The following is a 113,700-nucleotide window of genomic DNA, read 5'->3' on the forward strand; positions in this document are numbered from 1 at the left end:
AGCAGGCCGCGCGCTCGCTCGGGGGAATAGGGGTACACGCCTGCCAGGTGCACATACCCCGGATCGGTGGGCGCAAAGTGGCTGCCAATGGCACGCGCCCGGCCTTGCAGTACCTTGCGGATAAAGGCTTCGCGGTCGATGGCATGGGAGATGGCCCGACGCACGCGCACATCGTTCAGGGGTGTGCGCCGGTGGTTGATGGCCACCATGCCCTTGCCCGTCGAAGATCCCACCAGCACCTGGTAGCGGCTGTCGCCCTGAAAGTGGCCTACGTCCTGCGTTGCCAGGTTGAAGAACAGGTCCATGGCCCCCGAACGGAACGCGGCCTCCTGGGCCTTGGGGTCTGGGATGAAATGGAACACCACACGCTCGATGGATGCCTGGGTCGGGTCGCGGTAGGTGTCGGCCCTGACCAGCGTGATGGATGTCCCACGGCTCCATTGCACGAAGCGGTAGGGGCCCGTGCCCACGGGGTGGCTGCTTGCCTGGGCAGCGCTGGCCGGGTGCAGGATCACCGCCGGGCCCTCGCCAAGGCGGAACAGCAAGTGAACATCTGGCCGCTCCAGGGCCAGCACCACGGTGTGGGCATCAGGGGTCTCGATGCGGGCGATGTTGTCGAACAAGGCCTTGCGCGCCTTGTTGGTGGAACCAGGGGCCTTGGCGCGCTCGAAGGTGAAGCGCACGGCCTGCGCATCCAACACCGCACCATCGTGAAAGCGCACCCCTCGCCGCAGCTTGAACACATGGACCAGGCCGCTGGCATCCTGGCTCCAGGATTGGGCCAGCAGGGGTTTGACCTGGCCGTTTTCCTCGATGCGGGTCAGACCCTCCAGCACGTTGTAGTGCACCACCTCGCCAATCGAAGCCGCGGCACCCATGGTGGGGTCCAAGCCATCGGGCTCCAAGGAGAGGCTGATGGACACCGATGATCCCGCACGCTGCTGGGCGAGTGCACCCCATGGCAAAGCCAGACACAAACCCAGCCCCACCATCCACGCGGCGAGCCACCCAGGAGCACGGAAGAAGTGGGACAAAGCGCTTGTTCCTTGACGATTTCGCCCAGATGCTCGCACAAAGCGAGTCAAGGCACACAAATGGCTACAAAGTGTGACATAGAATGAATTTTGCCCATTGGGCCCTGACCTCGCCTCTGGAGCCATGCCCTCACTCCGTGTTCTGCGCCAACGCAAAGCTCCCCCCTGGTTCTGGTGGGGGCTGGGGTTGGGGCTGCTATTGCTGGCGCTGGCGGTGTGGGCGCTGCTGTCCACCTACCGTGAGCGCGAGCAGCGCTTTCGCCATCAGGTCGAGGGGGAGTTGCAGGCCATCGGCCAGTTGCAGGTGCGCAGCGTGGCCGAATGGCGCGAGCGCCAGACCTCCCAGGCCATGGGACTGGCAGACGATTCGGCCTTTGCCCAACTGGTGGCGCGCTGGATCCAGCTTCCGGGGCTGGAACAAGAGGCCCCCGTGCGCGAGCGCTTGCGCATCCTGGAGGAGCGCTCGCTCTACACTGCGGCCTACCTGATGGACGCGCGGGGCAACTTGCTGCTGACATCCGGGGGCGAGGTTTTGGGCCTGGCTCCACAGGCCGAGATCAATGCCCTGACACGGGCGCTGGCCCAAGACGAGCCGGTATTGGTGGAGCCACGCGGCGATGCGTTCTTTGCCTTCCCGTTCTTCAGCGTGCTGGTGCCGCTCTACGATGGCTCCACCGCTCTGGGAGGCATCTGGCTGGTGAAAGACGTGCGTGCCACGCTCTACCCCATTCTGGATTTCTGGCCCACCCGCAGCCAGACTGCGGAGTCTTTTCTGGTTCAGCGCACCGGGGAGGAAGTGTTGGTACTCAGCCCACTGAAGCACCGCCCCGACCCTCCCATGACCCTGCGCCTGTCCATGTCGCACACCGACAACCCTGCCGTACAGGCTTTTTCGGGCAGCCGGGGCATTGTGTATGGACGCGATGACCGAGGCCAGCCCGTTCTGGCCGCCGTGAACGCCGTTCCGGATACGCCCTGGGTGCTGATCTCACAAGTCCATGTGGAAGAGGCCTTGGGCAACCATATGCAGCGCGAATGGCTGGCCCTGAGCCTGCCGGTGAGCCTGGTGGTGGTGCTGGCGGGCTTGGCCGCCACCTACTGGCAGTGGCGCGCACGTCGGCGAGAGAGCGCCCTCAAGCAGGAACTGGAACGCAACATGCGCTGGCTGGAAAGCGCCCAGCAGGCCGCCTCGGTGGGCTTTTTTGCCTGGGATGCGCAGAACCAGGAGTTTTTTCTTTCGCGCATCGCGCGCCAGATCTACGGCCTGCCCGCAACGGGCCGCATCGGGCTGCGCACCTGGGTGGATGCACTGCACCCGGACGACCGCAAGAGCGTGCTGGCACGGCACGGAAAATCGCTGGAAGAACGCCTGCCCTTGAGCGCACAGTACCGCATCGTGCGCCCCTGCGACCGGCAGCAGCGCTGGGTTCAGGTGTGGGGCGAGTTCGAAGGCCAAGCGACGCCGGGCAGCAATGCCTGGTTGACCGGAACCGTGCAGGACATTACCGAACGCAAGCAGACGGAGGAGCAACTCGCAAGCTACCGTGCCGCGCTGGAAACCCAGGTGCGCATGGACCCCTTGACCCTGGTGGCCAACCGCCGTGCGCTCGACGAAGCCCTGGCCAGCGAGTGCAAGCGGGCCCTGCGTGGTGGCGCGCCGCTGGCGCTGCTGATGATCGACGTGGACCACTTCAAGGCCTACAACGATCACTACGGCCACGTGCAGGGCGACCAGTGCCTGCGCCAGGTGGCCCAGGCGCTGTCAGCCTCCGTGGGGCGGGAGGGGGAAATGGTGGCCCGCTATGGCGGCGAAGAGTTTGCCGTCTTGCTGCCGCACACAACGCTGGAACAGGCTGTGGAACAGGCCGAGCGCGTACGCCATGCCATCAGCGCACTGGGATTGGCCCACGCTTGCGCGCCCAGTGGCCAGCATGTGACGGTGAGCATTGGCGTGGCCTGCCTTGAGCCCCACCACCACGCACTGGCGAACCCATCCGCCGACGTCGGCGTTGCAGCGCATGCGCTGCTGGAACAGGCCGACAGCGCGCTCTACGAGGCCAAAAAAGCAGGCCGGGACAGGGTGACCGCCTACACTGCGGCCCCGGCCCCACACGCCGTGGAGGCGTGAAACGCGTCAGGTGTTCTTGCTCACCGTGATGGTCGGAAACTTGGCTGAGAAATCCTTGGACTGCAAGGCAATGCGCGCTGCCACATCGCGCGCCACCTGACGGTAGATGCCCGCCGCCTCGCTCTGCGGATCGGCCACCACGGTCGGCTGGCCACTGTCGGCCTGCTGACGGATCTTCAGATCCAGCGGCAGCGCTCCCAGGTAGTGCATGCCCAGCTCCTGCGCCAGGCGCCGCCCGCCGCCCTCGCCAAAGATGTGCTCTGCGTGCCCGCAGTTCGAGCACACATGCACGGCCATGTTTTCCACCAAGCCCAGAATGGGCACACCCACCTTCTCGAACATCGTGATGCCCTTGCGTGCATCCAGCAGGGCAATGTCCTGCGGCGTGGTCACGATCACCGCGCCGGTAATGGGCACGCGCTGACTCAGGGTGAGCTGGATATCGCCCGTACCGGGCGGCATGTCCACCACCAGGTAGTCCACGTCCTTCCAGTGGGTCTGGCGCAGCAGTTGTTCCAGCGCCTGCGTCGCCATGGGGCCGCGCCAGATCATGGCCTGGTCCGGGTCCACAAGAAAGCCGATGGACATGACCTGCACACCATGGTTGACCAGCGGCTCCATCGTCTTGCCGTCCAGGCTGTCGGGCCTGCGGTCAATGCCCATCATCATGGGCTGGCTGGGGCCGTAGATATCGGCGTCCAGCAAGCCCACGGTCGCGCCTTCGGCGGCCAGAGCCAGCGCAAGATTCGCGGCGGTGGTGCTCTTGCCCACCCCGCCCTTGCCCGAGGCCACGGCCACGATGTTCTTCACACCGGGCAAGAGCTGCACGCCGCGTTGCACCGCATGGGCCACCACCTTGGTGACCACCTCGACCTGCACGCTGCGAACGCCCTCGACCGAGCGTGCCGCCGCTTCCAGGCTGGTGCGCAGCGCGGGCTCCTGGCTGCGTGCAGGGTAGCCCAGCTCCACCTGAAAAGACACTGCGTCGCCGTCGATGCGCAGATCGCGCAAGGCACGCGTGCTGACAAAATCCTTGCCGGTACCGGGGTCCTGCACGGCGCCCAGGGCCGCCATGAGCCCTTGTTCATTGATAGCCATCCGATGTACTCCTGTGGGTGCGGTAGTCTATCCAAGCGCCCCGCGACCCCACTGCCTGCATGACAATGCAGCCCCGCCCAATAGACCCGCCCAAGGAATCCCGTGAAGTTCAAGATGTCGCCCAACTCGCTGTTTGCCGTGCTGCTGCGCTCGCCGTGGTGGATCAGCTTTGCGCTGGTGGGCGTGCTCTCCTTGGCTGCGGTGGCCTTGCTGCCGCGTGACTATGCGTGGGCCGGTGCACTGGGCACCTTCCCGTTTTTTGTGGTCGGCTGCATGGCCGCCTGGCGCCAGTGGCGCGCGCCCAGCGCAGCGCGCGTGGCAGACATGCACGCCCAATTGCAGACCTGGCCCTGGCGCGCATTTGCCGATGCGCTGGAGGCCGCGTGGCGTGCCGACGGCCATGGTGTGGAACGCCTTGCCGCAGGCGGTGCGGCCGACTTCGTGCTGACCAAGGGCGGGCAGACGCTGCTGGCCAGCGCCCGGCGCTGGAAGGCTGCCAACCACGGCGTGGAGCCGCTGCGCGAGCTGCACGCCGCCATGCAGGTGCGCGGCGCCCAGGGCGGCCTGTACCTGCTGGCCCAGGGCAGCCTGAGCGACAACGCCCGCCTTTTCGCGCGCGACCACGGCATCACCGTGGTGCAGGGCGATGCACTGGCCGGTCTGCTGCTCGCAGCGCGCTGATCTGCGGCATCCGCGCAACGTCCATGGGGTTTCCCCAAGACCGGGGGCCCGCGCCCTCACGCACACTCGGGGCAGGCTCCGTCCATGCAGTCGCGTGTACCTGCCTGCCCCACCATGCCGCTGCCACCCACCGACCCATCCGCACCACGCACCGGGCTGCTGCTGACCGGCGGCGGCGCTCGTGCTGCCTATCAGGTGGGCGTGCTCGAAGCCATCGCTGATCTGCGCCTGGCCTGCGGTGCGGGCAAGGAGCCCAACCCGTTCCCCATCGTCACAGGCACTTCAGCCGGCGCCATCAACGCCGCTGCGCTGGCCTGCGGCGCCGACCAGTTCGACCGTGCGGTGCGCCGCATCGTGCGCGTGTGGAGCAACTTCCACGCGCACCACGTGTACCGCGCCGACTCCATCAGCGTGATGCGCAGCGGCGCGCGCTGGCTCACGCTGCTGTCGCTGGGCTGGGTGCTGGCGCGCTGGCGCCGCATGCGCCCGCGCTCGCTACTGGACAACGATCCTCTGGCGCACCTGCTCGTCAAGATGGTGCCGCTGGTGCGCCTGCCGCGCCTGATCCGCCAGGGCCACCTGCAGGCGCTGGCGGTCACGGCATCGAGCTACAGCTCGGGCGAGCACGTGACCTTCTTCGAAGCGGGCGAGCGCCAGGACCCCTGGGTGCGCTCGCAGCGCCGCGCCGTGCGCGACCGCATCACGCACGAGCACCTGCTGGCCTCGGCGGCCATTCCCTTCGTGTTCCCGGCCACGGCGATCGACATCGAAGGCCACATCGAATACTTCGGCGACGGCTCCATGCGCCAGTCGGCCCCCATCGCCCCGGCCATCCACCTGGGTGCCGAACGCGTGCTGGTGGTGGGCGCGGGCCGCATGCACGAGCCCAAGGGCGAAGTGACGGCCGCCCTCTCCACCGGCTACCCCTCGCTGGCGCAGATCGCGGGCCATGCGCTGTCGAACATCTTCCTGGACGCGCTCTGGGTGGACGTGGAGCGCATGCAGCGCATCAACCAGACGATCTCGCTGATCCCGCCCGAGGCGCGCGCGCACAGCGCGCTGCGCCCCATCGAGCTGTTGGTGATCGCGCCCTCGGAGCGCCTGGACGCGGTAGCTGCACGCCATGTCGCCGACCTGCCCGCGCCCGTGCGCACCATGCTGGGCGCGCTGGGTGTGTCGTCCAAGAACCAGGACGTGCGCAGCGCGGCGCTGGCCAGCTACCTGCTGTTCGAGCAGAACTACACGCGCGACCTCATGGCCCTGGGCCGGTCCGATACGCTGGCACAGCGCGCGGCCGTGTGCCGCTTCTTTGGCTGGACGGACACGGGCGCCGAGCTGCCCCAGCGCCCCAAGGCCTGACCTGGGCGCAGCGACCCAGGCACGCGCTCACTTCTTCAACCAACCTAAACCCTTGGCGTGCAAGCTCTGCACGTACAGGCGCTCGAGCGTTTCGGTGATGGCGGTGGTTTCGGGGTAGGCGCCCGTGGGGTCCTGCAGATCGGCCACGACTTTGCCGTCCTCGGTGAAGGCGATCACATGACCGTAGGCCTTGGGGATGGGCCACAGCGCGCGCGGCAGGCGCAACGTGAGCGCGCGCAGCCAGGGCTTGCCGGCCATGCCGTCGATGGTGGGGTTGCGCGGCTTGGCGAAGCCCAGCCAGATCTTGCCGTCCAGCCCGCGCATCAGGTTGTCGGGGTAGCCGGGCAGGTTGTCCAGCAGCACCTGGGCCTGTGCATTCCCCCCCTGGGCGATGTCGAGATCCTGCGCGCCCACGGCGATTTTCCAGACGCGGTACTTGCCGGTTTCGTTGACGAACAGGTGCTGCTCGTCGCTGCTCAGCGCCACGCCGTTGGCGAAGCTCAGGCCCCTGGCCACCACGCGCACGGCGCGGCTGGCGGGGTCGTACTCCAGCACGCGGCCGGTGGCGGACTGTTCCAGGATGTCGAGCACGCTGGCCTCGAAGGTGCCGCCCCAGTCCTTGGGCGCGAAGCGGGTGGAGGCGTCGCTGAGGTAGATCTTGCCGTTCCTGGCCACCACCACGCCGTCGGCGTAGCGGATCGGATCGTCGCCGATGCGGTCGGCCAGCACCTGCACCTGGCCCTGCGGCGAAACCGACAGCAGGCCCTTGACGGCATCGGCCGCGATGAGGTTCCCGGCCGCGTCGAAATCGAAGCCCAGCACCCGGCCGCCGGTGTTGATGAAGACCTCCTGCGCCGAGCCGTCCGGGCTCATGCGCAGGATGTTGCCGCTGAGCACCGTGGTGTAGAGCTTGCCGTCCTTGCCGATGGCGATGTGCTCGGGGCCGATCTCGCCGCGCAGGTCGATCATCTGCAGGTTCGCCAGGCGCTGGTTGGGTGCGTGCGGCCCTTGGTAGCCCGGCGCGGGCGGGGCCTGCCAGGCCACGGGGGCGATGGGCACGGGCCAGGCCAGCAGATAGGCCAGGCCGGCCACTACCACGGCGCCCAGGCCGATGAACAGCTTCTTGAACATGCGCGTCTCCTCCAGGGTGTTTCTGGCGCGCATTGTGCCCAGGGCTGCCAGCCCTTGCCCAGCCAGCGCTGACGCCTGGGCGACGGACCCGTAAAATTACAGGCTCCGCCAAAAAAGGCGAATCCGCTTTTGAGAGCCGCTCCCATGCCCGCACGCAAACTCTTCGTCACCACCGCCCTGCCCTACGCCAACGGCAACTTCCACATCGGTCACATCATGGAATACATCCAGGCCGACATCTGGGTGCGCACGCAGCGGCTGCTGGGCAACGAGGTGAACTTCGTCGGCGCCGACGACACGCACGGCGCGCCGATCATGATCGCCGCCGAGAAGGCCGGCAAGACGCCGCAGCAGTTCGTGGCCGACATCGCCGCCGGTCGCAAGCAGTACCTCGACGGCTTTCACATCGAATTCGACAACTGGCACAGCACCGACGCCCCCGAGAACCACCAGCTAGCGCAGCAGATCTACCTGGACCTCAAGGCCAACGGCCTGATCGAGACGCGTACCATCGAGCAGTTCTTCGACCCCGAGAAGAACATGTTCCTGCCCGACCGCTTCATCAAGGGCGAGTGCCCCAAGTGCCACGCCAAGGACCAGTACGGCGACAACTGCGAGGTCTGCGGCGCCGTGTACGCGCCCACCGACCTCATCAACCCCTACTCTGCCCTCTCAGGTGCCAAGCCGGTGCTCAAGCACTCGGAGCACTTCTTCTTCAAGCTGTCGGACCCGCGCTGCGTGGCCTTCCTGGAAGACTGGACGCAAGACGGCCGCCTGCAGCCCGAGGTGGCCAACAAGGTGCGCGAATGGTTCACCGTGCGCACCAACCCCGACGGCACGCAGAGCGAGGGCCTGGGCGACTGGGACATCTCGCGCGACGCACCCTACTTCGGCATCGAGATCCCCGACGCGCCGGGCAAGTATTTCTATGTGTGGCTGGACGCGCCCATCGGGTATCTCGCCTCGCTGAAGAACCTGCTCGACAAGCGCGGCCAGGACTACGAGGCCTACATGGCCGACCCGCAGCTCGAGCAGTACCACTTCATCGGCAAGGACATCGTCACCTTCCACACGCTGTTCTGGCCCGCCACGCTGAAGTTCAGCGGCCGCAAGGTGCCTGACTCGGTGTTCGTGCACGGCTTCCTCACGGTGAACAACGGCGAGAAGATGAGCAAGAGCCGCGGCACCGGCCTGGACCCGCTCAAGTACCTGGGCCTGGGCATGAACGCCGAGTGGCTGCGCTACTACCTGGCCACCAAACTGAGCAGCCGCAACGAAGACATCGACTTCAACGCCGAAGACTTCATGCTGCGCGTCAACAGCGACCTGATCGGCAAGTACGTCAACATCGCCAGCCGCGCGGCGGGCTTCATCAGCAAGCGCTTTGGCGGCCAGCTCGGCGAAGTGTCTGCCGACGGCGACGCACTGCTGGAGCACCTGCGCACCGTGGCGCCCACCATCATCGAGCTGCTGGCCGAACGCGAATACGGCAAGGCCCTGCGCGAAACCATGCTGCTGGCCGACCGCGTGAACGCCTACGTGGACCAGAACAAGCCTTGGGAGCTGGCCAAGCAGGAGGGCATGGAAGGCCGCCTGCAGGACGTGTGCACCACCTGCATCGAGGCTTTCCGTCTGCTCACCATCCTGCTCAAACCCGTGCTGCCGGCGCTGGCCGCTCAGGTCGAGGCCTTCCTGAAGGTCGCGCCCTTCACCTTCGCCGACGCGCAGACCGCGCTCGGCAAGGGCCATGTGATCGGCGAGTACAAGCACCTGATGCAGCGCGTGGACGCGAAGCAATTGGAGGCACTTTTTGAGCCTCCAGCCCAGGCAGATAAAGCGCAGGAAGCTACTGAAACCGTAGCACCCGGCGGCGAGGAGCTGGCCCCCACCATCACCATCGACGATTTCGCCAAGATCGACCTGCGCATCGCGCAGATCGTCAACTGCGAGGCCGTGGAAGGCTCCACCAAGCTGCTGCGCCTCACGCTCGACGTGGGCGAAGGCCGCACGCGCAACGTCTTCAGCGGCATCGCCAGCAGCTACCAGCCCGCCGACCTGGTGGGCAAGCTGACCGTAGTGGTGGCCAACCTGGCCCCGCGCAAGATGAAGTTCGGCGTCTCCGAGGGCATGGTGCTGGCGGGCAGCCATGCGGACGAGAAGACGAACCCCGGCATCTATGTGCTGAACCCGTGGCCCGGCGCCCAGCCTGGCATGCGCGTGCGCTGACTTCAGCGAGCCGAACACACACGGCTTGCCACTGGCTGACAACCCGGCCTAGCCGGGCTACGGACTTACGGCAATTGCAGCGCCGCACGCGCGGCCTACACTGGGGTGCCGAATGAACCATCCAGCCCCCCAGCGCACGATCCGCACGCACGACCACTGCCCCTGCAGCCCGCCAGCACCGTTGCACTGATCGCCTCGATCCCTGGTTGCACCGGTCTGGAGTTGTCTGCATGTCTGTCTCGTTCGCCTTCCGCCCACGCATTCTGGATGCCCTCAAGGGCTACACACGTGCCCGCTGGTTTGCCGACATGGGCGCGGGCATCACCGTGGGCATCGTGGCGTTGCCGCTGGCCATGGCCTTTGCCATCGCCAGCGGGCTCAAGCCCGAAGCGGGGTTGTGGACGGCCATCATCGGGGGCTTTCTGGTCTCACTGCTGGGCGGCACCAACGTGCAGATCGGCGGGCCCGCAGGTGCCTTCATCGTCATCGTCTATGGCATCGTCGAGCGCCACGGTGTGGCGGGGCTCCTGATCTCCACCACCTGCGCGGGCCTGTTGCTGTTTGCGCTGGGCTTGCTGCGGCTGGGCAACCTGGTGCGCTTTGTGCCGGTGAGCATCGTCATTGGTTTCACCAACGGCATTGCGGTGCTGATTGCGCTGTCACAGGTGAAGGACGCGCTCGGTCTGTCCATCACCAAGATGCCCGGTGACTTTGTCGCGCAGGTACAGGTGCTGGCGCAGCACATCGGCAGCATCAACCCCTACGCGCTGGGGCTGACGATCGCCTGCCTGGGCGGGCTGTTCCTGTGGCCCGTGCTGTTCGTGCGGCACAACCGGCTGGTACTGCGCCTGGCCGATGGAAAGACCGTGCGCTCGTTTGCACGCATTCCCGCCCCGGTGGTGGCCTTGGTCTCGCTCACCGCAGTGGCCAGCTTCATGCACATGCCGGTAGAAACCATTGGCACACGCTTTGGCGGCATTCCGCAAAGCCTGCCCGGCATCGAACTGCCGACCTTGTCATGGGACACTGTGCGCCAGCTCTTGATTCCCACGCTGACCATCGCGCTGCTGGGCGCCATCGAGTCGCTCCTGTGCGCGCGCGTGGCCGACCAGCTCGCCACGGGCGAACACCACCGCAAGCACGACCCCAACCAGGAACTGATGGCGCAGGGCGTCGCCAACTTTGTGGTGCCGTTTTTTGGCGGTATGCCGGTCACGGGCACCATTGCGCGCACGGTGACCAACCTGCGCTCCGGTGCCACCTCGCCCATCGCGGGCATCGTGCACGCCGCCACGCTGGGCGCCATCGTGTTGCTGGCTGCACCGCTGGCGCTGCACATTCCGCTGGCGGTACTGGCAGGCATCCTGCTGTATGTGGCCTGGAACATGGGCGAGTGGCACGAGTTTGTGCGCCTGCGGCATTTCAGCAACCACTACCGGCTGCTGATGCTGGGCACCTTCTTCCTGACCGTGGTGTTCGACCTGACGGTGGCGGTAGAGGTCGGCCTGGTATTGGCCTGCGTGCTGTTCGTGCGGCGCATGAGCGCGCTGTTCCGCGCCGACCCCTTGCCGCTGGATGCAGAAGCACCCAGCACACGCCTGGGCTGGAGCCTGCACGGCGCACTGTTCTTTGGCGCGGCCGCCAAGATCGACCCTCTGGTGCAGGCCATCGAAGCGGCGCCACACGGTGTGCAGGTGACGCTGGACATGCGCCACCTGTTTGCGCTGGACACCACCGGCCTCGACGGCCTGGAGCAAATCCTCAAGGCGGTGGCCCAGCGTGGCGGCCACCTGACGGTACACGACCCACAGGAGCAGGCACGCTCGCTGATGGAGCGCTCGGGCTTCATCGCCAAGCTGGCCGGGCAGGGCCCGCCCACAGCGCCCGGCTCAGGACAGGAGCCGCTGTCGGGTACTGCCTAAGGCCGCAGCAGCCACGTAGGCGGCGGGCGCGGCCACAGGCTGCGCTGCGGCGGCATCTGCATCCACCTGAAACACAGCCACCGCCTGCACCAGCTCCTGGGCCTGGGTGCTCAAACCGGTGGCAGCAGCAGCAATCTGCTCCACCAGCGCGGCGTTCTGTTGCGTCACATGGTCCATCTGGGCAATGGCCTCGCCAATCTGGGCCACGCCCGAGCGCTGCTCTGCGCTGGCGCTGCTGATCTCGCCGACCAGGGCCGTGACCCGGCGAATGGACTGCACCACTTCCTGCATGGTGGCGCCTGCCTTGTCCACCAGCTCCGAGCCCTGCGCCACGCGCTCCACGCTGGCAGAGATCAGGCCCTTGATCTCGCGCGCGGCCTCTGCGCTGCGCCCGGCCAGGGCGCGCACTTCGCTGGCCACCACGGCAAAGCCCCGGCCCTGCTCGCCTGCGCGGGCGGCTTCCACAGCGGCATTCAGGGCCAGGATGTTGGTCTGGAAAGCAATGCCGTCGATCACGCCGATGATGTCGGCGATCTTCTGGCTGGAGGTGTTGATGTCGCGCATGGTATCCACCACCTGCCCCACCACGGCACCGCCACGCTCGGCCACAGCGCTGGCGTCGCGCGCCAGGGTGTTGGCCTGCTGGGCGTTGTCGGCGTTGTGCACCACCGCCTCGCGCAGGTCTTGCATGGAGGCCGAGGTTTGTTGCAGCGCACCGGCCTGGGCCTCGGTGCGGTTGGACAGGTCCATGTTGCCTTGCGCGATCTCGGTGCTGCCGCCCAGCACGTTTTGCGCCCCGTGGCGCACATGCGTGACCACACGCGCCAGCCCGCCCTGCATGTCCTTCAGGGCCAGCAGCAGCTGCGCCACCTCGTTGCGCCCCTGCGCCGCAATGGGCTCCCGCAGGTTGCCTGCGGCCACCGAACGGGCCACGCGCACTGCCTGGCGCAAAGGTCCGGTGATGGAGCGAATGATCCACCAGGCCAACAAGCCCCCCAGCACCATGACCACCAGCGTGGTGGCCAGCAACATGCCGCGCACGCTGTTGGCAGCGCGCTCGGTGGCGCCCGTGGCCTGGCCGAGTTGCTGTTGCTGCTGCAGCAGCAGGGCGTCCATGGCGCTGAAATAGGCCTGCTGGGCAGGGTGCATCTTGGCCACCAGCAGATCCTTGGCGTCAAACACCTGGCCTGAGCCCGCCAGCTCCTGGGTTTCGTTCTGCAGCGGCTCGTAGGCCCTGCGCGCAGCCTGCACCTGCTGCAGCGCGGCCTGCGCAGCGCTGTCGTCCGCCAGGAGCTTTTCCAGCTCGCCAAAGCGCTGGTCGATGCGCTTTTGCACGCGCTCTATGCTCTGCGCCTCGGCCAGGATGGCGGCGGTGTCGCTCATCAAAATCATGTTGCGCACGCTGCTGGAGATGGTCTGCACATCTTCCTTGATGGCACTGCCCACCACCATGCGCGGAATGCGCGCGTTGGCCACGTCACCAAACAGCCCGGTCATGGTGGACACCTGCACCCAGACCACCGCCACCATGGCAAGAATCATCAGGCCCAGGACCCCAAAACCCAGCTCCAGCCGGGTGGAAATCCGCAAATCATCGATGCGCATGGTGTCATCCTCCTGGCGGTACGCACCGCCCCATGTGTGCAAAGCCGCCACGGCCACCCATCACGGCGGCCAGGGGCTCCCTGCAGGCTCTCTCAGAACCTGTGTTCAGCGGCGAAAGCGCCCGCCAGTGCCGACGATGGAAAGATCGGCAAAGTCCAGCCCCGTGTGGTCGCTGGGGCTGTAGTCCAGCACCAGGCCGCCCAGGTCGAGGCGGCCCAGGTTGTCCAGCGCCTGGTGCAGGCTGGCGCGGCTCGGCTTGGCGCCCGCGCGGCGCAGGCCCTCGACCAGCACCTTGGCCGAAGCAAATCCTTCGAGCATGGCGGGGCTCACCTCGTCCACCCCCTTGGCCTTGGCCAACTGGGTGGCCTCCTTGACCAAGCCAAAGTTCAGGCTGGCAGGCATGACCTGGCTGACGATGACGCCCTGCGCCTGGTCTCCCAGCAGCTTGATGAAGCCCCCGGAGGCATTGTTGGACAACGTGAGGTACTGCCCGCCCACACGGGCCGCCTTGAGGCTGCGGATCCCCTCCACCACCGCGGTGCCCGAGCCGATGATGAGCACGGCCTGCGGCTCCGCCGCCTGCAATGCAGGCAACAGCGGCGCAAAGTCGGGCTTGGTGCGGTCGAACTTGGCCACGGCCACGGGCTCCAGCCCAGCCGCCTTGAGGCCGTTGCGCGCGCCCTGCAAACCGTCGGCACCGAAGCTGTCGTCCACGTGCACCACCGCCACTTTGCGCACGCCAATGGACGTGAGGTGCGCCATGGCGCGCTCGGCCTCGCGCTGGTAGGTGGCGCGCACATTGAAGATGTAGGGCTTGACCGGCTGGTGCAGCACCATGGCACCGGTGGACGGACCAATGAGCGCCACCCGATGCTGCTCCAGCACCGCATTGATGGCCTCGGTGTGCGGTGTGCCCCGGCTCATGAACAGGGCCAGCACGCCACGCTCCTCGATCAGGGTGCGGGCATTGGCCTCGGCCTTCTCGACGTCAAAGGCGTCGTCCAAGGTCATGATTTCGATCTTCTCGCCGCCCACGCCGCCCTTGGCGTTGACATGGTCCAGGTAGAGCTGCGCACCCTGCATGGATTCCTTGACCGTGGCCGCCACCGCTCCGGTGACGCCCACGGTCTGCCCGATGCGCAACTGCGCGAAGGCGGCGCTGGCAGCCAGGGCCAGCGCACACGCCACCACCAGGGTTTTGACGTGCGGCGCGGTCATGGCTACATCATCCCCAGCATGCGCGGGAACCACAGGCTCAGGCCCGGCCAGTAGGTGACCACCGCCAGGAAGCCCAGCATGGCCAGCAGCCAGGGCCAGACGGCCACCGTCAGCTCGGTGATGCCCATCTTGGTGATGCCCGAGGCCACGTACAGGTTCAGGCCCACCGGCGGGTGGCACATGCCCACCTCCATGTTCACCACCATGATGATGCCGAAGTGCACCGGGTCAATGCCCAGCTTCATGGCCACCGGGAACAGGATGGGTGCGAAGATCAGCACGATGGAGGACGGCTCCATGAAGTTGCCCGCCAGCAGCAGGATCACGTTCACGGCCAGCAGGAAGGTGATGACACCCAGGCCATTGCCCAGCATCCAGTCGGCCAGGGCCTGCGGGATGTTCTCGTTGGTCATGATGAAGCTGAACAGCACCGCGTTGGTGATGATGTACAGCAGCATGGCGCTCATGTTGGCCGAATTGAGCAGCACCTTGGGCACATCCTTGAGGCCCATGTCCTTGTAGATGAACACGGCCACAAAGAAGGCGTACACCGCGCTCATGGCTGCCGCTTCCGTGGGGGTGAAAACGCCAGCGTAAATACCGCCCATCACGATCACGATCAGCAGCAAGCCCCAGGCCGATGCGCGGAAGGCTTGCCAGCGCTCGCCCCAGCTGGCCTTGGGCAAGCGCGGGTAGTTGAACTTGCGTGCACGCCAGTAGGTCACCCCACCGAGCACACCCGCCAGCGCCAGACCCGGTACCACGCCAGCCATGAACAAGGCGCCCACCGAGGTGTTGGTGGCCACCGAGTACATCACCATCACGATGGAAGGCGGAATCAGGATGCCCAAGGCGCCCGAGGTGGTGATCACCCCCGCACCGAACTTGTTGGGGAACCCTGCCTTGACCATGGCCGGCAGCAGGATGGAGCCTATGGCCACCACCGTGGCCGGGCTGGAGCCCGACACCGCCGCAAACAAGGCGCAAGCCAGCACGCCGCCCAGCCCGAGGCCGCCGTACCAGTGGCCCACCATGGCGGTGGCGAAGTTGATCATGCGCCGTGCCACACCGCCGTGGGTCAGGAAGTTGCCCGCCAGGATGAAGAACGGGATCGCCATGATCTCGAACTTCTCGATGCCAGTGAACAGCTTCAGTGCCACCGACTCCAGCGGCACGTGCGTAAAGCCAAACAGGAAGGTCAATACCGTCAGGCCCAACGAAATCGAGATGGGCATGCCGGTGAGCATGAGCACCAGCAGGATGAGGAAGATGATGGTGGCATTCATTTCTGGCCCCCTTCCTTGTGGGCAGTGTCTGCGGGGTGCAGGTTGTCTTTCATGGCGTAGGGGTTGATGTCCTGCGCGGCAGCTTCTTCTGCACTCTCTTCCAGTCCGTCCACATGACCATGGTCGTGGTGCGGCAGTTCACCCGTACGGATGAAGCCCACCAACACCTGCAGAAAACGGAAGCACATCAGGCTGGTGCCCAGCGGTATGGCGCTGTACACAACCCAGGTGGGCCACTCCAGGTCGGGGGTGGTGGGGCCTTCGATCAGGTCGTCCACCGGCAGGCCGAAGAGCTTGTACAGCCCGTAGTGCGCCCCGTTCTCCCACACGAAGTGCGAGCCCAGGTAGGCCACGATGGCGGTGAACACAGCCCCCGCCGCCAGGCCAAAAATGATGAACTTGCCGCGGTTGGCATCGCTCAGGCGGTTGATGAGCACATCGACCCCCACGTGGATGCCGGTGCGCACCCCGTAGGCCGCGCCAAACTTCGCCATCCACACAAACATGATGATGGTCAGCTCCTGCGCCCAGGTCATGTTGATGGACAGCAACCAGTCCTGCACGCCCGGAATGGCAAAGCCAGCCCCGTAGCGGTGCAGCACCGCGAGAAAAACGATGAGCGTGGCTCCGCCCATCAGGAAGGTGATAAACCACTCTTCCAGGTGATCAAGAAATTTCATGGGAATTCTCCAGGGGAGAGCGTTGTGTGGCCCACCGTTGCGTGGCGGCAAGCCATGCAGTCAATTTGGCACACGGAACATGGGGTGCGCCTGGCGGCGGCGGTGTAACTGCACACCGCCGCCGACTTGTCACAGGATCAGAGCTTGGCCGGGTCGAAGCCGGTCGCCTTGTACACCTCTTGGATGGTTTCCTTGCCCACGCGGCTGGACATCTTTTCGTGCACGGGCACCAGGGCCTTCTTCAGCGCCGTGCGTTCTTCCTTGGTGGGGGTGTAGATGGCGGTCTTGCCGCTCTTCTTCACACCTTCGAGCGCCTGGTCGTTGTCGTCCTGGGCGATCTGGTTGGCGTAGAAGGTGGCCTGCTTCATGGCCTGGTTCAGTTGGTCACGCACATCGGCAGGCAGGCCGTCCCAGAACTTCTTGTTCACGATCACGGCGTAGCCCAGGTAGCCGTGGTTGGTCAGGCTCAGGTGCTTTTGCACCTCGTGCATCTTCTGGGTGTAGAAGTTGGAAGGCGGGTTCTCGGTGCCATCGACCACGCCCGTCTGCAGCGCCTGGTAGGTTTCGCCAAAGGCCATGACCTGGGGAATGCCACCCAGGGCGCGGATCTGCTCCTCGATCACCTTGGACGACTGGATGCGGTACTTCATGCCCTTGTAGTCGGCCACGCTCTTGAGCGGCTTGTTGGCCGAGAAGACCTTGAAGCCGTTGTCCCAGTAGGCCAGACCGGTGATGCCGCGGGCCTCCAGCTTCTTGAACAGCTTTTCGCCCACGGGGCCGTTGGTGACCTTGTGCAGGGCATCGCGGTCGTCAAAGATGAAGGGCAGGTCGAACACCTCGAACTCCTTCACGCCCAGCGGACCAAACTTGGCCAGCGAGGGGGCCAGCATCTGCACCGAGCCCATTTGCAGGGCTTCCATTTCTTCCTTGTCCTTGTACAGCGCGCTGTTGGCGTACACCTCGACCTTGACCTTGCCACCCGTCAGCTCTGCAGCCTTCTTGGCAAAGAACTCTGAAGCCTTGCCCTTGGGTGTGTCCTGGGCAACCACATGGCTGAATTTGATGACGATCTGCTGGGCCTGGGCCACCGTGGCACCAAACGCCACCAGCGCGCACACGAGTACCTTTTTCACCGGAAATTGCATGACTGACTCCTTGGATGGAAACGGATGACAACGGAGCGCACTGTAGGCCGCATGTCACGGCTTTGTAACTGTGGCGTTCCACAGCTAGGGTTAACCCGCGCTTTTGCTGACCAGCAGGGCGTGCACCCTGTCGATCCACTGGCGTCCGATGCGCCCTTGCAGACCCAGTGACACCTCCTGCGTCGCCTGGCGCAGGCGCTGGCGCTGGTCTTCGTCGGGCACATGGATGCGTGTGCCCCCGCTCAGGCGCAGATGCGCCAGGGCCTCGTCGTTCTCGTACTGGGCAATGGTGTTGCCCCAGTCCAGCGCCTCGGCCATGGCCTGCCGGACCAGTGCACGGTCGGCCTGGGGCAGGTGGTTCCAGAAGCGCTGGTTCACCACCACGCAGTAGCCCAGGTAGCCATGGCGGGTCAGGCTCAGGTCGGTCTGCACCTCGTGCATGCGCTGCGTCCAGAGGTTGGACACCGGGTTCTCCGTCCCGTCCACCACACCCGTGGCCAGGGCACGGCGAGTTTCGCCAAAACCCAGCACCACCGGCTTGGCGCCCAGGGCGCGCATCTGGTGGGCAATCACGCGCGAGCTCTGGATGCGCATGCGCAGCCCCACAAAATCCTGGGGGGCCAGCAGCGGGCGGTTGGCACTCATGTGCTTGAAGCCGTTGTCCAGGTAGCCCAACCCCACCATGCGCTGGCGCTCCAGCGCAGCGAGCAGCTCCCTGCCAATGGCGCTGTGCATCACGCGGTGCACCTGCGCCTTGGAGTCGAACAGGAACGGCAGATCGAACAGCTCGAACTCCGGGAAGCCCACGCGCCCGAACTTGGACAGCGAAGGGGCCAGCATGTCCACCGCCCCCAGTTGCAGCGCCTGGATCTCATCGGCGTCGCCAAACAGCGCCGAGTTGGGATAGATGACCACCTGGATACGCCCCTGGCTGAGCGACTGCACGCGCTCGCGAAAGCGCTCCAACGCCAGGCCTTTGGGCGTCTGCCGCGCCACCACATGGGACAGACGGATGGTCACCACCCCTTGCGCAGCCCCCAGCGCAGGGACACCCGCCAAGGCCAGTGCCTGCAAACAACGGCGGCGAGGAATGGCGGCGGCGCGCATGGCCGGTATTATGGCCACGCTGCCCGAGTGACGGCAGCCTGCACGCCGCCATGCCCCTGCCCTCCCAATCCTCTGACGACTTTGCCCTGCTGCACGCCAGCAAACGTGCCCTGAGCGACCGGGGTCGCTGGACCGTGCTGTGGATGATGGGCCTGGTGGTGCTGGTCGTCTCGGCCGTGATGGCGCTGGTGTGGTACCTCAACAGCTTCGAGACCGAGGAAGAAGAGCGCCGCCGGGGCGCCGACGCCCAGTGGCTGGAGCAAAGCGTGCAGTTCCACTTTCGCCGCCTGGAAGACGACCTCGCCGCACTGGCGCGGCAGTCCGCGCTCGATGGCCCGCAGGCCTTGCGCGCTGCGGGCCAGGGTGAAGGCGACAGCGCGCCCGCAGGCATGCTGTGGCGCACACCCGGTGTGGTGCTGGCCCATGCCTGGCTGGCCACGCAGGGCGCCAGCGCAGGCGACGTGCGCGCCTGGCAGAACGACCAGGCCGAGCACGACGACAACTTCCAGGCCCTGAAGACGCTGCAGGACATCGTCAGCGGGCTGCGTCGCTCCAGCTACGCCGGGCCCATGCGCCGCTTCGATGGCAGCACCACCGACCGCGTCTGGCTCGCGGTGCCCTACTTCGACGGCAGCCGACTGATGGGCATCTACGTGGCCGCGCTGTCCACCCAGGCGGCGGTGGACGCCTTGCTGCCGCCGTGGTTCCTGCAAAGCCAGACCGTACGCCTGGTCGTGGACGCGGTGGACACGCCCCCCACCGACCAGGCACAGGGCCCCTACCGCACGGTGATGAACCTGCCCGGCACCGACCTGATGCTGGAAGTGGTGCCCCAGGGGCCGCAGACCTCGCCCGTGCCGCGCATCTTCTTTGTCGTGGCGCTGCTGTTTCTGCTGGGCATGCTGGCCAGCCTGGCCGCGCTGCGGCGCGACTTCATCAAGCGCCAGCAGGTGCAGCAGCGCCTGCAGGCCGAGGTGGCACTGCGCTCGGCCATGGAGCGCTCGGTCACCATCGGCATGCGCGCCTGGGACATGACGGGCAAGATCCTCTACGTGAACCAGGCCTTCTGCTCCATGGTGGGCTACAGCGCACAAGAACTGCGCGGCGCCCGCGCCCCCTTGCCCTACTGGCCCGCCGACCAGGCCGACGAGCTGGCACTGCTGCACCGTGCGGTCATCAGCCAGGGCACGCAGGCCCAGGGCATCGAGGTGCAGTTCCAGCACCGCAGCGGCCACCGCGTGGACGTGCTGATCCACGAAGCACCGCTGACTGCCGCCGACGGCAGCCAGTTGGGCTGGATGAGCTCGGTGCTCGACATCAGCGAGCGCAAGCGCGCCCAGCAACTGGCCGCACTGCAGCAGGAAAAGCTCGAAGCCTCGGGCCGCCTGGTGGCCGTGGGCGAGGTGGCCTCCACCCTGGCGCACGAACTCAACCAGCCGCTGGGCGCGCTGGCCAGTTTTGCCAACGGCCTGCTCAACCGACTGCGCGACGGCAACATCACCCCCGAGGAACTGCACACCGTGGTGCAGCGCATGGCCCAGCTCGCCGAACGCGCCGGGGGCGTGATCCAGCGCGTCAACGCCTTTGCGCGCCGGCGCGAACTGAACCTGGACAGCGTGGATCTCACGGCCCTGGTGCGCCGCGCCGTGTCTTCCGTGCAGGAGGCGCACGCCACCCCCGTGGTGCTGGAACTGCCCACGCAACCCGTATGGGTGCAGGGCGACGCCCTGCTGCTGGAGCACCTGGTGCACAACCTGTGCGGCAATGCGCTCGACTGGGCGCAGCGCGGCGCCGCACGCCCCCAGGTCCAGGTGCGGCTGCGCCCCAATGCCAACGTGCTGGTCACCCTGGCGGTGGCCGACAGCGGCCCTGGCGTGCCCGAGGCCGAACGCGCGCGCATCTTCGACGCCTTCTTCAGCACCAAGGACGGCGGCATGGGCATGGGGCTGGCGATTTGCCGCTCCATCACCGAGGCGCACCACGGGCGCATCTTCGTCGGCCAGGATGAAAGCCTGGGTGGCGCGCTGTTCACCGTTCAGTTACCCTTGGCCACCGCCCCCGCAACCGCCCCCAGCCCCACGCCATGACCAACGAACTGCGCGCCGTGGACATCCATATCGTGGACGACGACGCCGATGTGCGCGACGGTCTGGCCTGGCTGTTCGACTCGCGCGGCTACCAGTCACGCACCTGGGACAGCGGCGCCGCGCTGCTGGAAGCGGCCCGCCAGCGCCAGGCCGACTGGGGCCTGGCGGTGGTGCTGCTGGACGTGCGCATGCAGCCCCTGTCGGGTCCGGTCACCTTCGAGCAGCTCAAGGCCCTGGGCTGCCCCTGGCCGGTGCTGTTTCTCACCGGCCATGGCGACGTGGGCACGGCCGTGGGCGCCGTCAAGAACGGCGCCTGGGACTTTCTGGAAAAGCCCTTCCAGGACAACATGCTGGTGGACCGCGTCGAACAGGCCATGCAGGCCGCCTGCGCGCAGACCGATGCGGAGCGCGAGGCCCAGCGCCTGCGCCAGGCCCTGGCCAGCCTGAGCCCGCGCGAGCGCGAAGTGCTCGACCAGCTGATCCTGGGCCACTACAACAAGAACATCGCCGACCACCTGGGCATCACCCAGCGCACGGTGGAATTCCACCGTGCCAACATCTTCGAGAAAATGGGCGTCGAATCGGCCATCGAACTGGCGCACAAGCTCGGTCGGTTGGAACCCATGCCCGGCGGCGAATCTAAGTAAAACGGGCTCTAACGCCCGTATTTATTGCGCTAACAGCTATTGTTTTTATAGCATGCATCAGGCTTGGGCCAGGCTGCGCCACGCCTGCGGTGTGCCGCCCGTCCAGCGCCGAAACGCCCGCCAGAAGGTGCTGGGCTCGGCAAAACCCAAGGATTGGCCGATGTCGCCCAGCGCCCTGTCGGTGTGCGCCACCGCATGCAGGGCGGCGTCGCGCCGGGCCTCGTCCAGCAGGGCCGAAAAGCTCAGGCCCTGCGCCTGCATGCGCCGCGCCAGCGTGCGCTCGCTCAGCCCCAGGGCCTGCGCCGCCTGTACCCGCGTGGGCAGCCCCAAGGGCAGCCGACGCACGATCCAGGCGCGCAACTGGGGCGCCAAGGGCTCGGCGCTGGACAGGGCCTGCAAGCGCGCCTGGGCGTATTGGTGGTGCATCTGCGCCAGTTGTGCATCGGCCTGCGGCAGGGGGGCGTCCAGCACCGCGTTGTCCAGCAGCACGCCGCTGAAGGCCTGCTCGAACTCCACCGGGCAGGCGAACACCTCGCGGTACACCACCAGCGGCCCGATCTGTGCCTGACTGAACTGCACCCGCTGGGGGACCACCGGCTGCGCCGTGACCCAGCGCGCAAACGCCACCACCGCCGCCAGCACCGCCTCAATCTGGTGCGGGCTGAAGGCCAGCGCCCCCTGGCGCGGGTGGTACACCACCCAGCTGGCGGACTCGCCCGCAATCATCTGAAATCGGCCGCCGTCCGAAATCAGGCGCTGGTACTGCTGCACCAGGGCAATGGCCGCGCGCAGGCTGGGGGCCGACTGCAGCAGAAAGCTCACCACGTTGAAACTCGCCGGGCCCACCACGGCCCCGGCGCGCAGGCCAAAGCTGGCGTCCTGCGTGCACTGCGCGGCCGCGCGCCACAGCCGCGTGATGTGGTCAATGGGCCAGCGCTCGGCCTGCAGCTCCTCGGGCGCAATGCCCGCCACCGCCAGCACCTGGGCGCGCTCCACCCCCTGGCGCTGCGCCGCTGCGAGCACCGTGTTGACCCAGCTCATCGAGACCGTGGCCTGCAAAGTCAATTCGACTGTCCTTCAAAGTCAATCTTGCCGCATCATAAGCCGCTATCTTTTGGGCACAACAGCAAAGCAGAACAGGGCGAAGCACAGCGCCCGCACCGGAGACACGCCCGCATGGCACACACCCATTCTTCCGACATCCTGGTCATCGGCGGCGGCCTGGCCGGCATCGTCACCGCCCTGGAGGCGCTGCGCCAAGGCCAGCGCGTGACGCTGGTGGACCGCGACACGCCCGAGCGCCTGGGCGGGCTGGCCCTGTGGGCTTTTGGCGGCATGGCCCTGGTGGGCACGCCGCTGCAGGCCCGCATGAAGATTCCCGACACGCCCGAACGCGCCCTGGCCGACTGGCTGCGCTTTGGCGAGATCGCCCCCGACGACACCTACCCCCAGCAGTGGGCGCGCTACTACGTGGAGCACTCGCGCAGCCAGGTGTACGACTGGCTCATTGGCGAAGGCGTGAAGTTCATGCCCGCCGTGAACTGGGTGGAGCGCGGCATGCACGGCGACGGCAACAGCGTGCCGCGCTACCACATCGTGTGGGGCACCTCGCGCGAACTCACGCGGCGCATGGTCGCGCAGATGCGCGCTGCCGACAGCGGTGGCCGCCTGACGGTGCTGCACGGCCACCGCGTATCCCAGCTCGACCATGCGGGCGGGCGCATTGCGGGCGCCGTGGCGGTAAGCGAGGGCACGGGCACCGAAGTGCGCCTGCAAGCCCCGGTGGTGGTGCTGGCCATGGGCGGCATCAATGGCAGCCACGCCGAGACCCGGCGCAACTGGCCCCGGCACCGCCCCCTGCCCGCCACCATGCTCAACGGCGCCCACCCCTTTGCCGACGGTGCGCTGCACCACGCCGCTGCAGACACCTTGGGCGCACAGATCACACACGCGGGCGAGATGTGGAACTACGCGGCAGGCTTTCCGCACCCGTTTCCGCACTTCGAGGGGCACGGCCTCTCGACCATTCCCTGCAAATCGGCGCTGTGGCTCAACCACCGGGGCGAGCGCATCGGCCCCGAGCCGCTGGTCACCGGCTTTGACACGCACTGGCTGTGCCAGCGCGTGGCCGCGCAAGAGAAACCCTGGACCTGGCATTTGCTGAACTGGCGCATCGCCGCCAAGGAATTCGCCATTTCGGGCGCCGAGCACAACCAGCGCATCCGCGACATGCAGTTCCCGCTGTTCCTCAAGGAAACGCTGCTGGGCAACCACCGGCTGGTCAAGCAAATGGCCGCCGAGAGCCGCCACTTCCTGGTGGACGACACGCTGGCCGGCCTGGCCGCCAAGATGAACGCGCTGACCGCCTCGCACGACGTGAATCCGCAAGTGCTGCAGGCCACGGCCGATGCGTTCGACGCCAACTTTGCGGCAGGCGCCAAGCTGCACAACGACGACCAGATCCGCCGCATCCTGCACGCACGCCAGTGGGGGCCGGACAAGCTGCGCACCTGCCAGCCCGCGCCACTGCAGATGCAGGGCGCCGGGCCGTTCATCGCCATCCAGATGCAGCTCATCACGCGCAAGAGCCTGGGCGGGCTGCGCACCGACCTGCACAGCCGCGTGCTCGATGGCGCGGGCTCCCCCATCAGCGGCCTGTACTGCGTGGGCGAGGCCGCGGGCTTTGGCGGCGGCGGGGCCAGCGGCAAACGCTCACTGGAAGGCACCTTCCTGCCCGGCTGCATCCTCACGGCGCGTGCGGCGGCGCGGCATATCACTGCCGGTTGATGCACCTGGAATTTTTGAGCAAAAACAGGCTGCAACGCTTACAAATTAAGCGCCAAAAGCTATCAAAACAGTAGCAATCACCACCGACAGTACCAGCTGCATTGGCCACCCTCACACCGCACCGAAAGTCCCGCAATGATCCACGCCCCCTTGCCCGAGCACATCCCGCAAACCCTGCGCGACTGCTTTGCCGCGCAGCGCGCCGCCTTCCAGCAGGCACGCAACCCCAGCCTGCAGGAGCGCCGCCAGGACCTGCGCGCGCTGCACCGGCTGCTGCTGGAAAACCGCGAGGCCCTGGTCGCCGCCGTCAACCAGGACTTTGGCTGCCGCAGCCGCTTCGAGACCCTGATGACCGAGCTGTTGCAAGGCCAGGAAGCGGCGCTGGACGCCATCCGGCATGTGCCGCACTGGATGAAGAAGCAAAGGCGCGCGCTCGACGTCACCCAGTACCCACTGGCCAGCGCCTACGTCGTGCCACAGCCGCTGGGTGTGGTCGGCATCGTCGTGCCGTGGAACTTTCCGATCGCCATGACAGTGCAGCCCATGATCGGCGCGCTGGCCGCGGGCAACCGCGTGATGGTGAAGATGTCGGAAAACTCTGCCCACCTGGCCCGGCTGCTGCAAAGCCTGTTGCCGCGCTACTTTGCCGCCAACAAGGTGAGCCTGTTCCAGGACGCAGGGGACGACGGCCAGAGCATCGGCCCACTGTTCACGCAGTTGCCGTTCAACCACCTGTTCTTCACCGGCTCGCCGCAAACCGGCAAGGCCGTCATGGCCAACTGCGCCGCCAACCTGACGCCGGTGACGCTGGAGCTGGGCGGCAAGTCCCCCGCCATCGTCGCGCCCGACTACCCGCTGGAAAAGGCGGCCGAGCGCATCCTGTGGGTCAAGATGCTCAACGCCGGGCAGATTTGCACCAACGTGGATTACCTGTTCCTGCCCGAAGGCCAGGAGCAGGCCTTCGTCACGCAGGCGCAGCGCATCGTCGCGCAGCGCTACCCAGATCTGCTGGGCGGCGACTACACCGCCATCATCGACCAGCGCCAGCACGACCGCCTGCAGGCCATGCTGGCCGACGCCGTGCAACAAGGCGCGCAGGCCGTGCCGCTGGCCCCCGGCCAGACGGGCGATGCGGAACGGCGCATCATGGCGCCCATCGCACTGTTGAACGTGCACGACGGAATGCAGGTCATGCAGCGCGAGATTTTTGGCCCGCTGCTGCCGATCCGCACCTACCGCCACAAAGAAGAGGTGGTGCAGTACATCAACGACCGCCCCCATCCCCTGGCGCTGTACCTGTTCAGCCACGAGCACGGCCTGCAGGACTATTACCTGCGCCAAACGCTCTCGGGCGGCGTCACGCTCAACGACACGCTGCTGCACGCGGGCCAGCACAGCCTGCCCTTTGGCGGCGTGGGCCACAGCGGCATGGGCCACTACCACGGGCGCGAGGGTTTCCTCACGTTTTCCAAGCTGCGCCCGGTGTTCCGGCAGGGGCCGCTGCGCACGGTGGACTTTCTGCAGCCGCCCTATGCCGGTCTGGCGAGCAAGCTGCTGAACGTCATGCTCTGGCGCAACCGCTGAAGCGCGCCTGCAACCACAAGACAAGAACACCCAAGGAGACCCACCGTGCAAGGCGATTTGATCTCAGGCGTGCTGCTGCTGGCCCCCGCTGCCCAGCCAACCCATTGATTGTTTGCCAGGAGTTGTTCCCATGACCACTACCCCCATGAATGGCGCCCAGGCGCTGATGAAAACCCTGGTCGATGCCGGCATCGAGGTCTGCTTCACCAACCCCGGCACCAGCGAAATGCACTTTGTGGCCGCGCTGGACAGCGAGCCGAAGATGCGCGCCGTGCTGGCCCTGTTTGAAGGCGTGGCCACGGGCGCTGCCGACGGCTACGCCCGCATGGCCGACAAGCCCGCCGCCACGCTCTTGCACCTGGGCTGCGGCCTGGGCAACGGCCTGGCCAACCTGCACAACGCGCGCAAGGGCAAGGTGCCTGTGGTCAACATCGTGGGCGACCATGCCACCACCCACACGCAGTACGACGCGCAACTGCAAAGCGACATCGAAACCGTGGCGCGCAACGTGTCGCCGGGCTTTGTGCGCACCTCGCAAAGCACGGCGGCGCTGTGCCAGGATGCGACGGATGCCATCACCGCCGCACGCGGCCTGCCGGGCCAGGTGGCCACACTGATCCTGCCCGCCGACGTGTCCTGGGGCGAAGGCGGCGTGCCCTGCCCCCCGCCACCCGCCCCCACGCCCCCGGCGGCCGACGATGCCACGGTGGAGCGCATCGCCCAGGCTGTGCGCTCAGGCAAAAAAACCGCGCTGCTGCTGGGCGGGCAAGCGCTGCGCGAGCCCGGCCTGCTGGCCGCCGCGCGCATTGCCGCGCACTGCGGCGTGCAGCTGCTGGCCGAGGTCTTCCCCACCCGGCTGGAGCGCGGCGCGGGCCTGCCCACCGTGGAGCGCATTGCCTATCTGGCCGAAATGGCGGGCGTGCAGCTCGCGCCCATCGAGCACCTGATCCTGGTGGACGCCAAGGCGCCCGTGTCCTTTTTTGCCTACCCCGGCAAGAAGAGCTACCTGGTGCCCGACACCTGCGCCGTGCACGAGCTCTCCACCCCCGCACAGGATGCGCGCGCCAGCCTGGACAAGCTGGTGCAGGCCCTGGGCGCAGCGCAGGCCCAGCCTGCACTGCAGGCCCCGCAGCGCCCCGACCGCCCGCGTGGCGCGCTCACGGCCCCCAAGGTGTGCAAGGCCGTGGGCCACCTGCTGCCCGAGAACGCCATCCTGATCGACGAGGCCATCACCTCCGGCCTCATGCTCAATGTGATGACCGCTGGCGGCCCGCGCCACGACCTCATCACCCTCACGGGCGGCGCCATCGGCCAGGGCCTGCCGGGCGCCGTGGGCGCGGCCATTGCCTGCCCGCAGCGCCCGGTGATTGCGCTGATTGGCGACGGTACAGCCATGTACACCATCCAGGCGCTGTGGACCATGGCCCGCGAGGGGCTCAACGTGACGGCCATCATCTTCAACAACGCGTCGTACTCGGTGCTGAACGTGGAGCTGGAACGCGTGGGCGCCGAAGAGCCTGGCCCCAAGGCCAAGTCGCAGCTCGACCTGAAGGGCCCGGTGCTGAACTTCGCCCAGCTCGCCCAGGGCATGGGCGTGCACGCGGTGCGCACCGATGCAGCGGAAGGCTTTTGCAAGGCGCTGGAGTACGCGCTGGCACACCCCGGCCCCCACCTCATCGAAGCCGTGGTGCCCGAGTCACTCTCCGGCGCCAAGCGCAAGGTGCTGCCCTGGCTGCTGCGCTCGCTGCCCAGCCTGCCGCAGCCGGTGGCGCGGGCGCTCAAACGCAAGATTGCGCCCTGAGCAGGCGGACGGCGAATTGCGCCTGCGATCGCGCTACTGCGCCAGGTCCAGACGCCCCGCCACCAGCCTGAGCACCCGGTCGCACCGCGCAGCAAGCTGCTCGTCGTGCGTCACCATGACGAACGCCGTGCCCTGCTCCCGCGCCAGTTGCAGCATGAGCTGGAACACGCCCTCGGCCGTGGCGCGGTCCAGGTTGCCGGTGGGCTCGTCGGCCAGCACACAGGCGGGCTGGGTGACCAGGGCACGGGCGATGGCCACGCGCTGGCGCTCGCCGCCCGACAGCTCGGCCGGGCGGTGCTGCACACGCCCGGCCAGGCCCACCTGGGCCAGCATCTGCTCCGCGCGGCGCGTGCATTCCTCGTAGGGCAGGCGCCGGATGCGCAGCGGCATGGCCACGTTGTCCAGCGCGCTGAACTCGGGCAAAAGGTGGTGGAACTGATAGACAAAGCCCAGGTACTGGTTGCGCAACTCGCCCTGCTGCGCCGCCGAGAGCTGCGCCAGGTGCTGCCCGTGCAGGTGCACGCTGCCCGCCGTGGGCGCGTCGAGCGCGCCCAGCAGGTGCAGCAGCGTGCTCTTGCCCGAGCCCGAGGCGCCGACGATGGCCAGCGTCTCGCCCGCGCGCACTTCCAGGTCCACGCCCTGCAGCACCGTCACATCCAGGCGCCCCTCGGTGAAGCGCTTGGTGAGGCCCCGGGCCTGCAGCACGACTTGGTTTTTGAAGCCATTTTGGCCTCCAGCGCTTGCTGGATAAGCGCCACCAGCTACATTATTCATAGCGAAGAGCCTCGGCAGGGTTGACGCGGCTGGCGCGCCAGCTCGGGTACAGCGTGGCCACGAAGGCCAGCACCAGCGAGATCACGCCGACAGGCACGATGTCGGCAGGCTGCGGGTCGCTGGGCATGCGGCTGATGAGGTAAATGTCCTTGGGCAAAAAACTGGCGCTCAGCAGCCGCTCGATGGCGGGCACGATCACGTCGATGTTGAGCGCAATGCCCAGGCCCAGCAGCAGCCCGGCCAGTGTGCCGATCACGCCCACCATCGCGCCCTGCACCACGAAGATGCCCATGATGCTGCGCGGGCTCGCGCCCAGGGTGCGCAGGATGGCGATGTCGGCACGCTTGTCCTGCACCGTCATCACCAGGGTGGAGACGAGGTTGAACGCCGCCACGGCCACGATGAGCGTGAGGATGATGAACATCATGCGTTTTTCGAGCTGCACGGCGGCGAACCAGGTGCGGTTCTGCTGCGTCCAGTCGCGGATGCGCAGGTCGCCGCTCAGGCTGCCCGCCAGGTCCAGCGCCACGCTGCGCGCCTCGTGCAGGTTGCGCAGCTTCAGGCGGATGCCCGTGGGCCCTTCGAGGCGGAAGATGCGCTGCGCATCCTCGTGGTGCAGCAGCACCAGGGTGGAGTCGTATTCGTAGTGGCCCGAGTCGAAGGTGCCCGCCACCAGCATCTGCTTGATGCGCGGCACCACGCCCGCGGGCGTGACCTGGCCCGTGGGCGCAATCAGCGTGACCACATCGCCCCGGCGCACGCCCAGCATGCGCGCCAGCTCGCCGCCCAGCACCACGCGGAACTCGCCCGGCACCAGTTGCGCCAGCGCCTCGCCCTGGCTGCCCGCCACCAGGTCGGTGACCTCGGGCTCGCGCGCCGGGTCGATGCCGCGCACCAGCGCACCCTTCATGTCCTCGCCACGCGCCAGCAGCGCCTGCGCCGAGACAAACGGCGCCGCGCCCACCACCTGCGGGTGCTGGCGTGCCTCCGTCAACGTGCGCTGCACATCGGGCATGGCCGCGCCGCCGGGCGCAAAGATCTCGATGTGCGAGACCACGCTGAGCATGCGGTCGCGCACTTCTTTCTGAAAACCGTTCATCACCGACAGCACGATGATGAGCGCCGCCACCCCGAGCGCGATGCCCAGCATGGACACGCCCGAGATAAAGGAAATAAAGCCATTGCGCCGCGTGGCGCGGCCCGCGCGCGTGTAGCGCCAGCCCAGGGCCAGTTCGTAGGGGATCTGCATGAGAGCGCGATTGTGGCATCCCGCAAAATACCCGGCATGCCGGACACCCCGCACCTCATCATCCCCTACGCCGCCCACCCCAGCGACGCCTGCCGCCAGGCCTTGCAGAACCTGCGCCTGCCGCACCTGGACGCGCTGCTCCAGCGCCTGACTCTTCAGGACAACACCCAAAGCCCCGACGACGCCCTGAGCGCCCCGCACGAGCGCGTGCTGGCCCGCGCCCTGGGCCTGCCCGATGGCGACGGGCGCACGCCCTGGGCCGCCTGGGAGCTGCACCAGCGCGGGCGCACGCAGGACGCCCTGCACAGCGCCTGGGCTTTTGTCACGCCCTGCCACTGGCAGGTACGCACCGACCACGTCACGCTGTCCGACCCGGCCGCGCTGCGCCTGGACGAGGCGGCCTCGCGCGCGCTGCTGGAGGTGCTGGCGCCCTGGTTCGCGCAGGACGGCGTCACCCTGCACTACGACCGCCCCACGCGCTGGCTGGCCCAGGGCGACACGCTGGCCGACCTGGCCACCGCATCGGTCGAGCGCGTGCTGCACCGCGATGTGTCGCACTGGCTGCCGGGCGAGCACAAGGCCCACCCGATGCGCCGCCTGCACAGCGAGATGCAGATGCTGCTCTACACCCACCCCTGGAACGACGCACGCGAAGCCCAGGGCCTGCCGCCGGTCAACGCCTTCTGGGTGCATGGCGCGGGCCGCCTGGACGCACCGCCCACACCCACCGGCACGGTGCCCCAGGTCGATGCCCGCCTGCAGGACGCCGCCCTGCGTGGCGACTGGCCCGCCTGGGCGCAGGCTTGGCAAACGCTGGACGCCACGGCCCTGGCCGCCCTGCACCAGCAAGCGACGCAAGGCCACGGCGTGCGACTGACGCTGTGTGGCGAGCGCGGCGCACTCACCTGGCAGCAGGTGCCGCGCAGCCTGGGGCAAAAAATTCAAAGCATTTTCAGGCCCCAGCGCTTTGCTGACGTGCGCGAGCAGCTATGAAAATAATAGCAAGAGACATTCCCCCCCGCGCCGCCTGGGCACTGGAGCAGGCCGGCCTGCACCCGCTGCTGGCGCGCCTGTACGCTGCACGCGGCGTGCACACCAGCGACGAGCTGGACGACAGCCTGGCCCGCCTGCTGCCGCCCAGCGGCCTGCAAGGCGTGCAGCAGGCAGCCCAGTTGCTGGCCGACGCCATCGCCAGCGACCAACGCCTGTGCATCGTGGCCGACTACGACTGCGACGGCGCCACCGCCTGCGCCGTGGCCGTGCGCGGCCTGCGCCTGCTGGGCGCGCGGCATGTGGACTACCTGGTGCCCGACCGCGTGGTGGATGGCTACGGTCTCACGCCACCCATCGCCCGGCGCGTGAAGGAACGCGGCGCCGACCTGCTCATCACCGTGGACAACGGCATCGCCAGCGTGGAGGGCGTGGCTCAGGCCAAAGCGCTGGGCCTGGCGGTGCTGGTCACCGACCACCACCTGCCCGGCGCCGAACTGCCGCAGGCCGACGCCATCGTCAACCCCAACCAGCCGGGCTGCACGTTCCCGAGCAAATCCATCGCCGGGGTGGGCGTGATGTTCTACGTGCTCATGCAACTGCGTGCCGAACTGCGCCAGCGCGGCGTGTTCGACGCCGCCCAGCAGCCGCGCCTGGAGCCCCTGCTGCCCCTGGTCGCCCTGGGCACCGTGGCCGACGTGGTGCGGCTGGACACCAACAACCGCCGCCTGGTGGCGCAGGGCCTCAAGCGCATCCGCGCGGGCCAGATGCCGCCGGGCATTGCCGCGCTGCTGCGCGTGGCCGGGCGCCAGGCACCGCTGGCCACCACCTTCGACTTCGGCTTTGCGCTGGGTCCGCGCATCAACGCCGCCGGGCGCCTGGCCGACATGACGCTGGGCATCGAATGCCTGCTCACCGACGACGCCGCGCGCGCCGACCACCTGGCGCAGCAGCTCGACGCCATCAACCGCGAACGCCGCGAGATCGAGGGCGGCATGCGCGAGCAGGCCCTGCTGCTGGCCGAAGACCTGTTTGGCGCGCAGGACGAGCCACCGCCCGCCGTCAGCGTGTTCGACCCGGACTTCCACGAAGGCGTGGTCGGCATCGTCGCCTCACGCATCAAGGACAAGCTGCACCGCCCCACCTTCGTCTTTGCCGCCAGCGGTGCACCGGGCAAGGAACACGAGCTCAAGGGCTCGGGCCGATCCATTGCGGGCTTTCATTTGCGCGACGCGCTGGACCTGGTGGCCAAGCGCCACCCTGGCGTGCTGCTGCGCTTTGGCGGCCACGCCATGGCGGCGGGCTGCACCGTACCCGCCGAGCGCTTTGCCGACTTCGAGCAGGCCCTGGCCCAGGTCGCCCGCGAATGGCTGGACGCCGCCACCCTCACACGCCGCCTGGAGACCGACGGCCCCCTGGCCCCCGAGTGGCGCCGCGCCGACCTGGCCGACACGCTGCAGCGCGAGGTCTGGGGCCAGGGCTTTGCGCCGCCCGTGTTCAGCGAGGAAGTGGACATCCTCAGCCAGCGCCTGGTGGGCGAGCGCCACCTCTCGCTCAAGCTGCGCCACCGGGGCGAGCCGGTGGACGGCATCTGGTTCGGCCGCACCGCGCCCCTGCCCGCACGCGCCCTGCTCGCCTGGCGCCTGGACGTCAACGAATGGCGCGGCGAGCGCAAGGTGCAGTTTGTGGTGGAAGGCGCGCAGGAATAGCGCGGAACCCTTTGGCGCCCGAAGCCGTCGTCCCCTGCGCAATACGCCCGAACCCCACCCCACACTGCACCCCACCCAAGGAGCCCCGAATGATGCCCCGTACCGCCACCGTACTGCTCGCCAGCCTGCTCTGGGCGGGCTTGGCGTCCGCACATACCGATGACTACCTGGACACCATGCAGGCCCCGCACGGCGGACAACTGCGCATGGCGGGCGCCTACCATCTGGAACTGGTGCTGGCCCCGTCCGATGTCCCGCCGGCGCAACGGCCCGTGCGCGTGTATGTGACCGACCACGCGGGCACAGCGCAGCCCACGGCTGGTGCCCAGGGCAGCGTGACCTTGCTGTCGGGCAAGCGCAAGACCACCATCGCGCTGACACCCGGTGGCGACAATGTGCTGCACGGCACAGGCAGCTATGCCCTCGCGCCCAACCTGAAGGCCGTGATGTCCATCACCCTGCCGGGCCAGGCCGCACTGCAGGCGCGTTTCACGCCACTGGCCAAACCCTCGGCAACGCACACTGGGCACACAGGCCATTGACCGGGTTGCCGTGCATTTGCTGCCGTACTCGCACCGCCCGCCGTGACGCAACACCCGACCGAAGCCCCCCGCCGTGGGGCTTTTTTATCGCCGCTGCCAGTGCTGCATTGGGGCACAGTGCCTGAAGATTGCCTACACGCATCAGAAAAAGAAAAACCCCGCTATCGTATGAATAGCAGGGTTTACTTATGGGTGTTTGGTAGGCCCCCGGGGAGTCGAACCCCGCACCAACGGATTATGAGTCCGCTGCTCTAACCAAGCATGAGCTAGAGGCCCCCAGCGTCCGCCCCGGAGCAGGCCCGGTGCGGCGCGGAAAAACAGGCGTGGATTCTACCCGCCGCACCGCACGGCTCAGCGCTGGTGGCTCAGGGCGTTGGAAACCATGCGGGAAGTGATGTCCACGATCTGGATCATCTTGTCGTAAGGCATGCGCGTGGGGCCGATCACACCCAGGGTGCCAACCACCTGGCCATCGACCTCGTACGGGGCGCTGACGACCGAGAGGTCTTCGAACGGTACGACCTGGCTCTCGCCCCCGATGAAGATGCGCACGCCCTGGGCCTGGCTGGAGACGTCGAGCAGGCGCAGGATCTGGGTCTTTTGCTCGAACAGCTCGAAGGCACGGCGCAGGTTGCCCATGTCGCGCGAGAATTCGCTGACGGCGAGCAGTTTGCTTTCACCTGCAAAGACCACCTCTTCCTGCGCTTCATGCAACGCCTCGGAGCTGACATTGACGGCCGCCCGCATCAGGGTGGCGATTTCGCCCTGGAGCGACTCAACCTCGGTGCGCAGGCGCTCGCGCACCATTTCGATGGCCATGCCCGCGTAGTGGGCGTTGAGGTAGTTGGCCGCCTCGGTCAGTTGCGACTGGGTGAAGTCGGTTTCCGAAACGATGACGCGGTTCTGCACATCGCCGTCGGGGGACACGATGATGACCAGGTAGCGTTGCTGCGACAGCCGCAGGAATTCGATCTGCCGAAACACCGAGGTACGCCGCGGCGCCATGACCACGCCAACAAACTGCGACAGGTTGGACAGCATCTGCGCGGCGTTGGCAATGACTTTTTGCGGGGGCTCGGGCGCGAGTTGCGGCGAGGTGATGTGCTCGCGCTGCACGGTGAGCATGGTGTCCACGAACAGACGGTAGCCTTTGGCGGTGGGGATGCGTCCGGCGGAGGTGTGCGGGCTGACGATGAGGCCCAGCTCCTCCAGGTCGGCCATCACGTTGCGGATGGTGGCGGGCGACAGGTCCAGGCCCGAGGCCCGCGACAGCGTTCGCGAGCCCACGGGTTGGCCCTCGTCGATATAACGCTCCACCAGCGTCTTGAGCAACAACTTGGCACGGTCATCGAGCATGTCACGATTTTAATGATGTAATTTCGGCATGAAACTCCACTTTCGCCATGTGGCCCTGGTAGGCAAGTACCAATACCCTGCCGCCAGCACGGCCGCCTGCGGTGCCCGCAAGGTGCTGGACGACATTGCCCACTTCCTGCACGCCCAAGGCTGCGAGGTGGCGCTGGAGGCGCAAACCGCCGCCACCTCGGGTCTGACGCAGTACGACACGCTGGACGTCGAAGCCATCGGCAAGCAGTGCGACCTGGGCCTGGTGGTGGGGGGCGACGGCACCATGCTCAGCATCGGGCGCCAGCTTGCACGCTTTGGCACACCGCTCATCGGCATCAACCAGGGGCGGTTGGGGTTCGTAACCGACATTCCGCTGGAGAACTACCGCGCCACGCTCACGCCCATGCTGCGCGGCGAGTACGAGGAAGACCACCGCCCGCTGATGCATGCCCAGGTGCAGCGCGAGGGGCGTGTGGTGTTCGACGCATTGGCCATGAACGATGTGGTGCTCAACCGGGGCGCCACATCGGGCATGGTGGAGGTGCGCGTGGAGGTGGATGGCCATTTCGTGGCCAACCAGCGTGCCGACGGCCTGATCGTGGCCTCGCCTACGGGGTCCACGGCGTATGCACTGTCGGCGGGCGGGCCCATGCTGCACCCCTCCATTCCAGGCTGGGTGCTGGTGCCGATTGCGCCGCACACGCTGTCCAACCGGCCCATTGTGCTGGCCGACGTGGCCGAGGTGGCCATCGAACTGGTCAGCGGGCGCGATGCCAGCGCCAACTTTGACATGCAGTCGCTGGCATCCCTGCTGCATGGCGACCGCATCATCGTGCGCCGCTCGGAATTCAGCGTGCGCTTCTTGCACCCTCGGGGGTGGAATTACTTCGACACCTTGCGCAAGAAGCTGCGCTGGAATGAAGGAGGATCCTGAGCATGGCGCTCAAACGCATCGTTTTGCGTGATTTCGTGATCGTCCAGACGCTGGAGCTGGATCTGCATGAGGGCTTCACTGCACTGACCGGCGAAACGGGCGCGGGCAAGTCCATTTTGATCGAGGCCTTGCAACTCATCCTGGGTGGGCGCTCCGATGCGGCAGTGGTGCGCGAAGGCGCACAGCGCGCCGACCTGTGCGCCGAGTTCGACGGTGCAGAGCCCCTCACGCCCTGGCTGGAAGAATCCGGGTTCGATGCCCAGCCGGAGTTGCTGCTGCGACGCACCATCGACGCCACCGGCAAGAGCCGCGCCTGGATCAACGGCCTGCCCGCCACCGCCGCGCAGTTGCGCCACCTGGGTGAGCGGCTGATCGACATCCACGGCCAGCACGCCTGGCAGAGCTTGACCCGTGCCGACGCGGTGCGTGACCTGCTGGATGCCTACGCGGGCGCGTCGCCGCACGAAGTGACGGTCTGCTGGGCGCGCTGGCGCGAGGCACTGCGGGCCTGCGCGCAGGCCCGCAGTGCCCAGGACCAGTTGCAGCAAGAGCGCGAACGGCTGCAATGGCAACTGTCCGAAATGGACAAGCTCTCGCCCGCCGAAGGCGAATGGGACAGCCTGAATGCCCAGCACACCCGGCTCACGCACGCCCAGTCGCTGCTGGAATCTGCCCAATCCGCCGTGAACCTGCTCGATGCGGAAGATGGTGGTGCACGCGCAGGGCTGTCGCGGGCACTGGACACCCTGCAACGCCAGGAGCACCTGGAGCCTGCGTTCAAGGAACTGGCTGGCACACTGGCTTCGGCCCTGGCGCTGACGGACGACGCTTTGCACGGTCTGCACAGCTACCTGGACCACACCGAGCTCGACCCCGACCGGCTCGCGCAGCTGGACGCCCGCGTGGCCCAATGGCTGGCGCTGGCACGCCGCCACAAACGCCCTGCAGAAGAACTGCCCGCGCTGCGCCAATCCTGGGAACAGGCCCTGCAACAGCTGGACGCCGCCAGCGACCTGGCCACGCTGGAGCAGGCCGTGCAGCAGCATGCCAAGGCCTACCAGGCGGCAGCCCAGGCGCTGTCGCACCAGCGCAGCAAGGCAGCCCCCCGGCTGTCGGCAGAAATCACCGCAGCCATGCAAGAGCTGGGCATGGCTGGCGGCCAGTTTGTGGTGCAGGTACGCAAATCCGCCGAACCCGCAGCCCATGGGCTGGACGACATCGACTTTCTGGTGGCAGGCCATCCTGGCGCCACCCCCCGGCCCATTGGCAAGATCGCCTCGGGCGGTGAGCTCTCGCGCATCTCGCTGGCCATAGCCGTGGCCACCAGCACCTTGGGCAGCGCAGACACGCTGATCTTCGACGAGGTGGACGCAGGCGTGGGCGGTGCCGTGGCCGCCAGCGTAGGCCGCTTGATGCGCCAGATCGGGCAGGACCGGCAGGTGCTGGCGGTCACCCATCTGCCACAGGTGGCTGCCAGCGCACACCACCACCTGGTGGTGACCAAGCTGCGTGGCGAGCCCACCACCAGCGCTGTGGCCGCGGTCGAGGACGACGATCGGGTCGCGGAAATTGCCCGCATGCTGGGTGGCGACAAGCCCACCGCCCGCTCCCTGGCCCACGCCCGCGAAATGCTGGACACCACGGCACCCCGCCGCAAGCAGGCCTGAAAGAACACCCCACCATGGAAATCGTGCTCATCACCGGCATGTCGGGCTCGGGCAAATCCATTGCGCTGCGCGCGCTGGAAGACGCGGGCTACTACTGCGTGGACAACCTGCCGCCCGAGCTGCTGCTGTCGTTTGTAGCGCTGGAACACACGCACCACGGCAACCGGCTGGCCATTGCCATGGATGTGCGCAGCGCCACCTCCTTGCCGCTGGTGCCCTCCAAGTTGCAGGAACTGCGCCGCCAGGGTTGCGCCGTGCACTCGATTTTTCTCGATGCCACCACCGGCACGCTGGTCAGGCGCTTTTCGGAAACGCGCCGCCGCCATCCACTGTCTGGCGACAGGCAGGACGACGGGCGGCTGGCGCTGGTGCAGGCCATCGAGCTGGAACGCGAGCTTCTGGCGGAGTTGCGCGAGCAGGCCCAGGTCATCGACACCAGCAACCTGCGCGGATCACAATTGCAGGCCTACATCAAGGACTTGATCGGCACCGACAAAGGCGGGCTGTCGTTGGTGTTCCAGTCTTTCGCCTTCAAGCACGGCGTACCTGTGGATGCCGACTACGTATTCGACGTGCGCATGCTGCCCAACCCGCACTACGAAAACGATCTGCGCGATCTCACCGGGCTGGATGCGCCGGTGGCCGATTTTCTGAAGCAGCAGCCCGAAGTGGACGTGATGGAGCAGCACATTGCCGTCTTCCTGGAACACTGGCTGCCCGCCATGGCACGCAACCACCGCAGCTATGTGACCGTGGCCATTGGCTGCACGGGTGGCCAGCACCGTTCGGTTTATCTGGTGGAGCGACTGGCCGTGCGCTTTGCCAGCCAGTGGCCCACGCTGCGCCGCCACCGCGAGCTGGACGGCCGCTAAGCCCGCTACGCTACGCCCGACTGCAGCAGTTTGCGCACCGGTGCGGCCAGTCCCAGCGCGGCTGTCTCTGCCAAGGCGTACCAACCGCCAGGCACAGGCATGGCAGGCAGCTGCGCCACCGTGGCCACCACGCGGTGCAGGTACAGGTCACGGTGGGTCAGTACATGCAGCATGGAAGGGTGTTCCTGCTGCAGCTGGGCCTGCGCACCTTCCAGCCAGGCCATCAGCGCTTCGCGCTCCTCGAACACCGGCAGGCTGTACAAGCCCGCCCAGATACCCCGTTCAGGACGGCGCTCCAGCCACACCTGGCCCTGGGCATCCTGCAATTGCAGCAACCACCATGCCTGGGCCTTGCGCACCAGCTTGCGTGTGCGCACCGGGTACTGCTCGGGGGTGCCTTTGGCCCGAGCCACACAGTGCGCCTGCAAGGGGCACGCCTCACAGCGGGGCTGGCGGGGCAAGCACACCATGGCCCCCAGATCCATCATTCCCTGGGTGTAGCGCGGCATGGATTCATCCAGCTGCTGGGTCGGCAGCAAGTCCTGGGCATGCTGCCAGAGTGCGCGCTCCTGCGGCGCCTGCGCCAGGTCGCCGCCAAAGCCCAACAGGCGAGTCAGAACACGGCGCACGTTGGCGTCCAGAATGGGAGCCCGCTGGCCAAAACAGAATGCGGCAATGGCGCCTGCGGTAGAGCGACCTATGCCTGGCAGGGCCGACAGTTCTGCCACCGTGGCGGGAAAACGGCCTCCGTGCACCTGCACCACCTGCTGCGCACAACGGTGCAGATTGCGGGCACGGCTGTAGTAGCCCAGCCCGCTCCACAAGGCCAACACATCGTCCGGCGGCGCCGCTGCCAGCGCATGCACATCAGGAAACCGCGCCAGGAAACGTGCGTAGTAGTCCAGCACCGTAGCCACCTGCGTCTGCTGCAGCATGATTTCGGAGAGCCAAACGCGATAAGGATCACGGGTGCACTGCCATGGCAGGCTGGAGCGGCCATGTTCGGCCTGCCAGCGCACCACCAGGGGTGCCACTGGCGGGAGGGCACCACTCATGCTGGGGCAAAGATATCGTGGTGCTCGACCTCGGCCGGATCTTCGGCCAGGGCCATGAGCTGCTCGGTCAGCTGCAGCAGATGGTCGTCCAGCCGCTGCAGTTCGGCCTCGCCTTCCTCGATCTCGGTGATGCGCTCTTCCAGGCCGGTAGCGGCCTGCTGGATGCGGTCCACCGCCTCGATGCGGCGCGCAAAGCTGCGCTTGCGCTCACGCAGTTGGGCATCAAGCTGGGCCGTGGCGGACTTGCTCCACAGTTCCAGGTCGTTGGCCACCGATTCGTACACCGAGCGCAAGCGGATGGACAGCGCGCGCCCCAGTCGTTCGGCAAATTCCGGCTGCAACAGTTTGAGCGTATTGCCCATGCCCAGGTACTGCAGGTGTCCTTGCTCGATGCGCGCAATTTCGTTACCGAATTCCTGAAGCTGGGGCGCCGCAGGAACCTGCAGCGAAAAGCCAAACTCGGCATTGAGCTGACGAAACGTGCCTTCCAACATGGCCTGGATTTCCGTGGCAGCAGACTGCACACCATCGAGCGTGTCCTGCAACTCACGGAAAACTTCTTCATACTGCTTGCGCACACCCAGCTTGAGACCCTTTTGCTGCAGGCTGGCCATCAGCGGCGCCAGTTGCTCCTTGAGGGCCTTGCTGCCGAGCTTGTGGAACACATCGCGCAAGAGCTTGATGTGCACGGCCCGCACGGCATGGATACGCGTGGTGCTCAGGTCAAACTCGCGCTGTTCCTGCTCGATGCGGTTGCGCATGGCCAGGATGACGGACGAATTTTTGCCGCGCAGGCTGCGCAGTTCCAGCATCTGCTCGTCCAGGTCCCGCCGACGGATGTTGAGCACCCGCGCCGTTTCAGTGCGCAGGCTGGCAATGCCTGCACTGATGGCCGAACGCAGAATGGCCTGGCGCTGGCCCATGATGCCGCGCCCGAGCGCCTCTTCCAGAACCGGCAGGCCGCTGGCCTCCAGCATGACGTCGTCGCACTGGATCTTGGCCACCAGCCCCTTTTGGGCCGAGACGGGCAGCACCTGGTCCAACCGCACGCCCAGCATTTCGGCGGAGGTCTGGCGCTGGCGCTCCAGTTGGTCCTGGATTTGCTGGGCCGAGTTGAGCGTGTCCCAGAGGGTGTCGATCTTGTTGAGCACCACCAGGCGCGCGTCGGCCCCTTGCGATGCGGCTGCCAGATGCTCGCGCCAGATGCTCAGGTCCGAGCGGGTCACGCCCGTGTCCGCACCCAGAATGAACACCACTGCATGGGCCTGCGGAATCAGGTTGACGGTCAGTTCGGGCTCGGCACCCACAGCGTTGAGGCCCGGCGTGTCCAGAATGACCAAGCCCTGCTTGAGCAACGGATGGGGCAGGTTGATGATGGCGTGACGCCACAGAGGCACCTCGACCATGCCCTGCGCATCGAGCGACGGGTTGTCATCGGGCATGTCGTCATGCCAGAAGCCCATGGCCCGTGCATCGTCCACGCTGACCTTGCGCACCTGCGCCACTTTTTCGAGCGCACGCGAAATCTGATCGGCATCCCCTACCTGCAAGGGCACCTCGACCCAGCGCTCGGGCTTGAGCCGCCACTCGGCCAGCCCCTGCATCTGCAGGCGCGTTTCAATGGGAAGAAGGCGCAGGCAATGAGGAACCTGCGGGTCGTAGCCCAGCTCGGTGGGGCACATTGTGGTGCGCCCCGCACTGGCCGGCATGATGCGCCTGCCGTAGTCGGCAAAGAAGATGGCGTTGATCAGCTCGGACTTGCCGCGCGAGAACTCGGCCACGAAGGCCACCATGATGCGGTCGGACCGCAGTTGCCCTTCGAGCCGTTGCAAACGCTCCTGGACGGCGGCATCCATGAGATCGTGCGCAGACATCCACTCGCCCAGCTGCTTGAGTTGCCGGGCGAATTCGCGCCGCCAGGCGCCATGCTGCTCGAACTGCTCGTTGAAGGAGGGTCCCACTTTGCTCCCGATGGTCTATGGATAGGCTGCCACGAATAGGCACAAAATATAGCACCGGACGCAGCCATTGCGCCCTGCACCACGAGGAAACGTGGTTTCAGCGCCTCAAATCAGGGACGCTGACAGCGTGGACAAAAGAAGCTGCTGCGCTGCCCCTGCCGCTCCATGCGCACCTGGGTGCCGCACACCCTGCAGGGTAGGCCCTCCCGGCCATACACCTGTGCATGCTGCTGAAATTCCCCGGCGTGGCCATGTGCGCTGGCGAAGTCCCGCAAGGTGCTCCCCCCCAGATTCACCGCCTCGGCCAACACTTCGCGGATGGCCGCATGGAGCCGGTGCGCCCGTGCGGGGCCGATGCGCAAGGCGGGGGTGCTGGGTCGGATGCCCGCTCGGAACAAGGCCTCACACGCATAGATGTTGCCCACACCAACCACCACGCGCCCCGACAGCAGAAGTTGCTTGATCGCCTGGCGGCTGTGGCGCAGCGCAAGAAGCCAGTTACGCATTTGAAAATCGTCCGACAGGGGTTCCACCCCCAGGCCGCCCAGCAGTTTGCACGCCATCGGATCCTGCAAACTGGCCACATGGACCACGGCGCCGAAGCGCCGCGGATCATGCAAACGCAGCGTCCCCCGGTCGGTGCAAACATCGAAATGGTCGTGTGGGCCCGGCTCAGTAGGTTGCACCAGCCAGCGCAGACTGCCGGACATGCCCAGGTGCACGATCAGGCAGCCTTCGTCCAACTCCAGCAACAGGTACTTGCCACGCCGCCCCACGGCGGTGAAGACACGCCCGACCAAGCGGGCTGGGTCACAGCCCAGTGGCCAACGCAAGGGTTTGCCAAGCACCACCGCTCGTATCCGCGCTCCCACCAAGGCGGTAGCAATGCCACGGCGAGTGACTTCCACTTCGGGCAACTCCGGCATAAAGGTACTCCCGTTGCCCACCACGGGCATGGATTATTATGGTTTGATGCTCCATATTCTTCGCATTCTGGCGACCTTCTTGCCGGGCGCACTCGTGGCGAGCGCCTGTCTCGCAGCACCCCCACAAACACCCCAGCACCAGACTGCCGCCCCAGGGGACAGGCCGATCGCTTCGGCGCTGCTGGATGCCACCCTGTTTTACGAAATACTGCTGGGAGAAATCGTCACACGCGAAGGTGATCCCGGCACCGGGTATGCACTGGTCCTGGAGGCGGCCCGCCGCAGCAACGACGAGCGGCTGTTCCAACGTGCCACGGACATCGCCCTGCAGGCGCGTGCGGGAGACCAGGCACTGGCTGCCGCCCAGGCCTGGAAGCAGGCGACACCGCAGTCCACCGACGCCAACCGCTATGTGCTGCAGATCCTGATCGCCCTCAACCGCATCGACGACATTCCCACCCCCCTGCGCGAGATGCTGGACCAGACGCCGGGCGCCGAAAAGCCGGGAATGCTGCTGGCCTTGCCACAGTTGTTGCGCAGAGCGCCAGACAAGGCGCAAGCCGCGCGCATGCTCGAAAAGGCACTGAACACTGAACTGCGCGCCGAGGGGGCCGCCGCCGCCGCTGCCTGGACGGCCATCGGACGCATGCGCCTGCAGGCCCAAGACGCCACCGGAGCCCTGGATGCGGCGCGGCGGGGGCAGGCGTCACAAGCACAAGCCGACGGTCCTGCCGTGCTCGCCCTGGAACTGATGGAAAACGGCACTGCCGATGCCGAGCCCTTATTGACCGCCTACCTGCGGCAACGTCCCAGCCCTGAAGTGCGCATGGCCTATGCCCGGCTGTTGCTTGAACAACAGCGCTACCCCGAGGCCCGCAGCCAATTGAAGGCCGTGACCACCGAAAAGCCCGACCTGCCTCAGGCTTGGCTCGCGCAGGCGGCGCTTCAGGTACAAGACCAGCAGTACGAGGCCGCCGAAGCATCGCTGGGTGAACTGCTGCGCCTCGCAAAGTCATCGCCGGACAATGAAACGCTGCGTGCCAGCCTGACGCAGGCCTACCTGTTGCATGCTCAGATCGCGGAAAAGCGCGGGGACTATGCGGCAGCTGAGCAATGGTTGCAGCGCATCGAAGACGGCAAGGAGCTTTTCAGCGCCCAAACCCGGCGCGCATCCTTGCTGGCCCGCCAGGGCAAGCTCAAGGAAGCCCGCGCCCTGTTGCAGAGCCTGCCCGCCGAGACCGATGAGGCCCGGCGCATGAACCAACAAGCCGAGGTGCAATTGCTGCGCGATGCACGTGCATACCGCGAGGCCTACACACTGCAGGGAAAGCTGGTCAAGGCCACCCCCGATGACGACGATCTGGAGTACGAGCTGGCCATGCTGGCAGACAAACTGGGGCGGCACGACGAAATGGAGCGCCTGTTGCGCAAGGTGATTGCCCGCAACCCCAACTACCACCATGCGCTCAACGCCCTGGGCTACTCGCTGGCCGACCGTGGAGTACAACTCGAAGAAGCCAGGCTCCTGATCGAGCGCGCCCTGAGCCTGGCCCCCAACGACCCCTTCATCACCGACAGCCTGGGCTGGATCGAGTACCGCATGGGCAATATGCCCCAGGCGCGCCAATTGCTGGAACGCGCCTACCGGCTGCGCCCCGACGCAGAAATTGCGGCGCACCTGGGCGAAGTGCTCTGGGTCTTGGGCGAAAAAGAGGCGGCGCGGAAGCTCTGGAAGGAAAGCGCCAGGCTCAATGCCGACAATGAGGTGCTGCGCGAAACCCTCAAGCGCCTGGGTGTCAAGCCCTGAGAAGGCGTGAGAGTCCCCTTCATGTCTCCCTGGAACCGGCGCGCCCTCTGCCAGGCCGGGCTGTATGCCCTGTCGTCGGTGTGGCTGGTGGGCTGTGCGCAGCCACAGCGCCGCAGTACGCATACGCCGTCCACCGGCCCCTGGAGTGGACGCATCCATCTGCGTGTGGACGACCCTGATGCTCCTCGCTCCTTCGCCGCCCATTTCGACCTGCAGGGCTCCGCAGACAACGGCCGCCTGGAACTGTCCACCCCGCTGGGCACCCTGCTGGCGCGTCTTCAATGGTCTGTGGGCGAAGCCTCCATTGAAACAGCCCAGGAACGCCGCAGCGCAGCAACACTTTCAGCCCTGCTGCGCGAGGTGACGGGCGAAGCCCTGCCCATTGATGCGCTGTTCGACTGGCTCTCAGGAGTGCCCACCTTGGCTGGCGGTTGGCAGGCAGACCTGCAGCAACTGGACGAAGGACGCCTGAGTGCCACACGCACCCAGCCACCACCAGCCGCCATGCTGCGCATACTGCTGAACCCCTGACACCGCCCTGCCTTCTTTTGCGATGCTGTCCCTTTACGACGTTCCAGCCCCCGCCAAACTGAATCTCTTTCTGCACATCACCGGGCGCAGGGACGATGGCTACCACCTGCTGCAATCGGTTTTCATGCTGATCGACTGGTGCGACACACTGCACTTCTCGCTGCGCAGGGACGGCCAGCTCACGCGCGAAGACCTGGGCCCCGCACTGCCCCCAGACGATTTGACGCTGCGCGCTGCGCGCGCGCTGCAGCAGAGCACGGGCTGCTCCCTGGGCGCGCATATCGGCGTGCTCAAGCGGGTTCCGGCGCAGGCGGGCATGGGCGGGGGCTCCTCGGACGCCGCCACCACGCTGCTGGCACTCAACCGCCTCTGGAAGCTGGGCCTGCGCACGCCGCAACTGCAGGCCATTGCGGTGCGCCTGGGTGCCGACGTGCCGTTTTTCCTGTGCGGCCACCATGCCTGGGTCGAGGGCATTGGCGAACGCATCACACCTCTTACAGGTGCGAGCGCGCTGCCGACTGCGCGCTTTGCCGTGGTCAAACCCGCGGCTGGCATCGAGACCGCAAAAATTTTTGCATCCCCCGCTTTGAAGCGCGATTCAGATAGTGCTACAATCTTAGGCTTTGCTGCAGCACACTACGACTTTGGTCGTAACGACTTGCAAAGCGTCGCGCAGGCACTGTGCCCCGATGTGCAACAAGCCCTCGATTGGCTCCAAGCACGCGGATTACATGGTAGAATGACGGGCTCTGGAAGTGCAGTGTTTGCACAAATGCCACATGCAGTGGATCTTAGCGGTGCTCCTGGCACCTGGCTGGTCAAGGCATGCGAGAATCTGACGCTGCATCCTCTGGCAGGATGGGCAGAGGATTGAAGTTTCGGTGATTTGCCGCTTCGGCAAGTCACCTGTGTAGGGGAGTCGCCAAGTTGGTCAAGGCACCGGATTTTGATTCCGGCATGCGAGGGTTCGAGTCCTTCCTCCCCTGCCAAATCCTCATCGCGCACAGGCAAATCATTTCAGACCGCTGGGACGCTCATGCAGGCCAACCAACCCGACTTCATGGTTTTCACCGGCAATGCCAATCCCGCATTGGCGGCTGAAATTGCCCAACACCTCCATATTTCCCTCGGCGCAGCCCACGTAGGCCGCTTTTCCGACGGCGAAGTCACCGTGGAGGTCAACCAGAACGTGCGCGCCCGCGACGTGTTCGTGGTGCAGTCCACCTGCGCGCCCACCAACGAAAACCTCATGGAACTGCTGATCATGGTCGATGCGCTCAAGCGCGCCTCGGCCGAACGCATCAGTGCCGTGATTCCCTATTTTGGCTACGCCCGCCAGGATCGCCGTCCTCGCTCCACGCGCGTGCCTATCTCGGCCAAAGTCGTCGCCAACATGCTTCAGGCCGTGGGCGTGGCCCGCGTGCTGACCATGGACCTGCACGCCGACCAGATCCAGGGCTTTTTCGACATTCCGGTGGACAACATCTACGCGTCCCCCGTGCTGCTGGGTGATCTGCGCCAGAAGGACTACGAGGACCTGATCGTCGTCTCGCCCGACGTGGGCGGCGTAGTGCGCGCACGCGCACTGGCCAAGCAACTGGGGTGCGACCTGGCCATCATCGACAAGCGCCGCCCCAAGGCCAACGTATCCGAAGTGATGCACGTGATCGGCGACATCGAAGGGCGCAACTGCGTGATCATGGACGACATGATCGACACCGCCGGTACGCTGGTCAAAGCTGCCGAGGTGCTGAAGGAGCGCGGTGCCAAGAAGGTGTACGCCTACTGCACACACCCCATTTTTTCTGGCCCCGCCATCGAGCGCATCGCCCAGGGCGCTGCCCTTGACGAAGTCGTAGTCACCAACACCATTCCCTTGAGCGAAGCTGCACGCGGCTGCGCCAAGATCCGCCAGCTCTCCGTGGCCCCGCTGATCGCCGAAACGATCCAGCGCATTGCCAAGGGAGACTCGGTGATGAGTCTGTTTGCCGACCAGGACAACCTGTTCTGACCGCGCGAACAACACGCAGGGCGTCCCTCGGGGCGCCTTTTTTGTCAAACGGAGGTGGCACTGGTCGCGGTGCTCCTCGAACGGAGAATCCTCATGCAATTCGTCGCTTTTGAGCGCGCCAAGCAAGGCACGGGTGCGAGCCGCCGCCTGCGCAATTCGGGCCGTACGCCCGGTATCGTTTATGGCGCTGGCGCCCAGCCCGTGGCCATCGAAGTGGACCACAACGCCCTGTGGCACGCCCTGAAGAAAGAAGCCTTCCACTCCAGCGTGCTGGACATGGAACTGAACGGCCAGACCAGCAAGGTGCTGCTGCGCGACGTGCAATACCACCCCTTCAAGCAACTGGTGCTGCACATCGACTTCCAGCGCGTGGACGAAAAGACCAAGCTGCACATGAAGGTGCCCCTGCACTACAGCGGCGCTGAAGAGTCGCCCGCCGTCAAGGTGGACAAGTGCCTGGTCACCCCCGTGATGACCGAATTGGACGTTTCCTGCATGCCTTCGGACCTGCCCGAATTCATCGCCGTGGACCTGTCCAACCTGCAGAAGAACGTTTCCCTGCACCTCAAGGACATCAAGCTGCCCAAGGGCGTGAGCGCGGTGACCCGTGGCGCCAAGAACAACCCCGTTCTGGTCTCCGTGGTGGCCCCAGCCGTGGAAGTTGCTGCCCCTGCCGCAGACGCCGCTGCCGCCCCCGCCAAGGGCAAGGGCAAGGGCAAGAAGTAATTCTTGCTCACAGCCCCGGCAGTCACCCCTGTGTGGCTGCCCTGTGCACAACGGCCCACCTTTGCGTGGGCCGTTGGCTTTTGTGCCATCTGATAATTGCAGCCATGATCAAGCTCTTTGTGGGCCTGGGCAACCCAGGGTCCGAATACGAAGCCACCCGCCACAACGCAGGGTTCTGGTGGATCGACGCGCTGGCGCGCGAACTCAAGGTACACCTGCAACCCGAGCGCAGCTACTGGGGCCTGGCGGCACGCGCCACGGTGCACGGCCAGCATGTGTGGCTGCTGGAGCCACAGACCTACATGAACCTGTCGGGCAAATCGGTGGCCGCACTGGCGCGTTTCTTCAAGATCGCACCCGAGGAAATTCTGGTGGCGCACGACGAACTGGACATCGCCCCAGGGCAGGTCAAACTCAAGCGCGGTGGCGGCCACGCCGGGCACAACGGCCTGCGCGACATCCACGCACAACTGGGCTCACCCGACTACTGGCGCCTGCGCATCGGCATTGGCCACCCAGGCGACAAGTCCGAGGTGGCAAACTGGGTGCTCAAGAAACCGGCCCCCGACCAGCGCACACTCATCGAAGACAGCATCACCCACAGCCTAAAGGCCTGGCCTGCCCTGCTGGCCGGAGATATGGACAAGGCCACGCTGCTGGTACACACCACCAAGGCCCCGCGCCCCAAACCGCCACGCCCCGCCACGGGCGCCCCTGAAGCCAGCGTCTGATGCTATAAATTTAGGAGCGCATTGCGCTTATTGGACGGGCGCTACAGGCCATTGAGCGCCCATCAGTCACCAATCCGCACCGCCGCCTGGAGGCGGTGGAATTTTTGCCACAGGGTTTCGCGGCTTTCTACGTGCTGGGGATCGACCGGAATGCAGGACACAGGGCAGACCTGCATGCACTGGGGTTCGTCAAAATGCCCCACGCATTCGGTGCATTTGCTGGGTTCGATCTCATAGATCTTTTCACCCAGATAGATGGCCTGGTTGGGGCACTCGGGTTCGCAGACATCACAGTTGATGCATTCGTCAGTGATCATCAATGCCATGGAGCGCTCCGCAAGACCGGGCCTGCGCATGTCTGTCATGCCCGCAGCGGCCCGGGGCGCCATTATCGCGCGCCGCCGATACCCTGCCTGGCAGTAGGGCACCGCCAGGCAGAGAGGCCTTTTACTGCGCCCCGCCCAGTTGCGGCATTTGCATGGTCTTGCCGTTGAGGCGCACCTGCCCCGCATCGACCTGCACGCTGCTGGCGATGTGGTCGGTCTCCTGGGTCAAAAAGCCCTGGGCCTGCGCCATGCCCAGCAATGCGTTCAATTCGTCCGGCGCCGGCACCGGCTTGCCCACGGCCTCGGCGATAAGGGGGATCCAGGCCTTGGGCAGGCGCACGCTGGCGTCCAGCGCACTGTGCTTCAGCAGCGCAGGGCCCCAGCCTCTTTCCTCCACCAGGGTCTGGTCTGGCGCGCTCTTGATCTGGGCCCCGTATTTCAGGCTGCCTTCCTTGCCACCCACGGTCGCCTTGATTTCCACTGCATAGGCGGGCAGCGCTGCCAGCAGGCGCGGCGCAGCCTGGGCCAGGGTGGCCAGCCACGGCGCCTCGGGCGCGAAGGCGGCCTTGGCATCGGCCGCCGCGCTGGCGCGGTAGGCGCCCACCAGGGCCTGCTGGAACAGGCGCACGGCCTCCACATCGATGCGGCTCACCTCCTCACGCAGGCTGAAGCTGTCCAGCGCCATGGGGCCGATCTTGCCCTTGGACTGCATGGTCACGTTCCAGCCGAACACGGCGTCCTTGCGCTCGATGGCGGCCTTGAAGTCCATGTCCTGCAAAGCCACCAGTGCCTTGGGCTGGGCGCCCTGCTCTTGCAGCTCCACCGTCAGCTTGTCGAGGCGGCCCTGCGAGGTGCCCGGCGCCAGCAGCCACAGACCGTCTTCGATGCGCACATCGAAGTCACCACGCAGCCCCACAAAGGCCATGGCCATGGTGGAGGCCACCTCGGGCTCCTGGCCTGCCTCGTCCTCGTCATCGGCCAGCGCTTCCTTCGGGTCTTCGTGGACGCGCAAGGTCAGCTCGGGCCACTGCATGTCGCCGCGCAGGCGCGTGCGATCGGCGCTGAGCGCCATGTCGTAGCGCAGCGCCTTCCAGCGGATCAGGTTTTCGCCCTCGGACACCTCACCAGCAGGCACGTCCAGCACCAGGTCGTTGCTGCCCGTCCAGTGGTGCACCACCGTCAGGGTGGGGGCGCTGGTGCGCTCCAGCAGCTTGCGCGCGTGCTCGTCCAGGCCGTCCAGGGCCATGCGCGTTTCGACCACGGCAGCAGCCAGCCTGAAGCCCGCCAGCGGGCCATGCCGCACGGTGCTGTCCAGGCGCAAGCGCAGCGGGGTTGCGGGCACCGGGGCCGCGCCGTCCTCGGCAGGCTCGGCGGGGGGCGTCCACTGCAGCACGGTCTGGGCCTGCGAGGTCCAGAAGCCCCGCTGGTACTGCTGCGACACCACGCCATCGGCGCCCATCACCTTGCGTACCTCTCCCAGGGCCTCCTGGTAACGCTGCTGCGCCCGCTCGCCGGCATACCAGGTAGCACCGCCATACAAGGCGCCCAGCAGTACGACCGCAGAGCCCAAGGCAATTTTCTTGTTCATGGATGGATCCCTCCCAAATCAGCCCCGGAACCCCCTCGGCCCCGAAGAACCGGCGAGCGTACCAGCGAGCGGGCCCTTAACCCCGGTCACCGGCCATCCAATGTGCAAGAAATTGTTGCGCTGCGGAATATTTAACGAAAATAGGCCCCAGCGCCCTTATTACATGCGCAAGTAGCTATGTTTTTGATAGCAAATCAATTGCGCTGCGCCGTGGCCAGCCGCACCGCCAGCCCCAGGAACACCAGCCCTGCCACGCGGTTGAGCAGCGTTTGTGCCCGCGCCGACCGCATCAGCAGCGTGCCGAACACGCCCGAGAAGCAGGCAACGGCACCGAACACCAGCATGGTGGCCAGCATGAACACCAGGCCCAGCACCATCAGTTGCAGCGCCACGCTACCCCGCGCAGGGTCGGCAAACTGCGGCAGAAAGGCCAGGAAGAAGATCAGCACCTTGGGATTGGTGAGGTTCATCACGATGCCCCGGCCCACCATCTTCCACCAGCCCGGCGCCTGGGTTGCGGGTGCCGAGCCTTCGGGCCCTTGCGCCGTGGCCGCGGGGGCACGCAACGCCTGCCAGGCCAACCACGCCAGGTAGGCCGCCCCGCAGAACTTGAGCACCGTGAATGCCATGCTGGATGCCGCAAACACCGCCGCCAAGCCCAGCGCCACAGCGGCCGTGTGGCCCACGATGCCAAGGCACAAACCCAACACCACGGCCAGCCCCAGGCGCCAGCCCCGCTGCACCGATTGGACCAGCACAAAAATGTTGTCCGGCCCCGGCGTCAGCGCCAGAACAACGGCCACACCAAAGAAGGTGACAAGGGTTTCGATGGAGGGCATGGCACTCAATCCTGCGTGCAGTGGGGAAGGCATCTATGGTACCCGCCCGCCCCGCCGGCAAGGCCCTACGCAGTAACGATCCAGCCTTCCAGCGGATCAGCATCGCCGGGCAGCCCATACCGCGCATCGCCTTCGGCGTGGCGCCGCTGCGCCCAGGCGGCCTGCAGCAGGCACAGCACGGCATCGAGCCGGTCGCCCTGCGCATCCTGCACCAGCGCCTCGCGCTGGATCTGGCGCAGTTGCAGTTGCAGGCCCAGGCGCGTGTGGCCCAGCTCCAGCGCGGTGAGCAGGTCCTTGCGTGCAATCAGGCGCTCCGGGGTCTGGCGCGCGCGGTCGTCGCTTTTGTAGCTGCGCCGCCCCAGCACCTCACGCGCCAGCAGGCCGGGGTAGGCCTCCAGCCCCACGCGGGCGGGATCACCGGCATGCAGACCCGGCAGATGCACACCGGCGTCCAGCAGCAGCGGCACGCCCGCATGCAGCATGTAGGCCACGGGCGGGTTGACCCACTTCATGCTCGGGCTGGAGCCTGCCGGGAGGTCGGTGGCGCGGTGCGCAAACTTGCCGCCCACCGGGCGGGCTGCGCAAAAACCGGCAAACGCATCGCGGATGTGCGCACGCGACAGCTGGCGGTAGTGCTGCATGCAATCGATCCAAACCAGCGGCCAGCCCAGGTGCTGCACCAGTTCGCGTGGCAGGCCGAACGGCAGGTCGAAACCGCCCACCCAATGCCCAGGCCCAGCCAGCCAGCGACCCAGGGCGTCCAGCGTGTCAAAGGTGTGCAGGGACTGCAGCCGCACGCGCGAACCCGCCAGCTCACCCAGCGCCATGACGATGGGTTTGCGCCGGCTGGGGCTGCTGGAGAAATCAACGCCCAGCAGCAGGGGTGGTGTGTCGGTGGCCATGCCGCTACCCCAGCGCCAGGGCCGTCACGCCCAGTGCGATGCACGCCGCGCCGCACAGCCGGGCCAGCCGGTCGCCCTCGCCCAGCAGGTGGCCGCCGATGAGCGCAGCGAACAGCATGGACACCTCGCGCGCCGGCGCCACGTGCGACAGCGGCGCCTCGCGCATGGCAAACAGCACCAGCACGTAGGCGATGGGGCTGACCACGGCCACCAGCAGCGCAAAGCGCCACTGCGCGCCCCAGAGCACCGCCGCCGTGGGCAGGTCGCGCAGCACCACCGGGGCCAGCAGCGCCACGCGCACAAAATTGCCCATGTAATCCACCAGAATGGGCGACATCAGCAGCACCTTGACGGCGTAGCCGTCCACCACGGTGTAACTGGCGATGAAGGCGCCGGTCACCACACCATAGACCAGCCCCTTGTGCACGCGCTGCCGCGCCGCCGGGTCGTGCGCCGCACGCAGCAGCGCCGGCCCTCCCGCAATGAGGAAGACGCCACCGACCACGCCGATGATGCCCAGTGCCCCCAGCGCCGAGATGCGCTCACCCAGCAGCGTGATGGCCACCAGGGAGGACAGCAGCGGCCCCGTGCCCCGCGCCAGCGGGTACACCACCGTGAGATCGGCCTTGCGGTAGCCGCGCAGCAACGTGACGTAATACACCACATGCAGCACGCCACTGGCCACGATGAAGCCCCACTCCACAGCGCCCCACAGCGGCACGGCGTCGCGCCCCAGCCACCAGCCCAGCGGCGCCCAGAACAGCATCATCAGCACCGAAGTGAAGAAGGCAAAGCGCGCGTCGCCACCCGCCTTCTTGGCGGCAATGTTCCAGCAGGCATGGATCAGCCCAGCCAGGATGATGAGGGCGAAGGCGTGGAGGGTCATGCAAAAACAAAGGGCCGCAGCGCCCATCCGGGGCTGCGGCCTTCACAGGGTGCGCCGAAAAATCAGGCCCGACCGATGATGCTCGCCGTGGCCATGAGTTCTTCCAACAGCGCGAACGATACCTTGCCCGACACCGCGTAGGGATCGAGCTCGGGCTTTTCGGAGTATTTGAGCAGGATGGAATGGTTGATCTTGCTGAGGTTGACCTGGCCCATGGTCCAGCCGCCGAAGCGCCGCTCGGCGATTTCCTCGAAGTGCAGCAGCTCCACGTTCTTGTGGCGTGGGTCGCGCTGAATGTGGCCATAGAGGTCGCTCACCGCAGAGCGCCCGCCCTCGATGGCCTGCAGGAAGATGCCGCCGCCGTAGCACAGCACGCCCGTGATGCCGCAGGCCGGGTTGTGCTGGCGCGACTGGGCAAGAATGGCTTCGATGGCCTCGGGTGAGGTGTCCACCGCGCGGCTGGCGTAGAGCAGGCGTACCAACATGGTCAGTTCTTTCCAGGGATGAGGGAGAGGAATTCGCGGCGCAGCGCGCTGTCCTTGAGGAACACACCGCGCATCACCGAGTTGATCATCTTGCTGTCCATCTCGCGCACGCCGCGCCAGGACATGCAGAAGTGGCTGGCCTCCATGACCACGGCCAGGCCGTCGGGCTGGGTTTTTTCCATGATGAGGTCGGCCAGTTGCACCACGGCCTCTTCCTGGATCTGCGGGCGGCCCATGATCCAGTCCACCAGGCGAGCGTACTTGGACAGGCCGATCACGTTGGTGTGCTCGTTGGGCATGATGCCAATCCAGATCTTGCCGATGACGGGGCAGAAATGGTGACTGCAGGCGCTGCGCACCGTGAGCGGGCCGACGATCATCAGCTCGTTGAGGTGTTCTGCGTTGGGAAACTCGGTGATGGGGGGCGCCTGCACATAGCGGCCCTTGAACACCTCATTGAGGTACATCTTGGCCACACGGCGCGCGGTGTTCTGGGTGTTGTGGTCGCCTGCGGTGTCGATCACCAGGCTGTCGAGCACGCCCTGCATCTTGGACTCGACCTCGTCGAGCAGCTGCTCCAGCTCGCCGGGCTGGATGAAGTCGGCGATGTTGTCGTTGGCGTTGAAGCGCTTGCGCGCCGCCTGGATCCGCTCGCGGATCTTGACGGAAACAGGCGTTCCTTCGTCGAGGGGGGCTGGGTTCATGTCGGCGGCCAGTTGTCGGAACATGGGGAGATGGTAGCAGCGATCGGCATCCGATGTTTCAAAGGGTTTTTGGCCTCCAGCGCTTATTCCACAAGCGCCAGCAGCTATTATTTTTATAGCACCCCAGCAAAGTCAGTAGCGGTTGCCCGTGACCCACAGCGCCAGGCGCATGAGCACGAAGGCCACGCGGTCCAGGGCGCGTTCGTGCCAGGAGCGCAGCGCATAGCGTGTCGGGTCCAGCACCCTGCCCCCGTGCAGCATGGCGTGCTCCAGGCGCGCGCGCAGATCCTGGGCAAAGGCCGCGTCCTCGACCACCACGTTGGCCTCGCGCGCCAGCAGCAGGCTCAGCGGGTCGAGGTTGGACGACCCCACGGTGGCCCAGGGCCGTGCGCCATGGGCGTCGATCACCGCCACCTTGGCGTGCAGAAAGCTGGGCGCGTACTCGTGGATCTCGACCCCGGCCTTGAGCAGGGCACCATACACCGGGCGCGCCGCGTGGTACTGCATGAAGTATTCATAGCGGCCTTGCAGCAGCAGACGCACCCGCACGCCTCTGCGTGCCGCCATTTGCAAGGCCACGCGCAGCTTGCGCCCCGGTACGAAGTAGGCGTTGGCAATGATGATTTCCTCGCGCGCCGCCGCAATGGCGCGGCGGTAGGCCTTTTCGATGCGGCTGCGGTGGCGCACGTTGTCGCGCAGCAGCAGCGCGGCGCGCATACCGGGGCTGGTGTCGGCATCGGGCGCCGCATGGTGGGCCGCGCTGGCGGCGCGCAGCGCCTGCAGGGCTTCGGGCAGGCGGCGCTGGCTGGCGTCGCGCACGGCCTGCATGCGCCACCACAGTTGTTCCATGGCATCGCTGGCCACCCCCACGAGCGCGCCCGTGGCCTGCACGGCAAAGTCAAAACGCGGCGCCACGAGGCGGCCATGGTTGGGGTCGTGGAAATCGTCCAGCACATTGATGCCGCCACAGAACAGCACCCGGCCATCGACCACGCAGAGCTTGCGGTGCAGCCGCCGCCAACGGCGCGGCAGCAACAACCCCAACGGACCCAGCGGCGAATACACCCGGCAATGCACGCCCGCAGCGCGCAGGCGATCGGCCCAGTCCTGCGGCAAACGGCCGGTACCTACGCCATCGACCACCAGGTGGGTGCGCACGCCGCGCCGGGCCGCACGCATCAGCGCCTGGGCCACCTCGGTGGCGGTGCCGGTGAAATCAAAAATGTAGGTCTCGAACTGAATATCCGACAACGCCGCGTCCATCGCGGCTATCAGTGCGGGAAACAGCTCCTGCGCCCCTTGCAGCAGCTGTACCTGGTGGCCTTCGGTCAGTTCAAACGGAACACCTGCCATCGCGCGCGTCAGATCTTGAATTCCGCGATCAGGGGCAAGTGGTCGGACATGCGCCACCACACCCGTCCGCGCGGGACATGCAGGCCCACTGGGGTCAGGCCCCGGGCATAGACATGGTCGAGCTGCGCCAGCGGCAGGCGCGCGGGATAGGTGAAGGCACGCTGCTCCTCGTATTCGAGCAGCCCCAGCCCCGCGAGCATGCGGCCGATTTGCTTCCCCCAGTCGTTGAAGTCGCCCGCCACCAACAGCGGCGCATTGCGCGGAACCTCGCGTTCGATGAAGCGCTCGAGCAGGCCCACCTGGCGCACCCGGCTGCCCGGAATAAGGCCCAGGTGCACCACGATCACATGCACGTCGCGCCCGTGTGCATGCACATGCACATGCAGCAGACCACGCTGCTCGAAGCGGTGGTCGGAGATGTCCTCGTGCTGGTGGCCCGCCACCGGCCAACGCGACAGCAGCGCGTTGCCATGTTCGCCATGGCGGGTGATAGCGTTGGTGCGGTAAACGGCCTCATAGCCTTCGGGCGCCAGAAAGTCCGCCTGCGGCATGTCCGGCCAGTACGGAAAAAAACGCGCCTCGCGCCGGTGCAGCTTGCGCACCTCTTGCAGACAGACGATGTCGGCATCGAGCTGCTCCACGGCCAAGCCCAGGTTGTGGATCTCCAGCCGACGCATCGGACCCAGGCCCTGTACGCCTTTGTGGATGTTGTAGGTGGCAACCCTAAGAATGTTGCTGCTGTGCATATGATCATTGTCACCCAGCAGGTGCCCAGCCGAAAAGCCCGCTGATGGGAGTTTCATGCAGAACACAAAGTTCTACACTAAGGCGTCATCATTGTTACGCGGCTACGCCGAACGTATCCCTCTTCCATGGCAACCTCCCGCTCCCCCGACACGCTGGCTTTGGTGGTGGACAGCAATGTCACCTCGCGCGGCCTGCTGTCGGCGCAATTGCGGGATTACGGCGTGACCAAGGTGGTGCAGTGCAGCCGCATCCAGGACGCACGCAGTAGGCTGGAACACACGGTTTTCGACTACGTGCTGTGCGACCAGTACTTTCCGGACTCCCAATCCAGCGGCCAGACCTTGCTGGACGACCTGCGCCGCGCTCAGCTGCTGCCCTTCTCGACCGTGTTCTTCATGGTCACCACCGAGGCCACCTATGCAGCCGTGGCCGAAGCGGCCGAATCGGCGCTGGACGGCTACCTGCTCAAGCCCTTCACACCGCTGACGCTGTTCGAGCGCCTGAGCGCAGCACGCCAGCGCAAGACGCACCTGCGCCCCATCTTCGACGCCATCGAACAGGGCGACTTCGAGGCCGCTGCCAAGCTGTGCATTGCCCAGTTCACCGGGCGCAAGCCCTACTGGCTGTATGCCGCGCGCATAGGCTCGGAGCTGCTGCTGCGGCTGGGCCGCCACGAGGAGGCGCGCCTGCTGTTCGAGGCCATCCTCAAAGCCCGCGCCATTCCCTGGGCCAAACTGGGCGTGGCCCGCACACAGATCGAGGCAGGCCACCCGACACGCGCCGTGGCCACACTGATGGGCCTGATCGGCGAAGACCCTGGCTACGCCGACGCCTACGATGTGCTGGGCCGCGCCCAGGTGGAAATGGGGCATTTTGCCGAGGCGATCGAAACCTATCGCACGGCCAGCGAGCTGACACCCGACTCCGTGGTGCGCCTGCAGAAGCTGGGCATGATGTGCTACTACATGGGTGAGCGCGCCACCGCGGTGCAGGTGCTCTCGCGTGCCGTGGTGCTGGGCATCGATTCCAAGCTGTTCGACTACCAGTCGCTCGTGCTGCTCGCATTCGCCCACTTCGACGAAAAGGACGGCAAGGGCATCGACCGCTGCATTGCGGACTTTGGCCGTGTCCTGGACAAACATGGCAACAGCCAGCGCATCCAGCGTTTTGCGCAGGTCGTGGGCACGCTGCAGGCCATCCACCAGAATCAGGTGGCCCGGGCCGTGCAATTGGTCCGCAGCATGGCTCCGGAGATCCGGCACAGCGCCTTCGACCTGGAGGCCGCCTGCAACCTGGGCAGTCTGCTGTCGGTGCTGGCCAACACCTCCATCGATCTGCAAGAAGGCCACGAGTGGATCGAAGCCATCGGCATGCGCTATTCGAGTACGCGCGGCCTGTGCGAGCTGCTGGCCAGTGCCTGCCGCAGCTGCGAGGCCTATGCGGACAAGATCCGCGATTGCCTGCAACGCGTGAACCGGATGGCCGAAGAAGCCATGGCGCAGCACCTGGCCGGCGCCCCTGCCCAGGCCCTCGACTCCCTGCTGCAGTCCACCCGCAAACACCTCAACACCAAGCTCATCGACCTGGCACAGCAGCTCCTGCTGCGCCACCAGACCCATCTGCCCGACGCACCGGCGCTGCAAGAGCAGATCGACGATCTGCGCACCCAATGCGGCAGCGCCCCGGCAAGAGCCCTGCTCGGACAAGACAGCGAACGCCAACCCGGTGGAGTGGCGCTGCGCGCGACGGCCAACGCGTCAGCGGCCTGACGGCCCTGGAGCGCCCTGCACACCAGGCAGCACCGCCAAGCGTGGCAGCCAAAGGCAGGCCTCGGCATTGGAAGGCGAATAGCAGGCGTCGGCCGCATCCAACCAGGGCAGCCATTTCCAATCCACATGCTCGCGCGGGTTGAGCACCACCGGCGTGCCGGCCGGCACCTGAAGACTGAACAGGTGCTCGGTGTTCTCGCACACACCGGGCGCGTAGCGGTGCAGCCATTGCGGGTAGATGCCGTAGATGTTCTCCAGATGCCAGTCGCGCAGGATGCAGCCGGGCGCCCGCGCATCGATGCCGGTTTCCTCCCAGACCTCACGCACGGCGGCTTCTTCAAAGCTCTCGTGAAGATGGTCTTTGCTGCCGGTGACCGATTGCCAGAACTCCGGCGCATCGGCCCGTCGGATCAGCAGCACATCGAGCGCGGCGGTATGGATCACCACCAGCACCGATTCGGGAATCTTGTAAGACCGAGGCACCGCCCTGCCCTGCTCAGCCGCCACGCTCCTTTTGCGCGCCAGCGCGAACGGGCACGTCCGGCGGCAGTTCCTTGGCCTGCAAGGCACGCACCTGCACCACCAGCTGGTTGTGCGCGTCCAGGAAGGCCGCCGCAATCACTTTGCCCTCGTTGGTATTGCTCCAGCCAGCGCCCGCCCCGCCGCCCAGCTTGCCAAACGCGATGCCGGCCACGCCCAGATCGGTGGTGCGCGCCGAGCCCGTGGCCGCCGCCACCTGCTCGGTGGTTTCGTTGTCGGACAACAGCAGCGCGGTCTGCGCCTCCTTGAGCTTGACCTGTTCGGCCAGCCCGATCAGGCCCGCCATGTCGCGCAGCACCGGGATCATGGCCATGATGCCCGCCAGGCCGCGCCCGGCGTCCTGCTCGCTGAAGGTCAGGCTGGGGGTGAGCGTGTACTGCGCCTCGTAGCCCTTGCCCTTGGCCACGGTGGTGTTCTTGCGCAGCACGCCGGATTCGCGCAGCTCCTGCTCCTGCAGCGTGCCGCGCAGGCCGGCCGCGCGGTCCACCACGCGAAAGCACCCACTCTGCTGCGCCAGCAGCTTGACCAACGGCACGGGCGAGGCCGGCAACTGGTAGGCACCGCCCATCACGTAACCATGGGGGTTCTCGGCCAGCGCCAGCGTGGCCACGGGTGCGTCGCAACGCACCAGCTCGCGCGCGGCGTTCTGCGCGCCCTGCGGCCCGGCCGATCCGGTGACTACCGAGCCGCCCTGGCCCAGTTCGGTTTTCTTCTCGCCACAGGCCACCAGGGCCAGTGCCACCAGCAGCGCAACGCAGGAAGTTTTCAAGCAATCTCGGGCCACGTTCATCCTCGGTCAGTCAAACGGCGCATGCGCCATGAAAAAAGGGCGCCCGAAGGCGCCCCTGATTCTGCCCCATGGCCGGGTTCAGGCCTTGGCCGCGTCGGGGTTGCGCAGGCGGATATGCAGCTCGCGCAACTGCTTCTCGTCCACGGGCGACGGTGCCTGCGTCAGCAGGTCCTGGGCGCGCTGGGTCTTGGGGAAGGCGATCACGTCGCGAATCGACTCGGCGCCCGTCATGAGCGTGATCAGGCGATCGAGGCCAAAGGCCAAGCCGCCATGCGGGGGCGCGCCGTACTGCAAGGCGTCCAGCAGGTAGCCGAACTTGGCCTGGGCGTCCTCGGGCGTGATCTTGAGGGCGTCGAACACCTTCTTCTGCACTTCTGCACGGTGGATACGCACCGAACCACCGCCCAGCTCCCAGCCGTTGAGCACCATGTCGTAGGCCTTGGCCAGGCACTTGCCGGGATCGGTGTCCATCAGGTCCTCGTGACCGTCCTTGGGGCTGGTGAAGGGGTGGTGCACGGCCACCCAGCGGTCTTCCTCTTCGTCGTGCTCGAACATGGGGAAGTCCACCACCCACAGCGGCGCCCAGCGGTTCTCGAACAGGCCGTTCTTCTTGCCGAACTCGCTGTGGCCGATCTTGAGGCGCAGCGCGCCGATGGCGTCGTTGACGACCTTTTCCTTGTCGGCGCCGAAGAACAGCAGGTCGCCGTTCTGCGCGCCCGTGCGCTTGAGCACTTCAGCCAGCGCGGCGTCGTGGATGTTCTTGACGATGGGCGACTGCAGACCATCGCGCCCATTGGACAGGTCGTTCACCCGGATGTAGGCCAAGCCCTTGGCGCCGTAGATCTTCACGAACTCGGTGTAGCCGTCGATCTCGCCGCGACTGATGCCGCCGCCTTCGACCGAGCCACCGGGCACGCGCAGGGCCACCACGCGGCCGCCCTTCATATTGGCGGCGCCGGAGAACACCTTGAAGTCCACGTCCTTCATCACGTCGGTCAGCTCGGTGAATTCGAGCTTGACACGCAGGTCGGGCTTGTCGGAGCCGAAGCGGTGCGCCGCTTCCTGGTAGGTCATGGTGGGGAATTCGCCCAGGTCCACGCCCAACTGCTGCTGGAACACTTCCTTGATCATGCGCTGGAAAATGGCGCGGATTTCCTCTTCGCTCAGGAACGAGGTTTCGCAGTCGATCTGCGTGAACTCGGGCTGGCGGTCGGCGCGCAGATCTTCGTCGCGGAAGCACTTGGTGATCTGGTAGTAGCGGTCGTAACCGGCCACCATCAGCATCTGCTTGTAGAGCTGGGGCGACTGGGGCAGCGCGAAGAACTGGCCGTCATGCACACGGCTGGGCACCAGGTAGTCGCGCGCGCCCTCGGGCGTGCTCTTGCCCAGCATGGGCGTCTCGATGTCGATGAAGCCTTCCTTGTCCAGGAAGTTGCGCACCTGGATGGCCGTCTTGTAGCGCAGCATCATGTTGCGCTGCATGTGCGGGCGGCGCAGGTCCATCACGCGGTGCGTGAGGCGCGTGGTTTCCGACAGGTTCTCGTCGTCCATCTGGAACGGCGGCGTGACGGAGGGGTTGAGGACCTTGAGCTCGTGGCACAGCACCTCGATCTTGCCGCTCTTGAGACCGTCGTTGGTCGTGCCCTCGGGGCGCGCGCGCACCAGGCCCACCACCTGCACGCAGAACTCGTTGCGCACTTCCTCGGCGGTCTTGAACATCTCGGCGCGGTCGGGGTCGCACACCACCTGCACGGAGCCTTCACGGTCACGCAGGTCGATGAAGATCACGCCGCCATGGTCGCGGCGGCGATTGACCCAGCCAGCCAGGGTGACGGTTTGGCCCAGCAGGGCTTCAGTGACTAGACCGCAGTAGTGGGAACGCATGGCCATGGCAAAACTTCCGGCGCCGTCGTGGCGCATAAAAAAGGTTACTTGATTGTTGCGGGAACGGGGTCAACCGGCGCGACCACGCCCATGGAAACGATGTAGCGCAAAGCCGCATCGACACTCATGTCGAGTTCGACGCAATCGCTCTTGCGCACCATCACGAAATACCCGCCCGTCGGGTTGGGCGTGGTGGGCACGTACACGCTGACGAATTCATCGCGCAGGTAAGCAGCCACCTCGCCGCTGGGTGCGCCGGTGACGAAGGCCACTGTCCACACCCCCTCGCGCGGCCACTGCACCAGCACCGCGGTGCGGAAGGCATTGCCGCTTTCGGAAAACAGGGTGTCCGACACCTGCTTGACGATCGAATAGATCGACCGCACCACCGGGATGCGGCTGACCAGGTGGTCGCCCCAGGCGACCAGCTTGCGCCCGGCAAAGTTGCTGGCCACCGCACCGGTCACCAGCAGAATGAGCAGCGTCAGCAGAACCCCGAAACCGGGGATGTGGAAACCCAGCAAGCGGTCCGGATGCCAGGCCTCGGGCAGGATCAGCAGCGTCTGGTCCAGCATGCCGACGATCCAGTGAAGCACCGAAATGGTGATCGCCCCAGGAACGATCACCAGCAGACCAGTGAAAAGCCACTTGCGCAAGGGAGCCATCTGGGGCTCAACTCGACGCGGCCGGGCTGGCCGCAGCGGCAGCCGGACAGCTGGCGCAGGATTCCTTTGCGGCTGCGGGCGCAGATTCGCCGGAACCGGCTGCAGCACCGCTACTACCGCCACGGAAATCGGTCGCATACCAGCCCGAGCCCTTGAGCTGGAAACCGGCAGCCGTGATCTGTTTGGAAAAGGCTTCCGCCCCACAGGCCGGGCAGGTGGTCAGCAGAGGATCCGAGATTTTTTGCAGCACATCCTTGGCATGGCCACAGGAGCCGCATTTGTAGGCATAGATTGGCATATCGCGAGCCTGGACTGTTAGTGCAAAGCCTTCAATTATAGGCGGCCTCCCTGCTTTCAAGCCGGAAGGCCGCAACCAGAGCTGCACGGTTACCGCCCGATTCAGGCCCCGGCGCTGCCCTCGTAATGGTGCACATGCCCCTTGTGGTCCGGCACGAACTGCGGCAGCAGCGAGCCCGCCACCATGCCCACCAAGGCAGCCAGCAACCCGGCGAGTTGCTGCGGGAACGCCTCCGACAGCGATGCACTGGCCACGAACAGCAACCACACACCCAGGCCCATGGCCACCGCCATCAAAGCGCCCTGCGTGGTGGCGCGCTTCCAATAGAGGCCGAACACCAGCGGCACGAACGCCCCCACCAGCGGCACCTGGTAGGCACCAGAGACCATTTCATAGATCGACGTGCCCTGCATGGTGATGGCATAGGTCAGCACACAGCCCGTGAACACCAGCACGGACACCCGCATGGCCTTGAGCGTCATGGCATCGCTCATGCCTGGACGCAGGTTGCGCAGGATGTTCTCGACGAAGGTGGTCGATGGCGCCAGCAGCGTGGCCGACGCCGTGGACATGATGGCCGACAGCAACGCACCAAAGAAGGCAATCTGCAATACCAGCGGCATGCGCTCCATGACCAGCGTGGGCAGCACCTTCTGCGGATCGTCCTTCAGCAGGGCCTGTGCCGTCTCGGGCATGATCAAAATGGCAGAGGTGACCACGAACATCGGGATGAAGGCGAACAGCAGGTAGAGCACGCCACCGATCACCGGGCCGGTGCGCGCCGTGCTGGCACTGTTGGAGGACATGACGCGCTGGAACACGTCCTGCTGCGGAATGGAACCCAGCATCATGGTGATGGCCGACGCAATGAAGAAGGACCACTCCTTCATCCCCCCATCCTTGGGAAAGAACTGGAACTTTCCTTCGCGCGCAGCATAGTCGATGACCTTGCCGGCGCCACCGGCCAGATCGGCAGCAAACCAGGCGATGGCGATCAGGCCCAGGGCAATGACGATCATCTGCACAAAATCGGTCAGCGCCACCGACCACATGCCACCATACAAGGTATAGACCAGCACCACCAGCGTACCGAGCACCATGCCCGCGGTGATGGACATGGCGCCCTGCGTGAGCAGGTTGAAGACCAGACCCAGGGCCGTGATCTGCGCGGCAACCCAGCCGAGGTAGCTGAAGATGATGATGGCGGAACACAGCACCTCGATGGACCGCCCGAAACGCTGGCGGTAGTAGTCACCCAGCGTGATCAGGTTCTTCTGGTAGAGCCGGTAGGCAAAGAACAGGCCGACCAGCACCAGGCACATGGACGCACCGAACGGGTCCTCGACCACAGCGCCCAGCCCGCCATCGACGAACCGCGCCGAGACGCCAAGCACCGTCTCGGAGCCAAACCAGGTCGCGAACGTGGTCGCAATCACCACGGCCAGCGGCAGGCTGCGGCCCGCCACCGCATAGTCCGCAGTGTTGTGCACGCGCGTGGCGGCATACAGGCCGATGGCAATGGATGCGAGCAAATACAGAACGATGAAGGTGACCAGCATGCGCCGCTCCGCGATGTAGGTGGTGGTTATGACAAAACGACGCGCATTATCTGCGCATCCGTTGCACAACGGGACCGGGCACCACCGAGATGGGAAGAAACCCCTAGAAAACCCGCACCCGCACGATGATCTGCATCACGATCAGGCCCAGCACAAACCCCAAGCCCGAGTACAGCAGTCCCTGCAACAGATGATTGGTGCGCCGTTGCTCGCGCAGCAACTCCAGCAGCTCACGCTGCTGCTGGGGCGTCCCCTGGCGCTGCAGGTGGTCGTGCAAGAGTCGGGGCAAGGCGGGCAGGATCTTGGCGTAGTGCGGCAACTGGTCGCGCAGTTCGCGGCGCAGGCGCTGGGGGCCAAGCTGGTCCAGCATCCACTTTTCCAGGAAGGGCTTGGCCGTGCTCCACAGGTCCAGGTCGGGGTCGAGCTGGCGACCCAGGCCTTCGATGTTGAGCAGGGTTTTCTGCAGCAGCACCAGCTGGGGCTGGATCTCCACATTGAAGCGCCGCGAGGTCTGGAACAGCCGCAGCAACACCATGCCCAGGGATATTTCCTTCAGGGGTCGGTCGAAATACGGCTCGCACACCGTGCGCACCGCGGCCTCCAGTTCGTTGACGCGGGTCTCGGGCGGCACCCAGCCGCTTTCGATGTGCAGCTCGGCCACGCGCTTGTAGTCGCGCCGGAAAAACGCGGTGAAGTTCTGCGCCAGGTACTCTTTGTCGAACTCGGTGAGCGTGCCCACAATGCCAAAGTCCAGCGAAATATAGCGCCCGAAAGTGGCCGGGTCCAGGCTGACCTGGATGTTGCCGGGGTGCATGTCCGCATGGAAAAATCCGTCGCGAAACACCTGGGTGAAGAAGATGGTCACCCCGTCGCGCGCCAGCTTGGGAATATCGACCCCCGCTTCGCGCAGACGATCCACTTGGCTGATGGGCACGCCATTCATGCGTTCCATCACCATCACTTCGGGGTGGCAGAAGTCCCAGTGAATGATGGGCACTTCCACGAGGTTCAGCCCTTCCATGTTGCGGCGCAACTGCGCGGCATTGGCGGCCTCGCGCACCAGGTCCAGCTCGTCGTGCAGGTAGTTGTCGAACTCAGCCACCACCTCGCGCGGCTTGAGGCGCTTGCCATCGGCCGACAGGCTTTCCACCCAGCCCGCCATCATGCGCATGAGGCTCAGGTCTTTCTCGATGACATGCAGCATGCCCGGCCGCAACACTTTGACAGCAACCTCGTGCTGCTGGCCCTTGCGGTCACGCAGGCGAGCGAAGTGCACCTGGGCAATGGAGGCGCTGGCCACCGGCTCACGCTCGAAATGCTCGAACACCTCGCCAATGGGTCGCTTGAAGGCGCGCTCAATGGTGGCAATGGCCACGGCGGGGTCAAACGGCGGCACCCGGTCCTGCAGCAGCGCCAATTCATCGGCGATGTCCGGCGGCATCAGATCGCGCCGCGTGGACAGCACCTGGCCGAACTTCACAAAAATCGGCCCCAGCCGCTCCAACGCCTCACGCAGACGCTGCCCGCGCGGCGCACTCAGGTCGCGCCCCACCGACACGGTGCGCGCCAGCAGGCGCAGCCAGGGCTTCTGGAAGCTGGTGAGCACCAGCTCGTCCAGGCCAAAACGCAGCACCACCCAGACGATGGTGGCCCCTCGGAAGAATTGCTTCATGGAGTGGTACGTTCCACGGACCAGCCCGACGGCCCACCAGCGGGCGGCACACGGTCCTGCAGAAAGCCGCGCAAGGCCTGCGCCGCGCTGCCCGCCAGATTGGCCAGGGTGTGCGCAGGCACGTCCCCGATCAGGCGCGCCAGATCGTCCTCTACATCCCAGCGCAGGTTGTCGGCCAGCCATTGGATATCGCCGGCAAACTGCACATCCCCATCAATGCGCACGCTCGGGCGTTCTCCGCGCAGTGCGGCCTGCGCCAGATCCAGGGGCGACGCCTGCATGACCTCCAGGCGCAGATCGGGCGTGGCCGCTGGGGGTGCCAGATCAAAGAGGCCCGCCGGTGTGACCCGCAGCGCCATGAAGAAATGGCGCCACTGCATGCGCACCACCCGCCCACGGCTCGGAACCAGCCGCTGGGTGGCCGCGCTTTCCTGCATCAAGACATGGTTGAGCAGCAACACCACGCGGTGCTGCACCTCGTGCACCAGCCACTGCGGGGGCTGCGTGCCTGCGGCCATGCGCTCGAACACGCTGCCGACAAAAGAAAAAGGGGACTGTGTTGCCATAGTCCCCGATTATTCCCCGAACCGCGCGCTCAGGCGCATGATCCGGTCAAATACACGGCTTTACTGCAGCGCCTGCACGCCCGCCACCAGCCAGCCGCTGCGCCCTTCCTTGGGCTTGGTCATGTTCCAGACTTCACGGAACGGGCTGGGGCCGGCCGAGGGCTCCTCGCGGATCAGGCCCGAGAACTCGACGCTGGCCATGTAGGCGTTGCCCACATCCTCGATACCGAGCAACTGTGCCTCCAGCATGACCACATCGGTCTGGTTGGGCTGGCCTGCGCCCTGGGCTTCGCGCTCGGCCAGCTGGCTGCGGATCTCGTCCAGCATGGCGTCGGTCATCATGGAGCGCAGGGTGGCCACATCGGCCTTGTCCCACGCAGCCTGCAGGGTGATGAAATTGCGCCGCGCAGCTTCGGTAAAGCCCGCCACGTCAAAACCCTCAGGCACGCCCCAGTTTTGCGAACCACCCAGTGCCGAACCGATGACAGAGCCCGCACCCGCCTGGCGCTGCGCCTCGAACGCCATGCTGCTGCGCTCCCAAGGACGCGCCGAAGCGTCGTTGCCCACATTGGCGGGACTGTAGTCACGCGGCACCGACGCCTCCTGGGGAGAGGCCGCAGGCGCGCCCGCCCCCTGGAAGGCCAGAGGCGCACCACCCGCCACGGCAGGCGCCTTGCGGCCGCGCATCACCATGCGGATGACCGCGAAGGCCGCCACGGCGACCAACAACACCAACAGAAACTGACCGAAACCTTCCCCCATGCCCAGGCTGTGGGCCAGCCAGGCCAGGCCCAGGCCTGCCGCCAGGCCGCCCAGCATGGCGCCCCAGGGCTTTTTGGGGGCGGCCTGCGGCGCAGCCGCAGGCGTTGCGGGCTTGGCCGGTGCAGCGGCATTCTGTGTGGGAGCCCCTGGTGCAGCCGGGGGGGTGGCATCGCGTTGCGTCACATTGCTGGACTGCTGGCCCATCGATTTGCCTCCGCCCAGGCGCTTGGCCTGCGCTTCAGGCTGGACGAACACCAGGGCCAGCACAAACAGGGCAGACAAAAGGGTTTTCATGGCGGGGATCTCCTTGGAAGTCACACTTGCTATCTCAACTCAACACTTGATACCCACATGCAGGGCGACCACGCCGCCAGTCATGTTGTGGTAGTCCACATGGCCGAAACCGGCCTCGTGCATCATGGCCTTGAGCTCTTCCTGACCGGGGTGCATGCGGATGGATTCGGCGAGGTAGCGATAGCTGTCGGCATCGCCCGTGACCAGTTGACCCAGGCGCGGCAGGATGTTGAAGGAATACCAGTCGTAGGGCTTGGCCAATGGCTGGGCCACGCGCGAGAACTCCAGCACCAGCAGCTTGCCGCCGGGCCTGAGCACGCGGCACATCTCGCGCAGCGCAATGTCCTTGTGCGTCATGTTGCGCAGGCCAAAGGCCACGCTGACCAGGTCAAAGTGCTGGTCGGGAAACGGGAGCTGCTCCGCATCGCACACCAGGGTGGGCAACACCACGCCCTTGTCGATCAGTCGGTTGCGACCCACGCGCAACATGGCTTCGTTGATGTCGGTATGCACCACACGGCCACTGGCGCCCACCTTGCGGGCAAAAGCCAGCGACAGGTCGCCCGTGCCCCCGGCAATGTCCAGCACCTGCTGGCCTTCCTGCAGGTTGGCCACCATCACGGTGTAGGCCTTCCAGGCGCGGTGCAGGCCACCGGACATCAGGTCGTTCATCAGGTCGTACTTGGACGCGACCGAGTCGAACACTCCGCGCACACGGCGTGCCTTTTCTTTCTCATCGACCGACTGGAAACCGAAATGCGTGGTGCTCATGGTGGAAATGCTAGCGGTGAAGGGTTCAACCCCGCGAATGCGTGGGATATAGGATTCTAAAGCCTTAGCGGCATCCAAGGCTTATCGATAAAGCGCCATCAGCTATAAAAATGATAGCGCGCGAAGTGTTGCAAATTGGCTTTAGCCACAGCCGGAACCGGAGCCGCACCCCGATCCATGGCCATGGGAGGGCTTGCGCCCAGGCATGGGGGTGTCCCGGTCCACCCCTGCAGCCTCCAGGCGGCGCAGGTAATCCTCCCACCGCGCAGCCTGGTGCTGGCCCAGCGCGTAGAGGTAGTCCCAGGAGTAGATGCCGCTGTCGTGCCCATCCGAGAACTGAAGCTTGACGGCGTAGTTGCCCACGGGCTCGATGTCGGCGATTTCCACATTCCGCTTGCCCGTCTGCAGCACCTCCTGGCCAGGGGCATGGCCCATGACCTCGGCCGATGGGGAATAGACGCGCAGCAGCTCAAACGGCAGGCGGAATGCAGCGCCGTCGGAGAACACCAGCTCCAACTGGCGCGACTGGCCGTGTACGGTGATGGATTGGGGGGTGGGTGAGCCGGAAGTGAGACCTGCCATGGATACCTGCCTGAGAACATGGGCCTGTGCCAGAAAGAGCCCTATTGTCCCACTGCGCCAATGCCCAGCCCGCCAGCGCAGGCAAGCCTGTGGCACTGGCTTGGCATACGATGCGCTGCCATGCCCTCGCGCCATTCATACACCATGCCCCTGCTGCTGACCTTTGCAACCCTTGCCGCCCTAATGCTGACGGCGCTGGCGCTGCTGCGCTGGCACGACGCCCGAGCCGACAGACAAGAGTGGCTTCGCCTGGCGGCCTTGCAGCCCTCTGACCCCGGGCGCTTCAACCACGCCATGGTGGCGGAGCTGCCGGAGCCCGCACGCAGATTCTTCCAATTCAGCATTGAAGAGGGTGCCAGGCTGTGGACGGTAGCCGAGATCGACATGGGCGGCCAGTTCAGCCTGGGCAGCAAGGAGCAGCCCCGCTACCAGCCCATGCAGGCCTGGCAGATACTGGCGGCACCGCACGGCTTTGTCTGGCAGCTGAAACTGCCCGGTGCGCTGCCCGTTTCGGGATCGGATGCCGGTCACTGGACCCGTTTTCGCCTGCTGGGGCTGGTGCCTGTGGCGCGCCAGGGCGGGGACGACGACCACACGCGGTCAGCCTTTGGCCGTTACGTGGCCGAGGCTTTGCTGTGGACGCCGGCGGCCTTGCTGCCCGGCCCCGGGGTCGAGTGGAAAGCTCTTTCAGAGCACAGTGCCCGGGTGACTGTGCGCCACCAGGGGCTGGAGCAGGCCGTGGACCTGCACGTGGACGCCCAAGGGCAGCCACTGCATGTGCAGTTCATGCGCTGGAGCAATGCCAATGCGGAGCGCATGTACCGCGAGCAACCCTTTGGGGCCGTGCCGTCCCAGTTTCAGCCGGTACAGGGTTTTCGCGTTCCGCTGCGCGTCGAGGCGGGCAATCACTACGGCACCGAAGCCTACTTCCCCTTCTTCAAGGCCGAGGTCACGGCCTTGCGATTTCCGCCCCCCCGGCCATAGCCACAGCCGCCTGCAAGCGCGCGTGCAACTGCCCATCCAGCGCAGGCAGGCGCTCGCGCAGGGCGTCTTCCTGGGCGCTGTCGCGCCCGCGCTGGGCTGCCGCCCAGATGGGTGCAGGGAAATGACTGTCCCAGCCAAAGCGCGCAATCACATGCCAGTGCAGGTGCGGCACCATGTTGCCCAGGGCGGCGAGGTTGACCTTGGTGGGTGCCAAGTGCTCGCGCAACACCTGCTCGACCACCGTGACGGCGTCCATGCAGTGCCGGCGCTCGGCCTGCGTCAGGTCGGAGAACTCGGCCACATGGGCGTTCCAGACCACGCGGTAAAACGCCGGGAAGCCCGGCTCGTCGGCGCGGATCACGCGCAGGTGCGTGCCGCGCCAAACCAGCTGTCCGCCGTCCGTCATGCACAGCGGACAGGTCATCACACCAGCACCCGCTCGATGCCGCCCGCGTTGGCCTTGGCCACGTACTCGGGCAGCCAGTTCTCGCCAATGATCTGCTTGGCCATCTCGATGACGATGTAGTCGGCTTCGAGCAGGCCGGTGGAGAGGTCGTCCTGGTAGCGCGTGATGCCCTGCAGGCAGCTCGGGCAGCTGGTCAGGATCTTGATGTTGTCCTGCGCGCCCACGGCGCCGCTGGCGCGCAGTTGCGCTTCGCCCTTGCGGATTTCCTGCTCCTTGCGAAAGCGCACCTGGGTGGAGATGTCGGGCCGGGTTACGCCCAGCGTGCCCGATTCGCCACAGCAGCGCTCGCTCTTGAGCACCTTGTCGCCCACCAGGGCGCGCACGGTCTTCATCGAGTCGCCCTGCTTCATGGGGTTGTGGCAGGGCTCGTGGTACAGGTAGCCGCCCTGCCCAGCCGGCAGCGTGATGCCTTTTTCGAGCAGGTATTCGTGGATGTCGATGATGCGGCAGCCCGGGAAGATCTTGTCGAACTCGTAGCCCTGGAGCTGGTCGTAGCAGGTGCCGCAACTCACTACCACGGTCTGGATGTCCAGGTAGTTGAGCGTGTTGGCCACGCGGTGGAAGAGCACCCGGTTGTCGGTGATCATCTTCTCGGCCTTGTCGAACTGGCCGCTGCCGCGCTGGGGGTAGCCGCAGCACAGGTAGCCCGGCGGCAGCACGGTCTGCACGCCCGCATGCCACAGCATGGCCTGCGTGGCCAGGCCCACCTGGCTGAACAGGCGCTCAGAGCCGCAGCCGGGGAAGTAGAACACCGCCTCCGTGTCGGCCGTGGTGGTGGCCGGGTCGCGGATGATGGGCACGTAGTCCTTGTTCTCGATGTCCAGCAGCGCGCGTGCTGTCTTGGTGGGCAGACCGCCGGGGAGCTTCTTGTTGACGAAGTGGATCACCTGCTCCTTGACCGGCGCCGGGCCCACGCTGGCAGGCGGGCGCTGCGTCTGGCGGCGCGAGATGCTGCGCAGCACGTCCACCGCCATGCGCTGCGCCTTGAAGCCCGCGCCCACCATGGCGGCGCGCAGCAGCTTGATGGTGTCGGGATTGGTGGCATTGAGCATGGCCATGGCCAGCTTGTTGCCGGGGCGCCAGCTCTTCTTGCCCATCTTGCGCAGCAGGTTGCGCATGTTCATGGTGACGTCACCAAAGTCGATCTTCACCGGGCAAGGCGTGTAGCACTTGTGGCACACGGTGCAGTGGTCGGACACGTCCTCGAACTCCTGCCAGTGCTTGATGCTCACGCCCCGGCGCGTCTGCTCTTCGTACAAAAAGGCCTCGACCAGCAGCGAGGTGGCCAGGATCTTGTTGCGCGGCGAGTACAGCAGGTTGGCGCGCGGTACATGCGTGGCGCACACGGGCTTGCACTTGCCGCAGCGCAGGCAGTCCTTCACGCTGTCGGCAATGGCGCCGATGTCGCTCTGCTGCATGATCAGCGACTCGTGCCCCATGAGGCCGAAGCTGGGCGTGTAGGCGTTGGTCAGGTCGGCGAACAGCGGCAAGGAATCCTGGGCATTTTTGGCCTCTGACGCTTTCTCAGCAAGCGCTGAATGCTCCTGATTTCGTAGCAACTTACCCTTGTTGAAGCGGCCGTGGGGATCGACGCGCTGCTTGTACTGCGCAAAGGGGCGCAGCTCGTCTTCGGACAGAAACTCCAGCTTGGTGATGCCGATGCCGTGCTCGCCCGAGATCACGCCGCCCAGGCTGCGCGCCAGGTGCATGATGCGCCCCACCGCTTCGTGCGCGGTCTGCAGCATCTCGTAGTCGTCGCTGTTGACGGGGATGTTGGTGTGCACGTTGCCGTCGCCCGCGTGCATGTGCAGCGCCACCCACACGCGGCCCTTGAGCACCCGCTGGTGGATGGCCGTGCACTCGGCCAGCAGGGGCGCAAAGGCGCCACCATTGAAGATCTGCTGCAGCGGGGCGCGGATTTGCGTCTTCCAGCTGGCGCGCAGGCTGTGGTCCTGCAGTTGCGGGAACAGTGTGTCCACCTCGCGCAGCCACTGCGCCCACAGGCCACGCACCTCGGCCACCAGGGCCAGGGCCTGCTGCACGCGGTCTTCCAGCAGCTCGGCGCTGGGCAGCTCGCTGGCGTCGTCGGTCTTGCCCAGCGGCAGGTTGCCCCGGCGCAGGAAGGCGTCCAGCTCGTCGCACAGGCGCAGCTTGTTGCGCAGCGACAGCTCGATGTTGATGCGCTCGATGCCGTCGGTGTATTCCCACATGCGTGGCAGCGGGATCACCACGTCCTCGTTGATCTTGAAGGCGTTGGTGTGGCGGCTGATGGCCGCCGTGCGCTTGCGGTCCAGCCAGAACTTCTTGCGTGCCTCGGGGCTGATGGCCACAAAGCCCTCGCCGCTGCGCGAGTTGGCGATGCGCACCACCTCACTGGTGGCGCGGGCCACGGCGTCCTGGTCGTCGCCGGCGATGTCGCCCACCAGCACCATCTTGGGTAGCCCGCCGCGCTTGGACTTGGTGGCATAACCCACGGCCTTGAGGTAGCGGTCGTCCAGGTGTTCCAGGCCGGCCAGCACCACGCCCGAGCGCTTTTGCTCGGCGAACATGAAGTCCTTGATCTCGACGATGCTGGGCACGGCGTCCTTGGCATTGCCGAAGAATTCCAGGCACACGGTGCGCGTGTGCGCGGGCATGCGGTGCACCACCCAGCGTGCGCTGGTGATGAGGCCGTCGCAGCCCTCCTTCTGCACCCCTGGCAGGCCCGACAGGAACTTGTCGGTCACGTCCTTGCCCAGGCCCTCCTTGCGGAATTGCGCGCCGGGAATGTCCAGCCGCTCGGTGCGCACCGGTGTCTTGCCGTCGGCTTCGAAGTAGCGCAGCTCAAAGCTGGCCATGGCAGCGTCGTGGATCTTGCCCAGGTTGTGGTCCAGGCGCACCACCTCCAGCCATTGCGCGTCAGGCGTCACCATGCGCCAGCTCGCCAGGTTGTCCAGCGCCGTGCCCCACAGCACGGCCTTCTTGCCGCCCGCGTTCATGGCGACGTTGCCGCCGATGCACGAGGCCTCGGCGCTGGTGGGGTCCACGGCAAACACGTAGCCGCCGCGCTCGGCGGCATCGGCCACGCGCTGGGTCACCACACCGGCTTCGGTCCAGATGGTGGCCACCTCGCGGTCCAGCCCGGGCAGGCGCACCATCTCGACCTCGGTCATGGCCTCGAGCTTTTCGGTGTTGATGACGGCGCTGCGGTCGGTCAGCGGAATGGCGCCGCCGGTGTAGCCCGTGCCGCCCCCGCGCGGGATGACGGTCAGCCCCAGCTCGAAGCAGCCCTTGACCAGCCCGGCCATCTCGGCCTCGGTGTCGGGGGTCAGCACCACGAAGGGGTATTCCACGCGCCAGTCGGTCGCGTCGGTCACATGGCTCACGCGCGAGAGGCCGTCGAACTTGATGTTGTCGCCCGCCGTCAGCCGCCCCAGCACCCGGCGTGCCTTGCGGCGCAGTTCGGCCGTCTGCTGGAACGAGGCGTCAAACCGCCCCACCGCAGCGCGTGCGGCCTCCAGCAGCTCGCCCACCAGCGCGTCGCGCGCGGCATCCTTGTCGGGGGTGCGGCGCTTTTGCACCTCACCCAGGCGGTGCTCCAGCGCCTGCACCAGCTGGCGGCGCCGCTGGGGGTTGTCCAGCAGGTCGTCCTGCAGGTAGGGGTTGCGCTGCACCACCCAGATATCGCCCAGCACCTCGTAGAGCATGCGCGCCGAGCGGCCGGTCTGGCGCTCCTGGCGCAGCTGCTGCAGGGTGCCCCAGGCCTTCATCCCCAGCAGGCGGATGACGATCTCGCGGTCCGAAAAGCTCGTGTAGTTGTAGGGAATCTCGCGCAAACGCACGGGTTCGGGGGCCTGCGCCGTGAGGGCGGCCAACGCGGTGGGGGCATTCATTCGGTGGAACCTGGGTTAGGGCAGTGCGCCTCGGGCCTGCGCTCAACGGGTTTGCCGGGGCAAAACGCTGTGCGCAGGCTACAGCCTGGGAGACTCGGAACCTGACATTCTAAAAAATTGACGCATCGCCCGCTGCAGCGCAGGCGACGCATCCCCGGCCAGCCCGTTGCCACTGCGCAGCGGACAGGCCCAGTCGATCAGAACAGCACGCGGCAGCGCAGCGTGTGCGGCACCTGCTGGAGCTTTTGCAGCGCCAGTTCGGACGATTCGGCATCGATGTCGATCACCACATAGCCGATGGCCTCGTTGGTCTGCAGGTACTGGGCGGACACGTTGATCTGGTTGTCGGAGAAGATGCGGTTGATCTCGGACAGCACGCCCGGCACGTTGCGGTGCACATGCAGCAGACGGTGCTTGCCACTCTGGGCCGGCAGGGCCACGGCCGGGAAGTTGACCGACGAGGTGGTCGTGCCGTTGTCGCTGTAGCGCACGAGCTTCTCGGCCACTTCCACGCCGATGTTGGCCTGCGCCTCCAGCGTGGAGCCGCCGATGTGCGGCGTGATGATGACGTTGTCCAGCCCGCGCAGGGGCGAGACGAATTCATCCTTGTTGGTGCGCGGCTCGACCGGGAACACGTCCACCGCCGCGCCGAGCAGCTTGCCAGCCTTGAGCGCATCGGCCAGCGGCTCGATCTCGACCACCGTGCCGCGCGAGGCGTTGATGAGGATACTGCCCGGCTTCATAGCGGCGATTTCGGCGGCGCCGATCATCCACTGCGTGGACGGCAGCTCGGGCACATGCAGCGAGACGATGTCGCTCTGCGCCAGCAGGTCCTTCAGGTTGGCCGCCTGGCGTGCGTTGCCCAGCGGCAGCTTGGCCACCACGTCATGGAACACCACCTGCATGCCCAGCGCCTCGGCCAGCACCGAGAGCTGCGAGCCAATGGCGCCATAGCCCACGATGCCCAGCGTCTTGCCGCGTGCCTCGAAGGCGTTCTCGGCACTCTTGAGCCAGCCACCGCGGTGCGCCACGGCGTTTTTCTCAGGCACGCCGCGCAACAGCAAAATGGCCTCGGCCAGCACCAGCTCGGCCACCGAGCGGGTGTTGGAATAGGGCGCATTGAACACGGCGATGCCCCGGTCGCGCGCGGCGTTCAGGTCCACCTGGTTGGTGCCGATGCAAAAGCACCCGATGGCCACGAGCTTGTGCGCGTGTGCCAGCACCTCGGCCGTGAGCTGGGTGCGCGAGCGGATGCCGATGAAGTGCACATCAGCGATGCGCTGGATGAGTTCGTCCTGCGGCAGTGCACCGGAGAGGGATTCGATCTGGCTGTAACCGGCGTTTTGCAGCACCTGCAAGGCAGAGGGGTGCAGGCCTTCGAGCAACAGAAACTTGATCTTGCTTTTGTCGAGCGAGGTGGGGTTCATGGCAGTCCTGGGTCGGTGAAGCGCAGGCGGCCCGCCACAGGGGCGCCCAGCTTCGGGATGGCGGGCCATCCTAGCATGGTGCGGCGCACAAAACCGCCTTATGGAGAGGCGCCACTACCAGCGTCAGGGGCAAGGGGTTTGCACCTGCATACCGGGGTTTACCCGGTCACTCCAGACGCCCCGGCGTGGTTACAAAGGCCCTTCGCGGGTGTGACGACTTCTTTCTGTAACAATTTCGCCATACGCTGTTTGCTTTTCACTGTCCTACCTTTCCCCAAGGAGCAACCGCATGAAATTCCGTACGCTGGCCCTGAGCGCCGCCCTGGCCGCCATGGGCTCCAACGCCGCCTTTGCACAGACCGAAATCCAATGGTGGCATTCGATGACCGGCGGGCTGAATGATTGGGTGGTGGACATCGCCAACAACTTCAACGCCAGCCAGAAGGACTACAAGATCGTGCCCACCTACAAGGGCACCTACGACGAGTCCATGACGGCCTCCATCGCTGCCTTCCGCGCGGGCAACGCGCCGCACATCCTGCAGGTGTACGAAGTGGGCACCGCCACCATGATGGCGGCCAAGGGCGCCGTGGTGCCCGTGGGCAAGGTCATGGCGGATGCTGGCCACAAGTTCGACCCCAAGGCCTACATCCCGGCCGTGGTGGGTTACTACACCGCCCCCAGCGGCGAAATGCTGAGCTACCCCTTCAACAGCTCGACCACGGTGCTCAACTACAACAAGGACCTGTTCAAGAAGGCCGGTCTGGACCCCAACAAGCCGCCCGCCACCTGGCCCGAACTGGTGTCGGCCGCCGCCAAGCTCAAGGCCTCGGGCGTGACCTGCCCGTTCACCACCAGCTGGCAAGGCTGGACGCAGCTGGAGAGCTTCTCCACCTGGCACAACACCCTGTTTGCGACGCAGAACAACGGCTTTGGCGGCACCAGCGCGCGCCTGGCCTTCAACAGCCCGCTGCACGTGCGCCACATCGAGAACCTGTCCAACATGGCCAAGCAGGGCCTGTTCCACTACCGCGGCCGTGGCAACAAGGGCGATGCGCCGTTCTATTCGGGTGAATGCGCCATGCAGACGGGCAGCTCGTCCACCTACGCCAGCATCAAGAAGAACGCCAAGTTCGAATTCGGCATTGCCCCCCTGCCTTACTACCCCGACGTGCAGGGCGCACCGCAGAACACCATCATCGGCGGCGCATCGCTGTGGGTCATGGCCGGGAAGAAGCCCGCGGAATACAAGGGCGTGGCTGCGTTCTTCCATTACCTGACCAACCCCGAAGTACAGGCTGCCAGCCACCAGCGCACGGGCTACCTGCCCATCACCCTGGCCTCGTTCGAGATGACCGAGAAGGCAGGCTTTTACAAGCAGAACCCCGGCACCGACACGGCCGTGAACCAGATGATCCGCAAGACCACCGACAAGTCGCGTGGTGTGCGCCTGGGCAACTTCAACCAGATCCGCGCCATCATGGACGAGGAGCTGGAGCTGGTCTGGGCCGGCAAGAAGACGGCCAAGGAAGCATTGGACGCTGCCGTCAAGCGCGGCAACGAGCAACTGGAGCGCTTCCAGAAGGCCAACAAGTAAGCCTTGGGTCCATTCGCAACACGGCCGGGTCCCATGCCCGGCCGTTTTTGATGCAGGAGTCCTCTTTTGACCATAGAAAAACGGGTGCGCTTCAAGAGCTGGTGGCTCCCCGCCGTGCTGCTGGCGCCGCAGGTGGTGGTGATCGCCGTGTTCTTCTTCTGGCCCGCCGGCCAGGCGCTGGTGCAGTCGCTCCAGCAGCAGGACGCCTTTGGCACCTCGGTCGAATGGGTCGGGCTGGAGAATTTCCAACGCCTGTGGGGTGACGAAAGCTACATCGCGTCCTTCAAGACCACGGCTGTGTTCTCGGTGCTGGTGGCGGTGCTGGGCCTGGTGCTGTCGCTGGCGCTGGCGGTGTTTGCCGACCGCGTGGTGCGCGGCGCGTCGTTCTACAAGACGCTGCTGATCTGGCCCTACGCCGTGGCACCCGCCGTGGCCGGGGTGCTGTGGTTGTTCATGTTTGCGCCGTCCATCGGCATCGTGAGCTATGCGCTGCGCCAGATCGGGGTGGAATGGAACCACCTGCTCAACAGCAACCAGGCCATGGCGTTGATCGTGTTTGCCGCCGTGTGGAAGCACATTTCCTACAACTTCCTGTTCTTCCTGGCGGGGCTGCAATCCATTCCCAAGTCGCTCATCGAAGCCGCCGCCATCGACGGCGCAGGGCCGTGGCGGCGCTTCTGGAGCATCGTCTTCCCGCTGCTCTCGCCCACCACCTTCTTCCTGCTGGTCATCAACATCGTCTATGCCTTCTTCGACACCTTCGCCATCGTGGACGCCACGACCGAGGGCGGCCCCGGCAAGGACACGGCCATCCTGGTCTACAAGGTGTATTACGACGGCTTCAAGGCGCTGGACCTGGGCGGCTCGGCCGCGCAGTCGGTGGTGCTGATGGCCATTGTGGTGGTGCTCACCATCATCCAGTTCCGCTACGTGGAACGCAAAGTGAACTACTGACCATGGTTGAACGCCGCCCCCTCGCCACCGCCATCTCGCACCTGGTGCTCATCCTGGGTGTGATCGTGGTCGCCTTCCCGCTCTACATCACCTTTGTGGCCAGCACGCACACGGCGCAGGAGATCGTGCAGACCCCCATGCCCTTGTTGCCCGGCCCGCACCTGATCGAAAACTACACCCACGCCATCAACGGCACCAGCGGCAGCGCGGCCTCTACCGCGCCCGTGGGCCGCATGATGGCGGTGAGCCTGGTCACCGCACTGGTCATCGCCATCGGCAAGATCGCCATCTCGCTGCTGTCGGCCTTTGCCATCGTCTATTTCCGCTTTCCGGGGCGCATGTTCTTCTTCTGGGCCATCTTCGTCACGCTCATGCTGCCGGTGGAGGTGCGCATCGGCCCGACCTACCAGGTGGTCTCCGACCTCGGCATGCTCAACAGCTATGCCGGTCTCACGGTGCCGCTCATTGCCTCGGCCACGGCCACCTTCCTGTTCCGCCAGTTCTTCCTGACCGTGCCCGACGAGCTGGTGGAGGCCGCGCGCGTGGACGGCGCCGGGCCCATGCGCTTTTTCTGGGACGTGCTGCTGCCGCTGTCACGCACCAGCATCGCGGCGCTGTTCGTCATTCAGTTCATCTACGGCTGGAACCAGTACCTCTGGCCGCTGCTGGTGACCACCGACGAATCCATGTACCCCGTGGTCATGGGCATCAAGCGCATGATCTCGGGCGGCGACGCCGCCAACGACTGGAACATCGTCATGGCCACGGCCATCCTGGCCATGATCCCGCCCGCGCTGGTGGTGCTGCTCATGCAGAAATGGTTCGTCAAGGGTCTGGTGGACTCGGAAAAATAAGCAAAATTTGGCTCCAGCGCTTATCTACAAAGCGCAAACAGCTACACTTTTTATAGCAAAAACATGGCATCCATCTCGCTGCGCAACATCGTCAAGCGCTACGGCCACGGGCCCAAGGCCAACCAGGTGATCCACGGCGTGAATGCCGAAATCCACGATGGCGAGTTCGTCGTCATCGTGGGCCCCTCGGGCTGCGGCAAATCCACGCTGCTGCGCATGGTGGCCGGGCTGGAGGAGATCAGCGGCGGCGAGATCGCCATCGGCAGCCGCGTGGTCAACCAGCTCGAACCCGCCGAGCGCGACATCGCCATGGTGTTCCAGAACTACGCGCTGTACCCGCACATGAGCGTGTTCGACAACATGGCCTACGGCCTGAAGATCGCCAAGGTGCCCAAGGACGAAATCAAGACGCGGGTGGACAAGGCCGCCAAAATCCTGGAGCTGGGCCACCTGCTGGAGCGCAAGCCGCGCGAGCTCTCGGGCGGCCAGCGCCAGCGCGTGGCCATGGGCCGCGCCATCGTGCGCCAGCCGCAGGTATTCCTGTTCGACGAGCCGCTGTCCAACCTGGACGCCAAGCTGCGCGCGCAAACACGGCTGGAAATTCAAAAACTGCACCGCGAACTGGGTATCACCAGCCTGTTCGTCACGCACGACCAGGTCGAGGCCATGACGCTGGCGCAGCGCATGATCGTGATGAACGGCGGCAACATGGAACAGTTCGGCACGCCCGAGGAGGTGTACCACCGCCCGGCCAGCACCTTTGTGGCCAGCTTCATCGGCGCGCCGCCCATGAACCTGCTGCAGCAGGCCCCCGGCGGCAAACCAGGCCAGACCCTGGGCATCCGCCCCGAACACCTGGACGTGGTGGCCAGCGAGGGCTGGGAACTGCACGTGGACACCGTGGAACTGCTGGGCGCGGAGCGCCTGATCTATGCCCGCCTGGGCGACGAGCCACTGATCGTGCGCGTGGAAGAAGGCGCCAGCGCCCCGCTGCCCGGCAGCACCCTGCGCGTGCGCCCACGCGAAGACCGCCTGCACTGGTTTGACGCCAGCACGGGCAAGCGGCTATGAGCGCGCCCATGACCACGCCCTGGCCCTACCCCCGCTGGATTGCCCACCGCGGCGCAGGCAAGCTCGCCCCCGAGAACACCCTGGCCGCCTTCCGCCTGGGAGCGCAGCACGGCTACCGCATGTTCGAGTGCGATGCCAAACTCAGCGCCGACGGCGTGCCTTTTTTGTTGCACGACGCGACCCTGGAGCGCACCACCAATGGCCAGGGCACAGCCGGCGACCTGCCCCTGGGCGCACTGGCCCAGCTGGATGCGGGCCGCTGGCATTCCCGTGCCTATGCGGGCGAGGCCGTGCCGACGCTGGAGGCACTGGCCCGCTTTTGCATCGCCAACGGCTGCTTCTTGAACATCGAGATCAAGCCCACACCGGGCCATGAAGAACGCACCGGCCGCGTGGTGGGCGAGACCGCCGCGCGCCTGTGGCAAGGCCAGGCAGTGCCGCCGCTGTTCTCGTCCTTCAAGCCCGAGGCGCTGGCAGGCGCGCAAGCCACGGCAGCGCACATTCCGCGCGCCTTGCTCATCGATGCGCTGTGGGACGGCTGCCTGGACGAAGCCAGCCGCCTGGGCTGCGTGGCCATTGTGTGCAACCACGCACTGTGGGACGCGGCGCTGGTCGCCCAGGTCAACGCACTGGGCATGCGCACCCTGAGCTACACCGTCAACGACGAATGGGCTGCCCAGCGCCTGATCGCCCTGGGCACCGACGGCATCATCACCGACCGCGTCGATCTGTTCGCGCCCGCCTGATTGCTGGGAGTCCGCACCGGCAAGCCCCTGCCACCGCATTGAGTAATATCAACGCAAATCACTCTCATTTGTCATAATATCCCGGCCCTTGATTGATCCAGACCCAGAAAGGATGACCGTGGACCGTCGCCACTTCTTGCTGCAGCTTAGTGCAGCCCTTGGAACCACCTGCCTGCCTGCGCTGGCCCATGCCCAGGCCAGCGGCACCCGCCTGCGCGTGGCCGGCGGCTGGCGCATGAACGAGCGCGACTATCAGATCGGAGCACTCAGCGTCGATTGGGAACAGGGCCAGGTCAAGACCGAATTCGCCCACACCCTGCCCACCCTGCCCCACGCCATCGTGCCCGAAGAAGGCGGCGGCTTCCTGGCCGTGGCCACGCGCCCCGGCACCTGGATTGTGCGGGTGGACGCGCAGGGCAAGCTGGTGCAGCGCCTGACCATGGCCGAGGAAGGCGACACCCGTACGCTGGACGGGCACGTCATCGCCAGCCACGACGGACGCTGGCTCTACACCGGCGAGACCGACCGCAAAACCGGCGCGGGCTGGGTCAGCGTGCGCGATGCCAAAGACCTGCGCAAAGTGGCCGAGCACCGCACCCATGGCATCGACCCGCACCAGATTCTGGTGGACGCCCAAGGCCGCCTGGTGGTGGCCAACGGTGGCATTCCGCGCACCCCCGAGGGCCTCAAGCGCAATCTGGAGCTGATGGACCCCAAGCTGGTGCTGTTGAACCCTAACAACGGCGAAAAGCTGGGCGAATGGAGCCTGCGCGACAAGCGCCTGGCACCGCACCACATCGCCTGGAACCGCCCTTTGGCCGACAGCCCGCAACTCCTGGGCATCGGCCTGCAGGCCGAGCACGACGACCCGTCCAAGCGGCGCGACGCCCCCCTGCTGGCGGTGTGGGACGGCAAGGAACTGAAGATCCCCACCCACATGGTGGCCGACGGCTACGCGGGCGACGTGGCCGCAGGCCCCAACGGCGGCTTCGTGCTGACGGCGCAGTTTGCCAACCGCGTCGTGCTGTGGCAGCCCCAGGAACCCGCCAAGCTGCTGACCATCGGCAAGGTGCAGAACCCCTGCGGACTGTGGCCCCTGGACGACGCGCCGGGCGTGACCATTGGCGGCGGCCTGGGCCTGGCCCGCTGGCATGCCACCGAGCCCGGCCATATGCTGCGCTGGCCTGCGGGCATGGCGGCAGGAAACCATTGGGCGGTGTTGGGGTGACTCCCACCTGAGCGCGCTGCGCGGCTTCCCCCCTCTCTCGCTACGCTGCGCTTCGCGGGAGGGGGACGCACCCAGTGGCCGGGCCAAGCCCGTTCCACGGGCGCCCTGGCATGGCGATGGATGCGCCGCTGGGCAGTGAAATCGCGCCTCAACCCCTCCAGCCACGCCGCAGCAGCCACTGGCAGGTGGCGCTGGCCAACACCAGTGCGGCGTAGGTACTCATCTTTCCGTCACGCCCCTGCAGCCACAAACCGGCAACCAACACCGCGCAACCCACTATGAAAACGATAGCTGCTTGCGCCCACCAGGAAAGCGCTGGGGCCGATTTCGGCATCAATAGCCGCGCCATGGGAACGAGCAGCAACGCCAGCACCGCAGCGGGCGCGACGAAGTTGAGCAGGTGGTTGAACGTGTCCAGTGGACCCATGGCGGAAATGACGTAAATCAAGACTCGTGCAGTCCGAGAGGAACCGCGGCGGCAAGAATTTTATAATCGCGGCCTATGTCAGTCTGGGCCCTGGGCATCAACCACACGACCGCGCCGCTTGATCTGCGCGGCCGCTTTGCGTTTGCGCTGGACCAGATCGCCCCCACGCTGCACGGCCTGCGCCAGTCGCTGAGCCAGAATGCTGCCGCCTGCGGTGCGGTGGAGACGGCCATCATCTCCACCTGCAACCGCACCGAAATCTACTGCGCAGGCGAGCGCCCCGCGCTCGACCACACCCTGGGCTGGCTGGCTCACAGTGGCGGCGTGAGCCCCGAGGTGCTGCGCGAACATTCCTACAGCCTGGAAAACGGCCCCGTGGCGCGCCACGCCTTCCGCGTGGCCAGCGGGCTCGATTCCATGGTGCTGGGTGAGGCCCAGATCCTGGGCCAGATGAAGGACGCCGTGCGCGCCGCCGAAAGCGCGGGCGCGCTGGGCTCCACGCTCAACCAGTTGTTCCAGCGCAGCTTTGCCGTGGCCAAAGAGGTGCGCACCAGCACCGAGATCGGCGCACACAGCATCAGCATGGCCGCCGCCGCCGTGCGCCTGGCCAGCCAGCTGTTCGAAGACCTGGGCCGCACGCGCGTGCTGTTCGTCGGCGCGGGCGAGATGATCGAGCTGTGCGCCACGCACTTTGCCGCGCGCAACCCCAAGCAGATCGCCATCGCCAACCGCACGCTCGAGCGCGGCGAGAAGCTCGCCACCCGCTTTGGCGGCGAGGTGATGCGCCTGTCCGACCTGCCCGAGCGCCTGCACGAATTCGACATCGTGGTGAGCTGCACCGCCAGCACCCTGCCCATCGTGGGCCTGGGCGCCGTCGAGCGCGCACTCAAGAAGCGCCGCCACCGCCCCATGTTCATGGTGGATCTGGCCGTGCCGCGCGACATCGAGCCCGAGGTCAAGCAGCTCGAAGACGTGTACCTCTACACCGTGGACGACCTGGCCAGCGTGGTGCAGACCGCCCAGGCCAACCGCCAGGCGGCCGTGGCGCAGGCCGAGGCCATCATCGACGCGGGCGTGCAGAGCTTCATGCACTGGATGGACCAGCGCCACCCAGAGCACGGCGTGGTGCCGCTGATCCGCCAGATCCAGGACCAGGCCGACGTGTGGCGCACCATCGAACTCGACCGCGCGCGCAAGCGCCTGGCCAAGGGCGAGGACATCGACACCGTGCTCGACGCGCTCTCGCGCGGCCTGGCGCAGAAGATGCTGCACGGCACCCTGGCCGAGCTGCGCGCGGGCGACGCCGAAACCCGTGAACAAACGGCGCGCACCGCCTCGCGCCTGTTCCTGCGCTCGCAGAGCAAGAACAGCCTGTAGCGGCGCTCTCACGGCTCTTCAGGCCCAACAGGCCTCCAGCGCTTTATCCATAAGCGCCATCAGCTACTAAATCAGTAGCAAACCCCTTTTCGGATCGCCATGAAACCCTTTCTCCGCACCCAACTGGAGCGCTTTGCCCGGCGCCTGCAGGAACTCGACTTCCTGCTCTCGCGCGAGGACATCATGGCCGACATGGTGCAGTACCGCGCCATCTCCAAGGAACACGCCGAGGTCACGCAGATCGCTGGTCGCTATGCGCGCTACCTGCAACGCGAGGCCGACCTGGCCGGTGCACGTGACATGCTCACCGACCCCGACATGGCCGAGATGGCGCAGGAGGAGATCGCCGGCTGCGAGGCCGAGCTGACGCAGCTCGAAGACGAACTCCAGCGACTGCTGCTGCCCAAGGACCCCGACGACGCGCGCAACGCTTTCCTCGAAATCCGCGCCGGCACGGGTGGCGACGAATCCGCCCTGTTCGCGGGCGACCTGGCGCGCATGTACACCCGCTACGCCGCCAACGTGGGCTGGAAGGTCGAGGTGGTGAGCGAGAGCCCGTCGGAGCTGGGTGGCTACAAGGAAATCGTGCTGCGCATGATCGGGGACGACGTGTACGGCGCGCTGCGCTTTGAATCGGGCGGCCACCGCGTGCAGCGCGTGCCCGCCACCGAAACGCAGGGTCGCATCCACACCAGCGCCTGCACCGTGGCCGTGATGCCGGAGCCCGATGAGCAGGAAGCCATCAAGCTCAACCCGGCCGACCTGCGCATCGACACCTTCCGCGCCAGCGGCGCGGGCGGCCAGCACATCAACAAGACCGATTCCGCCGTGCGCGTGGTGCACCTGCCCACCGGCATCGTGGCCGAGTGCCAGGACGGGCGCAGCCAGCACAGCAACAAGGCCAAGGCGCTGCAGGTGCTGCAGGCGCGCATCCAGGAAAAGGAGCGCAGCGAGCGTGCCGCCAAGGAGGCCGCCGAGCGCAAAGGCCTGATCGGCAGCGGCGACCGCAGCGACCGCATCCGCACCTACAACTTCCCGCAGGGGCGGCTGACGGACCACCGCATCAACCTCACGCTGTACAAACTGCTCACCATCATGGAAGGCGACCTGGACGAGGTGTTGCAAGCCTTGCGCCACGCCCGCGAGGCCGAGCAACTGGCCGAATTAGAACAAAGCACGGTTTGATGCCAAATCGGCACCCAACGCCCATGGATAAAGCGCAATCAGCTATTCATTCGATAGCAAATATCACCGTACAGTCGGCGCTGGCACAGGCCCTGCAGCAAGGGCTTGCGCGCATCGACGCCCAAATGCTGCTGCTGCACACGCTGGGCCGCCCCACGGACGAACGCGCCTGGCTCATCACGCACGACAGCGACCCGCTGCCCCCCGCAGCACAGCAGCGCTTCGAGGCCCTGTGCAGCCGCCGCCTGGATGGCGAACCCGTGGCCTACCTCACGGGCACCAAGGCCTTCTACGGACTGGAGCTGCGGGTGGATGCCCGCGTGCTCGACCCCCGCCCCGACACCGAAACCCTGGTGGACTGGGCACTGGAAGTCCTGGCCCCCGTCGCCGCCCCGCGCGTGCTGGACCTGGGCACGGGCAGCGGCGCCATCGCGCTGGCCCTGCAAAAAGAACGGCCCGATGCCCGTGTGCTGGCGGTGGACGCCAGCCAGGACGCGCTCACCGTGGCCCAGGCCAACGCCCAGCGCCTGGGCCTGCCGGTGCAGTTCCGCCGCGGGCATTGGATGGAGGGGCTGGAGGGCGTGTTCGACGCCATCGTGTCCAACCCGCCCTACATCCCCACGGCCGACCCGCACCTGGCGGCCCTGCAGCATGAACCACTGCAGGCGCTGGCCAGTGGTGCCGATGGTCTGGACGACATCCGCACCATCATTGCCCAGGCCCCCGCACACATGGTGCCGGGCGGCTGGCTGCTGCTGGAGCATGGCCACGACCAGGCCCCGACCGTGTGCGCGCTGCTGCAGGCTGCGGGCCTGCAGGCCGTGCAAACCCGCAAAGACCTCGCCGGCATCGCGCGATGCTCCGGCGGGCAAAGGCCGACAGTGAAATAATCACGCCAAATCCACCTTTTAACCACCCCTCGGGCGCACACGCCCCACCCTTTTGGAGCCCCCCATGAGCGACATCCGCCAACGCATCGACGAACTCGTCAAATCCAACGACATCCTGCTCTTCATGAAGGGCACCGCCAGCTTCCCCATGTGCGGCTTTTCCGGCCGCGCCGTCCAGGTGCTCAAGGCCTGTGGCGTGGATCCCAAGGCCATCGCCACCGTCAATGTGCTGGACGACGACGAAATCCGCCAAGGCATCAAGGACTACAGCCAGTGGCCCACCATCCCCCAGCTCTATATCAAGGGCGAGTTCATCGGCGGCTCGGACATCATGATGGAGATGTACGAATCGGGCGAGCTGAAGAAGCTCCTGGGTACCGAGGGCTGAAGGCCAGGCCCCAACCCCTTTCAGCGCGCCTGCGCACAACCGCCCTCTGGGGCGGTTTTTTATTGGGGTATGTGCTGCGATATGGCCTACGCACCGCCTGTCGCGACGCATCGCTACTCCAACACCGCGCGCAACTGCCGCGTGGTGGCGGCCAGGCGGCGGGTGCCGATCTGGGCCAGATTGTTCATCACGGTGAGGGCGGCTTGCGGGTGCTGCTGCGCCCAGGCGTCGAAATCGGCTCGGGCCAGGCGCACCAGGCGCGCCTTGCCGTGCTCGGTGCCCGCGCAGGCGGTGCGTGGCGCGCCGCTGAGAAAGGCCATCTCCCCGAACGCCATGCCCGGCCCCACCGTGGCCAGGCGCAGGCCACTGGCAGCCGGCCAGTGGGTCACCAGGGTGATGTGGCCGGACTGCACGATCAGCAGATCGCGGTCGGTATCGCCCGCCGCAAACACGATGCTGTGGCCGGGCACCAGCTGCGGGCGCAGCACCGCTTCCAGCGCCTGGCGCGCCTGTGCCTGCAGGCCCTCGCCGATCTCTCCGAGCGGGTCGCTGTCGGAATGGCGCACACGCAGGTGTTGTGGGCGCTGCGCCAGGATGGCCGCCTCGGCCCATTCCAGCGCGCGGTCCAGGTCGGCAAAGCTGCGCACCGCACTGCCTACCTGGGCCGCCGCGATCCCATCGAGTGAGGCCACCGCCACAGCAATGCCCTGCTGCTGCAGGTCGCGCACCAGGGCGCGCAGTTGCGCCAGCGCGGTGCTGTCCCAGGCGGGCACGCGGCTGGCGTCCAGCACCGCCCAGCGGTGCCGGGGCTGCAGCAGCAGGCGCACCTGTTCCGCGAGATGGGCCGCCACGCCGAAGGACATGACGCCTTGCAGTTCGAACACCGCCACCTGGTTCATGCGCGGCGCAATCCATCCGTCAGACGCTGCTCGACGCAAGCGACGCGAGCGCAATTCACCATCCATGCGCACGTGGCGCAGCACCGTGGTGGCGGAATCGTGCAACAGCACAAAGGTGGCCACGACCAGCCCGGCCACCAGCGCCACCACACCGCCAAACACGGCAAACACCAGGGCCACCAGCCAGCTCTGTACCCAGGTAAAGCGCGCCTGGCGCGCGTACTGGCTTGACCACATCAGGCCCGGAACCTGCAGCAACCCGGCCAGCACCAACCCCCCGGCCAGGCAGGCCATGGGCACCCAGTGCAACCACCAGGCGCCCGTCAGTGCCACCCCCAGCATGATGGCCGCGTGCCAGCGCATCGCCTGAAGCGATGGCCCCGCCTGGGCCAGCACAATGCGCGAGCGTGAAGCGCTGGTGGATGCGGGAATCATGCCCACCAGCGCGCACAGCGCGCCCAGCAAGCTCTCGCGGCGCAGGGCCGCGTTGGCATCCACACGCAGGCCGTGGTCCAGTTCCAGCTCCTGGTGGAACACCAGTACCTCCAGGCTGTTGACCAAGGCCATGAGCAAGGCCAGCAGCACCAGCGCCTGTCCGTGGCGCTCGGCCACCGCCATCCAGGGCACACCGCCCCAGTCGGGCCACAGCGGCCCGGCAAAGGCACTGGGCTGCACGGCGGCAACAAACACATCCCCCAGGCCTGCGCCCCAAATGCCTGCCACGGCCACCGCCACAGAGACCACAGCCACGGCCGTGAGCAATCCCGGCATGCGCGGCCAGCGCCCGCGCAGCCACCAGGCCAGGGCCGCCACGCCAAGCGCTGCCAGGGCATGCCAGGCGGTGCGCTCATCGCCCAATGCACCGCTGCCAAAGCCGTTGCGCACCTGCCCCAACACCATGGAAAGCCCGACCCCGGCCGCAAAGCCATGTGTGACCGAAATGGGCAAAAAACGCGCCACCGACGCCAGGCGCAATACCCCCAGCAGCCACTGGAACACAAAGGCGAGTGCCACTGTCGTACCCGTCACCGCCAGCACCTGGCGCGCATTCAGCCCCAACCCAGGCGCCGCACCATGCACCGTGGCCAGCACCGCCGCAAACAACAGTGCCACCACCGTAGTGGGCGCATACACCACCCCTGCACGGGGTGCCGCCAGCGTCAGCAACAAACCGGGCAGGGCTGCCGACCACAGTGCCAGCGCTGCCAGCGAATGGTCTGCCGCCAAAGGCGCAAACGCCAGCAGCCCCAGACCCACTGCATGGGGCACGGTGACAGCGGCAGCCGACCACGCGGCCGCCATGCCCGAGGCCGGCACGGGCACGGCACGGGCACCCCGGCGCACCGGGGTGGCGGACTCGGGGTGGACCTGGGTGTCCGGCATGGGGCTCCGTCTGCGCGGCGTGGCTTCAGAGCGCGCGCGCCGCGAAGGTGTCGCAGGCCTTGAGGCTGCCCTGCTGCATGCCGGCGTGGAACCAGCGCTGGCGCTGCGCACTGGTGCCGTGGGTGAACGACTCGGGCACCACGGCGCCGCCGCTGGAGCGCTGCAGCGCGTCGTCGCCAATCTTCGCGGCGGCGTTCATCGCCTCCTCGACATCGCCCTGCTCCAGGATCTGGCGCGCGTTCTGGGCATGGTGTGCCCACACGCCGGCAAAGCAGTCGGCCTGCAGCTCCAGCCGCACGGAGTAGCGGTTGTATTCGGCCTGGCTGACGCGGCCGCGCATCTGGTCCACCTTGGCGCTGATGCCCAGCAGGTTCTGCACATGGTGGCCCACTTCGTGGGCGATCACGTAGGCCTGGGCAAAGTCGCCCGGCGCGCCGAGGCGGCTCTTGAGGGTTTCGTAGAAGCCGAGGTCGATGTACACCTTCTGGTCGGCCGGGCAATAGAACGGCCCCATGGCCGCCTGACCTGTGCCGCAGGCCGTCGGCGTGGCGCCGCGGAACAGCACCAGCCGGGGCTCCTGGTAGCTGCCGCCGGCCTGGCGGAACACGCCCTGCCACACATCCTCGGTATCGGCCAGCACGGTGGAGACGAAGCGCGCAAGCCGGTCGTCGGCTGGCGGGCGCTGTGCAGGCGCCTGCTGCACCTGGGCGGGCGGCACGCCACCACCGCTGAGCAGCCCGAGGAGGGTCAGCGGATTGACGCCCAGCAGCCAGCCCCCCAACAGGGCAATGACGATGGTGCCAATGCCGATGCCGCGCCCACCCGGAATGGGAAAGCCACCACCGCTACCGCGGCGGTCTTCCACGTTGTCCGATTCGCGGTTGCCTTCCCATTTCATGGCCTGCTCCTGTGATGCCTGTGCATATTACGCGCCACCCGCGCAGCCTGCGCGGGCCGCTACCATGGTGCCCATGGCCCCGACCCACACCCACGCGCCCCTGCTGCTCACAGGCTTCGACCCGTTCGGCGGCGACGCCGTCAACCCGAGCTGGCTGGTGGCGCGCGCACTGCACGGCCAGCGCATTGCCGGCCGCACGGTGGTGGCGGCGCAACTGCCCACCGTCTTCGGAGCAGCGCAGGAACAGTTGCAGGCCTTGCTGGCGTTGCACCGCCCGGCGCTGGTGCTGTGCCTGGGGCAGGCGGGCGGGCGCGCCACGCTGTCGGTCGAGCGCGTCGCCATCAACCTCATCGACGCCCGCATCCCCGACAACCAGGGCGCGCAGCCCCTGGACGCCCCCGTGGCGCCGGACGGCCCGGCGGCCTACTTCGCCAGCCTGCCCGTCAAGGCGCTGCGGCGCGCCGTGCAGCAGGCCGGGCTGCCCTGCGAGGTGTCGCAGACGGCGGGCACCTTCGTGTGCAATGCGGTGTTCTATGGATTGATGCACCAGTTGGCCACCGGCGCGGCGCCGCTCGCGCGCGGCGGCTTCGTGCACGTGCCCTGGCTGCCGGAGCAGGGAACGCCTGGCATGCAGCTCCGTGACATGGTGCGCGGCATCCACGCCATGCTGTGGGCCGCCGTGCTGCACCGGCAGGACATCGCCGCGGGCGCGGGCGCCCTGCACTGACGGCCGGGGTCAGGCCCGCGGCAGGGTGACGCCGTGCTGGCCCTGGTACTTGCCGCCGCGGTCCTTGTACGAGACCTCGCAGACGTCGTCCTTGTCGCTCTCGAAGAACAGCACCTGGGCGCAGCCCTCGCCAGCGTAGATGCGCGCGGGCAGCGGCGTGGTGTTGGAGAACTCCAGCGTCACATAGCCTTCCCACTCGGGCTCGAACGGCGTGACGTTGACGATGATGCCGCAGCGCGCGTAGGTGCTCTTGCCTAGACAAACGGTGAGCACGTTGCGCGGGATGCGGAAGTATTCGACGGTGCGCGCCAGCGCGAAGCTGTTGGGCGGGATGATGCAACTGTCGCCCTCGAAATCGACGAAGCTCTTTTCGTCGAAGTTCTTTGGGTCCACCACCGTGCTGTGGATGTTGGTGAAGACCTTGAATTCAGGCGCGCAGCGGATGTCGTAGCCGTAGCTGCTGGTGCCGTAGCTGATGATCTTGCGGCCCTCGGCCTCGCGCACCTGGCCGGGCTCGAAGGGCTCGATCATGCCGTGCTCGGCCGCCATGCGGCGGATCCATTTGTCGCTCTTGATGCTCATGGTGCGGGTTCCTCGCCAGGTACTACGATTTTGATAGCTGGTTGCGCTTGAACATCAAGCGCCAGGGCCATATTTTGCCTGTGAAATCACGGTCTGCTCAACCAGACGGTCGTCGCCGAGCACGATCATGGCGAACAGCAATTCGTCCAGGTTGCCCGCCTGCGCGGTGCGCCGCGCCAGCAGCGGCGTGGCCTGGGGGTTGAGCACCACAAAGTCGCCCTCGCAGCCCGGCTGCAGATTGCCGATCACGCCCTCCAGGCCCAGGGCGCGCGCCGCGCCCGCCGTGTGCTGCCACCACAGCTGCTGGGGCGGCAGGCTCAGGCCCGGCTTGGTCTGCCCCTCACGCCCCACGGTGTAGGCGGCCAGCATGGTGCGGAACGGCGAGAAGCTCGTGCCCCCGCCCACGTCGCTGGCCAGGCCGTAGGCGAAGCCCGCGCGGTCGGCCGCCTGGTAGTCGAAGAAACCGCTGCCCAGGAACAGGTTGCTTGTGGGGCTGACGGCGGCGGCCGTGCGGCGCTCGCGCATCAGGGCGCGGTCGGCCGCGTCGAAATGGATGCAGTGCGCATACACGGCGCGCTCGCGCATCAGGCCGAAATCGTCGTACACCGCGAGGTAGCTGCGCGAGCGCGGATACAGCTCGCACGCCCAGCGCACTTCGTCGAGGTTCTCGGCCACATGGGACTGAATCCACACATCCGGATACCGCGCCGCGAGCTGCCCTGCCCCGCGCAGCTGCGCCGGGCTGCTGGTGGGCGCGAAGCGTGGCGTGATGGCGTAGCCCAGCCGGTCCACGCCATGCCAGCGCGTGATGAGGTCTTCGGTATCGATCAGGCTTTGCTCCGTCTCGTCACGCACACCATCGGGCGAATGGCGATCCTGCAGCACCTTGCCCGTCATCAGGCGCAGGTGCCGGCGCCGCGCCTCGCCGAACAGCGCATCGACCGACTGCGGGTGCGAGGTCGCGAAGGCCAGTGCCGTCGTCACGCCGTTGCGCAGCAGCTCGTCGAGAAAGAACTCGGCCACCTGCTCGGCGTAGCCCTGGGCCACAAAGCGCTTCTCGTGCGGAAAGGTGTAGTTCTCCAGCCAGGGCAGCAGGCCCTCGGCGGGCGAGCCGATCACGTCGGTCTGCGGGTAGTGGACATGCATGTCCACAAAGCCCGGCGCGATCAGGCGCCCCGGCCAATGGGTGACGTGTTGACCCGCGAACTGCGGCGCGAGTTGCTGCCAGGCTCCTACCGCCAGCACACGCTGGCGGCCCTGGGCATCGGGGCCGATGGCGAGCAGGCCATCCTCGTCGTACAAGGCCTGGCCATCCTCGGAAAAACGCAACAGGGCAGAACGGTAAATGTGCATGGCTGCAAGCTTACCGGAGCCAGCCGCGCCTTTTCTCCGGCAAAGCCCCTCCGTTGTATGGTGTGGAGCAAGCACCGCCAGCGCTGGACGACACTGGCGAGGCCCCGACCAGGGCCACCGTGCAAGGGCCGCCCCGCAGCACCGGTGGCGTCCCCCCTCCGCGCAGCGCAGCGAAGCAGAGAGGGGGGAAGGTGCGCAGCACCTTGTATCTTCCATCCAGACCGTCGCGGTAAAGTTTGACTGCCGTAAAGGTAGCCAGACCGGCCCGTGCAGTTTGGTAGCGCCTGGGGTGTTCGAGCCCGTCCCTGAGTACAGAACGCACGGCCACCGCGCTGGTCTTCATTGAGCCCGAACGGTTACGCGCGCCACCATTGAGCGCGCATGTACAAGCATGGGAGTTGAAGATCATGTCTGCTTTATCAGTGACGGTAGGTATCGACGTGGCCAAGGCACACGTCGATGTCTGTGTACTGGGCACCCACAGCGATTTCCAGCGGTTTGCCAACGATGTTGATGGCCACTGTGCGCTGGCTGCTGCCTTGCAGTCCATGGATGTGGGCCTGGTGGTGATGGAGGCCACCGGAGGTTACGAGGCGGCTCTGGCGTGCGCACTGCAGGCCGTGGGCTTGCACGTGGCGGTGGTCAATCCGCGCCATGCACGCGACTTTGCCAGGAGCATGGGCCGTCTGGCCAAGACCGATGCGGTGGATGCCCGCATGCTGGCCGAGTTGGCTGCGGTGCTGATGCGCCGCGATGACCTGGCACGCTTTCTTCGCCCTGTAGCCGATGAGCGCCAGCAGTGGCTCGCCGCCCTGGTCACGCGCAGGCGCCAGTTGCTGACCATGCTCAATTCCGAGCGCCAGCGGCTGCAAATTACGCCCCGTAAGTTGCACCCCAGCATCGAGGCCATCGTGGCAGCGATCAAGGCACAGCTCGATGATCTGGAGAGGCAGATGGTGGGCCATGTGCGCGAGCACTTCGGTGAGCTCGATGGGCTGCTGCAATCGACCAACGGCATCGGCCCGGTGGCCAGCGCAACGCTGATTGCTCAGTTGCCCGAGTTGGGCAGGCTCAACCGCCGCGAGATCGCCGCCCTGGCGGGCGTGGCGCCCGTGGCCAATGACTCGGGTAACAGGAAGGGGCGACGCAGGGTGCAGGGTGGGCGCTTTGAGATACGGCGTGTGCTGTACATGGCCACGCTGACTGCAGCGCGCTACAACCCGGTCATCCGGGCGTTCTACGAGCGTTTGAGGGCTGCGGGCAAACTGCCCAAGGTCGCCTTGGTGGCATGCATGCGCAAGCTGCTGACCACGCTCAACGCAATGGTCAGAACCGGCAAACCTTGGGACCCGTCGCTTCATCGTGCTTGACTTTGAAGACGGTTACTCAGGGGGGAACCCCTCCATCCGGGGGTGCGTCAAATGTGCAACGCGTGCCCCAGCGCCCGCAGCGCCGCTTCCTGCACCGCCTCGCCCAGCGTGGGGTGGGCGTGGATGGTGCCCGCCACGTCCTCCAGCCGCGCGCCCATCTCGATGGACTGGGTGAAGGCCGCCGCCAGCTCGGCCACGCCCTGGCCCACGGCCTGCCAGCCGAGGATCAGGTGGTTGTCCTTCCGGGCCACCACGCGCACGAAGCCGCCGGTGGCTTCCAGCGTCATCGCGCGGCCGTTGGCGGCGAACGGGAAGGCCGCGTCGATGCAGTCCAGCCCTGCAGCACGCGCCTCGCCCGGCGTCTTGCCCACGACCACGACCTCGGGGTCGGTGAAGCACACGGCCGGAATGGCCATGGGCTCGAAGCGGCGGTGCTTGCCCGCGATCACCTCGGCCACCACCTCGCCCTGCGCCATGGCACGGTGCGCCAGCATGGGGTCGCCCGTGATGTCGCCAATGGCCCAGACGTTGCGCATGGAGGTGCGGCACTGCGCATCCACCGCCACGTAACGCCCGGCCATGTCGAGCTGCAGCGATTCGAGCCCGAAGCCCGTGGTGCGCGGCTTGCGGCCCACGGCCACGAGCACGCGGTCGGCGGGCAGCGCGAACTCGTCGGCGCGCGCGCTACGCACGCGCACGCCGTGCTGCGCGTCGTAGCCCTGCACGCTGCAGCCCAGGTGCAGCACGACGCCGCTCTTCTCCAGCGCGTCGAGCACGGGCTGGGTCAGTTCCTCGTCGTAGCCGGGCAGCACGCGCTCGGCGGCCTCGACCACGGCGACTTCCACGCCCAGCTTGCGGTAGGCCATGCCCAGCTCCAGGCCGATGTAGCCCGCGCCCACGACGACGAGGCGGCGCGGCAGGCTGTCCGGCGAGAGCGCACCGGTGGACGAGACGACGGCACCGCCGAACGGCAGCATGGGAAGCTCCACCGGCTCGGAGCCCGTGGCCAGCAGCAGGTGCTCGCAGCGCACGCGCACGGCTTCCCCTTCGGCGGGCTGCACGGTCACGGTCTTGCCGTCCTCGATGTGCGCCCAGCCCTTGTGCACCCGCACGCCGGCCTTGCGCAAGAGCGCGCCCACGCCGCCGGTGAGGCGCTTGACGATGCCGTCCTTCCAGCGCACGGTCTGCGCGATGTCAATGCTGGGCTCCTGCACGCGGATGCCCAGCGGCGAGCCGTGGGCCTGGTGGCGTGCAGCGTCGAACGCGTGCGCGGCGTGGATCAGCGCCTTGGACGGAATGCAGCCGATGTTCAAGCAGGTGCCGCCCAGGCTCTCGCCCTCGACCAGCACGGTGGGAACGCCGAGCTGGCCAGCGCGGATGGCAGCCACATAGCCGCCGGGACCGCCGCCGATGACCAGCAGCTTGGTGGTGATTTCTTTCATGTGTTTTCCTCCCGCTTCACTCGACGAACAGCAGGGCCGGGGTTTCGAGCAGCGCGCGCATGGCCTGGATGAATTGCGCCGCGTCCATGCCGTCGACCACGCGGTGGTCGAACGAGGACGAGAGGTTCATGAGCTGGCGCGCCACCACCTGGCCGTTGCGGAACATGGGCCGCTCGACCATGCGGTTGACGCCGACGATGGCCACCTCGGGGTGGTTGATGACCGGCGTGCTGGCGATGCCGCCCAGCGCCCCCAGGCTGGTGAGGGTGATGGTCGAGCCCGACAGCTCCTCGCGCGGCGCCTTGCCACTGCGCGCGCCTTCGGCCACGCGCGCGATGCCCGCCGCGCAGGCCCACAGGTCCAGCGCCTCGGCATGGCGCAGCACCGGCACCATGAGGCCGCCGTCGGTCTGCGTGGCCACGCCCAGGTGCACGGCCGCATGGCGCGTGACCACACCGGCCTCGTCGTCGAAGCGGGCGTTGATCTGCGGGAAGTCGCGCAGCGCCAGCACCATGGCCCGCGCCAGGAAGGGCAGCAGCGTGAGCTTTCCGCGTGTCGTGCCATGCAAACGGTTGAGCTGCTGGCGCAGGGCCTCCAGCTCGGTCACGTCCACTTCTTCCACATAGCTGAAGTGCGGAATGCGGCGCTTGGCCTCCTGCATCTTCTGTGCGATTTTGCGGCGCAGGCCGATGACGGGGATAGCTTCCTCGCCATGGCGCTCCACATAGGGCGAAGCGCCCTGCCCGGGCGCCTGGCCGCCACCGGCCAGGTAGGCGTCCAGGTCGTCGTGCAGAATGCGGCCGGCCGGGCCGCTGCCGTGCACGTAGCGCAGCTCCACGCCCAGGTCCAGCGCACGGCGGCGCACCGCGGGCGAGGCCAGCGGGCGCTCGTCCGCAGTGCGCGGCACCACGGCGGCGCGGGGCGCCGCCGTGGGCCGCGCGGCCGCAGGTGCCACAACGGGGGTGGGCGCTGGAGGCGCCTCGGATGCTACTGAAACAGGAGCTACTGGCGCTTGATGGACGGGCGATGGAGCCGCATTTGGCTTCAAATTGCCTTCACCTTCCACCTCCAGCCGCACCAGCTCGGAGCCCACGGCGATGGACTGGCCCAACACACTGCCCAGCGCCAGCACCTTGCCGGTGACGGGCGAAGGAATTTCCACCGTGGCCTTGTCCGTCATCACGTCGGCGATGGGCTGGTCCTCGGCCACCACATCGCCCGGCTGCACGTGCCAGGCCACCAGTTCCACTTCGGCAATGCCCTCGCCAATGTCGGGCACGCGGATCACATAAATACCCATGTCATGCCTCCACTGCGCGTTGCAGGGCCGCGCCCACGCGCGCGGGCCCCGGGAAATAGGCCCATTCCTGGGCGTGCGGGTAGGGGGTGTCCCAGCCGGTCACGCGCTCGATGGGGGCTTCCAGGTGGTAGAAGCATTCCTTCTGCACCAGCGCCGCGAGTTCGGCGCCGAAGCCGCCGGTGCCCGTGGCCTCGTGCACCACGACGCAGCGGCCGGTCTTCTTCACGGAGTTGACGATGGTCTCCAGGTCCAGCGGCCAGATGGAGCGCAGGTCGATGATCTCGGCGTCGATGCCGGCCTCGCGCGCGGCGCATTCGCTCACCCAGACCATGGTGCCGTAGGTCAGCACCGTGACGGCCTTGCCGGGGCGGAACACGGCGGCGCTGTCGAGCGGCACCGTGTAGTAGCCCTCGGGCACCATGCCCAGGGCATGCTTGGACCAGGGCACGACCGGGCGGTCGTGGTGGCCGTCGAACGGGCCGTTGTAAAGGCGCTTGGGCTCCAGGAAGATGACCGGGTCGTCGTTTTCTATGGAGGCGATCAGCAGGCCCTTGGCGTCGTACGGGTTGCTCGGCATCACCGTGCGCAGGCCGCAGACGTGGGTGAAGATGGCCTCAGGGCTTTGGCTGTGCGTCTGGCCGCCGTAGATGCCGCCGCCGCAGGGCATGCGGATGGTGAGCGGCGCGGTGAAGTCGCCCGCCGAGCGGTGGCGCAGGCGCGCCGCCTCGGAGACGATCTGGTCCATGGCCGGGTAGAAGTAGTCGGCGAACTGGATTTCCACCACCGGGCGCAGGCCGTAGGCACCCATGCCCACGGCGGTGCCGACGATGCCGCCCTCGGAAATCGGCGCGTCGAAGCAGCGCGACTTGCCGTACTTGGCCTGCAGGCCTTCGGTAACGCGGAACACGCCGCCGAAGTAGCCCACGTCCTGCCCATAGACGATGACGTCATCGTCGCGTTCCATCATCACGTCCAGGCCCGAGCGCAGCGCCTGGATCATGGTCATCGGCACGGTCCCTGCCGTGGCCGCCGTGTCTTTGTCTTGCGTTTCCATGGCTCAAACCCCCAGTTGCTGGCGCTGCCGGCGCAGATGCTCCGGCATGTCCTTGTACACATCGTCGAACATCGTCGCGGCGCTGGGCACGCGGCCGTCGAGCAGCGTGCCGTGGCTCTCGGCCTCCTTCTGCGCGGCGATCACCTCAGCCTCCAGCTCCTTCTGGGCCTGGGCGTGGCGCTCTTCGCTCCACTCGCCGATGGCGATCAGGTGCTGCTTGAGGCGTTCGATCGGGTCGCCCAGGGGAAAGCGCTGCCAGTCGTCGGCGGGGCGGTACTTGGAGGGGTCGTCCGAGGTGGAATGGGGGCCTGCGCGGTAGGTCACCCACTCGATCAGCGTGGGGCCGTTGTTGGCGCGCGCGCGCTGCGCCGCCCACTGCGAGGCGGCGTAGATGGCCAGGAAATCGTTGCCGTCCACGCGCAGCGAGGCGATGCCGCAGCCGACGCCGCGCTGGGCGAAGGTCGTGCCCTCGCCGCCCGCGATGGCCTGGAAGGTGGAGATGGCCCACTGGTTGTTGACCACGTTGAGGATCACCGGGGCGCGGTACACGTGGGCGAAGGTCAGCGCGGTGTGGAAGTCGGACTCGGCCGTGGCGCCGTCGCCGATCCAGGCGGAAGCGATCTTGGTGTCGCCCTTGATCGCCGAGGCCATGGCCCAGCCCACGGCCTGGATGACCTGGGTGGCCAGATTGCCCGAGATCGAGAAGAAGCCCGCGCGCTTGTACGAGTACATCACGGGCAGCTGGCGGCCCTTGAGCGGGTCGCGCTCGTTGCTCATGAGCTGGCAGATCAGCTCGGACATGGGCACGTCGTCGCGCGAGAGCAGCAGGCCCTGCTGGCGGTAGGTGGGGAAGCACATGTCGCCCTCTTGCAGCGCCTGCGCGTGCGCCACGGCGATGGCCTCCTCGCCCAGGCACTGCATGTAGAACGAGAGCTTCTTCTGGCGCTGGGCCACCAGCATGCGGGCATCGAAGATGCGCGTCTTGACCATGGCGCGCAGCCCGCGCCGCAGGCGTTCGGGGTGGATGGCCGGTGCCCAGGGGCCGACGGCGCGGCCCTCGTCATCGAGCACGCGCACCAGGCTGTTGGCCAGGTCGGCGGTATCAAAGGCGGGGGAATCGGGGGGAGGTCTGCGTACTGCGCCGGCCGGCGAGACGCTGAGATAGGAGAAGTCGGTCTTGCAGCCCGGGCGCCCAGTAGGCTCCGGCACATGCAGCCGCAGGGCTGTGTGCGATGTCATCCACGGTCTCCGCACGCGATTGTGTCGCGCGCTTGCGTTATGGCATTGGGATGCAACGCCGGGGTGTTGGCGCCGCATCCCCCTCTTTGCGCTGTAGCGCAGCCGTGGATTCTATGCCTGCGGGTGCCGGGTCGCCAGTCCGGTAAAACCCACCCGCAACAGGGTCAGCGCGTGAGCTTGCCCTGCACGCCTTCGACCAGCCAGTTCATGCCGAGGATCTGGGCGTCGCTGAGCGTCTGCCCCTTGGCGATCACCTCGTGCCCCTCGTTGTCGCGCACGGCGGCCTGGGCGGCCTGGAAGGGGTGCAGCTTGCCCGCGGCGATGTCCTTCTGGCGGGCCAGCACCTCCTGCTGCACGGCCTGCGGTACCTTGCTGCCGAAATCGCCCACGCGGATCATGCCCTCCTTCACGCCACCCCAGACCTTGCCACTCTTCCAGGTACCGTTCTGCACGGCGCGCACGCGGGCCGTGTAGTAGTCGCCCCACTGGTGCGTGACCGCCACGATCTGCGCGTCCGGCCCCACGCGGCGCATGTCGGAGTGGTAGGCCACGGCCAGCTTGCCGCGCTCCTGCGCCGCCGCCATCACCGCCGTGGAGCCGGTGTGGAAGGCGACCACATCGGCGTCCTGGTTGAACAGCGCCATGGCGCCGTCGCGCTCCTTGGGCGGGTCGAACCAGACGTTGAGCCACACCACCTTCACCGTGGCCCGCGGATTCACCGAGCGCATGCCCAGCGTGAAGGCGTTGATGCCCTGCAGCACCTCGGGGATGGGGAAGCCCGCCACGTAGCCGGCCACGCCGGTCTTGCTCATGCGGCCCGCCGCGATGCCCGCGAGGTAGCGGCCCTCGTAGTAGCGCGCATTGGCCGTGGCCACGTTGGCCGCCTGCTTGTAGCCGGTGATGGACTCGAACTTCACATCGGGGAAGTCCTGCGCCACCTTGAGCGTGGGCTCCATGTAGCCGAAGCTGGACGTGAAGATGATCTTGTGGCCCGTGGCGGCCAGGTCGCGGATCACGCGCTCGGCATCCGGTCCCTCGGGCACGTTCTCGACGAAGGTGGTTTTGACGCCCGCGCCCAGCGCGGCTTCGACGGCCTTGCGGCCCTCATCGTGCTGGCGCGTCCAGCCGGCCTCGGTGATGGGCGAGACATAGACGAAGCCCGCCTTCACGGGTTCGGCAGGCGCCTTGGTCTGGGAAAAAACGGGGGAAAAAAAACAGGCGGCCGCGAGCGCGGCAGCGAGGTTTTTGTACATGGTGTTCCTCTACATGGTCCCGAAGACAAAAAAACAAAAGACCGCCGGGACAGCGGTCTTTGCGCAGGATTTTACCTGCTCGGGCGCACGGAACCTTTGCTCAGGGATTCACAGGCATCACCGGCCACTGCGCCTGCAGCTTGCCATCGTCCACCACGCACAAGGTGTCGAACTGGGTCATCACCGCCTCGCTCTGCCAGGGCCGCCACAGCATCCAGTCGCCCACAGCCAGGGGTGTGGAAGGGGATGCCACCATGACCTGTTGGTTCGACGACGGGCCGTACAGGCCGCTGGACGCCACGCCCTGCGGGTGCACGGGATCGGCCAGCCAGTGCCCGCCGTGGATGGCCAGGCCCTGGCGCTGGTTCACGTCCCACCAGCGCACAGCATCCGAGATCGGTTCGGCGCCCACGGGCAGCCGAAAACGCTCCATCACCTTGAGGATGGGCGTGGCGATGAACAGCGCCGGTTCCAGCTCGGCCAGCGAAGGCAGGTCGAAGTGCGAAGGCTTGACCGCTGCCGAACCCACGGCCAGCTCGTTCGGCGTGTGCTGGTCATCGTGCAGGTGCAGCGTAGGCGAGCCAGCGGTGTTGAGCGTCCAGTCGCGCCCATCGGTGTGCAGTCGCTCGCGCGCCAAAGCCACCATGGTGGCGTAACGCTCCCGGGCGTGGGCGAGCGCGCGCTCGCGGTTGCCCGGCAGGTCGGGAATGGATGCCAGGTGCGCGTCGTAGCCCATGAAGCCGCGCAGCAGCAACAGCGGCTCGTCGCGCAGCTGATCCAGCATGGCGGCCAGCATCTCTGTGGACTCGACGCCGCCACGGTGCAGGCCCACATCGATCTCGATGTTGATGCCCAAAGGCACACCCTGGGCCCGCGCCAGGGCGCGGTACTCGGCCAGGCGCTCGGGTGTGTCCACCAGCCATTGCACCTGGCGCGGCGCATCCAGGCGCGCGCGGGCCAGGCGCGGCAGCACCCCATGCGCAGCGCTGGCAGGCAAAGGCTTGCCCAGCAGCAGGTCGGCGTCGGGCCGCGCCTGGGCCACCAGCTCGGCCTGCCGGGCGTTGAAGACCATGGCGCGCTGTGTGTTCCAGACGCGCAGCGCCTCGTCGAGCAAGGGCGCACAGGGCAGCGACTTGGCCACCACGCGCAAGGGCAGTGCCGCATGGGCCAAGCGGCGGATGCGTGCCAGATTGGCACGCCAGCGTGCGCGGTCGAGCACCAGCACGGGCTGCTGCGGCACGTCGGCCAGGGCCCGCGCCAGCGCGGCCAGCCGTTCGTCTGGTGGACCGCCCCGATCGGCAGGACGCAACCACCAGGCCCCTGCCGCCACGGCGGCGGCCGTCCAGAGCATTCGGCGACGGATCATGATGCATTGCTCCTCTCAAACCACGGACGCAGGTAGGCGTTGAGCATGCGCCCCTGGGGGTCCAGGTGGCGGCGCACGCGGTCGAAGTCGTTCCAGCGGGGGTACAGCGTGCGCAACTCCTGGGCGCTGCGGTCGTGCAGCTTGCCCCAGTGCGGGCGGGCGCCATGGCGGCGAAAGAGGGCCCCCACGTCCTTGACGAGGTAGTCCCACGGTTCGTCGTGCGCTGCATGCACAGCGATGGAGCAGCTGTCGCGCTCGTAGAAGGGCGAAAGCCACGCGTCGTCCTGCGCCACGTAGCGAAATTCCACCGGAAAGTACACGTCGTTGCGCTGCTCCAGGTAGTCCAGCACCGCACGCAAACAGGCCGGGCCGTTGGCACGCGGCACATGCCCCTCGGTCTCGTTGAAGCGCGTGGGGCGCTGGGTGGACAGAAGCCGGTACGACCAGTCGGTGCGCTGCTCCGTCTGCGCGGGATCGATCAAGCGTTGCGCCACCCAGCGGCGCAACGATGGCGCGTAGCCCAGCCAGTCGCGCAGGCGGCGCAGGTCACGCAGCACGTCCTCGTCAGCGGAGACATGCGGCACCGGCTGCGGCGGGCCGGGGTGTTCGTCGTGCACGATGACGGCGCCATAGCCGGTGTGCGGCAGCAGGTAGCACTCGAACTGGCGGTGTTTGCGGGCCAGCGTATCCAGGTCGCGCAACAGGCTGTCCACCGGCATCAGCCATACGCGGCGCTGCAGCACATGGCGCGGGCGCACGCGCAGCGTCATCTCGGTGACCACGCCCAGCGCCCCCAGGGACACGCGGGCCGCGTGGAACACCTCGGCATTGTCCTGGGCGCTGCAGCTCAGGATCTGGCCCGTGGGCGCCACCAGCCGCAGCGACTGCACATCGGCGTGCAGGGCGGGTAGATCCGCACCGGTGCCGTGGGTAGCGGTGGCCAACGCTCCTGCGAGGGTCTGCGCGTCAATGTCGGGCGCATTGCGCAAGGCCAGGCCCACGCCATCGAGCAGGCGGGACACCGTGGCCAAACGCGTGCCTGCCTGCAGCGTGGCCGTGGGGGCAGGCTGCGCTGCATGGGCACTCAGACCGGACAGCGCATCGATGGACAGCAGCGTGCCCTCGGTGGGCACCAGCGCCGTGAACGAGTGCCCCGCCCCGACCGCACGCAAGGGCGCAGGGGATTGGCGCAGCAGGGTTACCAGTTCCTCCTCACTGCGCGGGACGGCCCATGCGGCAGGCTGGCACTGCGCAATGCCGGACCAGTTGCGCCAGGCAGCGGGTACAGCAGCGGCGGTCGGCACGGGCGGTATGGCGCCAGGCTGCGGCGCCGACGCAGCGACCGGGCGCAGGGCCAGCGCCATGCCGCTTGCTGTCATGGATTGAAGAAATTGCCGCCGACTCATGGTTGCGCCTTTCGCATGTGGGTGATCAATGCGCTGAAATCTGCGTCGGAACACTCAGGGCACCAGCCCCTGCTGGGCATGGCCCCCTTGCCCTCGCGCACACTGCGCACCAAGGCATCGAGGCCCTGGCGCTCCAGCGCCGACCAGGCCGCACGGTCACCACGCTGCGGCGCGCCGGAACCGGGCACCTCGTGGCAGTGCACGCAGCTGCGCTGGTACAGCCCCATCTGCCGCAGGTCGGGCGGTGGCAGGCCGTCCCATTCGCTGCTCCCGCTGCATGCCCCCACCAGGACAGGCATGGCGAGCGCCCACCACCGCCACTGCAAGGCCGTTCTTGGTCGTTCCTGCGCCATGCTCAGAACCTGCGTGCCACCGACAGCACCAGGCGCCCACGGGCGGTGTCGCGCAGGCGGTCGCCGTCCGGCGTCTGGAACAGCGTGCGTTCCTTGACATGGGTGTCGATCCAATCGATGCCCCATTCAAAGCCCCAACGGCGGTGTGTCAGGCCGATGCGGTAGTCGGTGTAGTTGGCTTCAGAAAAATGCGCGATCCGCTGATGGCCCACATGCAACACCAAGGTGGTGAGTCCATCCAGCGGAATTTTGTAGTCCAGATCGAACAGCCAGCTGCCGCGCGCACCATGGTCGCCACGGGCATAGCAATCGAGCGCCCGCGTTGGGTCTGCGGACAGGGACAACAGGGTGCCGCACACCCCTCCGGTGCTGATGCCCCGGTAGTTCTTGGACATGACGCGCATCACCCGTCCCTCCAGCGCGCCATAGCCCCATTCGAACACCGCAAAGGCGGTGTCATAGCGCGTGCTGCGCACGGTGGTGGGAGAGAAGGTTTCCACATCAAAGCCATGGGGCGCATCGAAACGTGCCCCCGGCAACACCTCGGCCGCCATGCCGACACCAAAATGCCAGGCGTCCGGGTCGCCAAAGCGGTAGCCCCCCGCCACGGTCAGCGCCAGGCCGTTGCTTCCCTGGAACTGCTTCTTGCTCACCGTGGCGGCCTCCACCAGCCCGATCAGACCGCTTTCATGGGCCGCCTGGATGCTGAGCTTGGCCCCTGGCCGCAGCAGCGAATCCGATATGCCGCGCGTGCGCTGATCCGTCACGGCCCGAAGCTCCACATCAATGGCATGGCTGCTGATGTCATCGGGTGCGGACTGGGCCATAGCCTGCAAAGGCACCACCAACATGGACACGACAAACCCGAGAAGAACACGAAAATTCATGATGCGGCTCCTGTACGTTGGACGGGCTGGCAGACCGGCTGCTCAGGCAGTTTGGCAATCCGGCTCAGCCTCTCGGTCTGGCCCAACACCTCCACACCCACAAAGGCGCGCAGCAAGAGCGCACCCTCCTGGATCCGCACCGTGGCCTTGTACTTCTTGCCGTCGCGCGGATCAAATGCCCAGCCGTCGCGCCAGGCATCGGAAGCGAATCGCTCCAACCGCGCCACCTTCACGCCACAGGTGTCCTTGGGCGTACCGGCATCCTTGTCCCACACCACCTGCGCACACAGGGCCTGCACCCGGTCTTCGCACGGGCCGAACGCTATCACTGCATCCTCTTGCGCCGTCAGCCACAGACCGTGCACGTCTGCCGGCTCCACAGCCGCCGCAGGCACTACACAGACGCTGGCAAGCACGGCACTCCACCAAGTTGCTCGCATTGCTGTCTCCTCCGTTGTTGTATGCAATCCCTCGCGCCATGGTCAACCATAGCGATTGCTATCTTATAGTGATGACTATATTTATGAGGATGAGGATAATCCCTGAGCCACCCCACCCCAAAACCATGCCCCCCACCCGGAAAAAGCCCCAGGCCCCTGCACTGACCGCCAAGAAGCAACCCGCGCAACAGCGCGGCGCCGAGACCTATGAGCGCATCCTGGAGGTGGCTGCGGCCTTGCTGGCAGAAGTGGGGATCGAGCGCCTGTCCACCAATCTGATCTGCAGCAAGGCAGGCCTGACCCCCCCGGCGCTGTACCAATACTTCCCCAACAAATACGCCGTGCTGTACGAATTGGGGCAAAGGCTGATGCAGCAACAAAACGAGCGCGTGGCGGTTTGGATGACCCCTGAGGTGCTTTCAGGCCCACCCGAGACGCTGGAGGCAGCGCTGGCGGGGCTGATCCTGGATACCTACGACGTCACCCGCGCATTCCCTGGCGGCGTATGGGTTATGCGCGCTTTGCGTGCCGTCCCGACGTTGGCGCAGGTGCGCCTGAATTCGCACCAGACAATCACAACCCAGCAAACCGCCCTGCTCGCCCAGGCCCTGCCCCACGCCCCACAGGAGCAGCTCTATCTGGTCAGTCGCACGGCTGTGGAACTGCTCTACGCTGCCGTGGAAATGCTGTTTGACGAAGACCTGCCTGGTCCCGCCGTGGCGCAACTTGTGGCGGCCATGGTGGCCAGCCACATGAAGGCATTGCGACAATCCGCAGCCGACCCCACCCTACACTGAGAGATCCCCCCCTGACGCCATCCAGGAGCCTCCCATGCCGATGTTTGTCGATACCTCGCCCCCCGACCAATGCCTCTTCTGCCGCTTGGTGGCGGGAGAGATTCCTTCCGCACGGGTGTACGAAGACACGCTGACCATCGCCTTCATGGACATCGGCCAGGTCACCCCCGGCCATGTGCTCGTGGCCACCAAACGCCACGCCACCACGCTGCTGGACATCACGCCGCAAGAGGCCGCCGCCGTCATGCAGACGGCGCAGCGCGTGGCCAGTGCCATCCGCGAGGTGTTCGACCCGCCCGGCATCACACTGCTGCAGGCCAATGGCCGCGAGGGCGACCAAACCGTGTTCCACTTCCACATGCATGTGGTGCCGCGCCACGCACAGGACGGCATCACCTTCACCTGGCCGCGCAAGAACCCCGACGCAACCGTGCTGAAAGATTACGCAGATCGGCTGGCAGCGGCCATTGCGCCCACGCCCTGAGTAGTGGTAACGCTCAGTCGTACTCGACAAAGCGCTCGAAGCACTCCTTGAGCTTGTGCTGCCAGATGCGCTTGTCGGCCTCGCTGGCAAAGCTGGCCTCGAAGCTGTTGCTGGCCAGTTGGTAGGCATGGCGCGCCGTCATGCCGGTGGCGGCGAAGACCTGGGTGAAGTTGTCGTTGATATAGCCGCCAAAGTAAGCCGGATCATCCGAGTTGACGGTGGCGCACAGCCCGACGTCCAGCAACTGGCGCAGGTTGTGGTTCTTGAGATCCGGAAACACGCACAGCTTCTGATTCGACAGCGGGCACACCGTGAGCGGCACGCGATCCTGCGCCAGGCGCTGCATGAGCGCGCTGTCCTGGAAGGCCTGCACACCATGGTCGATGCGCTCGACCTTGAGCACGTCGAGCGCGCTCCAGATATAGGCGGGCGGCCCCTCCTCGCCCGCATGGGCCACCAGGTGCAGGCCCAGTTCGCGGCAACGGGCAAATACACGCTCAAATTTCTCGGGCGGGTGGCCCAGCTCACTGCTGTCCAGCCCCACACCGATGAACTTGTCCTGCAGCGGCAGCGCCTGGTCCAGCGTGGCAAAGGCCTCTTCCTCGCTGAGGTGGCGCAGAAAGCACAGGATCAGGCTGGCGCTGATGCCCAGCAGGGTGCGCGCGTCCTCGCAGGCACGGTGCAGGCCGTTGATGACGGTCTCGATGGGTACACCGCGTGCCGTGTGCGTCTGCGGGTCGAAAAAGATCTCGGCATGCACCACGTTGTCGGCAGCGGCACGCGCGAGGTAGGCCCGGGCCATGTCGTAAAAGTCCTGCTCGTGCAGCAGCACACTGGCACCGGCGTAGTAAATGTCCAGAAAGCTCTGCAGGTTGGTGAAGGCATAGGCGCTGCGCAAGGCCTCCACGCTGGGGTACGGCAGAGACAACCCATTGCGCTGCGCCAGGGCAAAGATCAGCTCAGGCTCCAGCGAGCCTTCGATATGGATGTGCAACTCCGCCTTGGGAATGGCGCGCAGCAGCGCGGGCAGGCGCTCGGGGGCGATGGGGGGAATCTTGAACATGGCAGACCTCGTGGGGGATGGAATGTCTGGGGTACATCATGCACCGCTGCGCGCCCAACGCAAAGGGCCGCACTGAGGCGGCCCTTTGCATCCAGTGGCGACGACTTTACTTCTTGTCGGCGCCGGGCACCTTGCCTTCCACGCCCTTGACGTAGAAGTTCACGCCACCCAGGAACTTGTCATCGGCCACCACATCCTTGGCCAGCACTTCTTTGCCGTCCTGGCCTGCGATGGGGCCCTTCCAGATCACGAAGCTGCCGTCTGCCAGGCCTTTCTTGACTTCTTCGACCTTGGTCTTGATGTCAGCGGGCACGTCCTCGGCAATGGACACGATGTCGATCGCGCCTTCCTTCACGCCCCACCAGGCCTGGCCGGTTTCCCACTTGCCTTCCAGCGCGTCGCGCGTGGCCTTGATGTAGTACGGACCCCAGTTGATGACGGCCGACGCCAGGTGGGCCTTGGGGCCGTAGGCGGTCATGTCCGAATCCCAACCGAAGGCGCGCTTGCCCTTCTCCTGTGCGGTCTTGAGCACGGCGGGCGAGTCGGTGTTCTGGAACAGCACGTCCGCACCACCGTTGATCAGGCTGGTGGCGGCTTCGGTTTCCTTCGGGGGGCTGAACCATTCGTTCACCCAAACCACCTTGGTCTTGATCTTGGGATTGACCGACTGCGCGCCCAGCGTGAAGCTGTTGATGTTGCGCAGCACCTCGGGGATCGGCACCGAACCCACCACGCCCAGCGTGTTGCTCTTGGTCATGGCGCCCGCGATGATGCCCGCCATATAGGCGCCTTCATAGGTGCGGCTGTCGTAGGTGCGCACGTTGGCGGCCGTCTTGTAGCCGGTGGCGTGCTCGAACTTCACGTCGGCGAAGTCGGGTGCGATCTTCTGGATCGACTCCATGTAGCCAAAGGTGGTGCCAAAGATCAGCTTGTTGCCCTGGCTGGCCATGTCGCGCAGCACACGCTCGGCGTCAGCCGACTCGGGCACGCTTTCCACAAAGCTGGTCACCACCTTGTCGCCAAATTCCTTCTCGATGGCCTTGCGTCCGTTGTCGTGCGCAAAGGACCAGCCGCCGTCGCCCACCGGGCCGACATAGGCAAACGCGATCTTCAGCGGCTCGGCCTTGGGGGCGGGCGCCTCGGTGACGGGGGCGGGAGCCGGTGCCGGAGCAGGCGCGGGCTCTTCCTTCTTGCCGCAGCCCACCAGGGCAGCGGCCGCCACAGCGGAAAGCGCTGCCACCTTGATCAGAGCGCGTTTGTGCAGATCGGTCATGTCGGGTTCCTTCTGGGGAAGTGAGGGTGGACGAAAAAAACGGTCATTATGAGCCGGGATGGAAAGGTTTGCCCAGCGAGGCGGGCATGTTCACACGGATCCACTGCGGATTGCGCGAGATGAGTGCCAACACCACGATGGTGGCCACGTAGGGCAACATGCTCAGCCACTGGCTGGCCACCTCCACGCCCGTGGCCTGCAGATGGAACTGCAGCATGGTCACGCCGCCAAACAGGTAGGCACCCAGCAGCACGCGCGCAGGGCGCCAGGTCGCAAAGGTGGTCAGGGCCAGCGCGATCCAGCCGCGCCCGGCCACCATGCCCTCCACCCAAAGCGGTGTGTACACCGTGGAGATGTAGGCCCCCGCCAGGCCGCACAGCGCGCCACCCGCCACCACGGCAGCCAGGCGGATGCGCCGCACCGGATAGCCCAGCGCATGGGCCGACTGCGGGGATTCGCCCACCGAGCGCAATACCAGCCCGGCACGCGTGCGGTACAGGAACCACACCAGCGCAACCACAAACAACACGGTCAGGTACACCAGCGGATGCTGGCGGAACAGCGCAGGGCCGATGAAGGGAATATCAGCCAGCAGCGGCAGCGTGGCCTTGGGCAGCTCGGGCAGCTTGGCCTGCACGTAGCTGATGCCCGCAAACGCTGAAAAACCCACGCCGAACAAGGACAGCGCCAGCCCCGTGGCGTACTGGTTGGTGTTGAACCAGATCACCAGCCAGCCGAACACCGCCGCCAGCACCGCGCCCGCAGCCATGCCCGCTACAAAGCCCAGCCAGGGGTTGCCCGTGTGCACCACGGTGGCAAATCCGGCAATGGCGGCGCACAGCATCATGCCCTCTGCGCCCAGGTTGACGATGCCAGCTTTTTCGTTGATGAGCAGGCCCAGGGCCGCAATGGCCAGCACGGTGCCCGCATTGAGCGTGGCGCCGATCAGGAGTGCGTAGGATTCCATGGATCAGCCCCCCGCCTTGACCCCACCAGCACGCACCCAGCGCACACGGTAGGCAATAAAGGTGTCACAGGCCAGCAGCGAGAACAGCAACAGCCCCTGGAACACTCCGGTGAGCGACTTGGGCAACCCCAGGCGCGACTGCGCCAGCTCGCCACCGATGTAGAACATGCTCATCAGAATGGCCGAGAACACCATGCCCACCGGGTGCAAGCGCCCGACAAAGGCCACGATGATGGCCGCAAACCCGTAGCCCGCCGGCACATAGGGCGTGAGCTGGCCGATGGGCCCGGCCACTTCCAGCCCCCCGGCCAGACCCGCCGCACCGCCCGAGATGAGCAGCGCCGTCCACAGCGCACGGCGCGACGAAAAGCCCGCGTAACGCGCCGCCGCCGGGGCCAGCCCGCCCACCTGCTGGGCAAAGCCTGCGCGCGAGCGGAACAGGAACACCCACAACACCGCCGCACCGGCCAGCGCCATCAGCAGGCCGATGTGCACGCGCGAGCCCGCCATGAGGCGCGGGATCTGCGTGACTTTCTCGAAGGTGCGCGTTTGCGGAAAGTTGTAACCCATGGGGTCTTTCCAAGGGCCGAACACCAGGAAGCTCAGGAACAGCGAGGCCACATAGACCAGCATCAGGCTCACCAGGATTTCATTGGCGTTGAAGCGGTCGCGCAGCAGCGCCGTAACGCCCGCCCAGGCCATGCCGCCCAGCACACCCGCCAGCAGCAGCGCAGGCACGATCCAGGCGCCCGTGTCCTTGCTCGCCATCAGCGCCACGCCGCCTGCGGCAATGGCGCCCATCACGAACTGGCCCTCGGCGCCGATGTTCCAGACGTTGGAGCGAAAGCACACCGCCAGCCCCAGCGCGATGAGCAGCAGCGGCGTGGCCTTGACCATCAACTCGCCCAGCGCGTACTGCGAGCGCAGCGGCTCCCAGAAAAACACCTGCAGGCCACGCACCGGGTCTTTGCCCAACACGGCAAACAAGGCCACGCCCATCAGCACCGTGATGCCCAGCGCCAGCAACGGCGAGCCATAGGTCCACCAGCGCGAGGCCTGGGGACGGGGTTCTAGCTTGATCATGCGGGATTCTCGTCCAGGGTTTGCGCTGCCAGCGCTTGGCTTTGGGCCAGGTGCGCCTGCACCTGCGCGTGCCACAGGCCGCTCATCCATTCACCAATGCGTTCCATGGTGGCATCGGCGCGGTCCACCGAAGGGGAAATCTGGCCCTTGGCCATCACATGGAGGCGGTCGCTGATGTCGAACAGCTCCTCCAGCTCTTCGCTGAGCACCAGCACGGCGCAGCCCGCATCGCGCAGCCGCAGGATTTCGGCCCGGATCTGTTGGGCTGCGCCCACGTCCACGCCCCAGGTCGGTTGCGACACGATGAGCAGCCGGGGCTGCGCCGACACCTCGCGCCCCACGATGAACTTCTGCAGGTTGCCGCCAGAGAGCGACTGCGCCGCCGCGTGCGGCCCCCCGGCCTTGACGCCAAAGCGCGTGATGATGTCCTGCGCCTGGGCCTGCAGCGCGCCCATGCGGATCCAGCCGCCGCCACCCAGCGCCTCGTTGCGCGTGAGCAGGAGGTTGTGCGCCAGGCCCATGCTGGGCACGGCGCCCCGGCCCAGGCGTTCTTCGGGCACGAAATACAGGCCCAGCGCACGCCGCTGGCGCGGCCCCTGGTGCCCCACGCTCTGCCCTGCCACCTGCACCATGGCCGGCGCAGCGCGCGTGTCTTCGCCCGACAACGCGTAGAGCAGCTCTTTTTGCCCGTTGCCCGACACGCCCGCAATGCCCACGACCTCACCCGCGCGCACCTCGAACTGCACGTCCACCAGATCGACACCGAACTGGTCTGCGCGCGCCAGGTTCAGCCCTTGCACGCGCAACACGGCGTCACCGATGTGCACGGCACGGTGCTCCAACGCGGGCGGCTCGGCACCGATCATCAGGCGCGAGAGCGAGGCGTTGGATTCCACGCGCGGGTCACACACGCCCGTCACCCGGCCCGCGCGCATCACCGTGCAGGCGCTGCACAGGGCTCGGATCTCGTGCAACTTGTGGCTGATGTAGAGGATGCTGCAACCCTCGCTGGCCAGCTTGCGCAGCACCACGAAGAGTTTGTCCACCGCCTGCGGCGTGAGCACCGAGGTGGGCTCGTCCAGGATCAGCAGGCGTGGGTTGGCCAGCAGCGCGCGGATGATTTCCACGCGCTGCATCTCGCCCACGCTCAGGGTGTGCACGGGGCGCAGTGGGTCCACCTCCAGACCGTACTCGGCCGCCTTGGCAGCAATGCTGCGCGTAACTTCGGTGAGCGACAGGCTTTTGTCCAGCCCCAGCCAGACGTTTTCGGCCACGGTGAGGGTGTCGAACAGGCTGAAATGCTGGAACACCATGGCAATGCCCAGTTGCCGCGCCTCCTGCGGGTTGCGGATGCTGACCGGCCGGCCATCGAACTGCACGCTGCCCTCGTCGGGCTTGACCGTGCCGTAGATGATTTTCATCAGCGTGGACTTGCCCGCGCCGTTCTCGCCCAGCACGGCGTGGATCTCGCCGGGCTGCACCGTGAGCGACACACCGCAGTTGGCCACCACGGCCGGGTAGCGCTTGGTGATGCCCGAGAGCTGCAGGCGCGTGGGCGCCTGGGCTGGGGTATCGGGGGTGGCGTTGGGGTTCATGGGGGCGATTGTCTCTCAGTTTGTGGTGATTGCATGCGCAGGGCCATGGCTCAAAAAGGCTGCAGGGCAGGATGGACATGCGCAATGCGCTACCATTTTTATAGCATTAAAACACCATGTTACAAGCCTGGGGCCACCAGCGCCCTGGCGGCACACCGCCTGGCGGGGCGCGCAATCCCGGAGGGCGGATCGGCGCCAATCGCTGTAACCTAGGGGCCATGCTGCCTACCCTGCAATTCATTCGCCGTGGCCAGACCGTCGCACTGGCCGATGTTCCCCCAGACCGCACGCTGCTGCAACTGCTGCGCGAAGACCTGGGCCACACCGGAACCAAGGAGGGCTGCGGCGAGGGCGACTGCGGCGCCTGCACCGTGGTGGTGGGCGAGGCCGAGGGTGGTCGCATCCGCTACCGCGCCATCAACGCCTGCATCGCCCTGGCGCACTCCATCGACGGCAAGGCGCTCTGGACCGCCGAAGACCTGGCGCACGACCCACTGGTCCGGCCCCAGGACGCCGCCGCGCCCACCGGGACCTTGCACCCGGTGCAACAGGCGCTGGTCGATCACCACGGCTCGCAGTGCGGCTTCTGCACGCCAGGCTTCGTGATGAGCCTGTTCGCGCTGTACCAGACCGAGGTCTGCCAGGGACGTGGCGTGACGCGTGCGCAGGCGGTGCAGGACCTTTCGGGCAACCTGTGCCGCTGCACCGGCTACCGCCCCATCCTCGACGCCGCGCAGCAGATGGACCAGCTGCCGCGCTGGCAGGTGGACGAAGCCGTTTTGCTACAAAAACTGGAGCTGCTAGCGCATGACCAGCAAGCGCTGGAGCCCAATTTTGCTTATATTTCTCCAGCCACCCTGGCCGAACTGCTGACGGTGCGCGCCGCGCACCCGAAGGCTCAGCTTGTGGCCGGCTGCACCGACGTGGGCCTGTGGGTGACCAAGCAGCACCGCCAGTTCGCCCAGGTGCTCGACGTAACCCGCGTGGCCGAGCTGTGCCGCATCGACGAGGCGCCCGACCACACCGCCATCGGCGCCGCCGTGCGCCTGGAGGACGCCTTCGCCGCCCTGGTGCGCCGCCGACCGCAGTTGCAGACCTTCGCCACGCGCTTTGCCGGCCTGCCCGTGCGCAACGCGGGCACGCTGGGCGGCAACGTGGCCAACGGCTCACCCATTGGCGACTCCATGCCGCTGCTGATCGCGCTGCGCGCCCGCGTGGTGCTGGCCAGCCTGCGCGGCGAGCGCACGCTGGCACTCGAAGACCTCTACACCGGCTACCGCCAGAACGTGATGGCACCCGACGAGGTGCTCGCGCGCATCCTCGTGCCGCACCCGGCACCGGGCGAGTTCCTGCGCGCCTACAAGGTCTCCAAGCGCCAGGACGACGACATTTCCGCCGTCTGCCTGGTGCTGAACCTGCACCTGGACGGCGGCCAGGTCGCGGCCGCCTCCATCGGCGCAGGCGGCGTGGCCGCCGTGCCGGCGCGCGCGCGCCAGACCGAGGCACTGCTCCAGGGCCAGCCCTGGAGCGAAGCCGCCGCGCAACAGGCCGCCCAGGCGCTGCAGGCCGAGTTCACGCCGCTGTCCGACCTGCGCGCCAGCAGCCAGTACCGGCACGCCGTGCTGGGCAGCCTGGTGCGGCGCTTCTGGCTGGAGAGCCAGGGCTTGCCCGACGTGTCGCTCGACACCCTGCGCTGGGAGGAACTGGCATGAACACCACCCCACGTGCCATCGGCCAGCCCCACCCGCACGAGAGCGCCCAGGCGCAGGTGGCGGGCAGCGCGCACTACATCGACGACCTGCCCGAGGTGAAGGGCACGCTGCACGCCGCGCCCATCCTCTCGCCCGTGGCGCACGGGCGCCTGAACGGCGTGGACTGCGCCGCCGCGCTGGCAATGCCCGGCGTGCGCGCCGTGGTGCTGGCGCAGGACATTCCGGGCGACCCGATCCTGGCTGCGTTTGCGCACGACGAACCCATCTTCGCCCAGGACGCCGTGCACTACGCTGGCCAGGTGATCGGCCTGGTGGTGGCCGACACCGCCCTGCAGGCGCGCCGCGCCGCGCGCGCCGTGCGGCCCGACATCACCCCCCTGCCCGCCATCCTCACCATCGAACAGGCGCTGGCCGCGCAGAGCCGCGTGCTGCCGCCCGTCACGGTGCGCCGGGGCGCACCCGAGGCGGCGCTGCAAGCCGCCCCGCACCGGTTGCAGGGCACGCTGGAAGTGGGCGGGCAAGAGCATTTCTACCTGGAAGGCCAGATCGCCTACGCCCTGCCGCTGGAACAGGGCCAGTGGCACATCCACGCCAGCACCCAGCACCCGGGCGAGGTGCAACACTGGGTGGCGCACGCGCTGGGCATCGCCAGCCACGCGGTGCGCGTGGAATGCCGGCGCATGGGCGGCGGCTTTGGCGGCAAGGAGACACAGGCCGGCCACCTGGCCGTGTGGGCCGCGCTGGCCGCGCGCCAAACCGGTTGCCCGGTCAAGCTGCGCCTGGACCGCGACGACGACTTCGTGGTCACCGGCAAGCGCCACCCCTTCGCCTACCGCTGGGACGTGGGCTTTGACGACAGCGGCCGCATCCTGGGCCTCAAGCTCCACATGGCGGCCAACTGCGGCTTCTCGGCCGACCTGTCGGGCCCGGTATGCGACCGCGCCGTGTTCCACGCCGACAACGCCTATTACCTGGAGCACGTGGAGATCGAATCGCACCGCTGCCGCACGAACCTGCAGAGCCACACGGCGTTCCGCGGCTTCGGCGGGCCGCAGGGGGTGATTGCCATCGAGACCATCGTCGGCGACATCGCGCGCGCCCTGGGCCGCGACGCGCTGGACGTGCGCCTGGCCAACCTCTACGGCACCACGGAGCGCAACGTCACCCACTACCAGATGCCGGTGGAGGACAACATCCTGCACGATCTGCTACCAAAACTGGAGCTGTCCGCGCAGTACCGGCTGCGCCAGGAGGCTGTTTTGGCATGGAACGCACGCAACCCCGTGCTTAAGCGCGGCCTCGCCATCACACCGGTGAAGTTCGGCATCAGCTTCACGGCCACGCTGTTCAACCAGGCCGGCGCGCTGGTGCATGTGTACACCGACGGCAGCGTGCAGGTGAACCACGGCGGCACCGAGATGGGCCAGGGCCTGCACACCAAGGTGGCGCAGATCGTGGCCGACGAGCTGGGCGTGCCCCTGGCCCAGGTGCGCGTGACGGCCAGCGACACCAGCAAGGTGCCCAACGCCAGCGCCACGGCGGCCAGCAGCGGCACCGACCTCAACGGCCGCGCCGCGCAGTACGCCGCGCGCAACGTGCGCGACAACCTCGCTTCCTTCGTCTGCGGACTGGACGGCTGCGGCGCGGGCGCGATCCGCTTCGAGGGCGGCATGGTGACCTCGCCCAAGGCGGTGCGCCGCTTCGAGGATGTGGTCGCCGAGGCCTACGCCAACCGCATCCAGCTCTGGAGCGACGGCTTCTACCGCACGCCCAAGATCCACTACGACAAGACCACGCTCACCGGCCGGCCGTTCTACTACTTCGCCTACGGCGCGGCCTGCACCGAGGTGGTGATCGACACACTGACCGGCGAGAACCGCGTGCTGGCCGTGGACATCCTGCACGACGTGGGCCACAGCATCAACCCCGCCATCGACATCGGCCAGATCGAGGGCGGCTTCGTGCAGG

99 protein-coding genes and 2 tRNA genes (2 of these 101 cut by a window edge) are annotated in these 113,700 nt (G+C 66.7%); 41 read left to right on the forward strand and 60 right to left on the reverse strand.

Translation table 11 applies throughout. From position 1 onward, the window contains the following. Window positions 1–1,034 carry the 5' portion of an ABC transporter substrate-binding protein gene (locus GWK50_RS14160; protein WP_242455385.1) on the reverse strand. It extends 475 nt beyond the left edge of the window, so only the first 1,034 of its 1,509 coding nucleotides appear in the window; it begins with the start codon at window positions 1,032–1,034; its stop codon lies off the left edge, out of view. 124 nt (window positions 1,035–1,158) lie between these two features. Here GWK50_RS14160 and GWK50_RS14165 point away from each other — a divergent pair, with 124 nt between their 5' ends. After that, window positions 1,159–3,162 (forward strand): diguanylate cyclase, encoded by a 2,004-nt coding sequence (locus tag GWK50_RS14165; protein ID WP_162017022.1) that lies wholly within the window; start codon window positions 1,159–1,161, stop codon window positions 3,160–3,162. Between the two features lie 6 nt (window positions 3,163–3,168). On the opposite strand, the gene apbC is transcribed toward GWK50_RS14165, so the two are convergent. Beyond that, window positions 3,169–4,260 carry an iron-sulfur cluster carrier protein ApbC gene (gene apbC, locus GWK50_RS14170; protein ID WP_162017023.1) on the reverse strand — a complete coding sequence of 364 codons (1,092 nt, stop codon included), beginning with the start codon at window positions 4,258–4,260 and terminating at the stop codon, window positions 3,169–3,171. Window positions 4,261–4,374: 114 nt separating this feature from the next. Here apbC and GWK50_RS14175 point away from each other — a divergent pair, with 114 nt between their 5' ends. Both GWK50_RS14175 and GWK50_RS14180 read left to right on the forward strand, forming a co-directional pair. Further along, window positions 4,375–4,941, forward strand: a complete 567-nt coding sequence (locus GWK50_RS14175) for a restriction endonuclease (RefSeq protein ID WP_162018126.1) — start codon at window positions 4,375–4,377, stop codon at window positions 4,939–4,941. Between the two features lie 114 nt (window positions 4,942–5,055). Then, the gene (locus GWK50_RS14180) at window positions 5,056–6,300 is read left to right on the forward strand and encodes a patatin-like phospholipase family protein (RefSeq protein ID WP_162017024.1); all 1,245 of its coding nucleotides are present in this window, start codon (window positions 5,056–5,058) and stop codon (window positions 6,298–6,300) included. A gap of 27 nt (window positions 6,301–6,327) precedes the next feature. Here GWK50_RS14180 and GWK50_RS14185 read toward each other — a convergent pair whose 3' ends face one another. Further along, a complete protein-coding gene (locus GWK50_RS14185; protein WP_162017025.1) occupies window positions 6,328–7,431 on the reverse strand; it encodes an SMP-30/gluconolactonase/LRE family protein in 1,104 nt (367 codons plus the stop codon). Between the two features lie 144 nt (window positions 7,432–7,575). Between GWK50_RS14185 and metG the strand changes: the two genes are divergently transcribed. Beyond that, window positions 7,576–9,657: a methionine--tRNA ligase gene (metG, locus tag GWK50_RS14190; protein ID WP_162017026.1), complete on the forward strand. Its 2,082-nt coding sequence runs from the start codon at window positions 7,576–7,578 to the stop codon at window positions 9,655–9,657. Window positions 9,658–9,887: 230 nt separating this feature from the next. Next, the gene (locus GWK50_RS14195) at window positions 9,888–11,579 is read left to right on the forward strand and encodes a SulP family inorganic anion transporter (RefSeq protein ID WP_162017027.1); all 1,692 of its coding nucleotides are present in this window, start codon (window positions 9,888–9,890) and stop codon (window positions 11,577–11,579) included. Here the strand turns inward: GWK50_RS14195 and GWK50_RS14200 are convergent. From GWK50_RS14200 to GWK50_RS14225, 6 genes are all read right to left on the reverse strand, one after another. Continuing rightward, window positions 11,547–13,184 carry a methyl-accepting chemotaxis protein gene (locus GWK50_RS14200; protein WP_242455386.1) on the reverse strand — a complete coding sequence of 546 codons (1,638 nt, stop codon included), beginning with the start codon at window positions 13,182–13,184 and terminating at the stop codon, window positions 11,547–11,549. The genes GWK50_RS14195 and GWK50_RS14200 overlap by 33 nt on opposite strands. 105 nt (window positions 13,185–13,289) lie before the next feature. Beyond that, window positions 13,290–14,402: an ABC transporter substrate-binding protein gene (locus GWK50_RS14205; RefSeq protein WP_162017028.1), complete on the reverse strand. Its 1,113-nt coding sequence runs from the start codon at window positions 14,400–14,402 to the stop codon at window positions 13,290–13,292. A 2-nt stretch (window positions 14,403–14,404) separates the two neighbouring features. Then, a complete protein-coding gene (locus GWK50_RS14210) occupies window positions 14,405–15,688 on the reverse strand; it encodes a TRAP transporter large permease subunit (RefSeq protein ID WP_162017029.1) in 1,284 nt (427 codons plus the stop codon). Beyond that, window positions 15,685–16,368, reverse strand: a complete 684-nt coding sequence (locus GWK50_RS14215; protein WP_162017030.1) for a TRAP transporter small permease — start codon at window positions 16,366–16,368, stop codon at window positions 15,685–15,687. The genes GWK50_RS14210 and GWK50_RS14215 overlap by 4 nt, the downstream gene beginning before the upstream one ends. 137 nt (window positions 16,369–16,505) lie before the next feature. Further along, the gene (locus tag GWK50_RS14220) at window positions 16,506–17,513 is read right to left on the reverse strand and encodes a TRAP transporter substrate-binding protein (protein WP_162017031.1); all 1,008 of its coding nucleotides are present in this window, start codon (window positions 17,511–17,513) and stop codon (window positions 16,506–16,508) included. A 90-nt stretch (window positions 17,514–17,603) separates the two neighbouring features. Further along, entirely contained in the window at window positions 17,604–18,620 is a 1,017-nt protein-coding gene (locus GWK50_RS14225; RefSeq protein ID WP_162017032.1) for a DctP family TRAP transporter solute-binding subunit, read from the reverse strand. A gap of 50 nt (window positions 18,621–18,670) precedes the next feature. On the opposite strand from GWK50_RS14225, the gene GWK50_RS14230 reads away from it, so the two are divergent. Further along, window positions 18,671–20,707: a PAS domain S-box protein gene (locus tag GWK50_RS14230; RefSeq protein WP_162017033.1), complete on the forward strand. Its 2,037-nt coding sequence runs from the start codon at window positions 18,671–18,673 to the stop codon at window positions 20,705–20,707. Beyond that, complete coding sequence (locus GWK50_RS14235; RefSeq protein ID WP_162017034.1) at window positions 20,704–21,354, forward strand: response regulator; 651 nt, start codon at window positions 20,704–20,706, stop codon at window positions 21,352–21,354. The genes GWK50_RS14230 and GWK50_RS14235 overlap by 4 nt, the downstream gene beginning before the upstream one ends. A gap of 57 nt (window positions 21,355–21,411) precedes the next feature. Here the strand turns inward: GWK50_RS14235 and GWK50_RS14240 are convergent, their stop codons facing one another. Beyond that, window positions 21,412–22,419 carry an AraC family transcriptional regulator gene (locus GWK50_RS14240; RefSeq protein WP_162017035.1) on the reverse strand — a complete coding sequence of 336 codons (1,008 nt, stop codon included), beginning with the start codon at window positions 22,417–22,419 and terminating at the stop codon, window positions 21,412–21,414. A gap of 111 nt (window positions 22,420–22,530) precedes the next feature. Here GWK50_RS14240 and GWK50_RS14245 point away from each other — a divergent pair, with 111 nt between their 5' ends. The 3 genes from GWK50_RS14245 (at window position 22,531) to GWK50_RS14255 (ending at window position 27,526) form a co-directional block, all read left to right on the forward strand. Beyond that, window positions 22,531–24,141, forward strand: coding sequence for an FAD-dependent oxidoreductase (locus GWK50_RS14245; RefSeq protein ID WP_162017036.1), 1,611 nt, complete (start codon window positions 22,531–22,533; stop codon window positions 24,139–24,141). Window positions 24,142–24,276: 135 nt separating this feature from the next. Continuing rightward, a complete protein-coding gene (locus tag GWK50_RS14250) occupies window positions 24,277–25,725 on the forward strand; it encodes a coniferyl aldehyde dehydrogenase (protein ID WP_162017037.1) in 1,449 nt (482 codons plus the stop codon). A 145-nt stretch (window positions 25,726–25,870) separates the two neighbouring features. Continuing rightward, a complete protein-coding gene (locus GWK50_RS14255; protein WP_162018128.1) occupies window positions 25,871–27,526 on the forward strand; it encodes an acetolactate synthase large subunit in 1,656 nt (551 codons plus the stop codon). A gap of 33 nt (window positions 27,527–27,559) precedes the next feature. Here GWK50_RS14255 and lolD read toward each other — a convergent pair whose 3' ends face one another. Continuing rightward, window positions 27,560–28,231, reverse strand: a complete 672-nt coding sequence (gene lolD / locus GWK50_RS14260) for a lipoprotein-releasing ABC transporter ATP-binding protein LolD (RefSeq protein WP_242455387.1) — start codon at window positions 28,229–28,231, stop codon at window positions 27,560–27,562. Window positions 28,232–28,292: 61 nt separating this feature from the next. Then, window positions 28,293–29,549 carry a lipoprotein-releasing ABC transporter permease subunit gene (locus tag GWK50_RS14265; protein WP_162017039.1) on the reverse strand — a complete coding sequence of 419 codons (1,257 nt, stop codon included), beginning with the start codon at window positions 29,547–29,549 and terminating at the stop codon, window positions 28,293–28,295. Window positions 29,550–29,585: 36 nt separating this feature from the next. Here GWK50_RS14265 and GWK50_RS14270 point away from each other — a divergent pair, with 36 nt between their 5' ends. From GWK50_RS14270 to GWK50_RS14280, 3 genes are all read left to right on the forward strand, one after another. Continuing rightward, a complete protein-coding gene (locus GWK50_RS14270; RefSeq protein ID WP_162018129.1) occupies window positions 29,586–30,542 on the forward strand; it encodes a phosphoglycerate mutase in 957 nt (318 codons plus the stop codon). Continuing rightward, window positions 30,539–32,248 (forward strand): single-stranded-DNA-specific exonuclease RecJ, encoded by a 1,710-nt coding sequence (gene recJ, locus GWK50_RS14275; RefSeq protein WP_162017040.1) that lies wholly within the window; start codon window positions 30,539–30,541, stop codon window positions 32,246–32,248. The genes GWK50_RS14270 and recJ overlap by 4 nt, the downstream gene beginning before the upstream one ends. An 89-nt stretch (window positions 32,249–32,337) precedes the next feature. Next, on the forward strand, window positions 32,338–32,790 hold the full coding sequence (locus GWK50_RS14280; RefSeq protein ID WP_162017041.1) for a hypothetical protein: 453 nt from the start codon (window positions 32,338–32,340) through the stop codon (window positions 32,788–32,790). A gap of 197 nt (window positions 32,791–32,987) precedes the next feature. Here the strand turns inward: GWK50_RS14280 and GWK50_RS14285 are convergent. Both GWK50_RS14285 and hrcA read right to left on the reverse strand, forming a co-directional pair. Further along, window positions 32,988–33,066 (reverse strand) — tRNA-Ile (locus GWK50_RS14285). Between the two features lie 75 nt (window positions 33,067–33,141). Continuing rightward, entirely contained in the window at window positions 33,142–34,146 is a 1,005-nt protein-coding gene (hrcA, locus tag GWK50_RS14290) for a heat-inducible transcriptional repressor HrcA (RefSeq protein ID WP_162017042.1), read from the reverse strand. Between the two features lie 28 nt (window positions 34,147–34,174). On the opposite strand from hrcA, the gene GWK50_RS14295 reads away from it, so the two are divergent. The 3 genes from GWK50_RS14295 to rapZ are packed head-to-tail and all read left to right on the forward strand — an operon-like array spanning window position 34,175 to window position 37,610. After that, complete coding sequence (locus GWK50_RS14295) at window positions 34,175–35,071, forward strand: NAD kinase (RefSeq protein WP_162017043.1); 897 nt, start codon at window positions 34,175–34,177, stop codon at window positions 35,069–35,071. A gap of 2 nt (window positions 35,072–35,073) precedes the next feature. After that, window positions 35,074–36,738 (forward strand): DNA repair protein RecN, encoded by a 1,665-nt coding sequence (gene recN / locus GWK50_RS14300; RefSeq protein WP_162017044.1) that lies wholly within the window; start codon window positions 35,074–35,076, stop codon window positions 36,736–36,738. Between the two features lie 14 nt (window positions 36,739–36,752). Continuing rightward, entirely contained in the window at window positions 36,753–37,610 is an 858-nt protein-coding gene (gene rapZ / locus GWK50_RS14305; RefSeq protein ID WP_162017045.1) for an RNase adapter RapZ, read from the forward strand. A gap of 5 nt (window positions 37,611–37,615) precedes the next feature. On the opposite strand, the gene mutY is transcribed toward rapZ, so the two are convergent. From mutY to mutM, 3 genes are all read right to left on the reverse strand, one after another. Continuing rightward, window positions 37,616–38,665 (reverse strand): A/G-specific adenine glycosylase, encoded by a 1,050-nt coding sequence (mutY, locus tag GWK50_RS14310; protein ID WP_162017046.1) that lies wholly within the window; start codon window positions 38,663–38,665, stop codon window positions 37,616–37,618. Further along, window positions 38,662–40,626: a dynamin family protein gene (locus tag GWK50_RS14315; RefSeq protein ID WP_162017047.1), complete on the reverse strand. Its 1,965-nt coding sequence runs from the start codon at window positions 40,624–40,626 to the stop codon at window positions 38,662–38,664. Before GWK50_RS14315 ends, mutY begins: the two co-directional genes overlap by 4 nt. Window positions 40,627–40,736: 110 nt before the next feature. Further along, window positions 40,737–41,552 carry a bifunctional DNA-formamidopyrimidine glycosylase/DNA-(apurinic or apyrimidinic site) lyase gene (gene mutM, locus GWK50_RS14320; protein WP_162017048.1) on the reverse strand — a complete coding sequence of 272 codons (816 nt, stop codon included), beginning with the start codon at window positions 41,550–41,552 and terminating at the stop codon, window positions 40,737–40,739. A gap of 46 nt (window positions 41,553–41,598) precedes the next feature. Between mutM and GWK50_RS14325 the strand changes: the two genes are divergently transcribed. From GWK50_RS14325 to pth, 7 genes are all read left to right on the forward strand, one after another. Beyond that, on the forward strand, window positions 41,599–43,359 hold the full coding sequence (locus GWK50_RS14325; protein ID WP_242455388.1) for a tetratricopeptide repeat protein: 1,761 nt from the start codon (window positions 41,599–41,601) through the stop codon (window positions 43,357–43,359). 21 nt (window positions 43,360–43,380) lie between these two features. Beyond that, window positions 43,381–43,890 (forward strand): lipoprotein insertase outer membrane protein LolB, encoded by a 510-nt coding sequence (locus tag GWK50_RS14330; protein WP_162017050.1) that lies wholly within the window; start codon window positions 43,381–43,383, stop codon window positions 43,888–43,890. A gap of 22 nt (window positions 43,891–43,912) precedes the next feature. Beyond that, window positions 43,913–44,764 (forward strand): 4-(cytidine 5'-diphospho)-2-C-methyl-D-erythritol kinase, encoded by an 852-nt coding sequence (gene ispE / locus GWK50_RS14335; protein ID WP_162017051.1) that lies wholly within the window; start codon window positions 43,913–43,915, stop codon window positions 44,762–44,764. Window positions 44,765–44,802: 38 nt separating this feature from the next. After that, window positions 44,803–44,879: transfer RNA gene (locus GWK50_RS14340), tRNA-Gln, on the forward strand. A gap of 47 nt (window positions 44,880–44,926) precedes the next feature. Continuing rightward, window positions 44,927–45,901 (forward strand): ribose-phosphate pyrophosphokinase, encoded by a 975-nt coding sequence (locus GWK50_RS14345; RefSeq protein WP_162017052.1) that lies wholly within the window; start codon window positions 44,927–44,929, stop codon window positions 45,899–45,901. A gap of 93 nt (window positions 45,902–45,994) precedes the next feature. After that, window positions 45,995–46,627 carry a 50S ribosomal protein L25/general stress protein Ctc gene (locus GWK50_RS14350; RefSeq protein ID WP_162017053.1) on the forward strand — a complete coding sequence of 211 codons (633 nt, stop codon included), beginning with the start codon at window positions 45,995–45,997 and terminating at the stop codon, window positions 46,625–46,627. A 104-nt stretch (window positions 46,628–46,731) separates the two neighbouring features. Beyond that, on the forward strand, window positions 46,732–47,358 hold the full coding sequence (gene pth / locus GWK50_RS14355; protein WP_162017054.1) for an aminoacyl-tRNA hydrolase: 627 nt from the start codon (window positions 46,732–46,734) through the stop codon (window positions 47,356–47,358). Window positions 47,359–47,420: 62 nt separating this feature from the next. Here the strand turns inward: pth and GWK50_RS14360 are convergent, their stop codons facing one another. The 9 genes from GWK50_RS14360 to GWK50_RS14400 all read right to left on the reverse strand — a co-directional run bounded on the left by GWK50_RS14360 (window position 47,421) and on the right by GWK50_RS14400 (window position 55,187). Beyond that, window positions 47,421–47,684: a YfhL family 4Fe-4S dicluster ferredoxin gene (locus tag GWK50_RS14360; RefSeq protein WP_162017055.1), complete on the reverse strand. Its 264-nt coding sequence runs from the start codon at window positions 47,682–47,684 to the stop codon at window positions 47,421–47,423. A 121-nt stretch (window positions 47,685–47,805) separates the two neighbouring features. Continuing rightward, complete coding sequence (locus GWK50_RS14365; RefSeq protein WP_162017056.1) at window positions 47,806–49,272, reverse strand: YdgA family protein; 1,467 nt, start codon at window positions 49,270–49,272, stop codon at window positions 47,806–47,808. A gap of 194 nt (window positions 49,273–49,466) precedes the next feature. Continuing rightward, a complete protein-coding gene (locus tag GWK50_RS14370) occupies window positions 49,467–50,111 on the reverse strand; it encodes a LysE family translocator (RefSeq protein WP_162017057.1) in 645 nt (214 codons plus the stop codon). A 65-nt stretch (window positions 50,112–50,176) separates the two neighbouring features. Beyond that, window positions 50,177–51,013, reverse strand: a complete 837-nt coding sequence (locus tag GWK50_RS14375; RefSeq protein ID WP_162017058.1) for a DUF429 domain-containing protein — start codon at window positions 51,011–51,013, stop codon at window positions 50,177–50,179. 4 nt (window positions 51,014–51,017) lie between these two features. After that, the gene (locus GWK50_RS14380) at window positions 51,018–51,899 is read right to left on the reverse strand and encodes a DMT family transporter (RefSeq protein WP_162017059.1); all 882 of its coding nucleotides are present in this window, start codon (window positions 51,897–51,899) and stop codon (window positions 51,018–51,020) included. A 62-nt stretch (window positions 51,900–51,961) separates the two neighbouring features. Continuing rightward, on the reverse strand, window positions 51,962–52,384 hold the full coding sequence (locus GWK50_RS14385; protein WP_162017060.1) for a BLUF domain-containing protein: 423 nt from the start codon (window positions 52,382–52,384) through the stop codon (window positions 51,962–51,964). Window positions 52,385–52,386: 2 nt separating this feature from the next. Further along, a complete protein-coding gene (gene folE, locus GWK50_RS14390; protein WP_242455389.1) occupies window positions 52,387–53,088 on the reverse strand; it encodes a GTP cyclohydrolase I in 702 nt (233 codons plus the stop codon). A 132-nt stretch (window positions 53,089–53,220) separates the two neighbouring features. Further along, entirely contained in the window at window positions 53,221–54,441 is a 1,221-nt protein-coding gene (gene clsB, locus GWK50_RS14395; RefSeq protein WP_162017062.1) for a cardiolipin synthase ClsB, read from the reverse strand. Between the two features lie 8 nt (window positions 54,442–54,449). Next, complete coding sequence (locus tag GWK50_RS14400; protein WP_162017063.1) at window positions 54,450–55,187, reverse strand: endonuclease/exonuclease/phosphatase family protein; 738 nt, start codon at window positions 55,185–55,187, stop codon at window positions 54,450–54,452. Window positions 55,188–55,313: 126 nt separating this feature from the next. Here GWK50_RS14400 and GWK50_RS14405 point away from each other — a divergent pair, with 126 nt between their 5' ends. Then, the gene (locus GWK50_RS14405) at window positions 55,314–56,957 is read left to right on the forward strand and encodes a response regulator (protein ID WP_162017064.1); all 1,644 of its coding nucleotides are present in this window, start codon (window positions 55,314–55,316) and stop codon (window positions 56,955–56,957) included. On the opposite strand, the gene nudB is transcribed toward GWK50_RS14405, so the two are convergent. The 11 genes from nudB to GWK50_RS14460 form a co-directional block, all read right to left on the reverse strand. After that, window positions 56,946–57,440, reverse strand: coding sequence for a dihydroneopterin triphosphate diphosphatase (nudB, locus tag GWK50_RS14410; protein ID WP_162017065.1), 495 nt, complete (start codon window positions 57,438–57,440; stop codon window positions 56,946–56,948). The genes GWK50_RS14405 and nudB overlap by 12 nt on opposite strands. 13 nt (window positions 57,441–57,453) lie before the next feature. Beyond that, window positions 57,454–58,266: a CsgG/HfaB family protein gene (locus GWK50_RS14415; RefSeq protein ID WP_242455390.1), complete on the reverse strand. Its 813-nt coding sequence runs from the start codon at window positions 58,264–58,266 to the stop codon at window positions 57,454–57,456. 99 nt (window positions 58,267–58,365) lie between these two features. Beyond that, window positions 58,366–60,177, reverse strand: coding sequence for an aspartate--tRNA ligase (gene aspS, locus GWK50_RS14420; RefSeq protein WP_162017067.1), 1,812 nt, complete (start codon window positions 60,175–60,177; stop codon window positions 58,366–58,368). Between the two features lie 38 nt (window positions 60,178–60,215). Further along, on the reverse strand, window positions 60,216–60,836 hold the full coding sequence (locus tag GWK50_RS14425; RefSeq protein ID WP_162017068.1) for a DUF502 domain-containing protein: 621 nt from the start codon (window positions 60,834–60,836) through the stop codon (window positions 60,216–60,218). A 7-nt stretch (window positions 60,837–60,843) separates the two neighbouring features. Next, window positions 60,844–61,134, reverse strand: coding sequence for an FmdB family zinc ribbon protein (locus tag GWK50_RS14430; protein ID WP_162018130.1), 291 nt, complete (start codon window positions 61,132–61,134; stop codon window positions 60,844–60,846). 101 nt (window positions 61,135–61,235) lie between these two features. After that, complete coding sequence (locus GWK50_RS14435) at window positions 61,236–62,693, reverse strand: sodium:solute symporter family protein (protein WP_162017069.1); 1,458 nt, start codon at window positions 62,691–62,693, stop codon at window positions 61,236–61,238. A 103-nt stretch (window positions 62,694–62,796) separates the two neighbouring features. Continuing rightward, entirely contained in the window at window positions 62,797–64,365 is a 1,569-nt protein-coding gene (gene ubiB, locus GWK50_RS14440; protein ID WP_162017070.1) for a ubiquinone biosynthesis regulatory protein kinase UbiB, read from the reverse strand. Then, window positions 64,362–64,931, reverse strand: coding sequence for a hypothetical protein (locus tag GWK50_RS14445; protein WP_162017071.1), 570 nt, complete (start codon window positions 64,929–64,931; stop codon window positions 64,362–64,364). Before GWK50_RS14445 ends, ubiB begins: the two co-directional genes overlap by 4 nt. A 60-nt stretch (window positions 64,932–64,991) precedes the next feature. Next, on the reverse strand, window positions 64,992–65,987 hold the full coding sequence (locus GWK50_RS14450) for a Tim44-like domain-containing protein (RefSeq protein WP_162017072.1): 996 nt from the start codon (window positions 65,985–65,987) through the stop codon (window positions 64,992–64,994). 39 nt (window positions 65,988–66,026) lie between these two features. After that, window positions 66,027–66,758, reverse strand: a complete 732-nt coding sequence (gene ubiE / locus GWK50_RS14455) for a bifunctional demethylmenaquinone methyltransferase/2-methoxy-6-polyprenyl-1,4-benzoquinol methylase UbiE (protein WP_162017073.1) — start codon at window positions 66,756–66,758, stop codon at window positions 66,027–66,029. 141 nt (window positions 66,759–66,899) lie between these two features. Continuing rightward, the gene (locus GWK50_RS14460) at window positions 66,900–67,340 is read right to left on the reverse strand and encodes a DUF971 domain-containing protein (protein WP_162017074.1); all 441 of its coding nucleotides are present in this window, start codon (window positions 67,338–67,340) and stop codon (window positions 66,900–66,902) included. A 120-nt stretch (window positions 67,341–67,460) separates the two neighbouring features. On the opposite strand from GWK50_RS14460, the gene GWK50_RS14465 reads away from it, so the two are divergent. Beyond that, on the forward strand, window positions 67,461–68,324 hold the full coding sequence (locus tag GWK50_RS14465) for a DUF6544 family protein (RefSeq protein ID WP_197905021.1): 864 nt from the start codon (window positions 67,461–67,463) through the stop codon (window positions 68,322–68,324). Here GWK50_RS14465 and GWK50_RS14470 read toward each other — a convergent pair. From GWK50_RS14470 to serA, 3 genes are all read right to left on the reverse strand, one after another. Beyond that, complete coding sequence (locus GWK50_RS14470) at window positions 68,290–68,748, reverse strand: HIT family protein (RefSeq protein ID WP_162017075.1); 459 nt, start codon at window positions 68,746–68,748, stop codon at window positions 68,290–68,292. The genes GWK50_RS14465 and GWK50_RS14470 overlap by 35 nt on opposite strands. Then, window positions 68,748–72,662: an FAD/FMN-binding oxidoreductase gene (locus tag GWK50_RS14475; protein WP_162017076.1), complete on the reverse strand. Its 3,915-nt coding sequence runs from the start codon at window positions 72,660–72,662 to the stop codon at window positions 68,748–68,750. The genes GWK50_RS14470 and GWK50_RS14475 overlap by 1 nt, the downstream gene beginning before the upstream one ends. A 197-nt stretch (window positions 72,663–72,859) precedes the next feature. After that, window positions 72,860–74,089, reverse strand: coding sequence for a phosphoglycerate dehydrogenase (gene serA / locus GWK50_RS14480; RefSeq protein WP_162017077.1), 1,230 nt, complete (start codon window positions 74,087–74,089; stop codon window positions 72,860–72,862). Between the two features lie 289 nt (window positions 74,090–74,378). Here serA and ugpB point away from each other — a divergent pair, with 289 nt between their 5' ends. The 6 genes from ugpB to GWK50_RS14510 all read left to right on the forward strand — a co-directional run bounded on the left by ugpB (window position 74,379) and on the right by GWK50_RS14510 (window position 80,539). Then, window positions 74,379–75,686 (forward strand): sn-glycerol-3-phosphate ABC transporter substrate-binding protein UgpB, encoded by a 1,308-nt coding sequence (gene ugpB / locus GWK50_RS14485; protein WP_162017078.1) that lies wholly within the window; start codon window positions 74,379–74,381, stop codon window positions 75,684–75,686. Window positions 75,687–75,758: 72 nt separating this feature from the next. Further along, on the forward strand, window positions 75,759–76,640 hold the full coding sequence (ugpA, locus tag GWK50_RS14490; protein WP_162018132.1) for a sn-glycerol-3-phosphate ABC transporter permease UgpA: 882 nt from the start codon (window positions 75,759–75,761) through the stop codon (window positions 76,638–76,640). 2 nt (window positions 76,641–76,642) lie between these two features. Then, entirely contained in the window at window positions 76,643–77,494 is an 852-nt protein-coding gene (gene ugpE / locus GWK50_RS14495) for a sn-glycerol-3-phosphate ABC transporter permease UgpE (RefSeq protein WP_162017079.1), read from the forward strand. A 63-nt stretch (window positions 77,495–77,557) separates the two neighbouring features. Further along, window positions 77,558–78,565, forward strand: coding sequence for a sn-glycerol-3-phosphate import ATP-binding protein UgpC (locus GWK50_RS14500; protein WP_162017080.1), 1,008 nt, complete (start codon window positions 77,558–77,560; stop codon window positions 78,563–78,565). 8 nt (window positions 78,566–78,573) lie between these two features. Continuing rightward, a complete protein-coding gene (gene ugpQ / locus GWK50_RS14505; RefSeq protein ID WP_242455391.1) occupies window positions 78,574–79,311 on the forward strand; it encodes a glycerophosphodiester phosphodiesterase in 738 nt (245 codons plus the stop codon). Window positions 79,312–79,429: 118 nt separating this feature from the next. After that, complete coding sequence (locus GWK50_RS14510; RefSeq protein ID WP_162017082.1) at window positions 79,430–80,539, forward strand: DUF1513 domain-containing protein; 1,110 nt, start codon at window positions 79,430–79,432, stop codon at window positions 80,537–80,539. A gap of 148 nt (window positions 80,540–80,687) precedes the next feature. On the opposite strand, the gene GWK50_RS14515 is transcribed toward GWK50_RS14510, so the two are convergent. Next, entirely contained in the window at window positions 80,688–80,966 is a 279-nt protein-coding gene (locus GWK50_RS14515) for a hypothetical protein (RefSeq protein WP_162017083.1), read from the reverse strand. A 75-nt stretch (window positions 80,967–81,041) separates the two neighbouring features. On the opposite strand from GWK50_RS14515, the gene hemA reads away from it, so the two are divergent. The 4 genes from hemA (at window position 81,042) to grxD (ending at window position 84,806) form a co-directional block, all read left to right on the forward strand. After that, complete coding sequence (hemA, locus tag GWK50_RS14520; RefSeq protein ID WP_162017084.1) at window positions 81,042–82,343, forward strand: glutamyl-tRNA reductase; 1,302 nt, start codon at window positions 81,042–81,044, stop codon at window positions 82,341–82,343. Between the two features lie 99 nt (window positions 82,344–82,442). Beyond that, window positions 82,443–83,528, forward strand: a complete 1,086-nt coding sequence (prfA, locus tag GWK50_RS14525) for a peptide chain release factor 1 (RefSeq protein ID WP_162017085.1) — start codon at window positions 82,443–82,445, stop codon at window positions 83,526–83,528. Between the two features lie 23 nt (window positions 83,529–83,551). Beyond that, window positions 83,552–84,418 carry a peptide chain release factor N(5)-glutamine methyltransferase gene (gene prmC / locus GWK50_RS14530; RefSeq protein WP_197905022.1) on the forward strand — a complete coding sequence of 289 codons (867 nt, stop codon included), beginning with the start codon at window positions 83,552–83,554 and terminating at the stop codon, window positions 84,416–84,418. A 64-nt stretch (window positions 84,419–84,482) separates the two neighbouring features. Then, entirely contained in the window at window positions 84,483–84,806 is a 324-nt protein-coding gene (grxD, locus tag GWK50_RS14535) for a Grx4 family monothiol glutaredoxin (protein ID WP_162017086.1), read from the forward strand. A 113-nt stretch (window positions 84,807–84,919) separates the two neighbouring features. Here the strand turns inward: grxD and GWK50_RS14540 are convergent, their stop codons facing one another. Both GWK50_RS14540 and GWK50_RS14545 read right to left on the reverse strand, forming a co-directional pair. Continuing rightward, a complete protein-coding gene (locus GWK50_RS14540) occupies window positions 84,920–87,088 on the reverse strand; it encodes a SulP family inorganic anion transporter (protein WP_162017087.1) in 2,169 nt (722 codons plus the stop codon). 25 nt (window positions 87,089–87,113) lie between these two features. Beyond that, entirely contained in the window at window positions 87,114–87,986 is an 873-nt protein-coding gene (locus GWK50_RS14545) for a neutral zinc metallopeptidase (protein WP_162017088.1), read from the reverse strand. 73 nt (window positions 87,987–88,059) lie between these two features. Between GWK50_RS14545 and pcp the strand changes: the two genes are divergently transcribed. Beyond that, the gene (gene pcp, locus GWK50_RS14550; RefSeq protein WP_162017089.1) at window positions 88,060–88,713 is read left to right on the forward strand and encodes a pyroglutamyl-peptidase I; all 654 of its coding nucleotides are present in this window, start codon (window positions 88,060–88,062) and stop codon (window positions 88,711–88,713) included. A gap of 9 nt (window positions 88,714–88,722) precedes the next feature. On the opposite strand, the gene dcd is transcribed toward pcp, so the two are convergent. Together dcd and guaD are read right to left on the reverse strand one after the other, a co-directional pair. After that, entirely contained in the window at window positions 88,723–89,295 is a 573-nt protein-coding gene (gene dcd, locus GWK50_RS14555; RefSeq protein WP_119965610.1) for a dCTP deaminase, read from the reverse strand. 54 nt (window positions 89,296–89,349) lie between these two features. Next, window positions 89,350–90,648, reverse strand: a complete 1,299-nt coding sequence (gene guaD, locus GWK50_RS14560) for a guanine deaminase (protein ID WP_162017090.1) — start codon at window positions 90,646–90,648, stop codon at window positions 89,350–89,352. Between the two features lie 407 nt (window positions 90,649–91,055). Between guaD and GWK50_RS14565 the strand changes: the two genes are divergently transcribed. Beyond that, window positions 91,056–92,018, forward strand: coding sequence for an IS110 family transposase (locus GWK50_RS14565; RefSeq protein ID WP_162016091.1), 963 nt, complete (start codon window positions 91,056–91,058; stop codon window positions 92,016–92,018). Window positions 92,019–92,065: 47 nt separating this feature from the next. Here GWK50_RS14565 and lpdA read toward each other — a convergent pair whose 3' ends face one another. From lpdA to GWK50_RS14615, 10 genes are all read right to left on the reverse strand, one after another. Then, entirely contained in the window at window positions 92,066–93,460 is a 1,395-nt protein-coding gene (lpdA, locus tag GWK50_RS14570; RefSeq protein ID WP_162017091.1) for a dihydrolipoyl dehydrogenase, read from the reverse strand. A 16-nt stretch (window positions 93,461–93,476) separates the two neighbouring features. Beyond that, window positions 93,477–94,760, reverse strand: coding sequence for a dihydrolipoamide acetyltransferase family protein (locus GWK50_RS14575; protein ID WP_162017092.1), 1,284 nt, complete (start codon window positions 94,758–94,760; stop codon window positions 93,477–93,479). A 1-nt stretch (window position 94,761) separates the two neighbouring features. Next, on the reverse strand, window positions 94,762–95,814 hold the full coding sequence (locus GWK50_RS14580) for an alpha-ketoacid dehydrogenase subunit beta (protein ID WP_242455392.1): 1,053 nt from the start codon (window positions 95,812–95,814) through the stop codon (window positions 94,762–94,764). 3 nt (window positions 95,815–95,817) lie between these two features. Further along, window positions 95,818–97,053, reverse strand: coding sequence for a 3-methyl-2-oxobutanoate dehydrogenase (2-methylpropanoyl-transferring) subunit alpha (locus GWK50_RS14585; RefSeq protein ID WP_162017093.1), 1,236 nt, complete (start codon window positions 97,051–97,053; stop codon window positions 95,818–95,820). 164 nt (window positions 97,054–97,217) lie between these two features. After that, window positions 97,218–98,306, reverse strand: coding sequence for a BMP family ABC transporter substrate-binding protein (locus tag GWK50_RS14590; RefSeq protein WP_162017094.1), 1,089 nt, complete (start codon window positions 98,304–98,306; stop codon window positions 97,218–97,220). A 100-nt stretch (window positions 98,307–98,406) separates the two neighbouring features. After that, entirely contained in the window at window positions 98,407–99,672 is a 1,266-nt protein-coding gene (locus tag GWK50_RS14595) for an alanine racemase (protein ID WP_162017095.1), read from the reverse strand. Further along, complete coding sequence (locus GWK50_RS14600; protein ID WP_162017096.1) at window positions 99,669–101,051, reverse strand: D-arabinono-1,4-lactone oxidase; 1,383 nt, start codon at window positions 101,049–101,051, stop codon at window positions 99,669–99,671. Before GWK50_RS14600 ends, GWK50_RS14595 begins: the two co-directional genes overlap by 4 nt. 23 nt (window positions 101,052–101,074) lie before the next feature. Next, complete coding sequence (locus tag GWK50_RS14605; RefSeq protein ID WP_162017097.1) at window positions 101,075–101,377, reverse strand: c-type cytochrome; 303 nt, start codon at window positions 101,375–101,377, stop codon at window positions 101,075–101,077. A gap of 56 nt (window positions 101,378–101,433) precedes the next feature. Beyond that, a complete protein-coding gene (locus GWK50_RS14610; protein WP_162017098.1) occupies window positions 101,434–102,318 on the reverse strand; it encodes a TorF family putative porin in 885 nt (294 codons plus the stop codon). After that, window positions 102,315–102,758: a DUF2147 domain-containing protein gene (locus tag GWK50_RS14615; protein WP_162017099.1), complete on the reverse strand. Its 444-nt coding sequence runs from the start codon at window positions 102,756–102,758 to the stop codon at window positions 102,315–102,317. The genes GWK50_RS14610 and GWK50_RS14615 overlap by 4 nt, the downstream gene beginning before the upstream one ends. Before the next feature lie 125 nt (window positions 102,759–102,883). Between GWK50_RS14615 and GWK50_RS14620 the strand changes: the two genes are divergently transcribed. Continuing rightward, window positions 102,884–103,555: a TetR/AcrR family transcriptional regulator gene (locus GWK50_RS14620; RefSeq protein ID WP_162017100.1), complete on the forward strand. Its 672-nt coding sequence runs from the start codon at window positions 102,884–102,886 to the stop codon at window positions 103,553–103,555. A gap of 34 nt (window positions 103,556–103,589) precedes the next feature. Beyond that, window positions 103,590–104,039, forward strand: coding sequence for an HIT family protein (locus GWK50_RS14625; protein WP_162017101.1), 450 nt, complete (start codon window positions 103,590–103,592; stop codon window positions 104,037–104,039). Window positions 104,040–104,052: 13 nt separating this feature from the next. Here the strand turns inward: GWK50_RS14625 and GWK50_RS14630 are convergent, their stop codons facing one another. The 5 genes from GWK50_RS14630 to GWK50_RS14650 form a co-directional block, all read right to left on the reverse strand. Further along, the gene (locus GWK50_RS14630; protein ID WP_162017102.1) at window positions 104,053–105,102 is read right to left on the reverse strand and encodes an adenosine deaminase; all 1,050 of its coding nucleotides are present in this window, start codon (window positions 105,100–105,102) and stop codon (window positions 104,053–104,055) included. 106 nt (window positions 105,103–105,208) lie between these two features. Next, on the reverse strand, window positions 105,209–106,375 hold the full coding sequence (locus tag GWK50_RS14635; protein ID WP_162017103.1) for a BMP family ABC transporter substrate-binding protein: 1,167 nt from the start codon (window positions 106,373–106,375) through the stop codon (window positions 105,209–105,211). 46 nt (window positions 106,376–106,421) lie between these two features. Further along, a complete protein-coding gene (locus tag GWK50_RS14640; protein ID WP_162017104.1) occupies window positions 106,422–107,342 on the reverse strand; it encodes an ABC transporter permease in 921 nt (306 codons plus the stop codon). A 3-nt stretch (window positions 107,343–107,345) separates the two neighbouring features. Next, window positions 107,346–108,425 carry an ABC transporter permease gene (locus GWK50_RS14645; RefSeq protein ID WP_162017105.1) on the reverse strand — a complete coding sequence of 360 codons (1,080 nt, stop codon included), beginning with the start codon at window positions 108,423–108,425 and terminating at the stop codon, window positions 107,346–107,348. Next, entirely contained in the window at window positions 108,422–110,020 is a 1,599-nt protein-coding gene (locus GWK50_RS14650; protein WP_162017106.1) for an ABC transporter ATP-binding protein, read from the reverse strand. Before GWK50_RS14650 ends, GWK50_RS14645 begins: the two co-directional genes overlap by 4 nt. A 218-nt stretch (window positions 110,021–110,238) precedes the next feature. On the opposite strand from GWK50_RS14650, the gene xdhA reads away from it, so the two are divergent. Further along, window positions 110,239–111,732, forward strand: a complete 1,494-nt coding sequence (xdhA, locus tag GWK50_RS14655; protein WP_162017107.1) for a xanthine dehydrogenase small subunit — start codon at window positions 110,239–110,241, stop codon at window positions 111,730–111,732. Then, a protein-coding gene (gene xdhB, locus GWK50_RS14660; RefSeq protein ID WP_162017108.1) for a xanthine dehydrogenase molybdopterin binding subunit crosses the window boundary here: on the forward strand, window positions 111,729–113,700 show its 5' portion. Its footprint extends 311 nt past the window's final position; 1,972 of the gene's 2,283 nt are visible here — the first part of the coding sequence; its start codon is at window positions 111,729–111,731; the stop codon falls past the right edge of the window. Before xdhA ends, xdhB begins: the two co-directional genes overlap by 4 nt.

Source organism: Acidovorax sp. 210-6, from assembly GCF_010020825.1.
GTDB classification, from domain to species: domain Bacteria; phylum Pseudomonadota; class Gammaproteobacteria; order Burkholderiales; family Burkholderiaceae_C; genus Simplicispira; species Simplicispira sedimenti.

Excerpts from the sequence above, each read along its gene's own strand:
- GWK50_RS14165 (WP_162017022.1), top strand. The coding sequence starts at position 1,159 with ATGCCCTCACTCCGTGTTCTGCGCCAACGCAAAGCTCCCCCCTGGTTC.
- apbC (WP_162017023.1), bottom strand. The coding sequence starts at position 4,260 with ATGGCTATCAATGAACAAGGGCTCATGGCGGCCCTGGGCGCCGTGCAG.
- GWK50_RS14175 (WP_162018126.1), top strand. The coding sequence starts at position 4,375 with ATGTCGCCCAACTCGCTGTTTGCCGTGCTGCTGCGCTCGCCGTGGTGG.
- GWK50_RS14180 (WP_162017024.1), top strand. The coding sequence starts at position 5,056 with ATGCCGCTGCCACCCACCGACCCATCCGCACCACGCACCGGGCTGCTG.
- GWK50_RS14185 (WP_162017025.1), bottom strand. The coding sequence starts at position 7,431 with ATGTTCAAGAAGCTGTTCATCGGCCTGGGCGCCGTGGTAGTGGCCGGC.
- metG (WP_162017026.1), top strand. The coding sequence starts at position 7,576 with ATGCCCGCACGCAAACTCTTCGTCACCACCGCCCTGCCCTACGCCAAC.
- GWK50_RS14195 (WP_162017027.1), top strand. The coding sequence starts at position 9,888 with ATGTCTGTCTCGTTCGCCTTCCGCCCACGCATTCTGGATGCCCTCAAG.
- GWK50_RS14200 (WP_242455386.1), bottom strand. The coding sequence starts at position 13,184 with ATGCGCATCGATGATTTGCGGATTTCCACCCGGCTGGAGCTGGGTTTT.
- GWK50_RS14205 (WP_162017028.1), bottom strand. The coding sequence starts at position 14,402 with ATGACCGCGCCGCACGTCAAAACCCTGGTGGTGGCGTGTGCGCTGGCC.
- GWK50_RS14210 (WP_162017029.1), bottom strand. The coding sequence starts at position 15,688 with ATGAATGCCACCATCATCTTCCTCATCCTGCTGGTGCTCATGCTCACC.
- GWK50_RS14215 (WP_162017030.1), bottom strand. The coding sequence starts at position 16,368 with ATGAAATTTCTTGATCACCTGGAAGAGTGGTTTATCACCTTCCTGATG.
- GWK50_RS14220 (WP_162017031.1), bottom strand. The coding sequence starts at position 17,513 with ATGCAATTTCCGGTGAAAAAGGTACTCGTGTGCGCGCTGGTGGCGTTT.
- GWK50_RS14225 (WP_162017032.1), bottom strand. The coding sequence starts at position 18,620 with ATGCGCGCCGCCGCCATTCCTCGCCGCCGTTGTTTGCAGGCACTGGCC.
- GWK50_RS14230 (WP_162017033.1), top strand. The coding sequence starts at position 18,671 with ATGCCCCTGCCCTCCCAATCCTCTGACGACTTTGCCCTGCTGCACGCC.
- GWK50_RS14235 (WP_162017034.1), top strand. The coding sequence starts at position 20,704 with ATGACCAACGAACTGCGCGCCGTGGACATCCATATCGTGGACGACGAC.
- GWK50_RS14245 (WP_162017036.1), top strand. The coding sequence starts at position 22,531 with ATGGCACACACCCATTCTTCCGACATCCTGGTCATCGGCGGCGGCCTG.
- GWK50_RS14250 (WP_162017037.1), top strand. The coding sequence starts at position 24,277 with ATGATCCACGCCCCCTTGCCCGAGCACATCCCGCAAACCCTGCGCGAC.
- GWK50_RS14255 (WP_162018128.1), top strand. The coding sequence starts at position 25,871 with ATGAATGGCGCCCAGGCGCTGATGAAAACCCTGGTCGATGCCGGCATC.
- GWK50_RS14265 (WP_162017039.1), bottom strand. The coding sequence starts at position 29,549 with ATGCAGATCCCCTACGAACTGGCCCTGGGCTGGCGCTACACGCGCGCG.
- GWK50_RS14270 (WP_162018129.1), top strand. The coding sequence starts at position 29,586 with ATGCCGGACACCCCGCACCTCATCATCCCCTACGCCGCCCACCCCAGC.
- recJ (WP_162017040.1), top strand. The coding sequence starts at position 30,539 with ATGAAAATAATAGCAAGAGACATTCCCCCCCGCGCCGCCTGGGCACTG.
- GWK50_RS14280 (WP_162017041.1), top strand. The coding sequence starts at position 32,338 with ATGATGCCCCGTACCGCCACCGTACTGCTCGCCAGCCTGCTCTGGGCG.
- hrcA (WP_162017042.1), bottom strand. The coding sequence starts at position 34,146 with ATGCTCGATGACCGTGCCAAGTTGTTGCTCAAGACGCTGGTGGAGCGT.
- GWK50_RS14295 (WP_162017043.1), top strand. The coding sequence starts at position 34,175 with ATGAAACTCCACTTTCGCCATGTGGCCCTGGTAGGCAAGTACCAATAC.
- recN (WP_162017044.1), top strand. The coding sequence starts at position 35,074 with ATGGCGCTCAAACGCATCGTTTTGCGTGATTTCGTGATCGTCCAGACG.
- rapZ (WP_162017045.1), top strand. The coding sequence starts at position 36,753 with ATGGAAATCGTGCTCATCACCGGCATGTCGGGCTCGGGCAAATCCATT.
- mutY (WP_162017046.1), bottom strand. The coding sequence starts at position 38,665 with ATGAGTGGTGCCCTCCCGCCAGTGGCACCCCTGGTGGTGCGCTGGCAG.
- mutM (WP_162017048.1), bottom strand. The coding sequence starts at position 41,552 with ATGCCGGAGTTGCCCGAAGTGGAAGTCACTCGCCGTGGCATTGCTACC.
- GWK50_RS14325 (WP_242455388.1), top strand. The coding sequence starts at position 41,599 with ATGCTCCATATTCTTCGCATTCTGGCGACCTTCTTGCCGGGCGCACTC.
- GWK50_RS14330 (WP_162017050.1), top strand. The coding sequence starts at position 43,381 with ATGTCTCCCTGGAACCGGCGCGCCCTCTGCCAGGCCGGGCTGTATGCC.
- ispE (WP_162017051.1), top strand. The coding sequence starts at position 43,913 with ATGCTGTCCCTTTACGACGTTCCAGCCCCCGCCAAACTGAATCTCTTT.
- GWK50_RS14345 (WP_162017052.1), top strand. The coding sequence starts at position 44,927 with ATGCAGGCCAACCAACCCGACTTCATGGTTTTCACCGGCAATGCCAAT.
- GWK50_RS14350 (WP_162017053.1), top strand. The coding sequence starts at position 45,995 with ATGCAATTCGTCGCTTTTGAGCGCGCCAAGCAAGGCACGGGTGCGAGC.
- pth (WP_162017054.1), top strand. The coding sequence starts at position 46,732 with ATGATCAAGCTCTTTGTGGGCCTGGGCAACCCAGGGTCCGAATACGAA.
- GWK50_RS14360 (WP_162017055.1), bottom strand. The coding sequence starts at position 47,684 with ATGGCATTGATGATCACTGACGAATGCATCAACTGTGATGTCTGCGAA.
- GWK50_RS14365 (WP_162017056.1), bottom strand. The coding sequence starts at position 49,272 with ATGAACAAGAAAATTGCCTTGGGCTCTGCGGTCGTACTGCTGGGCGCC.
- GWK50_RS14370 (WP_162017057.1), bottom strand. The coding sequence starts at position 50,111 with ATGCCCTCCATCGAAACCCTTGTCACCTTCTTTGGTGTGGCCGTTGTT.
- GWK50_RS14375 (WP_162017058.1), bottom strand. The coding sequence starts at position 51,013 with ATGGCCACCGACACACCACCCCTGCTGCTGGGCGTTGATTTCTCCAGC.
- GWK50_RS14380 (WP_162017059.1), bottom strand. The coding sequence starts at position 51,899 with ATGACCCTCCACGCCTTCGCCCTCATCATCCTGGCTGGGCTGATCCAT.
- GWK50_RS14385 (WP_162017060.1), bottom strand. The coding sequence starts at position 52,384 with ATGTTGGTACGCCTGCTCTACGCCAGCCGCGCGGTGGACACCTCACCC.
- folE (WP_242455389.1), bottom strand. The coding sequence starts at position 53,088 with ATGAACCCAGCCCCCCTCGACGAAGGAACGCCTGTTTCCGTCAAGATC.
- clsB (WP_162017062.1), bottom strand. The coding sequence starts at position 54,441 with ATGGCAGGTGTTCCGTTTGAACTGACCGAAGGCCACCAGGTACAGCTG.
- GWK50_RS14400 (WP_162017063.1), bottom strand. The coding sequence starts at position 55,187 with ATGCACAGCAGCAACATTCTTAGGGTTGCCACCTACAACATCCACAAA.
- GWK50_RS14405 (WP_162017064.1), top strand. The coding sequence starts at position 55,314 with ATGGCAACCTCCCGCTCCCCCGACACGCTGGCTTTGGTGGTGGACAGC.
- aspS (WP_162017067.1), bottom strand. The coding sequence starts at position 60,177 with ATGGCCATGCGTTCCCACTACTGCGGTCTAGTCACTGAAGCCCTGCTG.
- GWK50_RS14425 (WP_162017068.1), bottom strand. The coding sequence starts at position 60,836 with ATGGCTCCCTTGCGCAAGTGGCTTTTCACTGGTCTGCTGGTGATCGTT.
- GWK50_RS14430 (WP_162018130.1), bottom strand. The coding sequence starts at position 61,134 with ATGCCAATCTATGCCTACAAATGCGGCTCCTGTGGCCATGCCAAGGAT.
- GWK50_RS14435 (WP_162017069.1), bottom strand. The coding sequence starts at position 62,693 with ATGCTGGTCACCTTCATCGTTCTGTATTTGCTCGCATCCATTGCCATC.
- ubiB (WP_162017070.1), bottom strand. The coding sequence starts at position 64,365 with ATGAAGCAATTCTTCCGAGGGGCCACCATCGTCTGGGTGGTGCTGCGT.
- GWK50_RS14445 (WP_162017071.1), bottom strand. The coding sequence starts at position 64,931 with ATGGCAACACAGTCCCCTTTTTCTTTTGTCGGCAGCGTGTTCGAGCGC.
- GWK50_RS14450 (WP_162017072.1), bottom strand. The coding sequence starts at position 65,987 with ATGAAAACCCTTTTGTCTGCCCTGTTTGTGCTGGCCCTGGTGTTCGTC.
- ubiE (WP_162017073.1), bottom strand. The coding sequence starts at position 66,758 with ATGAGCACCACGCATTTCGGTTTCCAGTCGGTCGATGAGAAAGAAAAG.
- GWK50_RS14460 (WP_162017074.1), bottom strand. The coding sequence starts at position 67,340 with ATGGCAGGTCTCACTTCCGGCTCACCCACCCCCCAATCCATCACCGTA.
- GWK50_RS14465 (WP_197905021.1), top strand. The coding sequence starts at position 67,461 with ATGCCCTCGCGCCATTCATACACCATGCCCCTGCTGCTGACCTTTGCA.
- GWK50_RS14470 (WP_162017075.1), bottom strand. The coding sequence starts at position 68,748 with ATGACCTGTCCGCTGTGCATGACGGACGGCGGACAGCTGGTTTGGCGC.
- GWK50_RS14475 (WP_162017076.1), bottom strand. The coding sequence starts at position 72,662 with ATGAATGCCCCCACCGCGTTGGCCGCCCTCACGGCGCAGGCCCCCGAA.
- serA (WP_162017077.1), bottom strand. The coding sequence starts at position 74,089 with ATGAACCCCACCTCGCTCGACAAAAGCAAGATCAAGTTTCTGTTGCTC.
- ugpB (WP_162017078.1), top strand. The coding sequence starts at position 74,379 with ATGAAATTCCGTACGCTGGCCCTGAGCGCCGCCCTGGCCGCCATGGGC.
- ugpE (WP_162017079.1), top strand. The coding sequence starts at position 76,643 with ATGGTTGAACGCCGCCCCCTCGCCACCGCCATCTCGCACCTGGTGCTC.
- GWK50_RS14500 (WP_162017080.1), top strand. The coding sequence starts at position 77,558 with ATGGCATCCATCTCGCTGCGCAACATCGTCAAGCGCTACGGCCACGGG.
- ugpQ (WP_242455391.1), top strand. The coding sequence starts at position 78,574 with ATGACCACGCCCTGGCCCTACCCCCGCTGGATTGCCCACCGCGGCGCA.
- GWK50_RS14515 (WP_162017083.1), bottom strand. The coding sequence starts at position 80,966 with ATGGGTCCACTGGACACGTTCAACCACCTGCTCAACTTCGTCGCGCCC.
- hemA (WP_162017084.1), top strand. The coding sequence starts at position 81,042 with ATGTCAGTCTGGGCCCTGGGCATCAACCACACGACCGCGCCGCTTGAT.
- prfA (WP_162017085.1), top strand. The coding sequence starts at position 82,443 with ATGAAACCCTTTCTCCGCACCCAACTGGAGCGCTTTGCCCGGCGCCTG.
- prmC (WP_197905022.1), top strand. The coding sequence starts at position 83,552 with ATGGATAAAGCGCAATCAGCTATTCATTCGATAGCAAATATCACCGTA.
- grxD (WP_162017086.1), top strand. The coding sequence starts at position 84,483 with ATGAGCGACATCCGCCAACGCATCGACGAACTCGTCAAATCCAACGAC.
- GWK50_RS14540 (WP_162017087.1), bottom strand. The coding sequence starts at position 87,088 with ATGCCGGACACCCAGGTCCACCCCGAGTCCGCCACCCCGGTGCGCCGG.
- GWK50_RS14545 (WP_162017088.1), bottom strand. The coding sequence starts at position 87,986 with ATGAAATGGGAAGGCAACCGCGAATCGGACAACGTGGAAGACCGCCGC.
- pcp (WP_162017089.1), top strand. The coding sequence starts at position 88,060 with ATGGCCCCGACCCACACCCACGCGCCCCTGCTGCTCACAGGCTTCGAC.
- dcd (WP_119965610.1), bottom strand. The coding sequence starts at position 89,295 with ATGAGCATCAAGAGCGACAAATGGATCCGCCGCATGGCGGCCGAGCAC.
- guaD (WP_162017090.1), bottom strand. The coding sequence starts at position 90,648 with ATGCACATTTACCGTTCTGCCCTGTTGCGTTTTTCCGAGGATGGCCAG.
- GWK50_RS14565 (WP_162016091.1), top strand. The coding sequence starts at position 91,056 with ATGTCTGCTTTATCAGTGACGGTAGGTATCGACGTGGCCAAGGCACAC.
- lpdA (WP_162017091.1), bottom strand. The coding sequence starts at position 93,460 with ATGAAAGAAATCACCACCAAGCTGCTGGTCATCGGCGGCGGTCCCGGC.
- GWK50_RS14575 (WP_162017092.1), bottom strand. The coding sequence starts at position 94,760 with ATGGGTATTTATGTGATCCGCGTGCCCGACATTGGCGAGGGCATTGCC.
- GWK50_RS14580 (WP_242455392.1), bottom strand. The coding sequence starts at position 95,814 with ATGGAAACGCAAGACAAAGACACGGCGGCCACGGCAGGGACCGTGCCG.
- GWK50_RS14585 (WP_162017093.1), bottom strand. The coding sequence starts at position 97,053 with ATGACATCGCACACAGCCCTGCGGCTGCATGTGCCGGAGCCTACTGGG.
- GWK50_RS14590 (WP_162017094.1), bottom strand. The coding sequence starts at position 98,306 with ATGTACAAAAACCTCGCTGCCGCGCTCGCGGCCGCCTGTTTTTTTTCC.
- GWK50_RS14595 (WP_162017095.1), bottom strand. The coding sequence starts at position 99,672 with ATGATCCGTCGCCGAATGCTCTGGACGGCCGCCGCCGTGGCGGCAGGG.
- GWK50_RS14600 (WP_162017096.1), bottom strand. The coding sequence starts at position 101,051 with ATGACAGCAAGCGGCATGGCGCTGGCCCTGCGCCCGGTCGCTGCGTCG.
- GWK50_RS14605 (WP_162017097.1), bottom strand. The coding sequence starts at position 101,377 with ATGCCTGTCCTGGTGGGGGCATGCAGCGGGAGCAGCGAATGGGACGGC.
- GWK50_RS14610 (WP_162017098.1), bottom strand. The coding sequence starts at position 102,318 with ATGAATTTTCGTGTTCTTCTCGGGTTTGTCGTGTCCATGTTGGTGGTG.
- GWK50_RS14615 (WP_162017099.1), bottom strand. The coding sequence starts at position 102,758 with ATGCGAGCAACTTGGTGGAGTGCCGTGCTTGCCAGCGTCTGTGTAGTG.
- GWK50_RS14620 (WP_162017100.1), top strand. The coding sequence starts at position 102,884 with ATGCCCCCCACCCGGAAAAAGCCCCAGGCCCCTGCACTGACCGCCAAG.
- GWK50_RS14625 (WP_162017101.1), top strand. The coding sequence starts at position 103,590 with ATGCCGATGTTTGTCGATACCTCGCCCCCCGACCAATGCCTCTTCTGC.
- GWK50_RS14630 (WP_162017102.1), bottom strand. The coding sequence starts at position 105,102 with ATGTTCAAGATTCCCCCCATCGCCCCCGAGCGCCTGCCCGCGCTGCTG.
- GWK50_RS14635 (WP_162017103.1), bottom strand. The coding sequence starts at position 106,375 with ATGACCGATCTGCACAAACGCGCTCTGATCAAGGTGGCAGCGCTTTCC.
- GWK50_RS14640 (WP_162017104.1), bottom strand. The coding sequence starts at position 107,342 with ATGGAATCCTACGCACTCCTGATCGGCGCCACGCTCAATGCGGGCACC.
- GWK50_RS14645 (WP_162017105.1), bottom strand. The coding sequence starts at position 108,425 with ATGATCAAGCTAGAACCCCGTCCCCAGGCCTCGCGCTGGTGGACCTAT.
- GWK50_RS14650 (WP_162017106.1), bottom strand. The coding sequence starts at position 110,020 with ATGAACCCCAACGCCACCCCCGATACCCCAGCCCAGGCGCCCACGCGC.
- xdhA (WP_162017107.1), top strand. The coding sequence starts at position 110,239 with ATGCTGCCTACCCTGCAATTCATTCGCCGTGGCCAGACCGTCGCACTG.